98 protein-coding genes and 1 tRNA gene (2 of these 99 only partly in view) are annotated in these 115,343 nt (G+C 66.3%); 42 read left to right on the top strand and 57 right to left on the bottom strand.

Features of this window, described 5'->3' with window-relative positions:
* Nucleotides 1-897, top strand: partial view of a transcription-repair coupling factor gene (gene mfd / locus QE373_RS05340; protein WP_309684313.1) — the end only. It extends 2,568 nt beyond the left edge of the window; only the last 897 of its 3,465 coding nucleotides appear in the window; its start codon lies off the left edge, out of view; it ends in the stop codon at nt 895-897.
* Nucleotides 898-1,459: 562 nt separating this feature from the next.
* Here the strand turns inward: mfd and QE373_RS05335 are convergent.
* The gene (locus QE373_RS05335; RefSeq protein WP_309684311.1) at nt 1,460-3,556 is read right to left on the bottom strand and encodes a M13 family metallopeptidase; all 2,097 of its coding nucleotides are present in this window, start codon (nt 3,554-3,556) and stop codon (nt 1,460-1,462) included.
* 171 nt (nt 3,557-3,727) lie between these two features.
* On the opposite strand from QE373_RS05335, the gene QE373_RS05330 reads away from it, so the two are divergent.
* Nucleotides 3,728-4,168, top strand: a complete 441-nt coding sequence (locus tag QE373_RS05330) for a DUF4262 domain-containing protein (protein WP_309684310.1) — start codon at nt 3,728-3,730, stop codon at nt 4,166-4,168.
* 30 nt (nt 4,169-4,198) lie between these two features.
* Here the strand turns inward: QE373_RS05330 and gpmA are convergent, their stop codons facing one another.
* The 3 genes from gpmA to QE373_RS05315 all read right to left on the bottom strand — a co-directional run bounded on the left by gpmA (nt 4,199) and on the right by QE373_RS05315 (nt 7,277).
* Complete coding sequence (gene gpmA, locus QE373_RS05325) at nt 4,199-4,948, bottom strand: 2,3-diphosphoglycerate-dependent phosphoglycerate mutase (RefSeq protein ID WP_057507314.1); 750 nt, start codon at nt 4,946-4,948, stop codon at nt 4,199-4,201.
* 66 nt (nt 4,949-5,014) lie between these two features.
* Nucleotides 5,015-5,989, bottom strand: a complete 975-nt coding sequence (locus tag QE373_RS05320) for a cation diffusion facilitator family transporter (protein WP_309684307.1) — start codon at nt 5,987-5,989, stop codon at nt 5,015-5,017.
* A gap of 85 nt (nt 5,990-6,074) precedes the next feature.
* Complete coding sequence (locus tag QE373_RS05315) at nt 6,075-7,277, bottom strand: MFS transporter (RefSeq protein ID WP_309684306.1); 1,203 nt, start codon at nt 7,275-7,277, stop codon at nt 6,075-6,077.
* Between the two features lie 81 nt (nt 7,278-7,358).
* Between QE373_RS05315 and QE373_RS05310 the strand changes: the two genes are divergently transcribed.
* The 7 genes from QE373_RS05310 to QE373_RS05280 all read left to right on the top strand — a co-directional run bounded on the left by QE373_RS05310 (nt 7,359) and on the right by QE373_RS05280 (nt 14,754).
* Nucleotides 7,359-7,796 (top strand): helix-turn-helix domain-containing protein, encoded by a 438-nt coding sequence (locus QE373_RS05310; RefSeq protein WP_309684305.1) that lies wholly within the window; start codon nt 7,359-7,361, stop codon nt 7,794-7,796.
* Between the two features lie 89 nt (nt 7,797-7,885).
* Complete coding sequence (locus QE373_RS05305) at nt 7,886-8,221, top strand: hypothetical protein (RefSeq protein WP_309684303.1); 336 nt, start codon at nt 7,886-7,888, stop codon at nt 8,219-8,221.
* Nucleotides 8,218-9,795: a PepSY-associated TM helix domain-containing protein gene (locus tag QE373_RS05300; protein ID WP_309684301.1), complete on the top strand. Its 1,578-nt coding sequence runs from the start codon at nt 8,218-8,220 to the stop codon at nt 9,793-9,795. Before QE373_RS05305 ends, QE373_RS05300 begins: the two co-directional genes overlap by 4 nt.
* Nucleotides 9,792-10,088 (top strand): DUF3325 domain-containing protein, encoded by a 297-nt coding sequence (locus tag QE373_RS05295; protein ID WP_309684299.1) that lies wholly within the window; start codon nt 9,792-9,794, stop codon nt 10,086-10,088. The genes QE373_RS05300 and QE373_RS05295 overlap by 4 nt, the downstream gene beginning before the upstream one ends.
* Nucleotides 10,089-10,104: 16 nt before the next feature.
* Complete coding sequence (locus QE373_RS05290; protein WP_309684297.1) at nt 10,105-12,363, top strand: TonB-dependent siderophore receptor; 2,259 nt, start codon at nt 10,105-10,107, stop codon at nt 12,361-12,363.
* A 149-nt stretch (nt 12,364-12,512) separates the two neighbouring features.
* Nucleotides 12,513-13,544 (top strand): Rieske 2Fe-2S domain-containing protein, encoded by a 1,032-nt coding sequence (locus QE373_RS05285; RefSeq protein WP_309689576.1) that lies wholly within the window; start codon nt 12,513-12,515, stop codon nt 13,542-13,544.
* 106 nt (nt 13,545-13,650) lie between these two features.
* Complete coding sequence (locus QE373_RS05280; protein WP_309684296.1) at nt 13,651-14,754, top strand: metallophosphoesterase; 1,104 nt, start codon at nt 13,651-13,653, stop codon at nt 14,752-14,754.
* A gap of 178 nt (nt 14,755-14,932) precedes the next feature.
* On the opposite strand, the gene QE373_RS05275 is transcribed toward QE373_RS05280, so the two are convergent.
* Nucleotides 14,933-17,512: a TonB-dependent receptor gene (locus QE373_RS05275; protein WP_309689573.1), complete on the bottom strand. Its 2,580-nt coding sequence runs from the start codon at nt 17,510-17,512 to the stop codon at nt 14,933-14,935.
* A 417-nt stretch (nt 17,513-17,929) separates the two neighbouring features.
* Between QE373_RS05275 and QE373_RS05270 the strand changes: the two genes are divergently transcribed.
* Nucleotides 17,930-18,985, top strand: a complete 1,056-nt coding sequence (locus tag QE373_RS05270; RefSeq protein WP_309684294.1) for a low specificity L-threonine aldolase — start codon at nt 17,930-17,932, stop codon at nt 18,983-18,985.
* A gap of 54 nt (nt 18,986-19,039) precedes the next feature.
* Here the strand turns inward: QE373_RS05270 and QE373_RS05265 are convergent, their stop codons facing one another.
* The 3 genes from QE373_RS05265 to QE373_RS05255 form a co-directional block, all read right to left on the bottom strand.
* Nucleotides 19,040-20,404 carry a hypothetical protein gene (locus QE373_RS05265; RefSeq protein WP_309684292.1) on the bottom strand — a complete coding sequence of 455 codons (1,365 nt, stop codon included), beginning with the start codon at nt 20,402-20,404 and terminating at the stop codon, nt 19,040-19,042.
* Nucleotides 20,405-20,510: 106 nt separating this feature from the next.
* Nucleotides 20,511-20,873 carry a glycine zipper 2TM domain-containing protein gene (locus QE373_RS05260; RefSeq protein WP_309684290.1) on the bottom strand — a complete coding sequence of 121 codons (363 nt, stop codon included), beginning with the start codon at nt 20,871-20,873 and terminating at the stop codon, nt 20,511-20,513.
* 103 nt (nt 20,874-20,976) lie between these two features.
* Nucleotides 20,977-23,724 (bottom strand): PAS domain-containing protein, encoded by a 2,748-nt coding sequence (locus tag QE373_RS05255; protein ID WP_309689571.1) that lies wholly within the window; start codon nt 23,722-23,724, stop codon nt 20,977-20,979.
* 261 nt (nt 23,725-23,985) lie between these two features.
* Here QE373_RS05255 and QE373_RS05250 point away from each other — a divergent pair, with 261 nt between their 5' ends.
* Complete coding sequence (locus QE373_RS05250) at nt 23,986-24,378, top strand: barstar family protein (RefSeq protein WP_309684288.1); 393 nt, start codon at nt 23,986-23,988, stop codon at nt 24,376-24,378.
* 57 nt (nt 24,379-24,435) lie between these two features.
* Here QE373_RS05250 and QE373_RS05245 read toward each other — a convergent pair whose 3' ends face one another.
* The 3 genes from QE373_RS05245 to QE373_RS05235 form a co-directional block, all read right to left on the bottom strand.
* Complete coding sequence (locus tag QE373_RS05245) at nt 24,436-25,305, bottom strand: alpha/beta hydrolase-fold protein (RefSeq protein WP_309689568.1); 870 nt, start codon at nt 25,303-25,305, stop codon at nt 24,436-24,438.
* Nucleotides 25,306-25,334: 29 nt separating this feature from the next.
* A complete protein-coding gene (locus QE373_RS05240; protein WP_309684286.1) occupies nt 25,335-25,961 on the bottom strand; it encodes a YiiX/YebB-like N1pC/P60 family cysteine hydrolase in 627 nt (208 codons plus the stop codon).
* Between the two features lie 74 nt (nt 25,962-26,035).
* Entirely contained in the window at nt 26,036-26,827 is a 792-nt protein-coding gene (locus tag QE373_RS05235) for a hypothetical protein (RefSeq protein WP_309684284.1), read from the bottom strand.
* A gap of 144 nt (nt 26,828-26,971) precedes the next feature.
* On the opposite strand from QE373_RS05235, the gene QE373_RS05230 reads away from it, so the two are divergent.
* Both QE373_RS05230 and mutS read left to right on the top strand, forming a co-directional pair.
* Nucleotides 26,972-27,934 (top strand): cation diffusion facilitator family transporter, encoded by a 963-nt coding sequence (locus tag QE373_RS05230; RefSeq protein WP_309684283.1) that lies wholly within the window; start codon nt 26,972-26,974, stop codon nt 27,932-27,934.
* A 153-nt stretch (nt 27,935-28,087) separates the two neighbouring features.
* Nucleotides 28,088-30,658 carry a DNA mismatch repair protein MutS gene (gene mutS / locus QE373_RS05225; RefSeq protein ID WP_309689566.1) on the top strand — a complete coding sequence of 857 codons (2,571 nt, stop codon included), beginning with the start codon at nt 28,088-28,090 and terminating at the stop codon, nt 30,656-30,658.
* Between the two features lie 66 nt (nt 30,659-30,724).
* On the opposite strand, the gene QE373_RS05220 is transcribed toward mutS, so the two are convergent.
* From QE373_RS05220 to QE373_RS05205, 4 genes are read right to left on the bottom strand one after another with little or no spacing between them, the layout of a single operon-like run.
* Nucleotides 30,725-31,954, bottom strand: coding sequence for an ABC transporter permease (locus QE373_RS05220; RefSeq protein ID WP_309684281.1), 1,230 nt, complete (start codon nt 31,952-31,954; stop codon nt 30,725-30,727).
* The gene (locus QE373_RS05215; protein ID WP_309684279.1) at nt 31,947-32,642 is read right to left on the bottom strand and encodes an ABC transporter ATP-binding protein; all 696 of its coding nucleotides are present in this window, start codon (nt 32,640-32,642) and stop codon (nt 31,947-31,949) included. The genes QE373_RS05220 and QE373_RS05215 overlap by 8 nt, the downstream gene beginning before the upstream one ends.
* Complete coding sequence (locus tag QE373_RS05210) at nt 32,555-33,850, bottom strand: efflux RND transporter periplasmic adaptor subunit (RefSeq protein ID WP_309684277.1); 1,296 nt, start codon at nt 33,848-33,850, stop codon at nt 32,555-32,557. Before QE373_RS05210 ends, QE373_RS05215 begins: the two co-directional genes overlap by 88 nt.
* A complete protein-coding gene (locus tag QE373_RS05205; protein ID WP_309689564.1) occupies nt 33,847-34,473 on the bottom strand; it encodes a YIP1 family protein in 627 nt (208 codons plus the stop codon). The genes QE373_RS05210 and QE373_RS05205 overlap by 4 nt, the downstream gene beginning before the upstream one ends.
* A 182-nt stretch (nt 34,474-34,655) precedes the next feature.
* Here QE373_RS05205 and QE373_RS05200 point away from each other — a divergent pair, with 182 nt between their 5' ends.
* The 3 genes from QE373_RS05200 (at nt 34,656) to katG (ending at nt 39,961) form a co-directional block, all read left to right on the top strand.
* The gene (locus QE373_RS05200; protein WP_309684276.1) at nt 34,656-36,845 is read left to right on the top strand and encodes an acyltransferase family protein; all 2,190 of its coding nucleotides are present in this window, start codon (nt 34,656-34,658) and stop codon (nt 36,843-36,845) included.
* Between the two features lie 89 nt (nt 36,846-36,934).
* Nucleotides 36,935-37,567 (top strand): DUF937 domain-containing protein, encoded by a 633-nt coding sequence (locus QE373_RS05195; protein WP_309684274.1) that lies wholly within the window; start codon nt 36,935-36,937, stop codon nt 37,565-37,567.
* A gap of 156 nt (nt 37,568-37,723) precedes the next feature.
* Nucleotides 37,724-39,961: a catalase/peroxidase HPI gene (gene katG, locus QE373_RS05190; RefSeq protein ID WP_309684272.1), complete on the top strand. Its 2,238-nt coding sequence runs from the start codon at nt 37,724-37,726 to the stop codon at nt 39,959-39,961.
* A 145-nt stretch (nt 39,962-40,106) separates the two neighbouring features.
* Here the strand turns inward: katG and QE373_RS05185 are convergent, their stop codons facing one another.
* From QE373_RS05185 to QE373_RS05175, 3 genes are all read right to left on the bottom strand, one after another.
* Nucleotides 40,107-41,303 carry a cellulase family glycosylhydrolase gene (locus QE373_RS05185; protein ID WP_309684270.1) on the bottom strand — a complete coding sequence of 399 codons (1,197 nt, stop codon included), beginning with the start codon at nt 41,301-41,303 and terminating at the stop codon, nt 40,107-40,109.
* 214 nt (nt 41,304-41,517) lie between these two features.
* The gene (locus QE373_RS05180; RefSeq protein WP_223494551.1) at nt 41,518-41,925 is read right to left on the bottom strand and encodes an RNA-binding S4 domain-containing protein; all 408 of its coding nucleotides are present in this window, start codon (nt 41,923-41,925) and stop codon (nt 41,518-41,520) included.
* Between the two features lie 9 nt (nt 41,926-41,934).
* On the bottom strand, nt 41,935-42,174 hold the full coding sequence (locus tag QE373_RS05175; RefSeq protein WP_309684266.1) for a hypothetical protein: 240 nt from the start codon (nt 42,172-42,174) through the stop codon (nt 41,935-41,937).
* A 62-nt stretch (nt 42,175-42,236) separates the two neighbouring features.
* Here QE373_RS05175 and QE373_RS05170 point away from each other — a divergent pair, with 62 nt between their 5' ends.
* A complete protein-coding gene (locus QE373_RS05170; RefSeq protein ID WP_309684264.1) occupies nt 42,237-43,724 on the top strand; it encodes an MATE family efflux transporter in 1,488 nt (495 codons plus the stop codon).
* A gap of 76 nt (nt 43,725-43,800) precedes the next feature.
* On the opposite strand, the gene QE373_RS05165 is transcribed toward QE373_RS05170, so the two are convergent.
* From QE373_RS05165 to ffh, 8 genes are all read right to left on the bottom strand, one after another.
* Complete coding sequence (locus tag QE373_RS05165) at nt 43,801-44,160, bottom strand: DUF6404 family protein (RefSeq protein WP_345784385.1); 360 nt, start codon at nt 44,158-44,160, stop codon at nt 43,801-43,803.
* A gap of 107 nt (nt 44,161-44,267) precedes the next feature.
* Nucleotides 44,268-44,675 carry a 50S ribosomal protein L19 gene (gene rplS / locus QE373_RS05160; protein ID WP_057509199.1) on the bottom strand — a complete coding sequence of 136 codons (408 nt, stop codon included), beginning with the start codon at nt 44,673-44,675 and terminating at the stop codon, nt 44,268-44,270.
* A 157-nt stretch (nt 44,676-44,832) separates the two neighbouring features.
* Nucleotides 44,833-45,591: a tRNA (guanosine(37)-N1)-methyltransferase TrmD gene (gene trmD, locus QE373_RS05155; RefSeq protein ID WP_123700396.1), complete on the bottom strand. Its 759-nt coding sequence runs from the start codon at nt 45,589-45,591 to the stop codon at nt 44,833-44,835.
* Entirely contained in the window at nt 45,591-46,103 is a 513-nt protein-coding gene (gene rimM / locus QE373_RS05150) for a ribosome maturation factor RimM (RefSeq protein ID WP_309684257.1), read from the bottom strand. Before rimM ends, trmD begins: the two co-directional genes overlap by 1 nt.
* A gap of 43 nt (nt 46,104-46,146) precedes the next feature.
* A complete protein-coding gene (gene rpsP, locus QE373_RS05145) occupies nt 46,147-46,407 on the bottom strand; it encodes a 30S ribosomal protein S16 (RefSeq protein ID WP_005415733.1) in 261 nt (86 codons plus the stop codon).
* 103 nt (nt 46,408-46,510) lie between these two features.
* Nucleotides 46,511-47,290 carry an aminotransferase class IV gene (locus QE373_RS05140; RefSeq protein ID WP_309689561.1) on the bottom strand — a complete coding sequence of 260 codons (780 nt, stop codon included), beginning with the start codon at nt 47,288-47,290 and terminating at the stop codon, nt 46,511-46,513.
* Nucleotides 47,291-47,310: 20 nt separating this feature from the next.
* A complete protein-coding gene (locus QE373_RS05135; RefSeq protein WP_309684222.1) occupies nt 47,311-48,384 on the bottom strand; it encodes a nitronate monooxygenase in 1,074 nt (357 codons plus the stop codon).
* A 43-nt stretch (nt 48,385-48,427) separates the two neighbouring features.
* Nucleotides 48,428-49,804, bottom strand: coding sequence for a signal recognition particle protein (gene ffh / locus QE373_RS05130; RefSeq protein WP_192083157.1), 1,377 nt, complete (start codon nt 49,802-49,804; stop codon nt 48,428-48,430).
* A gap of 120 nt (nt 49,805-49,924) precedes the next feature.
* On the opposite strand from ffh, the gene ccsA reads away from it, so the two are divergent.
* Complete coding sequence (ccsA, locus tag QE373_RS05125) at nt 49,925-50,722, top strand: cytochrome c biogenesis protein CcsA (protein WP_057509195.1); 798 nt, start codon at nt 49,925-49,927, stop codon at nt 50,720-50,722.
* 131 nt (nt 50,723-50,853) lie between these two features.
* Here ccsA and radA read toward each other — a convergent pair whose 3' ends face one another.
* Nucleotides 50,854-52,236 (bottom strand): DNA repair protein RadA, encoded by a 1,383-nt coding sequence (gene radA, locus QE373_RS05120; RefSeq protein WP_057509205.1) that lies wholly within the window; start codon nt 52,234-52,236, stop codon nt 50,854-50,856.
* Nucleotides 52,237-52,542: 306 nt separating this feature from the next.
* Between radA and QE373_RS05115 the strand changes: the two genes are divergently transcribed.
* Nucleotides 52,543-54,600 carry an EAL domain-containing protein gene (locus QE373_RS05115; RefSeq protein WP_309684214.1) on the top strand — a complete coding sequence of 686 codons (2,058 nt, stop codon included), beginning with the start codon at nt 52,543-52,545 and terminating at the stop codon, nt 54,598-54,600.
* A gap of 200 nt (nt 54,601-54,800) precedes the next feature.
* On the opposite strand, the gene cyoD is transcribed toward QE373_RS05115, so the two are convergent.
* From cyoD to QE373_RS05085, 6 genes are all read right to left on the bottom strand, one after another.
* Complete coding sequence (cyoD, locus tag QE373_RS05110) at nt 54,801-55,145, bottom strand: cytochrome o ubiquinol oxidase subunit IV (RefSeq protein ID WP_309684212.1); 345 nt, start codon at nt 55,143-55,145, stop codon at nt 54,801-54,803.
* Nucleotides 55,145-55,783 (bottom strand): cytochrome o ubiquinol oxidase subunit III, encoded by a 639-nt coding sequence (gene cyoC / locus QE373_RS05105; RefSeq protein WP_057509192.1) that lies wholly within the window; start codon nt 55,781-55,783, stop codon nt 55,145-55,147. The genes cyoD and cyoC overlap by 1 nt, the downstream gene beginning before the upstream one ends.
* Complete coding sequence (cyoB, locus tag QE373_RS05100) at nt 55,780-57,777, bottom strand: cytochrome o ubiquinol oxidase subunit I (protein WP_057509191.1); 1,998 nt, start codon at nt 57,775-57,777, stop codon at nt 55,780-55,782. The genes cyoC and cyoB overlap by 4 nt, the downstream gene beginning before the upstream one ends.
* Before the next feature lie 2 nt (nt 57,778-57,779).
* Complete coding sequence (gene cyoA, locus QE373_RS05095) at nt 57,780-58,829, bottom strand: ubiquinol oxidase subunit II (RefSeq protein ID WP_057509190.1); 1,050 nt, start codon at nt 58,827-58,829, stop codon at nt 57,780-57,782.
* Nucleotides 58,830-59,460: 631 nt separating this feature from the next.
* Nucleotides 59,461-61,083 carry a lactate permease LctP family transporter gene (locus QE373_RS05090; protein WP_309684209.1) on the bottom strand — a complete coding sequence of 541 codons (1,623 nt, stop codon included), beginning with the start codon at nt 61,081-61,083 and terminating at the stop codon, nt 59,461-59,463.
* A gap of 60 nt (nt 61,084-61,143) precedes the next feature.
* On the bottom strand, nt 61,144-62,148 hold the full coding sequence (locus QE373_RS05085) for a 2-hydroxyacid dehydrogenase (protein ID WP_309684207.1): 1,005 nt from the start codon (nt 62,146-62,148) through the stop codon (nt 61,144-61,146).
* Between the two features lie 148 nt (nt 62,149-62,296).
* Here QE373_RS05085 and QE373_RS05080 point away from each other — a divergent pair, with 148 nt between their 5' ends.
* The 5 genes from QE373_RS05080 (at nt 62,297) to QE373_RS05060 (ending at nt 66,014) form a co-directional block, all read left to right on the top strand.
* Nucleotides 62,297-62,644, top strand: coding sequence for a hypothetical protein (locus tag QE373_RS05080; RefSeq protein ID WP_309684205.1), 348 nt, complete (start codon nt 62,297-62,299; stop codon nt 62,642-62,644).
* Nucleotides 62,645-63,126: 482 nt separating this feature from the next.
* The gene (locus QE373_RS05075) at nt 63,127-63,387 is read left to right on the top strand and encodes a hypothetical protein (protein WP_309684203.1); all 261 of its coding nucleotides are present in this window, start codon (nt 63,127-63,129) and stop codon (nt 63,385-63,387) included.
* On the top strand, nt 63,384-63,713 hold the full coding sequence (locus tag QE373_RS05070; RefSeq protein WP_309684201.1) for a hypothetical protein: 330 nt from the start codon (nt 63,384-63,386) through the stop codon (nt 63,711-63,713). Before QE373_RS05075 ends, QE373_RS05070 begins: the two co-directional genes overlap by 4 nt.
* Before the next feature lie 178 nt (nt 63,714-63,891).
* A complete protein-coding gene (locus QE373_RS05065) occupies nt 63,892-64,707 on the top strand; it encodes an alpha/beta hydrolase (protein WP_309684199.1) in 816 nt (271 codons plus the stop codon).
* Nucleotides 64,704-66,014 (top strand): sensor domain-containing diguanylate cyclase, encoded by a 1,311-nt coding sequence (locus QE373_RS05060; RefSeq protein ID WP_309684197.1) that lies wholly within the window; start codon nt 64,704-64,706, stop codon nt 66,012-66,014. The genes QE373_RS05065 and QE373_RS05060 overlap by 4 nt, the downstream gene beginning before the upstream one ends.
* Nucleotides 66,015-66,051: 37 nt before the next feature.
* Here the strand turns inward: QE373_RS05060 and QE373_RS05055 are convergent, their stop codons facing one another.
* The 3 genes from QE373_RS05055 to QE373_RS05045 are packed head-to-tail and all read right to left on the bottom strand — an operon-like array spanning nt 66,052 to nt 71,237.
* Nucleotides 66,052-67,020 carry a DUF1684 domain-containing protein gene (locus QE373_RS05055; protein ID WP_309684195.1) on the bottom strand — a complete coding sequence of 323 codons (969 nt, stop codon included), beginning with the start codon at nt 67,018-67,020 and terminating at the stop codon, nt 66,052-66,054.
* A gap of 5 nt (nt 67,021-67,025) precedes the next feature.
* Complete coding sequence (locus QE373_RS05050; protein WP_309684194.1) at nt 67,026-70,040, bottom strand: TonB-dependent receptor; 3,015 nt, start codon at nt 70,038-70,040, stop codon at nt 67,026-67,028.
* 54 nt (nt 70,041-70,094) lie between these two features.
* The gene (locus QE373_RS05045; RefSeq protein ID WP_309684192.1) at nt 70,095-71,237 is read right to left on the bottom strand and encodes an OsmC family protein; all 1,143 of its coding nucleotides are present in this window, start codon (nt 71,235-71,237) and stop codon (nt 70,095-70,097) included.
* Nucleotides 71,238-72,582: 1,345 nt separating this feature from the next.
* On the opposite strand from QE373_RS05045, the gene QE373_RS05040 reads away from it, so the two are divergent.
* The gene (locus QE373_RS05040; protein WP_309684190.1) at nt 72,583-72,819 is read left to right on the top strand and encodes a hypothetical protein; all 237 of its coding nucleotides are present in this window, start codon (nt 72,583-72,585) and stop codon (nt 72,817-72,819) included.
* 184 nt (nt 72,820-73,003) lie between these two features.
* Here QE373_RS05040 and QE373_RS05035 read toward each other — a convergent pair whose 3' ends face one another.
* The 3 genes from QE373_RS05035 to QE373_RS05025 are packed head-to-tail and all read right to left on the bottom strand — an operon-like array spanning nt 73,004 to nt 77,961.
* Nucleotides 73,004-74,002, bottom strand: coding sequence for a WYL domain-containing protein (locus QE373_RS05035; RefSeq protein WP_309684188.1), 999 nt, complete (start codon nt 74,000-74,002; stop codon nt 73,004-73,006).
* Nucleotides 73,999-75,702: a LeoA/HP0731 family dynamin-like GTPase gene (locus tag QE373_RS05030; RefSeq protein WP_309684186.1), complete on the bottom strand. Its 1,704-nt coding sequence runs from the start codon at nt 75,700-75,702 to the stop codon at nt 73,999-74,001. The genes QE373_RS05035 and QE373_RS05030 overlap by 4 nt, the downstream gene beginning before the upstream one ends.
* Nucleotides 75,703-75,714: 12 nt before the next feature.
* On the bottom strand, nt 75,715-77,961 hold the full coding sequence (locus QE373_RS05025; protein ID WP_309684184.1) for a hypothetical protein: 2,247 nt from the start codon (nt 77,959-77,961) through the stop codon (nt 75,715-75,717).
* A gap of 808 nt (nt 77,962-78,769) precedes the next feature.
* Here QE373_RS05025 and QE373_RS05020 point away from each other — a divergent pair.
* Both QE373_RS05020 and QE373_RS05015 read left to right on the top strand, forming a co-directional pair.
* Nucleotides 78,770-80,824 (top strand): AAA family ATPase, encoded by a 2,055-nt coding sequence (locus QE373_RS05020; protein ID WP_309684182.1) that lies wholly within the window; start codon nt 78,770-78,772, stop codon nt 80,822-80,824.
* Nucleotides 80,825-80,826: 2 nt separating this feature from the next.
* Nucleotides 80,827-82,146, top strand: coding sequence for an McrC family protein (locus tag QE373_RS05015; RefSeq protein ID WP_309684180.1), 1,320 nt, complete (start codon nt 80,827-80,829; stop codon nt 82,144-82,146).
* 225 nt (nt 82,147-82,371) lie between these two features.
* Here QE373_RS05015 and QE373_RS05010 read toward each other — a convergent pair whose 3' ends face one another.
* From QE373_RS05010 to QE373_RS04995, 4 genes are all read right to left on the bottom strand, one after another.
* Nucleotides 82,372-82,818 carry a hypothetical protein gene (locus tag QE373_RS05010; RefSeq protein WP_309684178.1) on the bottom strand — a complete coding sequence of 149 codons (447 nt, stop codon included), beginning with the start codon at nt 82,816-82,818 and terminating at the stop codon, nt 82,372-82,374.
* Nucleotides 82,819-82,983: 165 nt separating this feature from the next.
* Complete coding sequence (locus QE373_RS05005) at nt 82,984-83,703, bottom strand: RHS repeat-associated core domain-containing protein (protein ID WP_309684176.1); 720 nt, start codon at nt 83,701-83,703, stop codon at nt 82,984-82,986.
* Nucleotides 83,704-83,976: 273 nt separating this feature from the next.
* Nucleotides 83,977-84,052, bottom strand: a tRNA-Thr gene (locus QE373_RS05000).
* Between the two features lie 35 nt (nt 84,053-84,087).
* Complete coding sequence (locus QE373_RS04995) at nt 84,088-85,023, bottom strand: hypothetical protein (RefSeq protein WP_309684174.1); 936 nt, start codon at nt 85,021-85,023, stop codon at nt 84,088-84,090.
* 129 nt (nt 85,024-85,152) lie between these two features.
* Between QE373_RS04995 and QE373_RS04990 the strand changes: the two genes are divergently transcribed.
* Entirely contained in the window at nt 85,153-86,160 is a 1,008-nt protein-coding gene (locus QE373_RS04990) for a hypothetical protein (protein ID WP_309684173.1), read from the top strand.
* 204 nt (nt 86,161-86,364) lie between these two features.
* Here QE373_RS04990 and QE373_RS04985 read toward each other — a convergent pair whose 3' ends face one another.
* The 6 genes from QE373_RS04985 to murJ all read right to left on the bottom strand — a co-directional run bounded on the left by QE373_RS04985 (nt 86,365) and on the right by murJ (nt 95,648).
* Complete coding sequence (locus tag QE373_RS04985) at nt 86,365-88,248, bottom strand: tetratricopeptide repeat protein (RefSeq protein WP_309684171.1); 1,884 nt, start codon at nt 88,246-88,248, stop codon at nt 86,365-86,367.
* 451 nt (nt 88,249-88,699) lie between these two features.
* Nucleotides 88,700-89,650: a 4-hydroxy-3-methylbut-2-enyl diphosphate reductase gene (gene ispH / locus QE373_RS04980; protein WP_309684168.1), complete on the bottom strand. Its 951-nt coding sequence runs from the start codon at nt 89,648-89,650 to the stop codon at nt 88,700-88,702.
* A gap of 36 nt (nt 89,651-89,686) precedes the next feature.
* Complete coding sequence (gene lspA, locus QE373_RS04975) at nt 89,687-90,205, bottom strand: signal peptidase II (protein ID WP_057509280.1); 519 nt, start codon at nt 90,203-90,205, stop codon at nt 89,687-89,689.
* Entirely contained in the window at nt 90,205-93,036 is a 2,832-nt protein-coding gene (gene ileS / locus QE373_RS04970; RefSeq protein WP_309684165.1) for an isoleucine--tRNA ligase, read from the bottom strand. The genes lspA and ileS overlap by 1 nt, the downstream gene beginning before the upstream one ends.
* Complete coding sequence (locus QE373_RS04965) at nt 93,033-93,980, bottom strand: bifunctional riboflavin kinase/FAD synthetase (protein WP_057509278.1); 948 nt, start codon at nt 93,978-93,980, stop codon at nt 93,033-93,035. The genes ileS and QE373_RS04965 overlap by 4 nt, the downstream gene beginning before the upstream one ends.
* 75 nt (nt 93,981-94,055) lie before the next feature.
* Complete coding sequence (gene murJ, locus QE373_RS04960) at nt 94,056-95,648, bottom strand: murein biosynthesis integral membrane protein MurJ (protein WP_309689559.1); 1,593 nt, start codon at nt 95,646-95,648, stop codon at nt 94,056-94,058.
* Nucleotides 95,649-95,764: 116 nt separating this feature from the next.
* On the opposite strand from murJ, the gene rpsT reads away from it, so the two are divergent.
* Nucleotides 95,765-96,034: a 30S ribosomal protein S20 gene (gene rpsT / locus QE373_RS04955; RefSeq protein ID WP_042614258.1), complete on the top strand. Its 270-nt coding sequence runs from the start codon at nt 95,765-95,767 to the stop codon at nt 96,032-96,034.
* A 612-nt stretch (nt 96,035-96,646) separates the two neighbouring features.
* Here rpsT and cgtA read toward each other — a convergent pair.
* The 3 genes from cgtA to rplU all read right to left on the bottom strand — a co-directional run bounded on the left by cgtA (nt 96,647) and on the right by rplU (nt 98,493).
* Entirely contained in the window at nt 96,647-97,702 is a 1,056-nt protein-coding gene (gene cgtA / locus QE373_RS04950) for an Obg family GTPase CgtA (protein WP_057508871.1), read from the bottom strand.
* A 198-nt stretch (nt 97,703-97,900) separates the two neighbouring features.
* A complete protein-coding gene (rpmA, locus tag QE373_RS04945) occupies nt 97,901-98,164 on the bottom strand; it encodes a 50S ribosomal protein L27 (protein WP_042615145.1) in 264 nt (87 codons plus the stop codon).
* Nucleotides 98,165-98,175: 11 nt separating this feature from the next.
* Nucleotides 98,176-98,493 carry a 50S ribosomal protein L21 gene (rplU, locus tag QE373_RS04940; RefSeq protein WP_042615146.1) on the bottom strand — a complete coding sequence of 106 codons (318 nt, stop codon included), beginning with the start codon at nt 98,491-98,493 and terminating at the stop codon, nt 98,176-98,178.
* Nucleotides 98,494-98,785: 292 nt separating this feature from the next.
* Between rplU and uvrA the strand changes: the two genes are divergently transcribed.
* Both uvrA and QE373_RS04930 read left to right on the top strand, forming a co-directional pair.
* The gene (gene uvrA / locus QE373_RS04935) at nt 98,786-101,788 is read left to right on the top strand and encodes an excinuclease ABC subunit UvrA (RefSeq protein ID WP_057508869.1); all 3,003 of its coding nucleotides are present in this window, start codon (nt 98,786-98,788) and stop codon (nt 101,786-101,788) included.
* On the top strand, nt 101,788-102,195 hold the full coding sequence (locus QE373_RS04930) for a thioesterase family protein (RefSeq protein WP_345784376.1): 408 nt from the start codon (nt 101,788-101,790) through the stop codon (nt 102,193-102,195). The genes uvrA and QE373_RS04930 overlap by 1 nt, the downstream gene beginning before the upstream one ends.
* A gap of 185 nt (nt 102,196-102,380) precedes the next feature.
* On the opposite strand, the gene QE373_RS04925 is transcribed toward QE373_RS04930, so the two are convergent.
* Nucleotides 102,381-102,833: a copper chaperone PCu(A)C gene (locus tag QE373_RS04925; RefSeq protein ID WP_309684155.1), complete on the bottom strand. Its 453-nt coding sequence runs from the start codon at nt 102,831-102,833 to the stop codon at nt 102,381-102,383.
* Between the two features lie 34 nt (nt 102,834-102,867).
* Here QE373_RS04925 and QE373_RS04920 point away from each other — a divergent pair, with 34 nt between their 5' ends.
* The 4 genes from QE373_RS04920 to QE373_RS04905 all read left to right on the top strand — a co-directional run bounded on the left by QE373_RS04920 (nt 102,868) and on the right by QE373_RS04905 (nt 106,659).
* On the top strand, nt 102,868-103,647 hold the full coding sequence (locus QE373_RS04920; protein ID WP_309684153.1) for an enoyl-CoA hydratase/isomerase family protein: 780 nt from the start codon (nt 102,868-102,870) through the stop codon (nt 103,645-103,647).
* Between the two features lie 90 nt (nt 103,648-103,737).
* Nucleotides 103,738-104,646: an acyl-CoA thioesterase II gene (gene tesB / locus QE373_RS04915; protein ID WP_123700422.1), complete on the top strand. Its 909-nt coding sequence runs from the start codon at nt 103,738-103,740 to the stop codon at nt 104,644-104,646.
* A 10-nt stretch (nt 104,647-104,656) separates the two neighbouring features.
* Complete coding sequence (locus QE373_RS04910) at nt 104,657-105,166, top strand: pathogenicity-like protein (protein ID WP_123700423.1); 510 nt, start codon at nt 104,657-104,659, stop codon at nt 105,164-105,166.
* A 266-nt stretch (nt 105,167-105,432) separates the two neighbouring features.
* Nucleotides 105,433-106,659 carry a sigma-70 family RNA polymerase sigma factor gene (locus QE373_RS04905; protein WP_309684151.1) on the top strand — a complete coding sequence of 409 codons (1,227 nt, stop codon included), beginning with the start codon at nt 105,433-105,435 and terminating at the stop codon, nt 106,657-106,659.
* A 125-nt stretch (nt 106,660-106,784) separates the two neighbouring features.
* Here the strand turns inward: QE373_RS04905 and QE373_RS04900 are convergent, their stop codons facing one another.
* Nucleotides 106,785-107,354 (bottom strand): EF-hand domain-containing protein, encoded by a 570-nt coding sequence (locus QE373_RS04900; RefSeq protein WP_309684149.1) that lies wholly within the window; start codon nt 107,352-107,354, stop codon nt 106,785-106,787.
* Nucleotides 107,355-107,506: 152 nt separating this feature from the next.
* On the opposite strand from QE373_RS04900, the gene QE373_RS04895 reads away from it, so the two are divergent.
* Together QE373_RS04895 and QE373_RS04890 are read left to right on the top strand one after the other, a co-directional pair.
* Nucleotides 107,507-108,262, top strand: a complete 756-nt coding sequence (locus QE373_RS04895) for an arginyltransferase (RefSeq protein WP_057508861.1) — start codon at nt 107,507-107,509, stop codon at nt 108,260-108,262.
* Between the two features lie 38 nt (nt 108,263-108,300).
* A complete protein-coding gene (locus QE373_RS04890) occupies nt 108,301-109,518 on the top strand; it encodes an endonuclease/exonuclease/phosphatase family protein (RefSeq protein ID WP_309684146.1) in 1,218 nt (405 codons plus the stop codon).
* Nucleotide 109,519: 1 nt separating this feature from the next.
* Here QE373_RS04890 and purT read toward each other — a convergent pair whose 3' ends face one another.
* Nucleotides 109,520-110,707 carry a formate-dependent phosphoribosylglycinamide formyltransferase gene (gene purT / locus QE373_RS04885; protein WP_309684144.1) on the bottom strand — a complete coding sequence of 396 codons (1,188 nt, stop codon included), beginning with the start codon at nt 110,705-110,707 and terminating at the stop codon, nt 109,520-109,522.
* Nucleotides 110,708-110,839: 132 nt separating this feature from the next.
* On the opposite strand from purT, the gene QE373_RS04880 reads away from it, so the two are divergent.
* The 5 genes from QE373_RS04880 (at nt 110,840) to QE373_RS04860 (ending at nt 114,669) form a co-directional block, all read left to right on the top strand.
* Nucleotides 110,840-111,718, top strand: a complete 879-nt coding sequence (locus QE373_RS04880) for an SPFH domain-containing protein (RefSeq protein ID WP_057508858.1) — start codon at nt 110,840-110,842, stop codon at nt 111,716-111,718.
* Between the two features lie 61 nt (nt 111,719-111,779).
* Complete coding sequence (locus tag QE373_RS04875; RefSeq protein ID WP_057508857.1) at nt 111,780-111,959, top strand: hypothetical protein; 180 nt, start codon at nt 111,780-111,782, stop codon at nt 111,957-111,959.
* Complete coding sequence (locus tag QE373_RS04870; protein ID WP_309684142.1) at nt 111,956-113,260, top strand: alpha/beta fold hydrolase; 1,305 nt, start codon at nt 111,956-111,958, stop codon at nt 113,258-113,260. Before QE373_RS04875 ends, QE373_RS04870 begins: the two co-directional genes overlap by 4 nt.
* Entirely contained in the window at nt 113,257-113,856 is a 600-nt protein-coding gene (locus tag QE373_RS04865; RefSeq protein ID WP_309684140.1) for a hypothetical protein, read from the top strand. Before QE373_RS04870 ends, QE373_RS04865 begins: the two co-directional genes overlap by 4 nt.
* 9 nt (nt 113,857-113,865) lie before the next feature.
* Entirely contained in the window at nt 113,866-114,669 is an 804-nt protein-coding gene (locus QE373_RS04860) for a M15 family metallopeptidase (protein WP_309684138.1), read from the top strand.
* Between the two features lie 141 nt (nt 114,670-114,810).
* On the opposite strand, the gene QE373_RS04855 is transcribed toward QE373_RS04860, so the two are convergent.
* Nucleotides 114,811-115,182 carry a DUF423 domain-containing protein gene (locus tag QE373_RS04855; protein WP_309684136.1) on the bottom strand — a complete coding sequence of 124 codons (372 nt, stop codon included), beginning with the start codon at nt 115,180-115,182 and terminating at the stop codon, nt 114,811-114,813.
* A 90-nt stretch (nt 115,183-115,272) separates the two neighbouring features.
* Nucleotides 115,273-115,343, bottom strand: partial view of a polyketide cyclase gene (locus QE373_RS04850; RefSeq protein WP_057508853.1) — the 3' portion only. 1,003 nt of this gene lie beyond the right edge of the window; 71 of the gene's 1,074 nt are visible here — the last part of the coding sequence; its start codon lies off the right edge, out of view; the stop codon is at nt 115,273-115,275.

Below are 115,343 nucleotides of genomic sequence, written 5' to 3'. Positions count from 1 at the left end.
GAGCTGGAACGGGTGATGCTGGAGTTCCAGAAGCAGCGCTTCAACGTGCTGCTGTCGACCACGATCATCGAATCGGGCATCGACATCCCCAACGCCAACACCATCATCATCAACCGCGCCGACCGTTTCGGCCTGGCCCAGCTGCACCAGCTGCGTGGACGCGTGGGACGTTCGCACCATCGTGCCTACGCCTATCTGGTGGTACCGGACCGCCGCTCGATCACCCCGGATGCGGAGAAGCGCCTGGAAGCCATCGCCTCGATGGATGAACTGGGCGCGGGCTTCACCCTGGCCACCCACGACCTGGAAATCCGCGGCGCCGGCGAACTGCTGGGCGAAGACCAGAGCGGGCAGATGGCCGAAGTGGGCTTCAGCCTGTACACCGAACTGCTGGAGCGTGCCGTGCGCAGCATCCGGCTGGGCAAGCTGCCCGACCTGGATGCCGGCGAGGAAGCCCGCGGGGCCGAAGTGGAACTGCACGTGCCCTCGCTGATCCCCGACGACTACCTGCCCGACGTGCACACCCGCCTGACGCTGTACAAGCGCATTTCCAGCGCGCGCGACAGTGCGTCCCTGCGCGAGCTGCAGGTGGAGATGATCGACCGCTTCGGCCTGCTGCCGGACGCGGCCAAGCATCTGTTCGCGATCGCCGAACTGAAGCTGCAGGCCAACGAGCTGGGCATCCGCAAGGTCGACCTCGGCGAGGCCGGTGGCCGCATCGTGTTCGAGGCCAAGCCGAACATCGATCCGATGTCGGTGATCCAGCTGATCCAGAAGCAGTCGAACCTGTACAGCATGGACGGCCCGGACAAGCTGCGCATCAAGCACCCGCTGCCGCTGCCTGAGGACCGTTTCAATGCGGCGCGTGCGTTGCTGACGACGCTGGCGCCGGGCTGACCGCTGCGCTCGCCGACCCTGGGTCGGCGCTACCACGGGCCTCCTGCTCTCGGTAGCGCCGAGCCATGCTCGGCGGGCTCCCTGGCCGCACGCACGGCTGCGCTCGCCGACCATGGGTCGGCGCTACCACGGGCATCCCGCTCTCGGTAGCGCCGAGCCATGCTCGGCGGACTCCCTGGCCGCACGCACCGCTGCGCTCGCCGACCATGGGTCGGCGCTACCACGGGCATCCCGCTCTCGGTAGCGCCGAGCCATGCTCGGCGGGCTCCCTGGCCGCACGCACCGCTGCGCTCGCCGACCATGGGTCGGCGCTACCACGGGCATCCCGCTCTCGGTAGCGCCGAGCCATGCTCGGCGGGCTCCCTGGCCGCATGCACCGCTGCCCTCGCCGACCATGGGTCGGCGCTACCACAGGCCTCCCGCTCTCGGTAGCGCCGAGCCATGCTCGGCGGGCTCCCTGGCCGCATGCACCGCTGCGCTCGCCGACCATGGGTCGGCGCTACCGGGGCAAAAAAAAACCCGGCTGGCGCCGGGTTTTTCAGTACTCACCAGCCGCAGGCGATTACCAGATCACGACGCGCTTGTCGTCGGCACGCACCATCGGCTGGCCGGCCTTGCACTCGAACGCGGCCGCGAAGGACGGCATGTTCGACGGCGCACCGTTGGCACGGAAGTTCGCCGGGGCATGCGGGTCGGTGTTCAGGCGCACGCGCAGCTCACCATCGGTGAAGTTGCGACGCCACACGGTGGCCCAGTTCATGAAGAAGCGCTGGTCCTGCGTGTAGCCATCCACCGGCACGTTCTTTGACGGGTCTTCCTTCAGCGCCATCTGCAGCGCGTCGTAGGCCACGGTCAGCCCACCCAGGTCGCCGATGTTCTCGCCCAGGGTCAGCTTGCCCTTCACGTTGACGCCCGGCACTGCCTCGTAGCCATCGAACTGCGCCACCAGCTGGTCGGTGCGCTGGGTGAAGGCACTGCGGTCCGCGTCGGTCCACCAGTTGTCGAAGTTGCCGTTGGCGGCGAACTGGCTGCCCGAGTCGTCGTAGCCGTGCATCATCTCGTGGCCGATCACCGCACCGATGCCGCCGTAGTTCAGCGCCGGATCGGCCTTGGCGTCGAAGAACGGCGCCTGCAGGATCGCCGCCGGGAACACGATCTCGTTCTTGGTCGCGTTGTAGTACGCATTGACGGTCTGCGGGGTCATGCCCCACTCGGTCTTGTCCACCGGCTTGCCGATCTTGTCCAGCATGTAGCGGTAGTTGTACGCGCGCGCGGCCTGCATGTTGCCCAGGAAGCTGTCGCCATTGGTCTGCAGGCCCGACCAGTCACGCCACTTGTCCGGGTAGCCGATCTTCGGGGTGAAGCTGGCCCACTTCTCCAGCGCCTTCTTGCGGGTGTCTTCGCCCATCCACTCCAGCTTCTCCAGGCGGGCCTTGAGCGCTTCGGACAGGTTCTCCACCAGGTGCTGCATCTGCTCCTTGCTTTCAGCCGGGAACACCGCGTCCACGTACAGCTGGCCGAGCGCTTCACCCATGCCGTTGTTGACCGAATCCAGCACACGCTTCCAGCGCGGCTGCATCTCCTGCTGGCCGCGCAGGGTCTTGCCATAGAAATCGAAGTTGGCCTTTTCCACGTTGCTGCTCAGGTACGGCGCGGCATCGTCGATGGTGTGGAAGCGCAGGTAGGCCTGCCAGGTGGCGGCCGGGACATCGGCCAGCATCTTGTCCACTTCGGTGAAGAACTGCGGCTGGGCCAGCGAGAACTTCTGCGCGGCCGGCACCTTCAGCGTGTCGAACAGCGCGGTCCAGCTGAAGTTCGGCGTCAGCTTGTCCGCATCTGCCGCGCTGACCGGGTTGTAGCGCTTGGATGGATCACGCATTTCAATCCGCGAAAGCGAGGCGTTGGCCAGGCGGGTTTCGAAGGCCAGCACGGCCTTGGCCTGGTCGGCCGCCTGCGCAGCGTCGACGCCGGACAGGGTCAGCACCTGGGCAATGTAAGCGACGTAGGCATCGCGGATCTTGGCCTGCGATGCATCGAAATAGTAGCCCTTTTCCGGCAGGCCCAGGCCACCCTGGCCGACGTAGGCGATGACGTTGGCCGAGTCCTTGTAGTCGGCGTTGGCGAACAGCGAGAACAGCACGCCCTGGCCCTGCGCCTGGCTGTCGCGCAGGTACTGGGTGATGGCGGCGGTGTCGGCCAGCGCGGCGATCTTGTCCAGCTGCGGCTGCAGCGGGGCCAGCCCGGCGGCATCGATCTTCGCTTCGTCGCTGCCGGTCTTCCAGATGTCACCGATCTTGGCTTCCACGCTGCCGGCCTTGGCCTCGCTGGCAGCGGCCTGCTGGACCAGTGCGTGCTGCACTTCCAGCGAACGCTCGCGCAGGATCTCGAAGCTGCCCCAGGTGGTCTGGTCGCCCGGCACCGGGTTGGCGCTCAGCCACTTCTGGTTGACGAACGCATTGAGGTCGGTACAGGCCGAGATGGCGGTATCCAGGTCGGCGCTGTTGAGCGAAATCAGCGGCGTCTTGATCAGCGACTGGTCGAAGGCCGGCTTGGCGGCATCGGCGCTGGCCGCCGGCGCGGTTTCAGTCTTGCCGCAGGCCGCCAGCGAGGCGGCGATGGCAACGGTCAGGCCCAACGGGGCCAGGGTGCGCAACTTCATGGGACTCTCCGACAGGTAATCCCCGAGGGTAGCCCGGACGCAGGGCGCAGGGGACCGCCAAAGGTCACGCCGCGCGCGCGATCCCCACACGTGTGACACTGCGGGTGTCCCTCCCGATCAACTGGCCAGCGTGTTCATATGACAACAGCGGATAGACCCCAGGACCGCCGCGTGATCGACGATATCCGCGACCACGGCTGGCATTGCCTGCACGTGCTGCCCGGACCGGATGGCGAGGCTGGCTTCTCCTACTCGATCGGCTTCCAGGCGACCTACAACGCGCCGGAAGTGATGGTGTTCGGCCTGCAGCGGTCCAAGGCCCAAGCGCTGCTCAGCGAATGCGCGCAGCTGCTGGCCGGCGGCCACCAGATCCATACCGGCGTGGAGGATGCCGATGTGCTCGATGGCGGCTACAAGGTGATCTTCCGACCGGTGCGTGCGGACTGCCATGACGATTACTTGGGCACGGCGGTGCGTCATTACGGCGAACAGCCCCTGCATGCCGTGGTGATGTTCCTGCCGGACAAAGCACACCGCTTCGCCTGGCACCCCGGTTACGACGATGCGCCGTCCGATGAAGCGCTGGCCATCGTGGTGACCAGCGCCCCGTAGTACCGACCTGGGTCGGCAGCCGCTTCGGCGTTACTTCGCCTTGCCCTGGTTGGCCACCGCTTCAGCGGCCTTGCGCGCCGCTTCCGGGTCGCCCAGGTAGCGGAACGACTGCACGGTCAGGTCATCGTTGAGCTCGAACAGCAACGGGATGCCGGTCGGGATGTTCAGTTCGAGAATCTGCTCGCGCGAGACGTTGTTGAGGTACTTGTACAGCGCGCGCAGCGAATTGCCATGCGCGGTGACCAGCACGGTCTTGCCATCCTTCAACTGCGGGGCGATCGAATCGAACCAGTACGGAAGCACGCGGTCCAGCGTGGTAGCCAGTGATTCGGTACCCGGCAGCGCGTTGCGGTCCAGCGTGGCATAGCGACGGTCGTGGATCGGGTGGCCCGGATCCTCGATGTCCATCGCCGGCGGCGGGATGTCGTAGGAACGGCGCCAGATCTTGACTTGGTCCTCGCCGTGCTTGGCCGCGGTTTCCGCCTTGTCCAGGCCCTGCAGGCCGCCGTAATGGCGTTCGTTCAAGCGCCAGCTCTTGCTGACCGGCAGCCAGTCCTGGTCCATTTCGGCCAGCGCACCCTGCAGGGTGTGGATGGCGCGCTTGAGCACCGAGGTGTGCGCCACATCGAACTGCAGGCCTTCTTCGCGCATCAGGCGACCGGCGGCAGCCGCTTCCTGGCGCCCCTTGTCGGTGAGCTCCACGTCGACCCAACCGGTGAAGCGGTTATCCAGGTTCCACTGGCTCTGGCCGTGGCGCAACAGTACGAGTTTACGAGTCACTGCAGGGTCTCCAACGTCGGGAAGGCAGGCGGTCATTGTAGCGGCGAAGGAACGCCGGATGCCGGCTCAGTGGTGGACGTGGCCGTGGTGGCCGTGCCGGTCCCGTTCGTGGTCGTGCGCGGGCCCGTGGTCATGTGCCGCCGGCGCCGGCCCCAGCGCACAGGCATCGCCACAATGCTCTGCCTCCAGTTGCAGGGTCACATGGTCGATGTCGTGGCGCTCATGCAGGGCATCGGCCAGCGCACGCCGCACCTGGTCCGCGTCGGCCCCGTCGCGCAGCACCACGTGGGCGCTCAGCGCCGGCGTACTGGAGGCCAGCGCCCACACGTGCAGGTCATGCACGTCCACCACCGCCGCGTGGCTGCACAGGCTGCTGCGCACGTCGGCCAGCACGATGCCTTTCGGCACGCCCTCCAGCAGCACGTTGATCGCCTCGCGCATCAGCAGCCAGGTGCGCGGCAGCACCCACAGGCCGATCAGCACGGCCAGGATCGGATCGATCACCTTCCAGCCGGTCCAGCGGATCAGCAGCGCACCGATGATCACCGCCACCGACCCCAGCATGTCCGCCCAGACCTCCAGGTAGGCACCTTTCACGTTCAGGCTTTCGCCGCTGCCGGCCTTCAGCAGGCGCATCGATACCAGGTTCACCGCCAGGCCCACCGCGGCGATCACCAGCATGCCGGTGGACGCGATCTCCTGCGGCTGGCGGAACCGGGCGACGGCCTCCCACAGGATGTAGCCAGCCACCACGAACAGCATGCCGCCGTTGAACATCGCGCCGAGTGCTTCCAGCCGTGCGTAGCCGTAGGTGCGGCGCGCATCCGGCGGACGCCGGCTCAGCCGCACCGCGACCAGCGCGATCATCAGCGCCAGGGTGTCGGTGGCCATGTGCGCGGCATCGGACAGCAGCGCCAGGCTGTTGGTGACGAAGGCGCCGACGATTTCCACCAGCAGGAACGCGGCGGTCAGCCCCAGCGCCCACCACAGCGGCTTTTCGTGGCGGATTTCAGCGGGAAGATGGTTGTGGTCGTGGCCCATCGGGGTCTCCTGTGCGGTGCCCGCAGGCTACGCCGCGCGTGCGGGGGATACCATCACACCGGTTATAACATCGCCTTCGCCGCGCTCAGCTGCAGCGAAGCGCCACGGCCCTGCGCCGGCGCGCCGCACCCCACCAGAGGCAGGCCAGCAGCGCAACGCCCGCGCCTGCGATGCAGACAACTGTCCACCCCGCGCGGACCTGCAACGCGGGGCCAGCCGCCGCGCCCATGCCACTGCCCACGGCGTAGAACAGCATGTACAGCGCGATCAGTTGTCCGTGCACGGGCTCCGCTGCGCGCAGCACCAGGGCCTGGTTGCTCACATGCAAGGCCTGTCCGCCGAGGTCCAGCAGCACGATACCCAGCAGCAACCAGCCCAGGGAAACGGGCAACTGCAGCAGCGGCAGCCATGCCACCAGCATCAGCAACAGGGCCGCGGCGCTTACCGCGCGCCCATGACCGTGGTCCATCCAGCGGCCCACCCGTCCCGCCAGCACCGCGCCCGCCAGCCCGGCCAGGCCCAGCGCCCCGATACCCGTGGTGGACCACGACAGCGGCGGGGCCGACAGCGCAAGCGACGCCGCACTCCAGAACAGGTTGAGGCCAGCGAACAGCAGCAGCGCCAGCACCCCGCGTTCGCGCAGCGTCGGGTCCGTGCACAGCAACCGCCACATCGACCCCATGATGCCGCGCTGATGGGTCCGCGCCTGCGCCACGGGCATCGTCGGCAAGCGTCGCCACAGCAGCAACCCCAGCGCGGCAACCAGCACCGCCGAACCGGCGTAGACCGCGCGCCACCCCAGCCCGGCAGCGACCGTCCCGGACACCACGCGGGCCAGTAGCAGGCCGACGAATACGCCGCCCTGCACGGTGCCGACATGGCGACCGCGTACTGCCGGCGCAGCCAGCGTCGCCGTGCAGGTGACCAACGCCTGGGTGCAGGCCGTCCCGAACAGTCCCACCAGCAGCATGCCAAGCAGCAGGGAGACGCTGCCGGGCGCGGCAGCCAGCCAGGCCAGCGACAGCGCCAGCAGGCCGAACTGCAGCAGCAGCAGGCTCCGGCGTTCATGCCGGTCGGCAAGCGGCAGCAGAATCAACAGCGCAAGGACGCTGCCCACCTGGGTGGCCGCCACCACCAGCCCGGCCATCGCGGCATCCATCTGGAAGGCATCGGCCAGGCGCTCCAGCAGCGGCTGTGCGTAGTAGACATTCGCAACGCTGGCGCCGGCCGCGGTGGCAAGCAGGAACAGCGGGGGCTCGACGACAGGGGAGGATGCCAGCTTCTTCATGGATCAGTTTCAAATTGCAACCGCTCGCACCCTAGGGACTTTGGTTTTAAAATGCAACCAGAATCCATCGCGGAGCCGACCATGCCCTTCTCTTCCCCGTGCCCCGTGGCCCGCGCCACCGAGCTGCTGGGCGACCGCTGGGTCCTGCTGATCGTCCGCGACGCCTTCGATGGCGTGCATCGCTTCAGCGATTTCCAGCGCAGCCTGGGCGTCGCCCGCAATATCCTCAGCGACCGTCTGCGCCGCCTGGTCGATGGCGGCGTGCTGGCACTGCAGCCGGCCACCGATGGGACCGCCTATCAGCACTACGTGCTTACCGAGGCGGGCACAGCGCTGTTCCCGGTCGTGGTTGCGCTGCGGCAATGGGGCGAAGCACAGCGCTTCGCACCCGGCGAGGCGCACTCACGCCTGGTGGAACGCGGCAACGGACGCGAACTGGCGTACATGCAGCCACGTACGCAGCGCGGTCGCGTCGTGCAGGCCGCCGACAGCAGGGTGGTCAAGCTCGATCCGGGCTGATCCGCATCCCCCGATCGAGGGGTCGACAGCGTCGGTGCGGTCAAATAGCATTTGATCGCAATTGCATACGGTTCTCATTCATCTTTCGGATGCCGACGCCTTCTTCTTCCTCTCCGCCGGTCACGGTGGCGGCCAAGCGTGCAGCGCGGGGCGGCGGCCACGGCGTGCTGTGGCTGCGTGGCGGGCTGGCCCTGCTCGCCGGCTATGCGGTCGCTGCGGCATGGGCGGCGGCGCTGGCACGCTTGCTGCCCGGCGCGGCCGCTGACACCGCGCTGGTCGCCACGATGCTCTCCTTCGGGGTCTACAGCGTGGCGGCGATCTGGTCGTTCGCCGCGCGCAGCAGCGCACGCGCCGCATTCGGGCTGCTGATCGCCGGAGCGCTCGGGCTGACCATCGCCTGGCTGATGCGCGGAGGCGCGGCATGAGCCTGGGCGGACTCCGCCAATCGCAATCGGTGCTGCACACCTGGTCCGGCCTGCTGGTCGGCTGGGTGCTGTTCCTGATCTTCATCGCCGGCACCGCCGCCTATTGGCGCGTTGAACTGACGCGCTGGATGCAACCCGAAGCCGGGCTGCCCGCCACCGCGCCGGTTGCGCTGGAGCAGGCGCAGCGCTTCCTGGCGCGCACCGCGCCGGATGCCCAGCGCTGGTCCATCGAACTACCCGGCCACCGCAGCAGCGCCACCACCGTCAGCTGGCAGCCGCAGGACACGCCCGAGCGCCGGCGTGGCCAGCGCACCCCTTACCAGGCCACGCTGGATGCCGACGGCAATCCGGTCCAGGTCCGCGAAACCCGTGGTGGCGATTTCTTCTATCGGCTGCATTTCGACCTGCATTACGTCCCCGTGCTGTGGGCACGCTGGTTCGTCTGCTTCTGCACGATGTTCATGCTGGTGGCGATCGTCAGCGGCGTGATCACCCACAAGAAGATCTTCACCGACTTCTTCAGCCTGCGCCGCGGCAAAGGCCAACGCAGCTGGCTGGACGGCCACAATGCGTTGGCCGTGCTGTCCCTGCCCTTCCACCTCATGATCACCTATACCGGCCTGATCACCTTGATGACGCTGTACATGCCGTGGGCGGTGGACGCCAATTTCAGCGGCGGTCGCGATGCCTTCTTCGCCGAGTTGTTCCCGCGTGCGCAGAAGGTGCAGCCCAGCCACGTCATTGCCGCCCCGCCGGAGCTGAAGCAGGTGCTGCGCCGCGCGGAACTGCAGTGGCGCGATGGCCGCGCCGGTGCGGTACAGGTGGACAACCCTGCGGATGCGGCGATGCGCATCACGGTGCGCCGCCAATCGGGTGATCGCATCGCCGATGCCGACCAGCCGCTCACCTTCGACGCGAGTGGCCGCCTGGTCGACCAGGCCGGGGCGCGCTCGGCCGCGGTTGTCACCCGCGACGGCATGATCGGCCTGCATGCGGGGCGGTTCGCGCCGGTGGCGATGCGCTGGCTGTTCTTCCTGTCCGGCATCGCCGGCACGCTGATGGTCGCCACCGGCCTGGTGCTGTGGACGGTCAAGCGGCGCGCGCAACTGCCCGATCCGGCACGTCCGCACCTCGGTTTCCGTATCGTCGAACGCCTCAACATCGGCTTCGTGGCCGGCCTGCCGGTGGCGATGCTTTCCTTCCTGTGGGGCAACCGGTTGCTGCCACCGGACATCGGCAACCGCAGCGATGCCGAAGTCCGGGTGTTCTTCTGTGCCTGGGCGGCCTGCCTGCTGCACGCGATGCTGCGCCTGCCACGCCGCGGCTGGGTGGAACAGCTGGCGCTTGCCGGCGTGCTCGCGCTGGGGCTTCCGCTCTACAACCTCATTGCCTGGAACGGCGGCATGTTCAGCGCAGCGGCCGACGGTGACGGCGCCAAGGTGGGCATCGACATCGGTCTGCTGCTGATCGGCGGCGGCCTGCTGTGGAGCGCACGCAAGGTCCATCGCTTCGTCCCCGTCGCGCGCAGGCCGCGCACGCAGCGCACTCCATCGACCGCCGGAGCCAACCCGTGATCGTGCTCGCCCTGCTGCTGGCCATTGCTGCCTTCGCCTGCCTGGCGCTGGCGATGGAACGCCACCACCGCGATGTCACCGGGCATGCGCCTGCCGTAGCGCGTCGGCGCCCTCTACGCCTGCTGGGCTGTGCTGGCCTCGTCGCCAGCCTGACGGCCAGCATCGGCGCCTGGGGCGTGGCGTGGGGCGTGGTCGGCTGGTGCGGCGTGCTCGCCGCCGCCGCCGGGGCGGTGGTGCTCTGGCTCAGTTTCCGCAGCCCGGCCCTGCCGGCACGCCCGTCTTCCCGTTCCTGATACCGAGATCCCGCTGATGAAAATGCTGTCCTCCGGCGCCCCGCGCCGGAACGCCCTTGCCGTGTCGATGGCCGTGGCCTGGCTGCTGGCTGCGCCACTGGCCTGCGCACAGGCAAACGCCACTACGACCACCAACGGCGCCACCGATGCCACCGACCTGGACCGGGTGCTGGTCACCCAGCGCACCGAGGGCTATCAGGTGTATGGCACCAATACCGCCACCAAGCTGGCGCTGACCCTGCGTGAGACGCCACAGTCTCTCACCGTGTTCACCCGCCAGCGCATCGAAGACTTCAACCTGATCACCATCGCCGAGGTGCTGCAGCAGACCCCCGGCGTCACCGTGCAGTCCTACGACAGCAACCGCACGCTGTTCAACGCACGCGGCTTCACCATCAACAACTTCATGTTCGATGGCATTCCCACCAACTACACCACCGGTGCCGGCGGCAACTCCATCCTCAGCGATACCTCGGTATACGAACGGATCGAGATCGTGCGCGGCGCCAGCGGGCTGGTCACCGGTTCGGGCAATCCGTCGGCCACGGTCAACATGGTGCGCAAGCGTCCGACCGAGACCTTCCAGGCCAGCACCAGCCTGAGTGCCGGTTCGTGGGACTACAAGCGCGCCGAGCTGGATGTATCCGGCCCGCTGACGAAGGGCGGCCGCGTGCGCGGGCGACTGGTTGGCGCCTACACCGACAAGGAAAGCTGGGTGCGCTTCCAGAAGGACACCTCTCCCAGCCTGTATGGCGTGGTCGAGGCCGACTTGACCGACAGCACCCGCCTGCGCGCCGGCATCGACTACCTGAAGACCGGATCAGACGGTGGCGCGTGGAGCGCATCACCGCTGTTCTTCCGCGATGGCACCCGCGCGAAGCTGCCGCGCTCCTACAGCGCTGCGGCGCGCTGGAACGAGTGGAACCGGGAAAGCACCAACTACTTCGCCACGCTGGAACAGCAGATGGGGGCGGGCTGGAGCGGCCGCATCGCCTACAACCACCGTGCCACCGATACCGATTCGCTGCTGCTGGCCGGGTCGAACAGCTACAATGCCGCGCGCGGCACCGGCTTTGCCGATCGCATCACCGGCCTGGGCCTGGCGGTGTCGGATACCTATTCGGTGTCGGAAACCCGCGAAGACGCCTTCGACCTTTACGCCTCGGGCCCGTTCCAGCTGTTCGGCCGCCAGCATGAGCTGGTACTCGGCGTGAACCACTACGATCGCGACCTGGATACCATCCGCGCCGGCATCACCTCGCGTCCGTACAGCACCACCGCCTTCCCCAGCATCTTCACGTGGGACGGCAACATCGGCAAGCCGACCACCTTCAATGCCGGCATCCCCTCCAGCATCACCAACACCACCGAAACCGGCTACTACGCCGCCGTGCGCCTGAACCCGATCGACCCGTTGAAGGTCATCGCCGGCGTGCGCTACTCCGACTATGAAACCACGACCGACGGCTACAACGTGGATGGGGTGTTCACCGGCCAGACCGCACGCACCACCGCGCACGTCGCCACCCCGTACGTGGGCGTCATCCACGACCTCAGCTCGAGCATCAGCGCCTTCGCCAGCTATTCGGATGTGTTCCAGGCCACCGCGCGGCGCGACATCGACAACCGGTTGCTGGATCCCACCACCGGCGGCAACTACGAGTACGGCCTGAAGGGCGAGTTCTTCGGCGGCCGTTTGTACGCCGCGCTCAATGGCTTCTACGTGGAGCAGGACAACGTATCGGAGATCGATCCGGCGGCCGGTGATATCAGGTTGCCCGATGGCAGCACGCCGTACATTGCGCGCGCGGGCATCAGGACCCAGGGCGGCGAGTTCGAAGTCTCCGGATCCCTCAGCGAGCGCTGGAACATGACCGGCGGCTACACCTACGCCTACAGCAGCAATCCGGATGGAAGCCGCTTCGCCTCCACCAGCCCGATGCACCTGGCGCGCTTCAACACCACGTACCGCCTGGGCGACTGGACCGTTGGCGGTGGCTTCACCGTGCAGAGCGATATTTCCCAGGCCCAGCCGATTCCCACCGGCCGTTTCAACGCCAATGGCACGCCGATCACCGCCGAGGGCCAGGTCCGCCAGGGGGGCTATGTGCTGTTCGACCTGATGGGCCGCTATCGCATCAACGACAACGTCAGCGTCGGGGTGACCGTCACCAACCTGCTGGACAAGGTCTATTACCGCAACGTCGGTTTCTTCAACTCAGGTTACTGGGGCGAGCCGCGGCGGGTGTTGTTCAACGTCCGCGCGAAGTTCTGACGGAGGGCGTAGCTCGATCCGTTAGGTGCTGATTACAGTTTCCTGCATGGCAGGCGGAGCGAGGGCGGTCGCAGACTTCTGTCGAGCGATCCTGACAGGTAGATCCGATGCCCTCGCCTTCCACTGCGCATGACACTGCCGGCTGTGAGATGCCGGTTCCCCCATCGGGCTGCACGTTCGACCCGGCCGACTGGCAGCTGCTGGCACGGCACTGGTTCCCGGTAATGCGGGCCTGCGACCTGGGCAGCGCACCCTGCGCCGCGTTGCTGCTCGACCAGCCACTGGTGCTGTACCGGATCGGCGACGAAGTGGTCGTCGCCCGCGATGCCTGCCCACATCGTGGCGTTCCCTTGAGCATGGGACACGCTGACGGTGGCGGGATCCGATGCCGGTACCACGGACTGCTCTTCGGCATGGCCGGGCGCTGCCTGGAAATACCCAGCCAACCACGGCACCCCGTGTCGCCACGACTTCATCTCCGCACCTTTCCCGCGCTCGAACGCTATGGCCTGGTATGGACGTGCCTGTGGCCTGCTCCAGGCGCTGAACCGGATATTCCGTGTGTTCCGCTTTGGGATGCAGCAGATATCAAGCACACGGTTTGTCCTCCTTTCTCGATCAACTGCTTTGCGGGCCGCCAGATGGAAGGCTTCCTGGATGTCGCCCACTTCGCCTGGGTGCACCACGGAACCTTCGCCGATCCTGGCCAGCGCAACGTCCCCCCCTACGAAGTCGTGTCCAACGAAAGCGGCTTCTCAGCGGACTACCTGAGCCCGGTGGCGAACTATCCACGCGGGTCGGGCCTGAGCGCCCCACCCGGTTTTCTTTGGCGTCGGCACTTCGAGGTCCACCTTCCCTTCGCCGCCACGTTGACCATTCACTTCCCGAACGCGGCAAGACTGGTCGTGGGCAACTTCGCATGCCCGGCATCAGCCCTGCGCACGGAGATGTTCGCTCCCATCGTTCAAACCTTCAATATCGACCAGCCGTCCGAACAGATACACGCATTCAACCTGCGCGTCTTCGAGGAAGACCGGCAACTTGCGGAAGCGCAGCGGCCACGCAACCTGCCTCTGGATGTAAAGTACGAAGCGCATCTCCCGGCTGACCGGAGCTCACTGGCCTACCGACGCGCGTTGGCCAGACAAGGCTACGGCCGCTTCTTCGCCGATACGGCCTGATACGGCGAGGCATCGGCGTGCCAAAGCGCGCCCTGCGCCCGCACAGCGGGTAGGATCAGGTCGGGGCCTTCGCGGCCCTGCCCCTTCCCCTCCCGGATGTCCCGCAATGATCCACCGCTCCCTGCCCTTCCTGCTGCTGGTCGGCCTGCTGGCCAGCAGCGCATCCGGTGCACGCGATGTGCCCGCTCCGGCCGCCCACGTCGATGCCGACGGCCCCTACGTGGTGCGTGACGGCGAGACGTTGCAGGCGCGCTGGATCTGCGATGACAAGGTGGTCAGCCACGAGCAGACGGCCCGCCGCATCGCGCCGGTCTGTGGCTATCCGCATCCCATGGACATCGCCGCCGCGACAGTCCCGCCGATGGACGTGCTGCCCGCCGCGCCGCGCGTCATCGTGCTGTCCGACATCCACGGCCAGTACGACCTGCTGGTACGGTTGCTGCGCGCCAACGGCATCATCGATGCGCAGGACCGCTGGGCACGGGGTACCGATACGCTGGTCGTGGCAGGCGATGTGTTCGATCGCGGGCCGAAGGTGACCGAAGCGTTCTGGCTGCTGTACGGCCTGCAGCAACAGGCCAGCGCCGCCGGCGGCGCGGTGCACTTCGTACTGGGCAACCACGAAACAATGGTGCTGTACGACGACCTGCGTTACGTCAATCCGAAGTACCTGCGCAGTGCGCAGCTGCTCGGCCGCAGCTACCCGCAGCTGTACGGTCCGGACTCGGTGATCGGGCAATGGCTGCGCACCCGTCCGGTGCTGCTGCGCATCGGCGACACCCTGTTCCTGCACGGCGGCATCTCACCGGACGCGCTCGCGCTGGCACTGGACCCGGCGGCCACCAACGCGGCCTACCGCGCATCGCTGGGCACCCCGCGCGACCAGGTGAAAGCCGACCCGGCCACCGCGCCCCTGTATGACGGCAAGACCAGCCCGATCTGGTACCGCGGCTACTTCGACGGCCGGCTGGATACCGATGGCGTGCAGGCGGTGCTCGATCGCCTCGGGCTGAAACGCATCGTGGTCGGCCACACCTCTATGCCGCACGTCAGCAGCTTCCATGGCGACCGCGTCATCGCGGTGGACAGCAGCATCAAGAACGGTGAGAACGGCGAACTGCTGTTCATCGAAGAAGGCCGGCTGAGCCGTGGCCTGCTGGATGGCACCCGTGCAGCGCTGGCAGCGGGTGTGACCGGACGGGACGACTGAGTCATCCCATCCGCCGCGGCCTGCCCGTTCAGCCCTCTTCGCGGCGGATCCGCGAATGCCGCCAGCCGCCATGGCTGGCGAACCGCCCGCTGTCACCGGTCAACGCGAAACGCGCCGCGCCGTCGACGGCCCGGATGAGAGGCGCATCACACGTACTCGGCAACGATTCCGGCGGCGGTTACAGGCGGAAGCGTGCCCCCACCGTGTAGGTGCGCTCGGGTGAGGCGAAGTCGCGCGGGAAGGCAGGACTGCCGAAGTAGTTGCGGGTCGAACCGCCGAGCAGGTTGGTCGCTTCGGCGAATACGGTGATGTGCTCGTTGATGTCGTAGTTCAGCGCCACGTCCAGCCAGTCCTCGTCGCCCTGGCGGATCTCGCTGGGCTGGTCGCCGGAACTGTTGAAGCTGGTCGCGTAATCGGTGCGCCGGTTCCACGCCAGCCGCGCGGAGAAGCGCTCGTGCTGGTACATCAGCACCGCGTTGAACGCATGCTTGGATACGTTGGTCAGCGGCTGCAGTTGACCCGTCGGCGATTCGGCTTCCGCACTGATGCGGGTGTAGTTGAGCTGGGTCCCGAAGCCGGACAACCAGCCCGGCAGGAAGTCGTAGAACTGGCTGTAGCCCACCTCGAATCCCTTCAGGGTACCTTCGCCGGTATTGCGCGGGCGGGTGATCGAATACCTGGTGCCAGCGATCACTTCGTCATCGGCGTAGCTCTGCACGTAGCCGTCCAGCCTGCGATGGAACACCGCGGCCGACAGCAGCGAGCCGGGCTGGAAATACCACTCCAGCGACGCATCGAGATTCTTCGATTCCACCGCCTGAAGGTCCGGATTACCGCCGTTTCCACGCGCCGGCAGGCTGTCCGTGGACTCATACAGGCTCAGCTGTGGATTGAGGTCGGCGAAGTTCGGTCGCGCGATGGTCTGGCTGCCGGACAGCCGCAGGATCAGGTCTTCGCGCAACGAGACGTTGGCGCTGGCATTGGGCAGGAACCTCGTCTGCGATGTCTCGATCTGGCTGGGCACGTCCACCCCATCGACGCTGCGCGTGCCACTGAGCTCGGACTCCAGCCGCGTGGCGCGCACGCCGATGCGGCCATCCACCGGGATGCTGCCCAGCGTGGTACCCCAGTTGAGCTGCAGGTAGGCGGCGTAGTTGTCTTCGCGGTTGTCGAAGAACAGCGAGGCCAGCTCCGGCGGTGCATCCGGTGACTGGCCCATGACCTGGCGCAGCTGCGCGGTCTGCTGCAGCAGGTAGGCCGCGTTGGCGACGGCCCAGCGGTCGGTGGAGAACGCGCGCGCACCATCGAGCATCCCACCCGGTGATACCGCGGCCAGCCCGGGGACATCGCTGGCAAGCACGCGGCGGCCGCTGATGTTGTCCATCGCTCCCGGACCGCCGCCATGGTTGGACGCGGTGCGACGGCTCAGCCGCAGGCCGGCATCGAGTGAACTGAACGGACCGGCGTCGAACTGGAACGTGCTGTCGCCGCGCCACGCCCACTCCTCGCCCTTCTGCTCGTCCCAGCTGTCGTAGTACTGGCTGAGGTACCAGTTGGCCGGGTTGGTCACATCGTAGGCCGAACCATCGGCCTGGGTGACCCAGGTATCGGGCACGCCACCGGCATCGCGCATGTGCATCAACGGCGCGTCCATGCCCATGTCCAGGGTCATGGCGCGGTGCTTGTTGGTGCTCCACGTGTAAGCCAGTTCGGTGGACAGGCTGACGGTGTCGTTGTGCCACTTGCCGCCCAACGCGGCCTGGAAGGTATCGGAGGTCTGCTTGTGGGCCTGCGTGCTGGACAGCGTGTACAGGTCGCGCGCCACGAAACCGTCCATCACGTTGCTGCCGGGGCGCAGGCTGACAGCGTCCACGTTGTCCGGGTTCACCAGGCCGGGGAACGGCATCCAGTAGTTGACGTTGTTGCGGCCCTCGTAATTGACGTAGAACGTATCGAGGTACACCTCGCTGTTGTCCGTGGGTGCCCATTGGAAGGTGAAGTTGGCCGAGCGGCGCTTGTGCGTGTTGTTGGCCACCAGCCCGCCGGCGTTGTACGGCACGAAGATCTCCTGCGAGGGATCAGCCGGATTGGCGACACGATCGTAGGTGCCATGGAAGCTGTTGCTTTCCTGGTACGGGCGCTGCTGCAACGAGATGCTGCCCAGCACGCCCATCCGCCCGTGCCCGCTGTCCCAGTTGTGCGCGGCGGTCAGGCTTCCATTGGGCTTGGCTTCGCCGGCCTGGTCGCCCTGCACGGCGCTGATGCTGCCGGCCAGCGTGGTGTCCTTGTCCAGGTCGAAGGGCTTGCGCAGGTGCACGTCGATGCTGCCGCCGATGCCGCCTTCCAGGAACTTCGCGCTGCCGGTCTTGTACACGTCCACGCTCTGCAGCAGGTCGGCGGGGATATCCTGCAGGGCAATGCCGCGTCCGCTGGCAGTGAACACATTGCGGCCATCGAAGGTGGTCACCACGTCCGGCAGCCCGCGCACCAGCACCGTGCCGACTTCCGCGCCGCCGCGCGCCACCTGCACGCCGGTGACCCGCTGCAGTGCGGCGGCCACGCTGTTGTCAGGCAGCTTTCCGATGTCTTCGGCGACCACCGAATCACTGATTTCCGCCTTCGCCTGTTTGGCATCCACCGCGCCGGTCGCGCTGCCGCGCACGCCACGCACCTGCACGGAATCCAGTTCCTGGGTGGCCGCTGGCGCAGCCGGCGCTGGCGCCGGTGAAGGATCCTGTGCCTGGGCCACGCCCACCATGCCGGCGATCATCGAAGGAAGCAGCGCGCGGCGCAGCAGGAGGGAGGCAGCAACGCGGCGGCGCGGGCGGATCGACGTGGCAGGCTGGAGCATGCAGGGGGTGGTCCTTTGGAGACGCGCCGCCAGACGAAGGCATGCACCTGCCCAGCCCGCAGCCGAGCGGCGCACAGGTCAATCCAGGGGGAACACGCGCAACGCGGCGGCGCTGGCAGAGGTTGCGAATTGTGTGCCGATCACGACAGATCGGTCGTGCGCATTAGAGCAATCGAAAACTTAATTTTCCGTTCCGCACGGGTGATCGAATTGTTCGGCGCACCTGGCCGCTGCTTTCAGATCCAGCGCATTGCGTGCACAAAAGCGCCGGCACGCGGCCGCAGGATGTACGCTTGGACGATGTCATCCATCGCAGGGCAGCACATGAATTTCGGCAGCGACAACCAGTCCGGCGTCTCGCCACGCATCCTCGACGCGCTGGTGGCGGCGTCCTCGGGAACCGCCGCGCCGTACGGCAACGACACATGGACACAACAGGCCGAACAGTCCATCGCGCGCGTGTTCGACCACGACGTCAAGGCCTTCTTCGTGGCCACCGGTACCGCCGCCAACTGCCTGGCGCTGTCCGCACTGGCGCAGCCGTGGAATGCCATCCTGTGCCACGCACAGGCGCACCTGATCAGCGATGAATCCACTGCACCGGAATTCTTCACCGGGGGTGCGCGCCTGCTGCCGATCGCCACCGACAGCGGCAAGATCACCCCAGCGGCGCTGCGCGCTACGCTCAAGCGGCTGCCCGATGCGCGGCCGCACAGTGTCAAGCCGTCGGCATTGTCGCTGGCACAGGCCACCGAAAACGGCTTGGTCTACACGCCCGCCGAACTGAAGGCGCTTTCCGAGGTGGCCCATGCGCATGGCCTGCACGTGCACATGGACGGCGCGCGCTTCGCCAACGCGGTGGCGGCGCTGGGCTGCACGCCTGCCGAAATGACCGTGCACGCCGGCATCGACGTGCTGTCCTTCGGCGCCTCCAAGGACGGCGCGCTGGCCGCCGAGGCGGTGGTCTTCTTCAAGCCGGCGCTCGCCGAAGGGTTCGACTACCGGCGCAAGCGCGCGGGCCAGCTGGTGTCCAAGGGACGCTTGTTCGGCGCCCAGTTCAACGCATGGCTGCAGGACGACCACTGGCTGGAACTCGCCGGCCAGGCCAACCACGCCGCGCAGGTGCTGGGCGCCGCCCTGCAGGCACACGCGGACATCCGCCTGGCCTGGCCGGTGCAGGCCAACGAAGTGTTCGTGGTGATGCCCAAGGCGCTGCTGGAGCGCCTGCTCGCTGCCGGCGTGCAGTGTTATGACTGGTACCCGGACAGCCTGCCTGCGTCGATGCCGCTGGGGGCTGATGAGGTGCCGGTGCGCTTCGTCACGGCGTGGTCGACAAGCGACCAGCAGCTGGATGAGTTCGCCGCGGTGCTGGGCCGCTGAGGCCAGCCACGACGCCGGAGGTGGCGCAGCGGACGATCCGGGATCGCCGCGCCGTCAGTCCGGCGCGTACCAGAACGGAATCCGGAACTCGCGACGTCGCTCCCGTCCCTTGGCCGTGCTCTGCGCATTCCACACCAGGCGCAGGTCGTGGCGTCCGGGCGTGAGTCCCTGCAGCGGCAGATAGCCGACCAGCCCGCGCATTTCCAGGTCGCGTCGCTCCATCGGAACGAAGGCATCCAGCGCGACCGGCGCGCCGTCGAGGGTAATCGTCCACAGCCGCGCCAGGCAGGCCACGGCGGTGCGCGCGGCCTGCTCGCCTTCGGCCACGTTGGCGCCCGTGGGCAAGGTATCGGTACACAGGCGGCGTGCCACCGAATTGTCGCGCTGTGGCTGGTGCGGGATGAACAGCCGCAGCTGTGACTCGCTGATCTGGTCGGCGGGGATCATCGGGTAGCGCAGCAGCCGATCATGTTCGGAGCGCAGGGATTCGTAGTGCGCGCTGGCCATGCCATGGTCCACGGCCTCGTCGGTGACGACGGCGTAGCGGTTGAACAGGGCGAAGCGGGTCGAGTTGAAGGTCTGCACCCCGCCGATCACCATCGCCAGCATCACCGCGCCGAAGTAGACCACGTAGAAATTGCGCGCGTAGAGATTGCTCTGCAGGGTCAGCTGCACCGGAAGCAGCAGGCGCAACGGCAGCACGAAGCCCATGCCGCGCAGCACCACGCGCACCGCGCGCTCCAGCCGTTCGCTTGGAAGCCCGCGCGCGCGCCGGCGCAGCACCGCGCGTTCCAGCACCAGCGGCAGCACGCTGGTCACCGTGAACAGAACGTAGGCCACGCCCAGTACGGTGAGGGCGACCTGGTCCGGAGCCCCCAGCAGTGCGCCGACCACGCCGGCGATCGCCAGAAGGACGGCGGTCAGCAGCCCGGTCCAGACCATCGTCAAGGCAAACAGCAGCGTGGTCGAAAACAGCACCGACGCCAGCCGATCGGCACCGGCGATGGACTGCTCCAGGGTGGACACCATGCGCTGGTAGTGGTCGCGGGACACCCCGCCCAGCAGCGGAATGCGATCCCAGCGGATGCCCTGCGGAAAGTGGGTCTTCAATCCGATCAGGCCGACCCAGTAGCCGCGGATCGCCAGATGAGCGATCAATGCAATGGCCACCACGTAGCACAGGCCGACGGCGATGCTGAAGCCAAACCACAGCGCGTGCGCATGGATGCCTTCGGTATGCACGGTGTTGGTCGCCCACGCATCGAAGATGCGCCCGGGCACGGCGAGCAGGGTGAAGGCCAGCAGGCCAGAGATGAAAAGCTCCAGTTCGTCGGTACGGTCACGGACGCGGGAGAGGCGCTCGCTGCCATCGACCATGGCTTGCGGCAGCGGCGTGGCAGGCGCTTGCGATTCATTCACGGCGGGTCATCCTTGGCAGTCGCCGGAATATGCCACAAACGCAGGAAGGCGGCCGAAGCCGCCTTCCTGATGCGCCGACTGCCGGGCGAGCCGGCAGGGTCTACGGTTACCTGTACTCGCGCTCGCAGCGGCGTTCGACCACGCGATCACCGGTCTTCTGCTGGTGGCGACCCTGGATGTTGCGGCCTGCCGCACCACCGGCTACCGCACCGGCCACGGTGGCCAGCTTCTTGCCGTTGCCGCCGCCGACCTGGTTGCCGAGCAGGCCACCGACCACCGCGCCGGTGGCAGTACCCGCGATGCGGTTGGAGTCCTTGCTGTTGCGCTGCACTTCCACGTTGCGGCACACCACGCGGCTGCCATCGTCGAAGCGGCGGCCTTCGTCGCGCGGGCCGTAGGACTGTGCGGACACGCCCGAGGAGGCGGCCAACAAGGCGCCAGCACAGAGCAGGGGGATGGACATCTTCATCGGGGACTCCTTGGCGTTCCGGGTGTATGTCGCCAGTCTTCCCGCGACGATGGCAAACCCGGGTGAATTCGCGTGGAGATACCGTGCAGGTCGCCTGTCCCGTTCAGCCAGCGGTGTGCTGACCAGACGGCCGCGCGGCGTGCTGATGGGGGTCCAGCAACGCGTTCGCGCGTCGCACCAGCTCGGCGGCGGCGAACGGCTTGGCCAGCACTTCCATGCCCGGTTCCAGGTGCCCGGCGCCCACGGCCGCGGTAGCGGCGTAGCCGGTGATGAACAGGACCGGCAAGCCGGGCCGGCACTGTCGCCCGGCGTCGGCCACCTGCCTGCCATTCAACGGGCCGGTCAGCCCCACATCGGTCACCAGCAGGTCGATTACTTCAACGGACCGGAGCACATCCAGCGCGGGAGGCCCTTCGGAGGCTTCGATCACCCGGTACCCCGCCGACACCAGCACCTCGCTGACCAGCACGCGCACCGCGGTTTCGTCTTCGACCAGCAGCACCGTGCGCATCGGGCCGCGCGGGACGTCGCTGTCCAGCGCCACCGCCGGCGCAGCGTCCGCTGCCTGCATGCCTTCGACCAGCCGCGGCAGATACAGGTGCATCGTGGTGCCCTCGCCCGGCCGGGACTCCACCTGCACCTGGCCGCCGGACTGACGGGTGAATCCGTAGATCATCGACAGGCCCAGACCGGTTCCCTGGCCGATCGGCTTGGTGGTGAAGAACGGCTCGAACACCTTCGCTACCACGTCGGCTTCCATGCCAGTGCCGGTGTCGCGCACCGACAGCCGCACATACGGCCCGGGCGGCAGCTCCAGTGCCACCGCCTCGCTGCCCGCCAGCTCGACCACGTCGCTGCTGATATCCAGCGCCCCCCCGCCCGGCATCGCATCGCGCGCGTTGATGCACAGGTTCAACAGCGCGTTCTCCAGCTGCGGCCCATCGACCTGCACGGCGGCACTGCCATCGGCGAAGTGGGTGCCGATGGTGATCGACGGCCCCAGCGAGCGCGAGATGATCTCCATCATCCCCAGCACCATCTGCTCCACGACCACCCCGGTAGGGGCCAGGGTCTGCCGGCGCGAGAACGCGAGCAGGCGCTGGGTCAAAGCCGCGGCGCGGTCGGCACCGGAACGCGCCATCTCCACGTAGCGACCCAGGTCGTCGATACGCCCCTGCGCAACCCGCATCTCCAGCAGTTCCAGCCCCATCGACACCGACGTCAGCAGGTTGTTGAAGTCGTGCGCGATGCCGCCGGTAAGCTGGCCCACCGCCTCCATTTTCTGGCTCTGCCGCAGCTTCTCTTCGGTCATCAACAGTTCGGCGCTGCGTTCGCGCACGCGCTCTTCCAGGGTGACCGTCAGCTGCTGCAGCCGCTCTTCGGCCTCCCGTTTTTCGGTGACGTCCGTTGCCGTGCCGAACCACTCGCTGACGCGGCCTTCGGCATCGAACATCGGCACCACCCGCATCAGCACCCAGCGGTGGCTGCCGTTGCGCGGCGGCGTGCGGTGCTGGATCTCGAACGGCTTCCTGTGCGCGTCGGCCTCGGCGATGGCCGCGTCCAGCGCGGCGCGGTCATCGGGATGCACGAACGCTTCGCGCCAGTTCCAGTCCGGCGCGAGCAGTTGCGCGGTGTCGCCCTGGCGCAGGATCTGCCGGCGCTCGGCCCAGTCCGCAGACAACGAATACAGCACCTGCGACGAGGCCCCGACCAGCGCGCCCAGCCGACGCTCGCTGGCGGCCAGCGCATCGATGGCCGCACGCTCCAGGGTGCGGTCGCGCAGCACGATGACGAAGCCGATCGCGGTACCCTCCTCGTCGCGCAGCAGTGTCAGCGCGCCCTGCGCCCAGAAGGTTTCGCCGGACTTGCGCAGGAACGGGCGCTCACCCGACAGCCCGCCTTCGGCCAGCGCCACCCGCATGCCGTGCTGGAACCGGCCTGCCACGCGGTCCTTTTCGATATAGAAACGCTCCGGGGTCTGCCCCAGCATCTCCGCTTCGGTCCAGCCCAGCGTGTGCCGCGCCCCTTCGTTCCACAGGGTGATGCGGCCTTCAAGGTCCATGGCGAAGATGGCGTAGTCCATCGCGCTGTCCATGATCTGCCGGTGCCGCGCTTCGCTGCGCCGGAGGCTGCGCTGCAACGCCACCTGCGAGGTGACATCCAGGCCCTGCACGAACACGCCGACCGACTGCCCGGCCGCGTCCTTGACCGGCTGGAAGACGATATCCAGCTTGCGCGGCTCGACCACGCTGCCGTCGGTGCTCACCGGATCGTAGGTTACTTCCGTGCCAATATAGGTTTCGCCGCTGCGGTACACCTGGTCCAGCAGCGGCAGGTAGCCCTGGTCGATGACTTCCGGGATCGCATCGGCCAACCGCTCGCCTATCACCGGCCGATGCCCGACCATTTCGGCATAGCGCGGGTTGGCCAGCTCCACCCGATGCTCCGGGCCACTCAGGAAGGCCATGAACATCGGTGATTTCTCGAACAGCGCGATCAGGCGCTCGTTCTCGCGCGCCAGCCGCTGCTGCGCCACGACCACCTCGGTGACTTCGCGGGTCACGCAGAACACGCCGCCCACGCTGCCGTCATCCAGGTGGATCGGCGAGAACGAGAACGTCCACCAGGTGTCCTCCTGCGCGCCGTAACGGTTCATCCGCACCGGCATGTCCTCGAAGCGCGATCCTTCACCGGCCAGGGCCTGTTCGACCGGCCCCTTCACCGCGTCCCAGGCGTCTGCCCACAGCGTGCGCAGTAGCGCCCCCATTGCCTGCTCCCGACGCGGGCCCAGGATCGGGCTGTAGGCATCGTTGAACAGGAACACCAGCTCATCGCCCCACGCCAGGTACATGCTTTCCGGGCTGGCCAGCATCAGGCTGGTGGCACTGCGCAATGCCGATGGCCAGCCGTCCGGATGCCCCAACGGTGTAGCCTGCCAGTCAACGCTGCGGATGCAATCGGCAGCAGCCCCGTCGGTGAACGGGAAACCGCGTTGGGCCTTGCCCGGGTAGGTGGAAGTCGACAAAACTGCAGACGCCAGGACCAGGAAAGCGGGCAATCTAATGCAGAACGGGCAGCAACAGTGTCAACGCGCACCCTCGCGGTGCACCGGATGAGCGTCGAGTTGACCTTGCAGGGCAGCGCCATCGTCGATATCCCTTCGCTCTACGCCGAACTCAACCGCGTATTCATGGCAGACGAGGACTGGGCGCTTGGCAACAGCCTGGATGCGCTGGATGACCTGCTGTACGGCGGCTATGGCGCATTGCAGGGCCAGCAGGCCGTCACCGTGGTCTGGCAGGACATGGAAACCAGCCGCGCCGCGCTTGGCGTGGCCGCCACGACCGCCTGGCTGCAGCACAAGCTGGACCAGCCGGGAACGTTCAACACCGCCCCCCTGCAGGCACAGCTGCTCGCGCTGCAGCAGGGCCACGGGCAGACCTACTTCGACATCGTGCTGGAGATCTTCGCCAGCCACCCTGACATCCGCCTGCAGCCGGCATGACCGTGGTAGCGCCGAGCCGTGCTCGGCGGATGCTTCAGGTGGCGACCACGCTCGCCACTACGGCGCGGACTTTCCCGGCAACAGATAGCGCAGCCCCAGCGTGAAGCCACGCGGGGCGATGCTCAGGTGGTCCTCGTCGTTCAACACGTCCAGCCGCATCACCAGCGAGGGATAGTGCCGGCCGCGCAGCGTGCGTTCCATGCGCCGCGCGTCTTCCACCATGTCATCGTCCTGAAGGTAGCGCGGATCGCCGACCCGCTTCGCCTCGTACTCGCCGATGTAGAAATACACCTTGGCCGGCATGTCCTTCAGGGTCGCCGCCGACGCCTTTTCCATGCGCTCCATCACGTGCTGGTCGAACCAGTAGGACGGGCTGCCCAGCACATAGCCGGAGAACAGCGACGGCTCGCTCAGCAGGATCTGCGTACCCAGCAGTGCACCGTAGGAATGCCCCAGGAACAGGCGCTGCGTTTCATCGGTGCGGAAGCGCTGGGCCACGTACGGCAGCACTTGGTCGCGCAGGTAAGCGGCGTGCGCCGCCCCGCCGCCATGCTCGGCATCCTCCGGTGCACCCTCCGCACCGTTGGCGGTGGGCGTGTAGTCGCGGCGGCGGCTGGGCATGCCTTCCTCGCCCACCGCGTAGGACACGCCGACCAGGATGAACTCCTGCACCGAACTGCCCAGCCGGCGCCCTACCTGGCGCAGTACCGGGAAGGCATAGTCTGCATCGGTGACATACAGCACCGGATAGCGGCGCGCCTGCTCCTTTTCATACGACGCCGGCAGCTGCACGAATACCTGGTAATCACGCCCGGAGACCGGATCCGGCACCTCCCATACCTGGCTGCCGATGATCTCGTACGGCGCGCCATTACCGCGTTGGGCAGCTGCCCGCTCGCCCGCGCTGGCGCAGCCCACCACCAGCATCGCAAACACACCGGACCACAACAGGCGCATCATTCCAGTTCTCCTATACGTTCAAGCACTGGCGCGGACGCCATGTCGTTGGGGTTGGTACCCGGCGCCCCCTGCGGCACGTCCATGCCGCGGCTGCGGTAGAACTCCACCCAGTACGGCGATATTTCCCCGGTCTGCAGGTTCTTGAAGTTCATCGGCTGGGTGGCGAACACCTGCTGCGTACGGAACGCGCTCTCGATGAAATCCGAGCAGTAGTAACTGTCCTCATCCTGCACGTAGGTGAAGTTGTAGGGCTTGCCGAGCAGCGTGCGCGCCTTGGCGATGGCCGCCGGAATGGCCGCGCGTTGTTCGCGCTTGAGCCGGTACAGCACCACGTGGCGGTGCTTGGCCCGGGCCTCATCGAGGAAGCTGTCCAGGGTCTGCTCGCGCGATCCCTTGTCATCGGCGTGCAGCACGACCGCGCTGCCGGATTCGCGTGCGATCAGCGCGACGTGGTCATAGCTCACCGCACCGGGCTTGCCGGTCGCATCGTTGATCGCACCACTCAGGCCGGTAGTGGCGGCGGTGACGAACAACAGGTCACCGTTCTGCGGCTGGGGCGCCCTGGCCTGCGCCGGCAGCAGCGGCGCAAGCAACAAGGCAAGGCATAGCAGGTAGGTTCGCATCGACAATCACACCGCAGGACAAGGCGGCGATGATGCCATGCCGCTCCCGCCTGCCGCAGCAACGTGGCGTCCGGTCAGTCCTTCGGATACACCGCCAGCACCTCGCAGCCCGGGCGCGCGAATCGCGGCGTGTCCGAGCGCAGGTCCCCGGCCATCGCGCCGACCATGACGATGCGATCGCCCGGGTTGCCGCAGATCAATCCATTCTGGAAGCCGGACTGGAAATCGACCGACTGCGCGCCGGCCAGGATGCTGCAGCTGCCCCCCAGTTCTACCCGATAGTAGCGATTGCCACCGTTGCGGCGCGGGTTGGTTTCCACAACCACGCCCTGCGGGTCCTCGTTCCAGCTGCGTACGTGGCGGGTAGCGAAACAGAAGTCCGCCGAGCCCTGGAAGGTGTGCCGCGGGCTGCTTTCGCCGCCTCTGCCGGCCGCCTTGCCGGTGACCTCCACCCCCGGCAGCGTGGACGCGAACTGGCGGCTGCTAGCGCGCGCTGTTTCGGCAAAATCGCGGTCGTCGATCACGCTCACCGCACTGATCCCACAGCTGCGGCCATCCACCACCAGGCTCTCGCTCGGACGGCCGCAGGCCCAACCGGCGGGGGCTTCCAGACGCACCTGGCTGGCCTCGTTGATGCCGGGGCAACCGGCGCCGCTGAAATCAATCCGGTAGGCCACGCCATTGCCTCCGCGAACGGCGATCGCCTCCGGACCGGCCTGCTCGACCTGACGCACGTCGCGGGCATCCAGGCAATGCGCAGCCGGCGGGCTGCGCCCGGGCGGCGCGGCGGTGGCAGGTCCGGCCTGGGCAACAGTGGGCAGCAGGCAGGCCAACGCCAGCGGTGCGATTGGTAAGCTGTTGATCACGATGCCGTCCTTGCATGGGGATGGCCCGAATCTAGCATGCCGCCCCCCGCCACCACATTGCCGCAGGATTACCCGCCGCGCGTCCTGCACGCAGCCGGCACGGCCGCTTGCCGATGATGGGGTCCCCCACCCGTCTGCCCTGCCATGGCCAAGCCGTCCGGCTCCCGTCTCGTCGTCTACGCCGCACTCGCCGGCAACCTCGCCATCGCCATCGCCAAGTTCATCGCCGCCGGCCTGTCCGGCAGTTCGGCGATGGCAAGCGAAGGCGTGCATTCGCTGGTCGACACCATCAACGAACTGCTGTTGCTCTACGGCCTCAACCGCGCAGAGCGCAAGCCCGACGCAGCGCATCCGTTCGGGCATGGGCGCGAGCTGTACTTCTGGAGCTTCATCGTCGCCCTGCTGGTGTTCGCCGCCGGTGCCATCGTGTCCGGCTACCAGGGCGTGCAGCACATCCTGCACCCGGAGCCGGCCACCAACCATTTGGTGAGTTACATCGTGCTCGGCGTCTCGATGCTGTTCGAAGGTGCCTCGTGGTGGATCGCGCTGCGCGAATTCCGCGCCACCAAGGGCAGCATGGGCTACTTCGAAGCATTCCGGCGCAGCAAGGATCCGACCACTTTCACCGTATTGCTGGAAGACAGCGCCGCATTGCTCGGGCTGGGCTTTGCGATGATCGGCCTGATCGCCGCGCAGCTGCTGGACATGCCCGTGCTGGATGGCGTGGCCTCGCTGTGCATCGCCGCCGTGCTGGCCGCGACCGCGTTCCTGCTGGCCCGCGAAACCAAGGGCCTGCTGGTCGGCGAGCCCGCGGATGCGCATGTGGCGCAACGCATCCTGGAGGTGGCCAATGCCGATCCGGACGTACGCCGTGCCAACGGCCTGAGCACCATGCAGATGGGCCCCAACCAGGTGGTGGCCATGCTGAGCGCGGAGTTCGAGGACGACCGCAGCACCCCGCAGATCGAGCAGTGCATCACCCGCATCGAGCAGGCGGTGAAACGCGAGTATCCGGAGCTGACGGCGTTGTTCATCAAGCCGCAGACGCCGGAGGTCTACCGCGCGCGTCGGGCGGCCATGCTGGCGGGGCCGGTGGCGGAGGGCTGACAGCCGCCTGCCCGGCGCTGCCTGATGGCAAGCACCCCGGTCCCCGACTCTGGCTGCCTCCCCTACAATGGTCCATCCGCGGCCACCCCGTGCCCGCACCCGCCTCAAGATGGACCCCGCGTGACCCAGAAGCAGCCCGAACACACCCCCCTGATGAAGCAGTTCTTCGCCGCCAAGTCCGAGTTCCCGGACCTGCTGCTGTTCTTCCGCATGGGCGATTTCTACGAGCTGTTCTACGACGACGCACGCAAGGCGGCACGGCTGCTGGACATCACCCTGACCCAGCGCGGCAGCTCCGGCGGCGCGCCGATCCCGATGGCCGGCGTGCCGGTGCATGCCTACGAAGGCTACCTGGCCCGGCTGGTGGCGCTGGGCGAATCGGTGGCGATCTGCGAACAGATCGGCGATCCGGCCCTGGCCAAGGGGCTGGTTGAACGCAAGGTCGTGCGCATCGTCACCCCCGGCACCGTCACCGACGAAGCCCTGCTGGACGAGCGCCGCGATACCCTGCTGATGGCGCTGTCACGCAGCAAGTCCGGCTACGGGCTGGCGTGGGCGGACCTGGCCGGCGGGCGCTTCCTGGTCAATGAAGTGGACACCGATGACGCGCTGGAAGCCGAACTGGCACGACTGGAACCGGCCGAACTGCTGGTGCCCGACGAAGAGAACTGGCCCGCATTCCTGCGCCAGCGCAAGGGCGTGCGCCTGCGTGCGCCGTGGCTGTTCGACGCCGACAGCGGCCGCCGACAGCTGCTGGCGTTCTTCAAGCTGCATGACCTGAGCGGCTTCGGCATCGATGACAGGCCGCGTGCCACCGGTGCCGCCGGTGCGCTGCTGGGCTACGTCGAGGAAACCCAGAAGCAGCGCCTGCCGCACCTGACGTCGATCGCGATGGAAAACGCCGGCGAAGCGATCGCGATGAATGCCGCCACGCGCCGCCACCTGGAGCTGGATACCCGCGTCGATGGCGATACCCGCAACACCCTGCTCGGCGTGCTGGACAGCACCGTCACCCCGATGGGCGGCCGCCTGCTGCGGCGCTGGCTGCACCGTCCGCTGCGCCTGCGCGAGGTGCTGGTACAGCGCCACCATGCGGTGGAAACGCTGATCGACCGCGGCGCAGATGCGGACATCCGCGAACAGTTCCGGCGCCTGGGCGACCTGGAGCGCATCCTGACCCGCGTGGCACTGCGCTCGGCGCGTCCGCGTGATTTCTCCACCCTGCGCGATGGCCTGGGCCTGCTGCCGGCGGTGCGCGAGGTGCTCGGCCCATTGGATTCGCCGCGCCTGCAGGCGCTGCACCAGCTGCTTGGCGAGCACGATGACTGCGCGCGCCTGCTGGCCAGCGCCATCGCCGACATGCCGCCGCTCAAGCTCAGCGACGGCGGCGTACTGGCCGACGGCTTCGACGAAGAACTGGACGAACTGCGCCGGCTGTCCACGCATGCCGACCAGTTCCTGATCGACCTGGAACAGCGCGAACGCGAAAGCAGCGGCATCGCCACGCTGAAGGTCGGCTACAACCGCGTCCATGGGTATTACATCGAAATCAGCAAGGGCCAGTCCGACCGCGCGCCGGTGCACTACACCCGCCGCCAGACGCTGACCAACGCCGAGCGCTACATCACCGAAGAACTGAAAAGCTTTGAAGACAAGGTACTGTCCGCGCGCGATCGCTCGCTGTCGCGCGAAAAGCAGCTCTACGAGCAGCTGCTGGACACGCTGGGCGACTGCCTGGAGCCGCTGAAGCAGTGCGCCGGCGCGCTGAGCGAGCTGGACGTACTGGCCGGGTTCGCCGAACGTGCGCAGGCGCTGGACTGGTCGCGACCGGAGCTCGACAGCGGGCCGTGCCTGAAGATCGAACGCGGCCGCCACCCGGTGGTGGAAGCGGTGCGTGACCAGCCGTTCGAACCGAACGACCTGGACCTGCACCCGGACCGCCGCATGCTGGTCATCACCGGCCCGAACATGGGCGGCAAGTCCACCTACATGCGGCAGAACGCGCTGATCGTGCTGCTGGCCCATATCGGCAGCTTCGTGCCCGCCAGCCGTGCAGTGATCGGTCCGATCGACCGCATCCTGACCCGCATCGGCGCCGGCGACGACCTCGCGCGCGGGCAGTCGACCTTCATGGTGGAAATGGCCGAGACCAGCTACATCCTGCACCATGCGACCGAACACTCACTGGTGCTGATGGATGAGATCGGCCGCGGTACGTCGACCTACGATGGACTGGCCCTGGCCGACGCGGTGGCACGCCACCTGGCGTGGCAGAACCGCTGCTACACCTTGTTCGCCACGCACTATTTCGAGCTGACCGCCCTGGCTGATGAACAGCACGAAGGGGGCCGCAGCGGCATCGCCAACGTGCACCTGGACGCGGTGGAACACACCGATCAGAACGGTGGCGAGCGCCTGGTGTTCATGCATGCCGTCAAGGACGGGCCGGCCAACCGCAGCTTCGGCCTGCAGGTGGCGGCGCTGGCTGGGCTGCCGCGCGCGACGGTGGCACAGGCGAGGCGCCGCCTGGCCGAGCTGGAACAGCGCGGCGGTGAAACCCAGTCGGCGGCGGTGGCACCGCAGGCGCTGGATGCACCGCAGCAGTTTGGATTGTTCGCTGCCCACAACACCGCCGCGCTGGATGCATTGGCGGCGGTGGATCCGGATGAGCTGACGCCGCGACAGGCACTGGAAGCGCTGTACCGGTTGAAAGCGCTGGTCTGATGCTGCAAGGCCCTCCCGGCTCGCCGACCATGGGTCGGCCCTACCGGGGCGGGCTTTGAACTGCCCTCACTCGTAGCGAAGCGCGTCTATGGGATCCAAGCCGGCGGCTTTGGCGGCAGGAATCGTTCCGAACACCACGCCGACGGCGGCGGAGAACAGGACCGACAGCACAACCGTCCACCACGGGACCGTGGCCGGTGGCAGCCCGGGGATGACCAGAGAAGCGAGCACGCCGCCGGCGTAACCAAGCACGACACCAATGACACCGCCGATGGCGGAGAGCAGCGCCGCCTCGCTGAGGAACTGCAGCAGGATGGCCTGGCGGGTGGCGCCAAGGGCCTTGCAGATCCCGATCTCGCGGGTCCGCTCGGTGACCGACACCAGCATGATGTTCATGATACCGATACCCCCGACCAGCAGCGATACACCCACGATCCCCGCGAACACCATGCTGACCAGGTGGATGATGCTCTTCAGCGAATCTCCAAGCTGCTCGGCGGTTTCGACGCGAAAGTCACCGCCCTGGCTACCTCCCCGCAGACGCGACTGACGCAGCAGTGCGTCGATCCTGTCCTTCACCGCCTCCATTTCCGCGGTCTCGGCGACCTGGATGTCGATACTGAGGTCCACCCGTGATGCGTCCTGCACCAGGGCGAGACCCGTGGCGAAGGGCATCAGCACGAAGTCATCCTGGCTGAAGCCGAACACCTCGCCGCGCTCCTCCATCAACCCGACCACCTTGCACCATTCGCTGCCGATCCGGATGTACTGCCCGACAGGATCAGCGGGCAGTTCCAGGTTGCTGCGCAGCTTTTCCCCGATCACGCAGACCCGACGACGGGAATCGTTGTCGGCAGCGGTGATGAACCGCCCAAGCCGGGGATAGACCTGCCGCGAATGCTGGTAGGCCGGCGAGCTGGCAATCACCCGGGTGAAGGTGTCGGCCCGCCCCGCGTGAACCGTGCCGCCATGGTCGCCCATCACGTTGAAGCTTGGAGACACCTCCCCCACTCCGGGCAAGCCGTCGACCAGGCGCTGGTAGTCCTCCAGCGAAATCCGGCTACGGCGTCCCTGCAACTGGTCGTCGAAGGAGGTCTCGGACCTGACAGTCAGGTTGTTCGCGCCCAGTCCGGCGAACTGATCCGTGATCGAGGCGGCCATGCCCTGGAAGATCGAGACCACCGCGATGACCGAGGCAACGCCGATGACGATGCCCAGCACGGTCAACAGACTGCGCAGGGCGTGCGCACGGATGCTTGCCCATGCCGACTCGACGATCAGCAGCAGATCAGCCATTGCGCTGACGCCTCCGATCTGCACTCACCTTGCCATCTTCGATCCGGATGACGCGGTGGCAATGGTCCGCGATGTCCGTCTCATGGGTGATCATTACGATGGTGCTGCCGTCCGCCCAGAGCGCGTCGAACAGCGCCATGATGTCCCGCGTTGTTGCCGAATCCAGGTTGCCGGTAGGCTCGTCGGCAAGCAGGATCGAGGGCGAGCCGCACAGCGCGCGTGCAATCGCCACACGCTGCCGCTGTCCCCCGGACAACTGGCTGGGGAGATGGCCTGCGCGATCGGCCAGTCCCACCTTGCACAGGGCGTCCATGCCCCGCTGCTGGCGCTCTGCACGTCCCATCTTCCGGTACAGCAGTGGATGCATGGCATTCTGCAGCGCGGTGGCGCGCGACATCAGGTTGAAGCTCTGGAAAACAAAGCCGATGGCACGATTGCGCACTCCCGCCATCTCGCGCTCGTCCAGGCAGGTGACCGGCTGACCGGCGAGCAGATAACTTCCTGCACTGGGCCGGTCCAGGCAGCCCAGGATGTTCATCAAGGTGGTCTTCCCGGATCCCGAAGGCCCGCTGATGGCGACGTACTCGTTGCGATCTATGGTCAGATCGATGCCGCGCAATACCGGCACCTGTTCGCCCGCCATGGCGTAGTGCTTGTGGACCTGTTGCAGCTCGAGGATCGGCTGCATGTCAGGGCAGGTCCAGCATGGCCGGCACCGCGCGTACGCGCCGGTTGTCGCGCAGATGCCGCATTGTCGATGACCCGATCGCCGCGCGCGAGTCCCGAGACAATCTCCACATGGCGGTCGTCGGACACACCGGACTCCACGTGCCGCCTGGTAACAGTGCCTCCCGACTCCACCAGAAGGTACTGCCGCTGCCGCGTCGTCTTGCCTGCCGCACCTTGATGGCGGGCGACATCGGCCTGTTCGCTCAACAGCGCCTGCACCGGCACCGCGACAGGCGTACGGCCAACGTCCACAAAGACCTCGGCACGGCAGCTCATCCCGGTGCGAAGGTCGGCATGGGCGTGCCCATCCAGGGCAATCTGCACCGCGTAGCTGCGCTGGTGTGCGCTGCCGCCGTCCCCCCCGGCGCGCGTGGGTGCCAGTGCAATCTCCTGGACCCTGCCGCTCAGCATCCTGCTGCTGTCCGATCCCGCGAATACCTGGGCCTGCTGTCCTTGCTTGATACGCGACACATCCATCTCATCGACCTTGATCGTCGCGGCCATCGTGCCGATGTCAGCGATGGTCATCAGGCTGGAGCCCGCGATGCCCGTCGAACTCGGTACCGCGGTTTCGCCGACCTTCAGGGCGATGGACGTGACCACGCCTGAGATGGGTGCGCGGATCAGTGTCTTGGCCAGGCTCTCGCGGACCTGCACCAAGGCCGCCATGGACTGTGTCAGCTGCTCTCGGCTGGCCTTCAGCCGCAGCCGCGCCAGTGCCACCTCGTGACGCACCTGGTCATGGCTGGCCTGGTCGACAAGACGCTTGGCCACCAGTTCGGTACTGCGGCGCTCCTGGGTCTGCCGGATGTCCAGCAGTTCTGCCTGCTGCTCAATGTCCAGCGCCTGCTGCCGCACCATCGATTCCCGCTGCTGCACCTCGGCCTTCTGGGTTTCCTGGTCCAGCACCATCACCAGCTGACCGCTCTGGACGTGGTCTCCTTCCTTCACCAGCACCTGGCGCACAAGACCGATGACTTCGGGCGAAAGCGCAGCCGTATCCCGGAAATCGAAGGTACCGGAACCGAGCACCGACGCGCGCAAGGTCCGGTTTTCCGCGATTTCGTACTGCACCTCCACCGGCTTGCGCCCGCCCCACAGGGCGGCGACCATGCTGCCCGCCAGCACCATGGCCACGACGCCACCGATCAGCAGACGACGGTTCATTGCATTGCTCCCAAGACAATGCCCACGGCCCATGCGCCGTACAGCAACAGCGCCGGTGCCAGCGCGATCAACAGCGCGCGGACCCAGCCCATGCCGAGCCAGTGGCGCAGGCCTGCTGCACACAGGGCTATCGTCCAGAGGGATTGCACGCCTACCGAACCGGCCAGCGACAGCCATCGGCTGCCCACGCCGAGTCCGGTCAGTTGGGCGATGGACAGTGGGTTGGACAGTTCGGGAGGAAGGTTGCTGGTGTCAGCTATCGCACAACGCAGCGCCATCATCAGCAGCATCACCGTCTCCGGCACCGTCAGCCATGCAGCACGCCCCACCCACTTCACGTAGGGATCGGGACGGCGGGTACGTGCGACCACCTTCAGCCAGGCTGCGGCGAGCAGGAGGAAGGCGCCGCCCACCAGCAGCGAGCTGGCGACCGACATCATCGTCAACAGGGTGCGCCCGAGCAGGTTTCGCATGAATTCAAGCTCGCGACCCTGCAGCTCGCTATGGCCGGCAAGCAGATGGTCCTGCAGCCAGGCCAGGTCCACGTTCGCGTAGTAAGTCGTCCACGCCGTCACCGTAGCCGACGCCAGCACCAGCAGCGGCCATGGCCAGTCGCTGCGCAGCTCGACGCGTTCCTACCCCTTCAACGGATCCAGGATCACCTCACCTGCTGTCTTTGCAACACGAGCGCTCATGCCGTTTCCTTTTCCGTCGTTCGCATCTCGTCCGGCTGAACAAGAGTCCGCATCACCGGCCAACAGACATGATTCCCACGGCCCTGCACTGACGCTTCCAGATTTCGACCATGTCGCAGCGCACCCGTGCGCCTGGCCCGCCGTTACGCCAGGCTCTGGTTCAACATACAAGCCAGGCCCCGAGCACACACCGTAACGTTGCAACGTCTGCCCAACGGCACCCGCGCCTGTCGCACCTGACGCTTGCCCGACGCCGCCGCGCTTTCGATCCTGTGGCTTTCCCGCCTGCGGAATCGTCCATGTCCGATCCAAGCCCTCGTCATGACAACGCCATCGACGGCCTGCGGGCAATCGCCGTGCTGGCGGTGGTCATCTTCCACGTCGACGCATCGCTGCTGCCCGGCGGCTTCAGTGGCGTGGACCTGTTCTTCGTGGTGTCCGGCTTCGTCATAAGCCAGTCGCTGGCATCACGCCCGTATGACCACATGGGTCGTTACCTGCTGGATTTCTACCGCCGGCGGGTGCTGCGCCTGTTACCGGCCCTGCTGCTGGTGCTGCTGGCCACCTTCCTGTTGTCCACTCTGTTCATTCCCCGTGGCGGCGGGAGCAGCGAACAATACGATCACACCGGATTTGCGGCGATCCTGGGCATCAGCAACCTCGTACTGGCATGGCAGGTCAAGGATTACTTTTCGTGGGGGGCCAGTCTCAACCCCTATCTGCACACCTGGAGCCTGGGGGTGGAAGAGCAGTTCTACCTGCTGTTTCCTCTACTGTTCCTGATCTGGTTGCGCGCGGCGAAGTCGCGGGTCTGGGTGCGCTGGCTGCTTCCCGCGTTGGCAGTGGGTTCGATGGCATTCGCTGCGTGGCAGTCGACCGCCGCTCCCGACCAGGCGTTCTATCTGCTCCCGGCGCGTTTCTGGGAACTGGCTGCCGGTGCCCTGCTTTACCAATGCATCGCCTTGCGAACGCCGTCGCGTCACTGGCAAGCCTGGGCATTACCTGGCCTGGTGCTGGTGGTGGTGGGCTTCGCCTTCGAATCGGACCTGCAATTCCCGTTCCCCGGCGCGATCGCCACGGTCATCGGCACCGTCATGCTGCTTGCAGCGAGTACCGCCGCCAACGGAGAGCAGAAGAAGAATCCCCTGGTGCACGTGCTGGGCAGCAGGCCGCTCGTTTACGTAGGGCGTCTGTCGTATTCGTTATACCTGTGGCACTGGCCCCTGCTGGTGCTGCTGCGCTGGACCTACGGCCTGCAGGGGCTCGCCTTGTGGGCTTACCCTGTGATGCTGTTCGCGCTCGCCAGCGCCTCCTATCACTGGGTAGAAAGTCCGATACGCAATGCGGCAGTTGCAAGGCGCGCGCGCTCGCCGATCATTCTGGGCGCTGCCTTGGCCGCGGTCGTCGCCAGCCTCGGCATCGCGTGGACCGTGCCACACTTCAACGAGCAGCTTTCACTGAGCAGGACCCGGGACAGCTACGTATGGCGCACCTACCTGCATCCTGCATGGATGCCGGTGGAGCCGATCAATGCGCCATCGTTGCGCGGGCGCAAGCTGATCGTGACGGGTGATTCATTGTCCAAGAGCTTCCGGCCCATGACGTCCATCGCAGCGCGTCGGTTCGGCATGGAGCTGATCGTCGTTGATGAGCCTGGATGCAGCTTCACCAACCTGATGCGCGCCGATTCCCGCGCGTGCGTGCCGGCACGGGACAAGGCACTGGCGCGGATTGAACGGGAGGCACGTCCAGGCGATATCGTGCTGCTGTCCTCGCTGCGCATGCAGGAGCTTCGCGGCCTGGACTGGAGCCGAGGCGAGGCGCAGGTGTTTCAGGAACTGGCCATGCAACGCACATCCGCGGACGCCGCAGGTGCCGCGCGCGATGCCGAGGCCACCCTTGCGCGACTGCAGGCGCTGCAGGTGCACGTGATCATCAGTGCGCCGATGCCGGTGTTCAAGTCCGATCCATTCCGATGTTCAGACGTGTTCAACCGCATGAACCCGGCGTGCAAGGCCGGGCTCACCGTCCCGCGCGCTGCCATGGAGGCGATGCGCGCTCCGCAGATGGCACTGCTTCATGACCTGCTCGAGCGCTATCGCATGCTGCAGGTATGGGACCCGCTGCCGCTGCTTTGCAACGAAGACCATTGCGATGCGATGGACGGGACGACCCCCCTGTTCTTTGACCGCGAGCATCTGAGCGGGCACGGCAATCGCATCCTGTTGCCAGACTTCGAGCGGCTGCTGCTCGAAATTGGCACGGCATCTGGCGAGGGTCCATCAGCGGACCCCGCGTGAAGCCTTCGCCTCGTTTTCGTGCAGGCGGCGTTATGATCGGGGGGTTTCCGGCCTGAGCCGTACCCACCCCGAGCCGCAGGAGTTCCGCCATGAACACGCAGTCGCTCACCAGCTCCCTCCTCCAGCAGCTGCAGCAGGGCCCCGCCCTGCAGCAGGTGTCCCAGACCCTCGGCGTGGACAGCACCCAGGCCAGCCAGGCGATCCAGTCCGCGCTGCCGCTGCTGCTGGGCGCCATGGGCAACAACGCCAGCAACCCGCAGGGTGCGCAGTCGCTGCTCAACGCGCTGCAGCGTGATCACCTGGGAGGCAGCCCGGCGGCGGCCGGCGGCGCGGCAGGCGGCTTCGACCTCGGCGGTCTGCTCGGCGCGGTGATGGGCGGTGCGGGGGGCCAGGCCACCAATGGCGCCGGCATTCTCGGCCATGTGTTCGGCCGGCAGAGTCCGCAGGCTGCGCAGCTGCTCGGCCAGAAGACCGGCCTGGACAGTGGCCGGTCCGGCCAGCTGCTGGCCCTGCTGGCGCCAATCGTGATGTCGTTTCTGGCCCAGAAATTCGCCCAGCAGGGCAACGCCGGCCAGCTCAGCCAGGCGCTTGGCCAGGAAGCGCAGGCCTCCGGCATGGGCGGCGGGGGCCTCGGCGCGCTGCTCGATCAGGACGGCGATGGGCAGTTTGGCCTCGGTGATGTCCTGAAAATCGGCGGCGGACTGCTCGGCAAGCGCCCCTGATTGGGCACGGCTGTCCAATCGTTCGGGACCATAGATTTCTACTATTGATCCGGTTGAGCGAATCGAATGTACGTTCCTGTGCACGGTGCTTACCGTGGAGGGGAACCTCGATTCACGTTCCCTATTAAACATTCGCCAGTACACAGGTAGAGACCCATGAAAAGCGAAACGAAGTGCCCGTTCAACCACGCCGTCACCGGTGAAGGCACCACAAACCACGACTGGTGGCCCAAGCAGCTGCGCGTGGACCTGCTCAACCAGCATTCGTCGCGTTCCAATCCGCTGGATCCGCAGTTCGACTATGCCGCCGCGTTCAAGGGCCTGGACTACCAGGCACTGAAGAACGACCTCAAGGCGTTGATGACCGATTCGCAGGACTGGTGGCCGGCCGACTTCGGGCACTACGGTGGCCTGTTCGTACGCATGGCCTGGCACAGCGCCGGCACCTACCGCATCGGCGATGGCCGCGGCGGCGGCGGACGTGGGCAACAGCGCTTTGCCCCGCTCAACAGCTGGCCGGACAACGTGAGCCTGGACAAGGCGCGGCGCCTGCTGTGGCCGATCAAGCAGAAGTACGGCCAGGCCATTTCCTGGTCGGACCTGCTGATCCTCACCGGCAATGTCGCGCTGGAATCGATGGGCTTCAAGACGCTCGGCTTTGCCGGCGGTCGCCCGGATACCTGGGAACCGGACCAGGACGTGTACTGGGGCCGCGAGACCACTTGGCTCGGCGGCGACGAACGCTACAAGCACGGTTCGGAAGGCGTGGAGAAGGCCGGCGGCGTGCTGGTATCCGATGACGACGCCGACGGCGACGTGCATTCGCGCAAGCTGGAAAACCCGCTGGCCGCCGTCCAAATGGGACTGATCTACGTAAACCCCGAAGGCCCGGACGGCAACCCGGATCCGTTGCTGGCCGCCTTCGACATCCGCGATACCTTCGGCCGCATGGCGATGGACGACGAGGAAACCGTCGCGCTGATCGCCGGTGGCCACAGCTTCGGCAAGACCCACGGTGCAGGCCCGGCCGACAACGTTGGACCGGAGCCGGAAGCCGATGGGCTGGAACGCCAAGGGCTGGGCTGGAGCAACCGCTTCGGCAGCGGCAAGGGCGGTGACACCATCACCAGCGGCCTGGAAGTCACCTGGACCCGCACCCCGGCGCAGTGGAGCCACGACTTCTTCGAAAACCTGTTCAAGTTCGAGTGGGAACTGACCAAGAGCCCGGCCGGCGCACACCAGTGGGTGGCCAAGGATGCAGAGGCGGTAATTCCCGACGCGCACGATCCGTCGAAGAAGCACCGCCCGACCATGCTCACCACCGATCTGTCGCTGCGCGTTGATCCGGCCTACGAAAAGATCTCGCGTCGCTTCCTGGCCGACCCGCAGGCCTTCGCCGATGCTTTCGCGCGCGCCTGGTTCAAGCTGACCCATCGCGACATGGGCCCGCGTGCCCGCTACCTGGGCCCGGAAATCCCGGCCGAAACCTTCATCTGGCAGGACCCGGTGCCGGCCGCCACGCATCCACTGGTGGACGCGAAGGACGTGGCCGCGCTGAAGCAGAAGATCGCCGCCAGCGGGCTGAGCGTGGCCGAACTGGTGTCCACTGCGTGGGCGTCGGCGTCGACCTTCCGTGGCGGTGACAAGCGCGGTGGCGCCAACGGGGCGCGCGTGCGCCTGGCCCCGCAGAAGGACTGGGCGGTCAACCAGCCGCAGCAGCTGGCCAAGGTGCTGGCCGCGCTGGAAAACGTGCAGGCCGACTTCAACGGCGCCGGTGGTGCCCAGGTGTCACTGGCTGACCTGATCGTGCTGGCCGGTGGCGTGGGTGTCGAGCAGGCGGCGAAGGCCGCTGGCCATGACATCAGCGTGCCGTTCACTCCCGGCCGCACCGATGCCAGCCAGGAACAGACCGACGTGGCGTCCTTCGCGGTGATGGAGCCGGCGGCCGATGGCTTCCGCAATTACCTCAAGGGCCGCTACAGCGTCCCCGCCGAAGCGCTGCTGATCGACAAGGCCCAGCAGCTGACCCTGACCGCACCGGAACTGACCGCACTGGTCGGCGGCCTGCGCGTGCTGGGCGCCAACGTGGACGGTGGGAAGGACGGTGTACTGACCGATCGCGTCGGCACGCTGAGCAACGACTTCTTCGTCAACCTGCTGGACATGGGCACGCAGTGGAAGGCCGCCGGCGATGGCTACGAAGGCAGCAGCCGCAATGGCGGTGGCACGCGCTGGAGCGCCAGCCGCGCCGACCTGGTGTTCGGCTCCAACTCGGTGCTGCGGGCGGTGGCCGAGGTCTACGCCAGTGCCGATGGCCAGAAGAAGTTCGTGCAGGATTTCGTCGCCGCCTGGACGCGGGTGATGGAACTGGACCGCTACGACCTGCACGGTTGACCGGATATGGTAGGTGCCAACCTTGGTTGGCACTTGGCAAAGCGCCCACCAAGGTGGGCGACTACCAAAGCGCTACTGCGGGGTCATGACTTGGTAGATGCCAACCTTGGTTGGCACAGGACACAACGCCCACCAAGGTGGGCGACTACCGAGGCGCCCCTTCCTTCAACCGCTCCAGGATCGGCGCGAACAGCGGCGCCTGCATCGAACGCGGCGGCTGCGCTGCTTCGCCCTTTTCAATAGCCTGCCAGTACGATCCCGGCAGCGGCTTGACGCCCAGTTCGTAGTCCATGCCATCCCAACCGTCTTCGCGGAATGCGTAGAACGCCCAGTGCACCTTCTGCTGCTCGGCCACGTCCAGCACGTCGCGCAGGTAGCGGCCGCAGTCCGGCCAGCGGCGCATGCAGCCGAACTCACCGATCACCATCCGGTTGGCACCAATGCCATGTGTCTTCGCCCAGTCCATCGGCTGCTGCAGGTAGCTGCGCACGCGCGCGGCGTCCCAGCGCTCGCTGCGGTCGCCAAACGGCACTTCGGCGGGATAGCGGTACGGTTTGCTGCGCTTCTGGTTCGGCGCACTGGTGGCCGCGTACGGCTCGTACATGTGCACGCTGTACAGCAGCTTCGTGTCCTGCAGGGGCGCCGGCCAGTAATCGAAGGCATCGGCCGCTGCGTACCAGCCAGCGTCGAGCATCAGCGGCATGTCTGCATCGACCGCGCGCACACTGGCCACCAGTTCCTTGTACAGCTGGCGCAGATCGCGCGGTCCGCCCTGCTCGCCCGCATACCACTTCAGCATGTCCTCGCGGGAGGCGTGTTCGGCCAGCGTGGTGCCGTATTCCGGCGCCGGCTCGTTGATCAGGTTGTAGCCGGCCAGCGCCGGATGCCCTTTCAGCGCGGCGGCAAGATCACGCCAGAAGCGCTGCGCAGGTGCGTGGTTGTCGAAGGACTGCCATAGGCGCTGGTCGACCAGGTCACCGTTCTTCTGTTTCCAGCGCAGCAGCGGCAGTGACAGCGGCACCAGCACCACCTTCAATCCCACGGCATTGGCGTCATCCAGCGCGCGACGCAGCGTGGCCACGTCGGCATCGACCAGTCCTTGATAGTGGTCGGCATCGCCCATCAGGAAATCGCGGCCGCCGGCACTGCGCCACTTGTCCGGGGTCAGTCGTACCCAGGTGGCGCCGGTGCCACGCAGGCCCTGGAAGTAGGCACGGTCGGGCGGCGTTTCGTTGAAGCTGTTGCCACCGCGCTGCGGGGTATCCCAGAAGGTGATGTCGGCGGCGAACACCGGGACGGCGGCGGACAGGGCCAGGCACAGCAGGCTGCGGCGCAGGAACATGGCGGGCTTCCATGAGGAGGACGATCCAAGGTGCGGGGCGCAAGCCGAACGGTGGCTGAGCGTAGGCGGCAAAGCGCCCACCAAGGTGGACGGCTACCAGAGCGCGAGCCGGACCCACGATACGGTAGGGGCCGACCTTTGGTCGGCTCATGGCACAGCGCCCATCAAGGTGGAAGGCTACCGGAGCGCGAGCCGGTTCAGTCCGGTCACTGCGTCATAGCGCGTCGAGATCACCCAGGGCGCGGATCAACCGTCGCGCGCGCTTGTCCGGCTTGTGCTCCGGTGCCTGGTAGCCATCACGCGCGGCAATGCGCAGCGCACGCTGTTCGGCGCGGCGCGCCTTGGAGGCCTCGCTCTCGGCATACAGCTGCTGCGCCACCGGCGCCGGGCCGCGCTGGTCGCTCAGGCCCAGCACCTGAATCTCGAAATGTTCTTCACCGCGATCGACCAGCAGCTGCTCTCCCACACGTACTGCGCGAGAGGATTTCGGGCGCTGCCCGGCCACGGATACCTTGCCGGTCTCGATCGCCTGTTTGGCCAGGCTGCGGGTCTTGAAGAAGCGGGCCGCCCACAACCAGATGTCCAGACGGACGCTGGGCGCCAACGGGGAAAGCTCGGACATCGGTAGGGACTACTCCGTTCGCTTGTTCAGGGGACGCGGATTGTCGGGGTCGGTGCGGCAGCCGCTGCCCCCGATCAATGCCGGTATGCCGGCCGCCAGGTCCTGGCGCTGGCTGCCGACCAGGCACTCGGGGCGGTCGGTCGGCCGCACCTGGGTATCGCCGAGCCGGTCACCTGACGAACATGCGGCCAGCGCCGCTACGATCAAGGCCGCCACGATCATCCGCATCGCCTGTTGTGGTTGATGCATTGCCACATCCTGCAAACCGGCTTGATGCTAGTGTGCGCCTCCCGGGAATCGATCACCACTCCATGGCAAAAGCGCCGCTCGACCTCACTTCCGGCCCGATCGGGCGCAACCTGCTGCTGTTCTCGCTGCCGATCCTGGCGGGCAACATCGCGCAGTCGCTGAACGGCTCGGTCAACGCGGTCTGGGTCGGGCGTTTCCTCGGCGAAGCGGCGCTGACCGCGACGGCCAACGCCAACAACATCATGTTCTTCCTGATCGGCTCGGTGTTCGGCATCGGGATGGCCTCGACCATCCTGATCGGCCAGGCGATGGGCGCCAAGGACAGCGGCCAGGCCCGGCGGGTGATGGGCACCAGCGCGACCTTCTTCATCGGCCTGTCGGTGGTGATCGCGGTGGCCGGCTGGTTCCTCGCCCACCCGCTGCTGGCGGCGATGGGCACGCCGGCCGCGTCGCTGCCGCTGGCCGAGGCCTACCTGAAGGTCATCTTCCTGGCGATGCCCACGCTGTACGCGTTCGCTTTCCTGAGCGCGGCAATGCGCGGCGCGGGCGATTCGCGTACCCCGTTCCGCTTCCTGCTGGTGTCCGTCGCACTGGATATCGTGTTCAACCCGCTGCTGATCTTCGGCTTGGGCCCGCTGCCGGAACTGGGCATTGCCGGTGCCGCGTGGGCCACGCTGATCGCGCAGACGCTGTCGTTGATCGCGCTGCTGCTGTACATGCGCCACAAGCGCCACGTGCTGTGGCTGGGGCGCAAGGACATGGCACTGTTCAAGGTCGATCTGCCGATCCTGAAGGCGCTGGTGATGAAGGGTGTGCCGATGGGCCTGCAGATGGTGCTGATCTCGCTGTCGATGATCATGCTGATGACCATGGTCAACCAGTACGGCACCGATACCGCCGCCGCCTATGGTGCATCGTTGCAGTTGTGGACCTACGTGCAGATGCCGGCGATGGCGATCGGTGCGGCGTGTTCGTCGATGGCTGCGCAGAATGTCGGCGCGCAACTGTGGGGCCGCGTGCGGGCCACCGCCCGCCAGGGCGTGCTGTTCAATTTCCTGCTGACCGGCGTGCTGATCGCGCCGTTGATCCTGCTTGACCGCTACACGCTGGCGCTGTTCCTGCCCGATGGCAGCCAGGCGCTGCAGGCGGCACGGCATCTCAACCACATCGCGGTGTGGTCGTTCCTGTTCTTCGGCGTCAGCTTCGTGATCTCCGGCGTGGTGCGCTCCACCGGCGCGGTGTTGGCGCCGCTGTTGATCCTGGCCGGGTCGCTGTGGGGCGTGCGGGTGCCCTTTGCCGAACTGCTTCAGCCGTACCTGGGCGTGGATGCGATCTGGTGGAGTTTCCCGGCCAGCTCACTGGTGTCGATGCTGCTGTCGCTGGCCTATTACCGCTGGGGCGGATGGCGCAAGGCCAGGATGCTGGACAGTCCCGCGCATGGCACGCCGGCCGAAGTCCCGGCCAGTCCGCCTTCGCCGGTGGCCGATCCGGATGCCGCGCTGGAAATCGCCGCGCCGGCAGCGGTATCGCCGGCGGCACCGCCGCGCTGAGGCTGCTCGCGGGCGTCCGCGTACCGCTGCGCTCGCCGACCATGGGTCGGCGCTACCGAAGGTTGTACGGCTTGCGTCAGGGCGCGATGTCTTTCCACAGCGGCAGGCCGAGGCGCTGCCGCTGGTAGCGCAGCATGACTGCCATCAACACGCCGAACGCCAATCCGGCCAGCACGGCCGTGGTGACCATGCCCAGCCCGGTCATGCCGGTACTGCGCCACAGCATCAGCCACATCACCGTACCCCAGCCGATGCCGAACCACGCACCGGTGGTCAGCACGTTGGTGGCGAAGCCGGTCAGGATCGGGGGGGCAACGCCCCAACCCAGCCGCCAGAACAGGCGGTACAGCGGCGGCGCGGACATCGAGCGTTTCACGCCAGCGGCGTCCAGCTGCCGCAGCGCGTGGCGCACCTGCGGCGGATAGCGTTCGGAAATCGGGGGAGTACGTATTCATCCCCGGAACATAGCCGCTGCGCGGGCGCAAACGCAAACGGCCGCCCGAAGGCGGCCGTTGCGGCGACAACCGGAGTTGTCGGCAGGTATTACTGGGCAGCCTTGGCAGCCAGACGGGCGATCTTCGCCTGTGCAGCAGCAGCCAGATCTTCCTTGATGCGGGCAGCCTTGCCTTCCAGGCCACGCAGGTAGTACAGCTTGCCGGCGCGGACCTTACCACGACGCTTCACTTCGACCGAGTCGATGATGGCGCTGTGGGTCTGGAAAACGCGCTCGACGCCGTAGCCGTGCGAGATCTTGCGCACGGTGAACGAGGAGTTCAGGCCGCCGTTCTTGGTCGCGATCACAACGCCTTCGTAGGCCTGGACGCGCTCACGGTTGCCTTCCTTCACCTTCACGTTCACGACGATGGTGTCGCCCTGGCTGAACTTCGGCAGTTCGCGGGTGATCTGGGCGGCTTCGAAGTCCGCGAGAATAGTTTTGTTCAGCTTGCTCATGGGTTACACCGATTCATATGTTCGGGTGGGCGTGTCATTCGACAGCGTAGGGCTCATGCGGTCACTGGACTGTGCCGCACGTTTATTATGTATGGAGCACATCGACCAGTACGGGCGATGGTAATTCGCAATGATATCCCAATACGGGACGCCCTTGCTAGGGGGTCTTGTCGCTTTCCAGTCCGTCCCGGGCCTGCGCCAGCAGCTTCCGGTCGGCCTTGTTCAGGGTGGACTCGTCCAGCAGTTCCGGCCGTCGCTGCCAGGTCCGCAGCAGTGACTGCTGCCTGCGCCAGTTGGCGATGGCGGCATGGTTGCCCGAACGCAGCACATCCGGCACGTCGCCCAGCGGATGCTGGGCCGGCTGGCTGAAATGCGGGCAATCGAGCAGCCCCAGTTCCCCTTCGAAGCTGTCCTGGGCGGCGGATTCGGCGTCGTTCAACGCGCCCTCCTGCAGCCTGGCGACGGCGTCGATGATCACCGCCGCACCCAGCTCTCCGCCGGACAGCACGTAATCGCCGAGGGAAATTTCCTCGTCGACCGCGCCGGCCAGGAAGCGCTCGTCGATGCCTTCGTAACGGCCGCAGAGCAGGATCATGCGCGGCAGTGCCGCCAGTTCGCGCACCTTGGCCTGGGTCAACGGGCGTCCCTGCGGACTCAGGTAGATCACCGGCGCCGGGGTCGGGTCCGCCGCGCGAACCGCGGACAGGCAGGCCTGCAGCGGTTCGATCAGCATCACCATGCCCGGCCCGCCGCCGAACGGACGATCGTCCACGCGACGGTAGTTGCCTTCGGCGTAATCACGCGGGTTCCAGCCGTGCAGGCTGAACAACGCTTTTTCCTGCGCCCGGCCGACCACGCCCAGTCCGGCGGACTGGGCAAGGAATTCCGGGAACAGGGTGATGACGTCGAACCGCATCAGAAGTCCGGATCCCAGTCGACGATGACCAGGTTGGCATCGAAGTCCACGGACTTGACGAACTCCGGCTGCACGAACGGGATCATCCGCTCACGGTCGCCGCGGGTGACCAGCACGTCGTTGGAACCGGTGGAGAACAGGTGCGACACCTGGCCCAGCGATACCCCGTCGACGGTCTTGACGTCCAGGCCTTCCAGGTCGACCCAGTAGTACTCGTCCGGCTTCGGCGGCGGCAGCGAACTGCGTGCCACGTAGACCTCGGTACCGCGCATGGCCTCGACCACGTCGCGGTCATCCACTTCCGGGAACCGGGCGATCAGGTGCTTGCCGGTATCGCGGCCGCGGACGCCGGAAACCGTGGATTCCTGCCCCGAGGGGCTGACCACGATCCACGGCTGGTAATTGAAGATGGCAGAACGCGGCTCGGTCCAGGACTCGAGCTTGAGTTCGCCGCGCACACCAAAAGCGCCGGCAACCCTGCCCAGCAGGATCCGGCGCTCGATATCTTTCATCTGCGTATGCCAGATGGGCCGCGACGGGCGCGGCCCTTCAAGATCAGGCCGCAGCGGCCTGGGACTTGGTCGCTTCCTTGATCAGGTTGCGGACCTTGTCGGTCGGCTGGGCGCCGTTCTTGACCCAATGGTCAACGCGGGCCAGGTCCAGCTCGATGCGCTTCTCGGCACCCTGTGCAACCGGGTTGTAGAAACCGACGCGCTCGATGTTGCGGCCGTCGCGGGCGCTACGGACGTCGGTCACGATGATGTGGTAGAACGGACGCTTCTTGGCGCCGCCGCGGGTCAGTCGAATCTTGACCATGGTGTGTTTTCCTATGTAACCCAGTCGCCAGGATGGCGCGGTAAGCCGACGATTATAGCGGCAGGTTCGGCCCAAGCCAACCCCAGCCTGCCTTTCCGGCCCTTCACGCCCGCAGCGGCTGCCACGGCACCCCGGCCATCACCGCCCTGCCCTGCCCCGCCAGCGCTTCGGATCCTGCCAGCGCGCGGCCATCAATGGCCGCCAGCGCCCAGATACCGCTGGCATTGCAGGCAAATGCCGCCTGCATTGCGTCCAGCTCCACTGAGTCGACCGCCCTCACCACCTGCGGCTGCTCCCAATGCTGCCGCAGCAGCGTCTCGGCGGTACCCCGCAGCGACGGGGCCTGCGGCCATACCAGCTGCTGCCCATCGTGCAGCGCGATATTCCAGGTGCTGCCTTCACTGACCAGACCTTCCGCGGTCAGGAACAGCGCGTCGTCGAAGCCGGCGGCCATCGCCTCGCGCCGCTGCTGGAACAGGCCGAAGGTACCCACGTGTTTGATCGCCGGAAGGTCGCGCTGATACCGCACGCTGCAGACAGCGCGCGCAGCGCTCAGCCGCACGGGCGCGGACACCGCCACCAGCACGTCCGCAGCCACAGTGGCGAGCGGGGCGCGGAAATCAAAAGCGCGGGAAAACACCGTCACCCGCAGCGATGCATCGGCCACGCCGGCCTGCTGCAGCGCCTGCGCCATCCAGCGCTGCACCTGGCCCTCATCCAGCACGCTGCCGAACAGCGCCTGGGTTGCAAGGGCCAAGCGCTGCAGGTGCAGGTCCAGGCCCTGCACCGCAAGGCCGCGCACCTGTAGCGAAGTGAAGTGGCCGTAGTTGACCAGGGCCGCGCCCAACGCCGCCGCATCGGCCGGCTGGCCATTGCAGAACAGCGCGCTGCTGCCCGTCGCGCTCACAGGCGCGCCTGCGCGTCCTGCCACCAGTGCTGCAGCACGGCAGCGGCCGGTTCGGCAGGCGCCATCCACGCCGACTGCCCGGCCCAGGCCTGCATCGAAGCCAATCGGTTCTCGCGCGCAGCCTGCGAACGCATCGCAGCGGTCAGCCCGCGCTGCACCGGGTACGGCCGCGGCGGCGGCGCATCGGCGGCGGCCGCAGCACGGACGTAATCGGTGGCCAGCCCGCGTCCCAGCCGGCCACTGAAGGCACGCGTGGGCCAGGTGTCTTCCGGTTCACTGGCCGCCAGCGCGTCTGCCCATGCCGGCGCGATCGCCGCCTCCGGGGTCCGCAGGAACGCGGTGCCGATCTGCACCGCGCTGGCACCCAGGGTCAGCGCGGCGGCGATGCCGCGGCCGTCGGCGATACCGCCCGCGGCGATCACCGGAATATCCAGATGGTCGACCAGGCGCGGCAATAACGAGAACAGGCCCACCAGCTGGCGCTCGGCCTGCGCCGGATCAAACGCGCCGCGGTGTCCACCGGCTTCGAAGCCCTGCGCCACCACGGCATCGGCACCGGCCGCCTGCGCCTCGCGCGCTTCAGCCAGGGTGGTCGCACACGCGATCCAGGCAATGCCGGCCTGCTTCAACTGCTGCACCTGACCCTCGCCGAGCACGCCCATGATGGTGGACAGCACGGCCGGATGAGCGGCCAGTACGGCGTTGAACTGATCATCGAAGTCGGCCGGACCGGCATCGCCGGCACTGGCCGGCACCTCCGGCCCCCACTGCGCCAGCAGCGCGCGGGTCGCCGCTTCGGCGTGCACATCGCGCAGCGCAGGGGCGTCGGGAATCCACAGGTTCACCTGCGCCGGGCCGCTGCTGAGGCTGCGGAAGTCATCCATCCAGCGACCGATATCGGCCGCCGGGGAAAGCACCGCGCCCATCGCCCCCATGCTGCCGGCGGTTGCCAGCGCCGCCGACAGCGGCACTGGACAGGCGCCGGCCATCGGCGCCAGCAGGACCGGCAGCTGCAGGTTGAAGCGTTGGCAGAAGCGTTCTACGCGGCCGGCAATTCCATCATCACGCATGCATCGAGCCTCTTTTCAGGAGTTCGTGCGGGGCCATCCGGCATCAGCGGAACGGCAGGCCGCGGCCGCCCATGGCACCCATCATGCCCTTCATGCTGCGCATCATGCCCTTCATGCCGCCGCCGGCCATCTTGCTCATCATCTTTTCCATCTGCATGTACTGCTTCATCAGCTTGTTGACGTCGGCCGGCTGGGTGCCCGAACCGCGCGCGATGCGGGCACGGCGCGACCCATTGAGCAGGCCCGGATTGCGCCGTTCCTTCTTGGTCATCGAGCTGATGATGGCGATCATGCGCGGCACTTCCTTGCCCTGGCTGACCTGCGCCTTGAGGTGCTCGGGGATCTGCCCCAGGCCCGGCAGCTTGTCCATCAGGCCACCGATGCCGCCCATGTTCTGCATCTGTTCCAGCTGGTCGCGCATGTCGTTCAGATCGAACTTCTTGCCCTTGGCGACCTTCTCGGCCAGCTTCTGCGCCTTGTCCTTGTCGACCTGCTGCTCGACCTGCTCCACCAGCGACAGCACGTCGCCCATGTCCAGGATGCGGCTGGCGATACGGTCCGGATGGAACACATCCAGGCCGTCCGGCTTTTCGCTGACACCGACGAACTTGATCGGCTTGCCGGTGATGTAACGCACGCTCAGCGCGGCACCACCACGGGCGTCACCGTCGGTCTTGGTCAGCACCACGCCGGTCAGCGGCAGGGCATCGCCGAAGGCCTTGGCGGTGTTGGCCGCGTCCTGGCCGGTCATCGCATCTACCACGAACAGGGTTTCGGCCGGGTTGACCGCCGCGTGCAGGGCCTTGATCTCGGCCATCATCGCTTCGTCGATCGCCAGGCGGCCGGCGGTATCGACGATCAGCACGTCCACGAAGGACTTGCGGGCGTCATCGATCGCCGCGCGCACGATGGCTTCCGGCTTCTGGTCGGCGCTGGAGGCGAAGAACAGCACGCCGACCTGTTCGGCCAGCGTCTTCAGCTGCTCGATCGCGGCCGGACGGTAGACGTCGGCCGACACCACCATCACCTTCTTCTTGCGCTTTTCCTTCAGGTGCTTGGCAAGCTTGCCCACCGTGGTGGTCTTGCCCGCACCCTGCAGGCCGGCCATCAGGATGATCGCCGGGGCCGGCACGTTGAGGTTCAGGTCGCTGGCTTCGGCGCCCATCACGTTGGTCAGCTCATCGCGGACGACCTTGATCAGGGCCTGGCCCGGGGTCAGCGACTTCAGCACTTCCTGGCCGACCGCACGCTCCTTGATGCGTTCGATCAGCGCCTGCACCACCGGCAGGGCGACGTCGGCTTCCAGCAGCGCGATGCGCACCTCGCGGGTGGCGTCGCGGATGTTTTCCTCGGTAAGGCGGCCGCGGCCGCGCAGGCGCTCGATGGTGCCGGAAAGGCGCTGGGTCAGGGACTCGAACATGCGATGCAACCTGTCTGGAACGGGGGACAATGAGGCAGACAGTATAGCCGGTCGCCCCGGCGACCCGGGCGCGCGCGATGGGCCGTCGCCACTGCGTTGGGGGTGTGCGAAACTTCTACGATGACAATCGTTCTCATCGCAGCCCTGCTCTACCTGACCGCCACCGCCCTGCTGGTGCGCGCGGTCGGCAGCGATGCGCCCCGCCCGGGCCGCGGCTGGCTGGCCGCGGCGGTGCCGGCGATGCTGCTGCACGCCGGCTACCACGTACAGGTGGCGCTGCAGAACGCCGGCGGGCCGGACATGCACTTCTTCGCCGCGCTGTCGCTGGTGGGCCTGGGCATGGCCGGGCTGACCTCGCTGGTCGGCGCGCGTGGCCGCATGGCCGCACTCGGCGTGGTGGTGTTCCCGCTGGCGGTGGTGCTGCTGGCCGCCTACCACGGCTATGGGCATGAACCGAGCAAGGAGCTGGGCTGGCGGCTGGCCACCCACGCCTGGCTGGCGCTGCTGTCCTACGCCACGCTGAGCATCGCCGCGCTGCTGGCGATCATGCAGTGGCTGCAGGAACGCGCCCTGCGCCGCCGCGAATTCCGTCCCTGGCTGCGTGCCCTGCCGCCGCTGGCGGACCTGGAATCGCTGCTGTTCCGGGTGATCACCGTCGGCTTCTTCCTGTTGACCCTGACGCTGGTGACCGGCGTGCTGTTCGTCGATGACCTGCTGGCGCAGAAACTGGTGCACAAGACCGTGCTCAGCGTGCTGTCGTGGGTCGTGTTCGGCGTGCTGCTGATCGGCCGCCGTCGTTACGGCTGGCGCGGGCTGAAGGCCGTGCACTGGACCCTGAGCGCGATGCTGTTGTTGCTGCTGGCGTTCTTCGGCAGCCAGTTCGTGATCGAACTGGTCTTCGGGCATACGACCCGGTAAAAACGGCGGGCCGTATGCGCACGCATACTGATCCTGATCCGGAACCGGGAGCGCCGAGCCGTGCTCGGCGGAGCCCGGCGGACACGCCCGCCACGTTCGAGAAAGCCGCCGGGCGTGGCTCGGCGCTACCGCTACTGCGCAGCCGCTTCCAGCGCCTCGGACAGGCGCTCGACCGCGATCACTTCCATGCCTTTGACCGTGCCGCCCTTGGGCGCGTTGGCCTTGGGCACGATCGCGCGCTTGAAGCCATGGGTGGCCGCTTCGCGCAGGCGGTCCTCGCCGTTGGGGACCGGGCGGATTTCGCCGGACAGCCCCACTTCGCCGAAGGCGATCGTCTTCTCCGCCAGCGCGCGGTCCTGCAGCGATGACAGCACCGCCAGCAACACCGGCAGATCGGCCGCGGTTTCCTGCACGCGGATGCCGCCGACCACGTTGACGAACACGTCCTGGTCGCCGACCAGCACCCCGCCATGGCGATGCAGCACCGCCAGCAGCATCGCCAGCCGGTTCTGTTCCAGGCCCACCGCCACGCGGCGCGGGTTGGACAGCGGCGAGGCGTCCACCAGCGCCTGCACCTCCACCAGCAACGGCCGCGTGCCCTCGCGGGTGACCATCACGCAGGATCCCGGCTGGCGCGTGCTGCCGCCGGACAGGAAGATCGCCGAAGGGTTGGAGACCTCTTTCAGGCCCTTGTCGCCCATCGCGAACACGCCCAGTTCGTTGACCGCACCGAAGCGGTTCTTGAACGCGCGCAGCAGGCGGAAGCGGCTGCCGCTCTCGCCTTCGAAGTACAGCACCGCATCGACCATGTGCTCCAGCACGCGCGGGCCGGCGATGCCGCCTTCCTTGGTCACGTGGCCGACCAGGAACACCGCGGTGCCGGTTTCCTTGGCAAAGCGCACCAGCCGCGCGGCGCTTTCGCGCACCTGGCTGACCGAACCCGGCGCGGCGGTCAGCGATTCGGTCCACAGGGTCTGGATGGAGTCGGCCACGATCAGCCGCGGCTTGGCCTTGCCGGCATGCTGCAGGATGGTCTCCACGCAGGTTTCGGCCAGCGCGTTGACGCCTTCCAGCGGCAGTTCCAGGCGGTGCGCGCGACCGGCCACCTGGGCCAGCGATTCCTCGCCGGTGACGTACAGCACCGGCAGTTCGGCCGCCATCAGGGCCACCGCCTGCAGCAGCAGGGTCGACTTGCCGATGCCCGGGTCACCGCCGACCAGCACCACCGCGCCCTCCACCAGGCCACCGCCCAGCACCCGGTCGAACTCGCCGATGCGGGTGGTGACGCGGATGTGGTCGGTCTGCGCCACGTCCTTCAATGCGGTGACCTTGGGCGGATCGATCTTGCCGGCCCAGCCACTGCGCCGGGAGGCCGGGGCGCCGGCGGCGGCCGCGCTTTCCACGACGATTTCCGACAGCGTGTCCCAGGCCTTGCACTCGGTGCACTGGCCCTGCCATTTGCTGTAGTCGGCGCCACATTCGCTGCAGACGTAGGCGGTGCGGCTCTTGGCCATGATCATTCCGGTTGCGCGTTGGATGGCGAGCATAGCCGAGCCCCGTCGCAACCGCTGCGACCGGCCCTGGCGGCCGCGGGACGGGGTCAGAGTCAGGGGTCAGAGTCAGGGGTCAGAGTCGGGACTCTGACCCCTGACTCTGACCCCTGACTCTGACCCCTGACTCTGACCCCTGACTCTGACCCCTGACTCTGACCCCTGACTCTGACCCCTGCCGGCAGCGTGATGTTCCGCTCAGGTTCGGGACCGAACGGCCGATACCATGTGCGCCGCCCTGCGCGCCCTCTCATTTTCCAAGGATTTCCCATGACTGGCAGCTACAGCCAGAGCCTCGTCTTTTTCTCGCTGCTGGTGGCCGTGCTGGCCTCCTACACCGCGCTGGACATGGCAGGCCGACTGGCCACCGCGCAAGGGCGCGTCGCGCGCTGGTGGCTGGCCGGCGGCGCCGCTGCGATGGGCCTGGGCATCTGGTCGATGCACTTCATCGGCATGCTGGCCTTCAAGCTGCCGATCCCGGTCGGCTTCGACCTTGCCATCACCCTGTACTCGCTGGCGGTGTCGGTGGGCGCGTCGGCGTATGCGCTGTGGCTGGTCTCGCGCCCGCAGCTGCCGACCCGTCGCCTGGTCGCCGGCGCGGTGTTGATGGGCCTTGGCATCGCCGCGATGCATTACCTGGGGATGGCCGCGATGCGCATGCAGCCGGGCATCGATTACGACCCGCTGTGGTTCACCGCCTCCCTGCTGATCGCCATCGGTGCCGCCGGCGCGGCGCTGTGGATCGCCTTCCGCCTGCGTGTCGAAGGCCGCAATACCCGCCGCCTGCGCGGCGCCGCCTCGCTGGTGATGGGCCTGGCCATCGTCGGCATGCACTACACCGGCATGGCCGCTGCCCGCTTCCCGGCCGACAGCCTGTGCGGGGCGGTGATCGACGGCGGCATCGATGCGCAGTGGCTGGCGGTTCTGGTCATCGTCACCACCCTGGGCACCATCGGCATCGCGCTGGTGGCTTCGCTGTTCGACCGCCAGATGCGCGAACGTACCGGCCTGCTGGCCGAGTCGCTGGAACGCGCCAATGACAAGCTGCTGCAGGCCGCGCTGCACGATCCGCTGACCCAGCTGCCGAACCGTTCGCTGCTGCAGGACCGCATCGAACAGTCGATCGAAAAAGCACGCCGGCGCAACCACGCGGTGGCGGTGATGTTCTGCGACCTGGACGGCTTCAAGACCGTCAACGATGCCTACGGCCACCAGCTCGGCGACCGCCTGCTGGTCAAGGTGAGCCAGCGCATCGGCTCGCTGCTGCGGCCGCAGGACACCCTGGCGCGCCTGGGGGGCGACGAGTTCGTGATCGTGCTGGCCATCGACGAACCCGACGATGCGGTCGTGGTGGCAGAGCGGATCATCGCCGCCGTGGCCGAGCCCTTCCTGATCGAGGCGGCCGAACTCCAGGTCACCGCCAGCCTGGGCATCGCGCTCTATCCGGAAGACGCCGCCGACGAGCGCGAACTGATGGCCAACGCCGATGCGGCGATGTATCACACCAAGCAGGGAGGGCGGAACGGCTACACCTTCTTTACCCCGTCCATGCAGGTCAGCGCCAACCGCCAGCTGCGGCTGCTGCAGGACCTGCGCAAGGCGACCGAACGCGGCGAACTGCTGTTGCACTACCAGCCCAAGTTCGTGGCCGCCGGCACCCCGGCGGTGGGCGCTGAAGCCCTGCTGCGCTGGCAGCACCCGGAGCTGGGCATGCTGGCGCCGGACATCTTCATCCCGATCGCCGAACGTAGCGGCTTGATCCTGCCGATCGGCGACTGGGTACTGGACCAGGCCTGCGCGCAGCTGCGTGCGTGGCACGACGCCGGCAACCCGCACTGGACGATGGCGGTGAACCTGTCGCCATTGCAGTTCGCCGCGCCCGGACTGGTGGAAACGGTGAAGGAGACGCTGGAACGGCATGGGCTGGATGCCAGCCGGCTGACCCTGGAAATCACCGAAACCACGGCGATGAAGAACGTGGAAACCAGCCTGCAGATCCTCAACGCGCTGACCGCGCTGGGCGTGCGGATTTCCATCGATGATTTCGGCACCGGATACTCCAGCCTGCTGTACCTCAAGCGCATGCCGGCCACCGAACTGAAGATCGACCGCGCCTTCGTGCGCGACCTGGAAGACAACGCCGAAGATGCGGCGATCGTGTCCTCGATCGTGGCACTGGGCCGTTCGCTGCAGTTCAACGTGGTCGCCGAAGGCGTGGAAACCGCCGGCCAGCGCGACTACCTCAGCAGCCTGGGCTGCGACCAGCTGCAGGGCTACCACCTGGGTCGCCCGATGGCCGCGGACGAGTTCCTGCGCAAGGTCGCCTGAGGGCAGTGACGGCCGCTGGCCGTCAAGACCCAGCACGGTAGTGACGGCCGCTGGCCGTCAGCGCGCCAAATCCATGACGGCCAGCGGCCGTCACTACCGGGGCAATGCGAGAAAGCCATGACGGCCAGCGGCCGTCACTACCCAGCAAAAAGGCCACCCCGGGGGGTGGCCTTTTCGTTTGCGGCAACGTCGCGGAGACGTCAGTGCATCATGTGCACGTTCATGTTGTGCATGACCCACAGGGTGCCGGCGACGATGATGCCGATCACCACGACGGTGAACACCGCCGCGTTGACGTTCCAGCGGCTTTCCGACGAGCGGTCCAGGTGCAGGAAGAACACCAGGTGTACCAGCATCTGCAGTACCGCGGTCACCGCGATCGCCACGCCGCTGACGGTGCGGGAGAAATCACCCGACATCACCACCCAGAACGGGATGACGGTCAGGATCACCGCCAGCACGAAGCCGATCAGGTACGACTTGACGCTGCCGTGGCTTTCGCCGCCGGCGCCGTGGCCATGGTCGTGTGCGTTGTCATGTGCCATTACAGCGCTCCATTGAGGTAGACGACGGAGAACACGCCGATCCAGATCAGGTCCAGGAAGTGCCAGAACAGGCTCAGGCACGCCAGGCGGGTCTTGTTGGTCGCGGTCAGGCCGTTCTGCTTGACCTGGATGAACATCACCAGCAGCCACAGCAGGCCAGCGCTCACATGCAGGCCGTGGGTACCGACCAGAGCGAAGAACGCCGACAGGAAGGCACTGCGGTCCGGACCGTAACCCTGGTGGATCAGGTGGTTGAACTCCCAGACTTCCATGCACATGAAGCCGAAGCCCAGCAGCCAGGTGATGCCCAGCCACAGGTACAGCTGGCCGACCTTGTTCTTGTGCATGGCGATCATGCCCAGGCCGAAGGTCAGCGAGGAGGTCAGCAGCAGCGCGGTTTCCCACGCAACGAACGGCAGCTCGAACAGGTCGCCCGGGCCGGGGCCGCCGTCGGTACCACCGACCAGCACCACGTAGGTGGCGAACAGCGAAGCGAAGATGAGGCAATCGCTCATCAGGTACACCCAGAAACCGAAGACGGTGTTGCCGCCGGTGTCGTGGTGTTCGTGCTCGTCATGGCCATGGGCCGCCGCGTGCGCGGCGTGCCCGTGGTTCACGGTTGGGGTATGGGTGCTCATGCCTTCAGCTCCGACTTGACCAGGCCCTGGGCAACCAGGTGCTTGCGGTGTTCGTTTTCGATGCGCTCCACTTCGGCGGCCGGGACCCAGTAGTCCACGTCCTTGTCGAAGGTGCGGTAGATGAACGTGCCGATCATGCCGACCAGGCCGATGATGGCCAGCCACCAGATGTGCCAGATCATCGCAAAGCCGAACACCATGCTGAAGGCACCGATCACCACGCCCGTGCCGGTGTTGCGCGGCATGTGGATGTCGGAGTACTTGGCCGGCTTCGGCCAGGCTTCACCACGCTGCTTGCGTGCCCAGAAATCGTCCAGCTCGGTGACCTGCGGCAGCGTACCGAAGTTGTAGAAGGCCGGCGGCGAAGAGGTTTCCCACTCCAGCGTACGGGCATCCCACGGATCGCCGGTCAGGTCCATGTTCTTCTTGCGGTCGCGGACCGACACGAAGATCTGGATGACCTGGCACAGGATGCCGGCGCCGACGATGAAGGCACCACCTGCAGCGATCAGCAGCAGCGGCTCGTAGGCCGGGTTGACGGTGCTCTGCAGGCGACGGGTCATGCCCATGAAGCCCAGCACGTACATCGGCATGAAGGTCACGTAGAAGCCGATGAACCAGCACCAGAACGCACACTTGCCCCAGAACTCGTTGAGCTTGAAGCCGAACATCTTCGGCCACCAGTAGGTGATGCCGGCGAACATGCCGAACACCACGCCGCCGATGATGACGTTGTGGAAGTGGGCGATCAGGAACAGGCTGTTGTGCAGCACGAAGTCGATGGCCGGAATCGCCAGCATCACGCCGGTCATACCGCCGATGACGAAGGTGATCATGAAGCCGATGGTCCACAGCACCGGGGAGGTGAAGTGCACGCGACCGCGGAACATGGTGAACAGCCAGTTGAAGATCTTCACGCCGGTGGGGATGGAGATGATCATCGTCGTTATGCCGAAGAAGGCATTGACGTTGGCACCCGAACCCATGGTGAAGAAGTGGTGCAGCCACACGATGAAGGACAGCACGCCGATGGCGGCCGTGGCGTACACCATGCCCTTGTAGCCGAACAGCGCCTTGCGCGAGAACGTGGCGATCACTTCGGAGAACACGCCGAAGGCCGGCAGCACCAGGATATAGACTTCCGGGTGGCCCCAGATCCAGATCAGGTTGATGTACAGCATGGCGTTGCCGCCACCATCATTGGTGAAGAAATGCGTGCCCAGGTAACGGTCCAGGGTCAGCAGCACCAGGGTGATGGTCAGCACCGGGAAGGCGGCAACGATCAGGATGTTGGTGATCAGCGCGGTCCAGGTGAAGATCGGCATCTGCATCAGCTTCATGCTGGGCGTACGCATCTTCAGGATGGTAATGAAGAAGTTGATGCCGCTCAACGTGGTACCCAGGCCTGCGACCTGTAGTCCCCAGATGTAGTAGTCCATGCCGACGCTTGGACTGTACTCGATGCCGGACAAGGGCGGGAATGCCAGCCAGCCGGTGGCGGCGAACTCGCCGATCCACAGCGACAGCATGATCAGCACCGCACCGGACACGAACAGCCAGAAGCTGAGCGAGTTCACGAACGGGAACGCGACGTCGCGCGCACCGATCTGCAGCGGCACGGCCAGGTTCATCAGGCCGGTGATCAGCGGCATCGCCACGAAGAAGATCATGATCACGCCGTGGGCGGTGAAGATCTGGTCGTAGTGGTGCGGCGGCAGGTAACCCTCGGACCCGCCGACGGCGATGGCCTGCTGGGTACGCATCATGATGGCGTCGGAGAAACCGCGCAGCAGCATGACGAAGGCGACGATGAGATACATCACGCCGATCTTCTTGTGGTCCACCGAGGTGAACCACTCCTTCCACAGATAACCCCACAGCTTGAACTTGGTGATCAGGGCAACAACGCCCAGGCCACCAAGAACCGCGCCGATCAACGTCGTCAGGACGATCGGATCGTGGGGGATCGACTCAATAGAGAGTTTACCCAGCATGTTCATTCTCCCGAGCCCTCGTGGCCGGAGTGGCCCGCGTGCTCGTCGTTGGGGGTTTCATCGGCATCCAGGTTCACGCCGGAAGCCTTGGACTCGTGGTCATCCATCGGGCCGTGGCCTTCATGGCTTTCCATCGTGCCCGCGTCAGCCGCAGCGGCACCGGGGTGCTTGTGCTTCATGCCGTAGTGCTGGTTGTCACCCATGTGCTTGGCGATGACCCAGTCGAACAGGCCGTCTTCGACCTGACCGTAGTAGGTCACCGGGTGCCAATCAGAGTTGCGGTCAGCGCCCAGGGCGTTGAACACGGTCTTGTCCAGGCGGCTGCCCTGCTCGGCACGCACCTGGTCGACCCATGCGCGGTATTCCGGTTCGGTAACCGAATGGGCGGTGAAATGCATCTTGGCGAAGCCGGCACCGCTGTAGTGCGAGGACATGCCCGGGAATTCACCGGTCTCGTTGGCGATCAGGTGGAGTTTGGTCTCCATCGCGGCCATCGAGTAGATCATGCTGCCCAGATGCGGGATGAAGAACGCATTCATCACGGTATCGGAGGTGATCTTGAAGTTCAGCGGGGTGTTCACCGGGAACTTGATCTCGTTGACCACGGCGATCTTTTCTTCCGGATAGACGAACAGCCACTTCCAGTCGAGCGAGATGGCCTCGATCACGACCGGCTTGACGTCCGATTCAATCGGGCGATACGGGTCCAGCGCGTGGGAAGACCGCCAGGTCAGCACGGCCAGCACCAGCACGATCATGCAGGGGATCGACCAGACCACCACTTCGATCGCGGTGGAATGCGACCAGTTCGGCTCGTAGCGAGCCTTGGTGTTGGAAGCGCGGTACTTCCAGGCGAACGTCAGGGTCATGATGATGACCGGGACGACGACCAGCAGCATCAACACGACAGCCGTGATCAGCAGGGTCTTCTCATCCTGGCCGATCTGGCCCTTCGGATTCAGGATGGCCGTGTTGCAGCCGGTGAGAAACACCGCCAGTGCGAACAGCAGGCCCGGACGCAGCATGCGTCCAAGGGTTTTCAACGGAATCATCGGTCGATCCAATTGCGAGGGAATGCCACCCCGCCCTGCCCAGTCCGGCAAAAGCCGGCCCGACCTGCCAAGGATCGACGGGTTCGGAGAACGGGGGAAGAGTCAGCCTTTCAAGTTTAGGCCGTCACCGCCCATTTAAGAAAGCCATTGACATTGATCTGACGCAGTTTTCGACGTTTTCGGCCTGCGACACGTTGTCGCAGCCGCCCGTCGCAGGGCGCATGGGGCCCGAAAAGCGCACCCGGTGGGTGACGACCTCACCCCTGTGGGTGACGACCTGCCCCGGTGGGTGACGACCGTTGGTCGTCACAGTCCCCACCCTACCCCCCCGCCCCCGCAAGGGCAACCCGCGGGAAAAATACGGCGGATGGGCATGACCCCATGCAGACGCCCCCCTGTGAGGACGAGGACGCCGCACTTCCGCCGTTGCCCAATGACAGGCTGAAACGGTGGCGACACCCTAGAGAGAAGGGGCCGCCACCGGCCGGAGGAGCTGCTTCCAGCACGTTCATCGTGTGGCCTGACGCCAACGCCGTACATGAGAAAAGTTGCGAAATGCATGCGCTTTCAGGCGCATGGGGCCGCTGCAGCCCTTCACCTTTCGCCCGCAGCCGGACTCACCCCGCCCGCCCTACCCCAGCAGCACCGACAGCCCCCACGTGCACAGGCATACATACGCCAGCAGGCCCAGGCTGATGCCCAGCGTGGTGCGCATGATCGCCGACTCCTGCCCCACCAGCTTGACCGCCGCGGCAGCGATCGCGATCGACTGCGGTGATACCAGCTTGGCCATCACCCCGCCAGCCGTGTTGGCGGCCACCAGCAGCGCTTCGGGCACCCCGATCTGGGCGGCGGTGACCGCCTGCAGATGGGCGAACAGGGTATTGCTGTTGACCACCGATCCGGTGATGAACACCCCCATCCAGCCGATCACCGGCGCCAGCAGCGGGAACACGCCGCCGGTCTGCGCCAGCGCCAGCCCGATGGTGGATGAGGCCCCGGAATAATTGGTGATGTAGGCCACCGCCATCACCAGCGGCACCGTGGCCAACGGCTTCCACATCTCCCGGCCGGTCTGCGCCAGCTCCTCGCCTGCCATGCGCAGGTTGAGCCGGGGCGACAACACCACGGTCAGCACAGCGGCCACCAGGATGGCGGTACCTGAAGCATTCAACCATCCGACATTCCACACCGCCGGCAGCGTATGCACGTTGGCCACCAGCGGCGGCAGTTCCTGCACGCGCCCATCAAGCAGGCCGATAGGCAGGTGCAGCACGGTGCTGGCCAGCGCCCCGCCGGCGGCGAACAGCGCCTTGAAGGCCGGCAGGCTCCACAGCAGGATGGCCCCGGTGAGGATGTAGAACGGCGACCACGCCAACAGCACTTGCTTCAGGCTGTAGCGCTGCGCCGGCCCGGGGGGTGTATCCGCTTCGCGGTAAATGCGCCGGGGCCGCCAGACCTGCATGAAGCCGGCCAGCGCGGCCATCGCCGCCAGCGGTCCGATGATGTCCACCAGTTCCGGCCCCAGCAGGTACAGCACCGCCGTCTGCACGCCGCTGAACACCCCGCCCACCACCAGCAGCACCGGCCAGGTCTCACGCACACCGCGCCACCCATCCAGCATCAGCACCAGGATGGCCGGCGACAACAGCGCGATCACCTGCACCAGCGCCATCAGCATCAGCGACATCGCCTCCAGGCTGACCCCGCCCTGCTGCGCGCCCACCAATACCGGAATGCCGATGGCCCCGTACGCACCGGCCGCGCCATTGGCCAGCAGGCACAGCATGGCCGCCTTCAGCGGGCGGAAACCCAGCTCCACCAGCAACGCGGCGCAGATGGCGATCGGCACGCCAAAGCCGGCCGCGCCCTCCAGGAATCCACCAAAACAGAACGCGATCAGCAGCACCTGGATGCGCTGGTCTTCGGAAATGGTCGCGATGCTGCCGCGGATCACGTCGAACTTGCCGCTGCGGATGGCGAGTTTGTACAGCCATACCGCCATCAGCACGATGAAACTGATCGGAAACACACCGTTGGCGATGCCCAGCAGTCCTGCGCCCGCGATGGTGCCGGCCGGCATGCCGAACACCAGCGCGGAAACCAGCACGGACACCACCACCGCCAGCAGCGCGGCGGTCAATCCTTTCAGCCGCAGCACGGTCAATGCCAGCAGGAATACCAGCACCGGCAAGGCGGCCAGCAGCGCCGACAGGTTGGGGTTACCCAGCGGATCGTAATTCTGTTGCCACATGGCCAGCCTTCCTTCGGTGGCGCCGGGCATGCCCGGCGGGTACGCGTAGGGGAACCCTTGTCAGGCCTTGGTGACCTTGTTGGGACATTCGGTACCGGCAGCAAAATGACCGAGATTCCCCAGCGTGGTCTCCGCGATTTCCTGCAGCGCCTCGGCGGTGAAAAACCCTTGGTGGCCGGTAACCAGCACATTGGGGAATGTCATCAGGCGCTGGAATACGTCGTCGTCGATGATCTGCCCGGAGCGGTCCTGGAAGAACAGCGCACTTTCCTGTTCGTAGACATCGATGGCCAGGTGGCCCAACTGCCGCGACTTCAGCGCGCGGATCACCGCATCGGTATCCACCAGTCCGCCACGCGAGGTATTGACCAGCATCGCGCCGGGCTTCATCAGGGCCAGCGAATCATCGTTGATCAGGTGCCGGGTCTGCGGGGTCAGCGGGCAGTGCAGCGACACGATATCCGAACGCGCCAACAGGTCCTGCAGCGGCACGAACTCACCCAGCCCGGCGAAATCCGGCGCAGGATACGGATCGTGCCCGAGCACGGTGCAGCCCATGCCGTGCAGGATGCGCGCGGTCGCCAGGCCGATCTTGCCGGTGCCGACGATGCCCGCGGTCTTTCCATGCAGGGTGCGACCGAGCAGGCCTTCGAGCATGAAGTTTCCTTCGCGCACCCGGTTGAATGCCCGATGGGTCTGGCGGTTGAGCGTCATGATCAACGCCAGCGTGTGTTCGGCGACGGCCTCGGGCGAATACGCCGGGACCCGCGCGACGAAGAAGCCCAACCGCTCGGCAGCGGCGAGGTCGACATTGTTGAAACCTGCGCAGCGGAGCAGCACCGCACGCACCCCCATGCCGTGCAGCGCCTGCAGTACCGGGGCGTCCAGACGGTCGTTGACGAAAACACAGACCGCATCGCATCCCTGCGCCAGGGCAGCGGTGTGGACGTCCAGGGTGGCCTCGTAATACAGGAACTCGACCCCGTGGGCCGCCCCTGCCTGCTGATTGGCCTCGTCCAACGAACGGCTGTCGTAGGGGCGTGCGCTGAAAACGGCGACTTTCATACAGGACTTCCTTCCCCGTGACGTTTTGCGGACTGTAGCAGGCGCAAGGGGACCAAAGGGGTCAGCGTTCTTTTCCTGTGGGAAAGGACGCTGACCCCGGCGCAACCCCGGCGCTACACTACGGGCCACCGTGCAACCGGCCCACGCCATGTCGCCCCTGTCACGCATCTTCCGCTGGACGGCCTCCCCTGCGGGCAAGCGCACGCTGTTCCTGCTGACCACGGCGTTCGCGCTGCTGGTGGCCTGTAGCCCGGAGCTGCTGCCGCTGCTGCCGGTGGTGGATGCGCTGGGCCTGGACGTGCTGGCGATGCTGCTGGGAACGCAGATGCTGGCCACCCTGCCGTGGCTGCGCGGCCAGGCCGGGCCAGCCATTGGCGTGGCACGGCGCGCACTGCTGGGCATCGCGGCGGGCGCGATGGGCGGCTACCTGCGGCAGCTGGTGTTCGGGGTGGGCCGGCGGGGATGTGCTGCACTTTCCCCGGCACGCGCACGCTGAGAGCGGCGCAGCGGACGACGCACGCCGCCTGCTTTTGAAGATCCGCCCATGTACGGATCCGGCGCCGGCTGGTGGTATGGCCGTGCTGATGACGAAGAGCATCAGTCGGGATTGCCATCCTGTTTGAAACATTGACAACTTTGCTCTGTTTTGCCCCTTGGGCACGGCGGAGAATGCGCTGCATTGCCCGTGGATTCCATGGCGGGCGATGTGGGGGATCCCTGATCCGCCGGCTTTTTTGTCAGTGTTCACCGGTATGGCAACCCGCATCGCCTGCCACCTTGCGCCCCGCGCAGGTGGCCTCACGCCTTGCGAAGGACGACCGATGGATCCGAAGCATCCGCTCAGTGCCAGACGCCTCTACGCCCTGCTGGGCGAGAAAATGCACGACCTCCCGCCTTAATTTCATCGAACGACTCGAGCAAAGGCTGGAGGAGTACGACGCCACGCGGGACCGAAGCGCAAACGTGGTGCAGCTGCACATGGTTTCCGATACCACCGTCGATGTGCCGTGCGCCAGTCCCGACTGCCCGGCAGGCTCGGCATGCGGGGCGAGCGTGGCCGTGCCGATGCGCACCCTGCACGGCCTGGCCGTCCTGTTCGACCTGCTGCACGCGGCGCACCTTTCACGACTGGGCGCCACCGCGGAAGGCGGCATCAGCGAACAGCACGTCGGCGGACTGATCCTGACCGGCCAGGCACTGCTCAGCGCGACGACGCAGGCCCAATGGAGCGAGCGATGAACGCGGCCGGCAAGGCCGGCACCGGCCCTGTGCCCGCCCGCACCAGCGATCTGGCCTGGCAGATGGCCGAGCATCTGGATTCGCGGCTGCGCCTGCGCGACTGCGACGAAGCCGGCATCGCGCGCGCCCTGCTGCTGATGTGCGAACTGCACGGCATGAGCCGCGTCGCCCGCGCCTGCGGGATGAACAGCGACACCCTGCGCCGGCAACTGGATGGCACGCGAACGTTGAACTTCGATACGGTGCTGTGCGTGAGCCGGGCGTTGGGACTGCAGTTGAGCGCAGAGGTGGGGGCGTCGCCTGCCGATGCAGCGGACCCGGGCTGAATCCCAGGCTGAAGACACCTCATGCGTGGAGCTACAGGGTGCGTGATGCCGCAGGCATGAAGCGGCCGTTCATTCAGAGCACCCGAGCGGGATGCAAGCGCGAAGCCGCCAGGAACGATACCGAGGTGTAATAGACCCTTGCGACCATCTGGCCTACTATCGCGAGTTGCGAAACGCCATGGGTACACCGTTCGTGGATAGTTTTGAAAGATTCAATGGCCGTCGCAGCGGCGCAGGCAAGCCCATCGCCGTGCTTGCCCACGGCTTCGGCACCGACCAGACCGCCTGGTCTGCGTTGCGTCCGTGGTTCGAACAACGGTTCGAGGTCATCTCGTTCGATCTTGCCGGCTGCGGTCCGCGCGGCGCGGAAACCTATGACTTCGACCGGCACGCGTCGCTGTTTGGTTATGCCGACGACCTGCTGGATATCCTCGACGAACTCGAGGTCGAACGCTGCACCTATATCGGTCATTCCATGAGCGCGATGATCGGAGCGCTGGCATCCATCGCGCGGCCAGAGCTGTTCGAGCGCATGGTGATGATCGGGGCATCGCCGCGTTACCTAGACGATGACGGCTACACCGGCGGATTCAAGCCCGAAGATCTGGAAAACCTGTTCGACAGCATGAGCGCAAACTACCAGGCGTGGGTGGCGGGCTTCGCTCCGATGGTGGTCGGCGTGGAGGACAGCGAGGTCATCGCCGATTTCTCCAATACCCTGTTCCAGATGCGCCCGGATATCGCTCTCAATACATCGCGGACCATTTTCAATTCCGACGTCCGCGCACTGGCTGCGCAGGTCTCCCGGCCGGTACATGTCATCCAGACCTCGGTCGATGTCGCTGTGCCGGTCGCCGTGGGTCACTGGCTGGCAGCAGCGATCGACGGGGCGACGCTCGACATCATCGATGCCTCCGGCCATCTGCCCCACATGACCGCCTCCGGTGAAGTGATCCGCATCCTGGACCAGCGCCTGGGCGGGACGGCACGTTGAATACGCCCGACAGCAATGCCCTGGTCAGCCTGAGCCAGTTCGCCCATGGCGCCTCCGGTGCCGATCTGGTGATGGTGCTTGAGGCGGACCCGGACGGCCGCGTGACATGGTCGACCGGCTTCCCCAATGCCTCTTTTTCCGGCTTCAACCTGGCACGCAGCGGCGTGCTGGCCCACGCGTGGACGGGGCAGCCGGTCGAGGCGAACGCTTTCCGGCTGCCGACGGCGATCGTCCAGGCATTGGGTGGCCCGGCCGCACGGTTGTTGTTCATCCCTGCCCCTTCCGACGATGCGCCATCAAGCGGCATGCTGCTGCTGTGGAAGCACGATGTCGGCGCCGAGCAGCCACCGCAGACGCTCTCGTTGCTGGCACCCAGCGTCGCCCAGTTGCTGTCGGCGCGACGCGGCGCGGTGCATGACATCGTGGTCCGCAACCAGTTCATCGACCTGGTGGAAAGCGTTCCGGCGGGCATCGTGCTGATCGACGGCGATGGACTGGGCACGGTGATCAACCAGCGCGCGGCCGAACTGCTGGGACAGAAGCCCGGCAAGCACCGCGCCGCCGACCTTGTCGCCCCGATGCGGGCGTTGCGGCAGCGCTGCGACAACCATGCCGAACTGGAGCAGGCCTACGCCGCCCAGGTGGGAAATCTCAACTTTGCGACGACGCTGCACTGGGTGATGGGGGAGCGCACCTTCGAGGTGGATACGCATCCGGTGCGCGGCGATGGCGAGCAGGGCCGCATCTGGCTGTTCACCGACATCACCGCGGATCTGCTGATGGCCGCCGAACTGCGGCGCCTGGCCTCGTCGGACCCGTTGACCGGCGTACCCAACCGACGACATTTCGAAGAGCGCTCCGCGCAGATCATCGCCGCCCGCGAGGCAAACGGTCGCTCGGTCGCGGTGCTGATGCTGGACGTCGACCATTTCAAGAAGATCAACGACACCCACGGCCACCCGATCGGCGATGAAGTATTGAAAGTGGTCGCCCGCCGCTGCCGCGAGGCCCTGCGTGATCGTGACCTGTTCGCGCGCTTTGGCGGGGAGGAGTTCATCGCGCTGCTGGCCGCACCGACCGCCGACGAAGTGCCCGCCACCGCCGAACGCCTGCGCAACGCGATTTCCGGCGCACCGGTGAACGTGGGCGGCCTGCGCATCGATGTGACCGTCAGCGTGGGCGGCGCCATGGGCGAGGCACTGCCGGGCTGCGATGCGACGCTGCTGGAACAGCTGGTGGCGCGTGCCGATGAGGCGCTGTATGAGGCGAAGGCCGACGGGCGCAATCGGGTGCGGATGAGCAGTTGATCGCTCATGGCGCCGACCCTGGGTCGGCGCTACCGCATCAGTGCTGCGCCAATGCGTATTTCTTCTCCCCTGCCACCACCGACAGCCGCACGAGCTGCCGGTCGTCATCCTGCTGGGCCAAGCGGTTTTCCGGCGGTGGCAGCGGGCAGGTGGCGAAGTCCGTGTAGGCGCACGGCGGGTTGTAGGCGCGATTGAAATCCAGCGTGACCGTGCCGTCTGCCGCGACCGCATCGGTGCGCAGGTAGCGACCGACCCCGTAGGTCTGGCGGCTTGTGGTCTGGTCCTGGAACATCAGGTTCAAGCTTTTCGTCGGGTCGCCGAGGGCCTCCAATCGCCACTCGCGCCCTTCTTTTTCGAACACCACGTAACCTGGGTTCGGCGTATCGGCGACCTCGCCGAGCACGTTCACGATCGGCAGCGTCCTGCCGGCCGGGTGCGGCACGAAGCGTGCCTGCACACGCCAGCTTTCTTCGGCCGGGAAGAAGTCCAGGCCACCGAAATGCAGGCGCGCCGGCGCATCGGCATGGCGCACCCGTAGTGCCAGCCGCTGCCCGCGCTTGATCGCGGTGATCTGCCCTTTGCCCTCGTCATAGGACAGCTTGGTGCCACCGCCCTTCCCTTCTGGTTCCAGCCGCACCTCCCCCTGTACCGGCGTGCCATCGGCGCTGATCTGCGCCCCATCGACCGGCCTGAGGTACAGACCGTCGGCGCGCTGCTCCAGCTGGGCCAACCGGTCCGGTGCAATCGACAGGCGGATGGTATTGCCTTCAGCACCGCCCACGCTCTGCGGTCCGGCGTTGATCCAATGCAGCCCGATCAGGCTGGTCCAGCCATCGGGCTTGGCCAGGTCCGCGGCACGTTCGTGCACCCACTCAGCGTGTTGGCGCTTGAAATCCTGCGCTGCAGTCGCCGCTTTGGGGCTCTCCGGCGCAGGTTGCTCCTGCCGGCTGCACGCTCCCGCAAGCAGGGTGACAACCAGGACGGAGGCAAGCGTGTACGTCTTCATGCAGGTCACCAGTTTTTGGAAATACCGAGGTGGACGTAGCGTCCGTAGGTTTCGTGCAGCGCGCTCAGGTAGCTGCCGGTGGCATTCAGCGGCGGCTCTTCGTTGAACAGGTTCCTGGCCCCCACTTCGACTGCCGTTCCCCTCAGGCGTCCTGTGTTGAACTCCTTTTTAACCGACAACGCCCAGCGCTGGGTCGAACCCACCACGAACGGCGTGCGATCGGAATAGGCACCGGCCGTCACGCTGTCGATATAGTCGTCGCGCAGGCGCACCGTCCAGTCCTGCAGGTTCCAGATCAGCGTCGCGCTGGCCCGCCATTCCGGCTTGGCCCCATTGATGCCGACCTCGTTGGCCGCGCCCAGGTCCGGCGCGATGATGTTCAACTGGCCACTGGCAATCGCGGCAGCCACCTGCTGCACCTCGGCAGGCTTCTGCTGGGTGTATTCCTTGAGCTGGCTGACACTCAGCAGTAACGCGAAGTTGCCCCAGGCCGTTTCGCGCAGTCGCCAGCTGAAGTTGTAGTCCACGCCCGATGCGGTGAGTGGCCGGCGATTCTGGTAGCGGTTGTAGATGTGCGTCACCACGCCCGCAGGCGCCAGGCCGGAGCCTGCAAACAGCGCGGCATCCTCTGCCGTCACCGCCGCACGCACCACGTTGGGGTTGCTGCTGCCTTCCACAACGCGCAGATAGGCGTCGTACAACAGCTCCTCACCCAGGGTATTGATGGGGTTCTCCACCTGCACCCGCCAGGCATCCACGCTCAGGCTGATCGAGCCCAGCGAGTCCGGCAGGAACTGTGGCTCGAACACCGCGCCCCATGACGACTGCCGGGTGGTTTCCGGCTTCACGTCGTCGCCGTAGGAGGTCACCGCGCTCACCGACGGCTTGACCGCCGAGCCACTGCTGTAGGCATTCAAGCAGGCGCTGTAGTCGGGCTGCGCGCCCTTGCTGATCAGCGCGTGGCAGCGGATGGCATCGTTGTTGAAGCCAAACCCGTAGGTCGGCGGGGAGTTCACCAGTTCCAGTCCCGGTGCGCGGAAACCGCCGCTGACCGAGCCGCGCAGCAACAGGTTGTCATTGACCTTCCACGCCGCGGCCAGCTTCGGCTTGGCCACCTTGCCGGCATCGCTGTAGTCCTCCCAGCGGCCGGCAAGCTGCAGGTCCAGTGACTGCACCAGCGGTATGCCCTGCGCAGGCGAAATCAGCGGCACCGCGAGTTCGATCAGCGCCGACTTCACCTTGCGGCTTCCGCGGACATCGGGCCGGGGGCTGTGGGTGAAGAAGTTGCTGGCCGCGACCGTGCCGGTATACCAGTCCGTGTAGGGGCGGCTGCCATCGATGTTCTCGTCGCGGTCATCCTCACGGCTCTCATACCGGTACTCAACGCCCGCTGCCAGCCCGATGTCACCGGCGTACCAGGTAAACAGATCGGACCGGTTGATCTTGAAATCCCACAGTGCCAGCTCCGTGGTGCCTTCGCGGGTCGCCTCGCCAATGAACGCCGAGGTGTCATAGGGCGTGGCGTCGCCCAGCCGGATGCTGGCCGGATCGCCGCCACTGAAGGGGTTGTAGGCGCTGGCGTCGGTACGGTTCACCGCGGCGATGAAGGCATCGGTCAGCCCGCCCTGCTGCGTGTCGGTACTGCGTGCGCGCGAATACAGCAGCGCGGTTTCCCAGTTCCAGCCGCCGTCGGTCCAGCCGCGCACGCCGAGCAGCACGCGCGACTGATCGTTATCCACCTTGACCCGGCGGATACCCGAATCGGCGAACTGGTAGTTCAACAGCCGGATGGCATCGGCGCCGCGCAAGGCATCCGGTACCCAATAAGCGTCCGGTCGGATATGCAGCAGGAAGCCGTCACCGCCGAAGCCCGACTCGCTGCTCACCCAGGATTCGGACGTGGCCCGGTAATAGCCCAGCTCACCGAACACCTGCAGGTTGTCGGTGGCATCGAAGCGTCCACTGGCGAAGACATTTCCCTTGTTGATGGCAGGTGCCGAGGTGATGCCCGGCTCCGCCGCGGAATCATAGTGATAGCGCGTCGGTACCGCGCCGGACACCAGCGCACCGCTGGCCGGATCGACGTGCCAGCTGCCTGTGCGCCGGCTGCCGGCGTAGGTATCAAAATGACCCCAGGGCGTGCGCGTACTGAAGCCTGAGGTGCCGTTCGGATCCGGTACGCTGGTGCCATCGCCGAGAGGACGGCGACCATCGGTGGCGGTGAACCAGGCATCCGAATTGCGCTGCGCCGTGCGCTTGGAAACGCCATACAGCACCGCGATGTTGCCGCGGCCCTGCGCGAAATCACTGCCGAAGTAGCCGTCCAGCGAGATGTCTTCGCGATGGCCATCGGCCACCTTGCCGTAGTTCAGCTTGATGCCACCGCCATTGGGCAGGTTGCTCGGCGTCACCAGGTCGACCACGCCCGCCACGGCATCGGACCCGTAGATGGACGCCGCGCCATCCAGCAGCAGGTTGACCCGCTCCAGGCCGAAGGTGGGAATGGCATTGGCGTTGTAGGTCGTATCGTCACCGCTGTTGCTGATCGGGTGCTGCACCGTGCGCCGGCCGTTGACCAGCAGCAGGGTGTACTTGGCGCCCAGGTTGCGCAGGTTGATGGAACCCACGTCACCGCGTGCGACGTTGGAGTTTCGCCCTGCGTTGGTGGTGCCTTTCTCGGTGACGGCGACATCGCCGAACTGCGGCAGGCTGCGGAACAGCTCGTTGCCGTTGGTCGCCCCCGTGGCATCGATCTGTTCCCGATCCACCGCGACCACCGGCAGCGCGGCCTGCGCGCCCCCTCCTGCGATCTGCGAACCCAGCACCGATACCTTGTCCAGCAGGCGGGCATTCGAACCCGGCGACTGCGTGGCATCGCCGCTGCTTTCCTCGGCCGCATACGCTGCCGGTGCAAGCAGGGTGCACAGAGCGAAGGCCAGCCGACCGCGACGAGGACGAGGGCCGTGCAGGGCATGACGCGGGCTTTTCGCGGTCGACTGCGAACGGAGGGTGCGACTCATTGAATATCCCCAGAGGATGGCTGATGGGCACTGCCGGATGCGTAGCGGCGTGCGTTATCGCGCTTGGTTCGTCGCTTCGGCGTAGGCGCCGCGGACGATGCTGCCTTCGAGCTTCTGCTCGTCCTTGACCAGGTTGTAGAGCGGGCACGTGGCCTCGACCGACTGGCGCAGCGCGTCGATCTCCTGCTCCGATGCCGGCGACTCAATCCGCACCTTGTAACGGATGTCGCTGTAGCGTGCCGGCGAGCGGACGTTGCTACCGAAACGCGGGCTCAGCTGACCATCAACGGTGAGCTCCAGCGAATCCAACAGCACGTTCCGCGCAGCTGCCTGAACCTCGAAGATGTGGGTCAGGCAGGTACCGGTCACGCCGAGCAGGTGCTCTTCCACCGTGGGGGCCAGCCCGTAGCCGAGCAGCCCGGGTGCGCTGTCGTGCAGTTGCCGGTGATAACCGTCTTTGCCCAAGAAAACCCGGCGCAAGCCGGTGCGAGGCTCGACATGGGCGCGCGCGACGAGGGTTTCCGGCTCGGCGGGCTTGCCCTTGCCCGAGCCCGGCTTGACCTGCCGGGCCAGCACAGCAGGACGCTTCTCCTCGGTGATGAAATCGCGCAGGCCGGGCGGCAGCTTCGGATCGCGGACCGCATCGCTAGGGATGTACTCCACCTCGGCATGGCTGACCTGCTGAGGCCGCGTTACCAGGTCGATGGCCGAGGATTTTTCGTGCACCGCGCGCTTCAGCGCCTGCAGCTGCGCCTCGCTGGCAGGCGAATCGATGTAGGCCACATAGGAGAGATTGTTCGGATACGCCAGGCTCTCGCTCTTGCGTTCGGGAATGCTGGTGAACACCACGTCCAGCGCATCCAGTGGAATATTATGCTCGGCCGCCTGCACGATGTACTCATCGGCAACGGAGCTGGCCAAGGTGCCGACCAGCGAGTCCCACGAACCGGCGCCTAGGTTGTAACCGGCGTAGTTGCGGCCACTATCGCTGATGTACTGGAACTCGCCGGTGGGCCCGATGCGCAGGCGGCGTACGCCGGAACGGCTTTCGGCCGTGACCTTGGCGTGGATCGCGGTGGGCGTGGCCGGCTGCGCCGACTGCGCCTGGATGGCCTCACGCTTGGCGGCCAGGTAGGTGCGCAGTGGTGAGCCGCTGTCCGCCGCTGAGGAAACCAGCGGCGCGGCCAGCAGCAGCATGGCAGACAAGGTTGTCGCGCCGAAAACCTTGAACGGCGACGCAGAACGGGCGGTGGACATGGGCGGGGGGACTCCGTGGGAATCGTGAACGGAGGCCCACTGTTTCACGTCGCGTCGCCACGTTTAAATAACCGTTGGCAATTCCCATATTCGCGCGGAGCGGTTGGCTGGTTTTGCCGAGACATCTTTTTGCTGAAGAGCAGGCTGCCGCTGGCTGCTGGTTGTTGAGGCCGAGAAGCAACGCCGGAATCGATAGCCGGGGGCACATTAATTTCACCCGACAAGCAGCGAGCCGGCAAGCCAGAATCCAGGATCGCCAGCAGAACCCAGAAGCTCTGCTCCTACGATTCCGGCCAGGAGAGCGTAGCTTTCACCACCCAACAAAAACGCTCGCCTTCAGCAGGTTCCGAAGGAGGTTGACTGGGGTCAACAGCGGCGCAACAGAATTTCAGTCAGCTTGGTCCTTTCTTGCAGATCAAGCCTCCGTCCTGGTCGTAAGCTTCAAGCTCATTTTCAGGCGAAATTTCCGAAAGGGTAATGGGTCGCACACGCTCTAACTCGCATCCGCTGAAGATGATAGAAGGGCTGCCCGGTTTGCCGCCGTCTCCATCCAACAATCCAGGTCAGCAGACGGGGTGTGCCAGCACGGCCAAGCCGTGCGCAGCGATGAGCCGCTACGACGCGACGCACCCTGTCGCAAGCCTCCGCATAATTAATGCCGACGGATCGACACGGGGCATGGATGCCCAGCTACCAACCCACGAAAGGAATTCCATGTTTAAGATCATTGGTGCAACTGTGGTTTACGGCTTCGCCCTGTATGGACTGGGACGTTGGCTGGTGGAACAGCAGAACGTTGGCGCAGATGGCTGAGGCTCGGCTGACCATGTGGGGCCGGACCCAGAGATTGATCTATCACTGCAAGGACTGCGGCTGGAGGCGCGTAGCGCCGCCCTCGGGTGGTGTACGAATTGAGGGACTTACCTGGTTCCGCAGTTGCCCTGAGTGCCGCTCGACCGCGCTGGAGTGCGGCGATGCAAAGGCGTTAGAAACGCTCTGGCAGGACTGCCTAAAGCATGGCGCAAGGCACGACGTTCGGAGTAGTAGTAGTTACGCTGCCACGGTCACCTTGCAGGATCGCAGCGACAACAGGGTCAACATGGATTTGCGTGCTCTGAGGGAAGCGCGTGGCCACGTCCGCCATTGAAAGCCAGATTCCACACGCCTGAGCCTGCAGTGCGCCGTCAGTTTACTCAATCACTCTGGACAGGAAGACAAAGATACGACTGCCCGTTCAGTGTCCCTCCGGATTGTTCTAACTGCAGCCGATGCTCAGGAGTTTGGCATGGAAGGCGTTGAGAGCGAACGGCTACGCAGGTTCATCAAGGCATTGCTGGCACATGATGGGCAAGGAAGACTGCAGGACCTCGTGATCAAGCAGCCTCCCGGGCCCATTGCCCACTCATTGGAAGCCGTTTCGTGTACGCACGCTTTTGGAAGGCGCTGCGCGAACAAGACAGCAGCAGCGCTGGACGAAGCGCTTTGCCACGAACCAGCGCTTGGCGCTGCAGGCAGTGATTGAACGGCAAACGGAGCTCGTGCTTCCCACTGTGCTGGACCCCTTGCATATTCTACGCAACCAGCTGGATCACCGCGGAACGCTTGGAACAACGAAGCGAATCGCGCACTGATGCGCGACGTACGATAACTCTGAACCAGCTGGCGCCTATAGATTGAGATAGGACCTGAGTGGGAACCCATGCGCATCAGCCATATCGCTTGGCGGCTACGTTCACCTGGTCCGCAATCTCTGCACGCAGCGCTGCCGGCTCCAGCACTTCAACCCGGCTTCCGAAGCCCAGAAGCCACCAGCGAAGAGTCTGGTCATCCTCAACCGTCGCTGTGAGCTCAACATCGGCTGCGCCTTCGTCACCGACAATCTGCTGATCAGTCGACAACGGCGTATCCCGCAGATGTGCAGCGGCCTCCGCGGCAAAACGCACCTTGAGCTTCAGCGGGCCGGCGGGCCGGTACTTCGGTCCTTCGTGCGCCACATAGTCCTGCAGATCGAATCCCGGTGGCCGCTGGCAGTCTTCCGTGCTTACGGACAGGTCGCTGAGGCGATGCAAGGCAAGCTTGCGGATATCACCGTAGTCGCGAAGGGTACATATCAGATACTGAGCCGCACCGCGCATGACCAGGCCTAAAGGATGGATTTTCATCCGCTTGGCCTCGCCTGCCGCCCGCGACTGGTACGCGCCTTCCAGGCATCGCCCCAAGCCAAGCGCGGAGTGCACAGCTTCCAGCACGGCCGGCTCAACCAGCGGCTCAATCAACGGCATGCCCGAGGGCATGATCGCGGTGCGGCGGTGCCAGTCGTGCCAACCGCTCGAGGCCAGCGCGCGCTCTGCCATGTCGAACAACGGCCAGAGATCGGCCATGGCCAACCTGGGCAACAAGTTGCGCAGGTGCATGCGTGCCGACAGCAGGGTGACCGCCTGCGAGTTCGTCAGGCGCGCACCGAACTCGAAGTTCGCACCCCGCGCCCAGCTCCATCCATAAGGGCGGCTTGATTCGTCCGCTGCCAGCGGAAAGCGTTCGGAGAGCTCCTTCAGGTCACGCTCGATGGTGCGGCGGGTGGTGGTGAATCCCTCCACCGCCAACCGCTCCCTCAGCTCCCGCACCGTGATCTTCCACGGTGCGGGCCGGATCATCCGCAGCATCTCCCACTGGCGCGCCAGCGCGTCATGGGTGGCCGTGCTCATCCCGCACGCAGCCGCTTGTACTCGCCCTTCAACACGTCCGCCTGCTGGTACCAGCCATCGAAGCGCACCTTCTGCGTCGACATATCCTGCAGCGCGGCCTTCAACGAGGCCAGCATGTCCTGCAGCTCGCGCAGATCCGGGAAGTAGGTGCGGATGAACTGGCTTTCGCTGCCAACACCGTCAAGCTCGTCGTTCAACGACTTGCGTTGGTCCTCCAGCGTCGCCACGAACTCTTCCACGCCCGCCTTGAACTTCTTTTCCTTTTCGATCTTCTGGTAGGAATCCCACATTTCCATCGCGATGCCCAGGCCTGCGAGCGCGCCATTCACGCCGCCGGCCAGCTTGTGTGCGCCCCACGGTGCGAACTTCAGATTCTTGCTCAGATCGAAGCCGACCATCTTGCCCGCCGACACCACACCGTCGCGCATCATCAGGATGGACTTGTTGTTCACCAGCTTGGCATCCAGCAGGTACTTGACGCCCTGCTGGCCCATGGACGAGACCACCGTGTTGAAGTGATTGATCTCGTCCACGAAGCTGCCCTGCACGGCCTCCAGATTGAGCTTGGCGGTGCGCAGCGACTTGGCGTATTCCTCCTGCAGGCGCATGCGGATGATGATGCCTTCCGCACCGACTTCACGCTCGAAGAAGGTCGGCCAGGTCTGCATGTCCGCGCCACGCGCCTGCAGGATCAGATCGGCAAAGTACTGCCCGAGGAAACGGCGGATCTGGCCCTCCGCATCCCCCGCCTGCTGCGTGGCGAGATTCACCTGCCCGGACAGGTCCTGGACAGTGTCACTCATGCGCTCCACTTCCGCATTGATCAGGACCCCGCGCTCGACGGCGATCGGGAGGTGCTTGTTCAGCACGTCCGCAATGATGGCGGTACGCGTGTCGGCCACCAGCCGCTCGGTGCCACCACTGGACTGGATGCGGTCCACAGTTGCCTGCTGCAACGAGGGGATGCGCGAGAGCTTGCGGTGCTCGTCCTGGTTCGCCAGCCAGTAGTCGATGCCCTGGTCATACGGGTTGGCGGAGACGGCGACGATGCTCAGTGCTTCAGCCTCTGCCGGCGAGAGCCCGATCAGCTCCACCAGTCGCTGGCGCACCGCGCTCCGCTTCACCTCCAGCAGGCGCTGGTACTCACCCTCGTCCTCGAGGTCGGCCACCGCGTCGAAGCGGCTGAGCACGAACACCGTCCGCGACAGCAGCGCCAGGTCGCGGAACAGCCAGGCCAGCTCCGTCTTGTGGCTCTCCTTGATCGGGTTGGTCGGATCCATCACGTACAGCACGAGATTGGCTTCGCTGACGTACTTCCGGGTGAGTTCCTTGTAGGTCTCACCGTCGATCTCGCGCTCGCCGAACAGCCCCGGGGTGTCCACCAGCAGCAGATCGTCGCCCACCGGGTACTCCAGCACGTGGTCGGTCGACTCTGCCTGAGAGATCTTCATCCCCTGGGGGTCCAGCCGGTTCATCCACGCAGCGGCGATGGACGTCTTGCCTTCCGAGAACCCGCCCACCAGTGCCACCTTCAGCCGTTCGCCGGTCACCGCGCCGATGGCGGATTCGAGCTTATGCTCGAATGCATCGTCCATCGTCACGCCAAAATCGGCGCCGGCCTTCAGGAACTCAAGCAGCTCCCGCAACATCCCTGCAGCGCGTTCCTGCTGCGCCTTGAATCGTTCAAGCGTGTTATCCATGGTGGTGCCCCCTCAGGCCAGTGTGGTGTCGATGCGGGCGCTCAGCGCGTCCAGTCGTGTGGTGGAAAGCCGCAGCACGGCGGCCTTCGCCTTGATGTCCTTCTGCGGAAGCCCCAGGCGCGCCTTGGCCTCGGTGCAGGCGGTTTCGAGCGCTTCCATCACCGCGCGCTCGCTGTTCTCCAGGTCGTCCTTCAGCGAGGCACGGGCCTTCTCGAGGTTCTCGTCCACCGCCTTGCGCTGCTGTGCCTTCTTGAAGTCTTCGTCCACCATGCCCCACAACGCCTTGGCGAGGCTGATCGCCAGGCCCACCGCGCTGAAGGTGATGACCACCCAGCCTGCCGGCCCGGCAATGAGAAGGGCTGCGGTACCGATGGCGGTGGACACCAGACCGATGACACTGACGCCGCTGGCGATTTTCAGATCGAGCGAGAAGCTCGCTGCCGGTGCATCGCGCATCTTCCCGCTGGCAAGCTCGCCCAGGTCCTTCAGGTGCTTCTGGAAGCGCTCGGTGGTCTTGGCAATCGAGTCCTGGAATGTTGCCATCGACTTGCGCGACGCGTTACCCAGCTGCTCCTGCAAAGCCGTTGCATTGCGGGTCATGCTCGCCTGCAGGCGTTCCTTCAGCGCATCGTTGGAAAGGCCATCGTTGATCTGCCCGTAAACCTCCTGGCGCACGCTCGTCTCAAACGTCCGCAGCGCATCAGAGGCGTCGCTGCGAAGGCTCGAGCGCAGGCGCGTCGCGGCCATGTCTACCTGCCCCTGTGCGGCCTTGGTCTCGGTGACCACCTTGCGCGCATGTGCTTCCAGCCTGGTGGCGTGGAGATCCAGCTCTTCCACCACGGTGCGCAGCGACTGGTTCGCCTTGAACACGTTGGCCTGGCGGATCTTGCGCGGCGCATCTACCGCCATGCTGGCAAGGTGGCTTGCCATTGCCGCAAAGCCGGTCTTGTCCAGCAGCTCGTCAGCCTCGAACTCGGCCAGGAACTTCTTCTGCGCCGCGCGGCGGTCCTGCGCAGCGTCGGCCAGTGCCTCCGGCGGCGGCAGGCGGTCTGCAAGCGCCAGGAAGGCCGGATAAGCGCTGACCGGCAGCACGCCCTTGTAGTTGCCCGCCAGCGCTTCGCGCAGGCCCTTGTCCAGATCGGCGATGCCATCGGCATCGGTCGCAAACAGTCCCGCCGGCTTTCGCAGCGGCATCGCGGCGGTCACGCGCTTGTTGAACACCGCCCAGACCTCGGTCTGCGGCCCCAGGTGGCGCTTGATCTTCTCCAGCGTGCCGTCTTCCTTGTCGCCGTGCTGCGGGCGTGCCGCCTTGCCAGTGACATAGAACACGGCGTGTGCGGTCTGAACGGCACGGTCGATGTGCGCCTTTACGCCGGCTTCGCCGCCTTCGATACCCGGCACGTCCAGCAGTACGATCGGCGCACCGCCGTTGTCGAACACATAACGCTGCGTTTCGCGGGTGAAGTCAGGGCGGCCATCGCCGATGATCGCGCCGTCAGCGTGTTCCACCAGCAACGGTAACGAACGCAGGCGACGGCCCAGCTCATTCTCGGCACTGGCCAGTGCGGCGTCGGCGGCCGCCTTCTCCTTTTCAAGCTGCTGGCGCTCCTGCGTCTGGCGCGCGCGCAGATCATCCACGCGCGCCTGCAGGGCGGCCGTCGCGGCAGCCTGGGGGTCGCGCTTGAACCTGCCCAGCAGACGCTGCCACCACGTGCGGCTGGCGGTAGCAAGAGCCACGGCCTGCTTCTGCTCGTCCACCTCGCGCTCAAGCGCCTGCAGCTCGCTCTGCGCCTGTGCTTCCAGTTCCGTGCCACGCTGCACTGCAGCGGCCGCCGATTCGCTGGCGCGGGTGATCGAATGGCGCGAGGCCTCGATCGAGTCCTCGTCCAGCCCGTGCGATGCCATCAGCGCGTCGTAGCGGCCGCGCTGCGCTCGCTTCTCCGCTTCGCCCAGATGGATCCGCAGCGATTCGATGATGGTGGACTTGCCCGCATTGGTTTCGCCATACAACGCGACGGTGAAGTCCTTCCAGTCAGCGGTGGCGCGGAGCTCCTCCTGCTTGCCGGCCACACGCGCCTGCATCAGGCTGAGCGCTGCAAGGATCTCGCTCTGCACCGGTTCATCGTCCGCATCGGCAGCCTGCGTCTCCAACGCGTGGATCACATCCCGAACGCCGTTGGTCACATAGGTGTAGATCTGCTCCGGCGAACCGGCATCAAGATCGGCTACCCCCACTGCCCCCACATCACTGGCGCGCATGGTTCACCCGCGCTGCTGGCACGTTGCGGTCACTCTGGCTGCTCATGTTTTCCCCTGTTAATGGTTCGCTGGCTGTACTCAGCCGGGTGGTGTCAAAGGCCCTGTGGGGCGTGTGTCTGAAAGGTCATCCCTGCCGCGCGCGCATTGCCGAAGCAGCCCTGGCAAGCGTGGCTTGCAGCTGGCAGGGCGGTGGGGTTATCGAGGGGCTTGCGCCAATGCAGGCACGGGCGGGCGTTGCCGACGGGCGCGGGTAATGGCGTGATGGGCACAACATCCTCGTCGTCTTCTCCTGCATCCATGCATGGGTCATACCGTGCGAACTGCGTCACAGTTTGTCGCAACCGAAGCGGAGTATAGGCACAGACCGCCCGGTGTAAACAGGCCACCCACGCACCCGGCCGACACCGCCTTCTTCTGCAGCCCTCAGGGCAGCCGACGGAACAGCGCCAGCCATCCCGCCAACGCCAGAATGGCGACGGCCTGGAACACGGAGCGTCGAATGAAGGTCATGCCGAACTGCCTCGGTATGGAAGATGGAAACCATCCTCCCAAGCGATGCGACATCTGGTGTCGCGTCAAATTCCCGACTCGATATCTGCACCGCCAATGGCCAGAAGTCTAGCAACGAGACACTGCTCAGGAATCTACAACGAATCAGAAATCTGCCGGGCCATGCTGCAAATCACTGTCCCAGAAACGTAGGCGCAAAACGCTAAAGTTTCTGCAGCCGCGGCCGCCCAGCACTGGGTGCCACAACCACATCGGGTCGGAATGATTCTGCCCGCATACACACGAGACGGAAGCCTCAATGTCCCAGTTCTATACCCACGAGCACTTCAATCTTCTGCAGACACTGGGCGGTACCCGGCATGATCCTGCCAACCCCCGGCTGCAGCGCGGCTACCAGACGCTGCGCGACGCGTACAACGTGACGCTCGAGTGGGCCAAACATCTCCAACAGGCCAGATTCCCAACCGGCCGGCTCAGCATCCGCCGCCGCCCGACCACCCAGGGCAACACTTTCGCCAACTACAACTGGGCGAAGATCTATCCCGAGCCCGACTCCCCTTCTTCGCTGGCCTACACGGTCGGCCTGAACGGCCACGAGGGGTTTGTGGTCAAGATCGATACGGTGATGCTGCACGACGGGCAGCCCGTCCGCGACGCCTATCGCGCCCTGCGTGACGCGGCCACCGCGCCCCCCTTCGTGGCCGTCCTGCCCATCGAGGAAGGCCTTGCCATGACCCTGGACGAGCTGACCGCATGGAGCATCCAGGCGATCGAGCGCTTCGAGATGAGTTATGACGAGGTGGCCCAGCGCATCGGGCTTTCCGGCCATGTGGAAGCAGACGCGGTACTGAAGCACTTTGACATCAGCGAGGCCTTCCGGAAGCTGCGCAGCGGCTGGTCGGCGCAGGAAACCACGCAGTTCTGCCGCCTTGCCCGCCTGGTCCACGAGGCCGACATGGACTGGTGGTTTGCCGGCACCCGCCTGCACCTGCGCTTTGGCCGCAAGAATCCTGGCAGCGGCCGCGCCGTGGCCATGGTTGGCGCGGTACGAGGCACGCGCACCTGCCAGGTAACATGGCGCCCGGAGCTGGAAAGCATTGCGCGGTTCGTAAAAGAGCCCATCACCGAAGAGATGGTCGACCGCATCGAAGCGGCACTGAATGCAGACGAGGAGATTCTCGAGGACCTCGTTCGCACGGACGACGGACGGGGCGGCTTGTGGCCCGCCCAGGTCGGCGACGACCTCGATACGGACGAGGGCGCCCCCGAAACGGCTGCCAGCCACGGCGCGGATCCGCACGCCAAGCCCCGCAAAGCGGTAGCCACCGAGCTGGCCTTCAACCGCATCTATTTCGGCCCGCCCGGCACCGGAAAGACCCATGGCCTTGGCGATGTGCTCAAGGAGTACTTCACCGCTGACGAAGAGGATGCCTCCTTCGCCGAAGGCCGGGCCGAGCGCTTCAGCTTCGTTACCTTCCACCAGTCCTACGGCTACGAAGAGTTCGTGGAAGGCCTGCGCCCCGTCATCGATGCAGGCAACGCACAAGGCAATGTCCGTTACGAGATCCGCCCAGGTGTTTTCAAGCAGCTGTGCGAGAGGGCGCGTCGCTTCCCGGACGAGACGTTCGCCATTGTCATTGATGAGATCAACCGGGGCAATATCAGCAAGATCTTCGGCGAGCTCATCACGCTCATCGAGCTGGACAAGCGCACCGACAAGAAGGGCTGCCATGCGGTCGTACTGCCCTACTCCCAAGAGTCGTTCTCGGTGCCCGCCAACGTCAGCATCATCGGCACCATGAATACCGCCGACCGATCGCTTGCGCTGCTGGACACGGCCCTGCGCCGCCGGTTCGAGTTCGAGGAAGTGCTGCCCAACACCTCCGATGAGGGTGTCGCCCCATTGGCGGGCCTGCGGATCAATATCCGCGAGACCACCATCCATATTCCAAAGTTGCTGTCCGCCATCAACCAGCGCATTGAAGCGCTGTATGATCGCGACCATCTGATCGGCCACTCTTACTTCACCGGGCTGCGTGACTGCGACGACGACCTCGCGCGCATTCATGCATTGGCCAAGATCTTCGACAAGCAGATCCTGCCGCTGCTGGAAGAGTACTTCTTCGATGACTGGCAGAAGATCCGCCTCGTCCTGGGCGACAATCAGAAGCCCCACAATCTGCAGTTCGTGCAGGAGTCCAACGGAGAGGACGACTCACTGGCGCGATTGTTCGGAGAAGGGTCCGTCGGCGAATCGCACGGCATTCGCCCCCGCTACACCCGCAATGCCCGCGCACTGCTGGATCCGGAAGCCTATATACACGTCTACGCCTCGCTTTTGGGCCGCGAGTGAAGATGGCGGCTTCCCTTACGCTGCACGAGTACGATGTGCTCGTGCCCGCACCGTTGCTGGGCCCTGCGCCCAGCAACGTCCGCGTGGTGTCGCCCGAGCTGTACGCGTGGCTGGAAGCGCAGTCCATCGCGCTGGTGGATGGCAAGCAGATGCCCTGGGTGCGCCGCAGCCGCCGCGGCGTGCAGGTCACCAGTTACGTGGGCGTCGTTGCCGCGCCTGGCGGCACCCTCATCGAGATCCTGCCCAAGGTTGGCAGAGCACGGGCGGCCAGCACCGGAGAGGCACGCGCCCTTCTGTTGAAGATGCTGCGTTGCCAGCCGCATATCTCGCGCCTGCGGTTCAGCAGCGCGCAGCTTGCCGCCGACCGCATGCCGATGCTGGAAGTGTTCATCGGTGAGTTCCTGCGGGCGGTCGTAGCGGTCACGCGGGGCGGGCTGAGGAGCACGTACCAGCCTCGCGAGGATGATCTGCCCACGCTGCGTGGCAAGCTGCTGGTTGCGCAGCAGCTGCGACGCAATCTGACACGCGCTGATCGCTTCCACACCGCGCACGACGAGTTCAGCGCGGACCGGCCCGAGAATCGCCTGATCCATGCGGCGCTTCGAAAGGTGCTGGGTGTTTCGCGCGATGCGGACCACCAGCGGTTGGCGCGCGAGCTGGCGTTTGCCTTTACCGATGTGCCTGTCAGCCAGGACCCGGCGAAGGACTTCCAGCGCGTGCACCTGGATCGCAACATGCGCAGCTACCGTGACGCGCTGGATTGGGCGGGCATGGTGCTGAGGGACTTCACGCCCACCTCGGCCATTGGCGACCAGCAGGCACCCTCGCTGCTGTTCCCCATGGAAAAGCTGTTTGAGGCTTATGTGGCCCACCATCTGCAGAAGCAGCTTCCCCGCCCCTTCCGCCTGCATGCGCAGGCGAAGCGCCACCACCTGGTACGTCATGAAGGCGCCCGCTGGTTCCAGCTGCGCCCGGATCTGGTGGTCAGCCGCCAGGGGACCGACGTGCTGGTGATGGATACCAAGTGGAAGCTGCTGGATTCAACGCAGGAGGGCGGGCCGCGCAGGTACGACCTCAGCCAGGGCGACTTCTATCAGCTCCATGCCTACGGCCGCAGCTATCTGGCCGGCCAAGGGGCCGTGGTGCTGATCTACCCGCGTACCGATCAGTTCGATCAGCCGCTGCCTGTGTTCGACTTCCCCTCCAGTGAAGGGCTGCAGCTGTGGGTGCTGCCGTTCTGCCTGGAGAGAAGCGAGCTGGTTCTACCCGACCGTTGGGTGTGGCCCGGGGGTTCTGGCACCTGGGACGATTGCCAGCTTTAAAGTGTGTGAGCCGCGTTCCCAAGGTCCGAGCTGTCTGCATACAGGCGCGCTTAGGCGCGTGGTTCGTTCATTACGCTCGATTTGATTGACGGGGAACCGCAATCGCACAGTGACAACGCACCTTGGCCGTGACGTCTGCCTTCGGCATACCTGTCCCCGCCGCCATCGCGGATCTATGTGTTTCCATCGACATAGTGGGTGCCGAACCTACAACCTACGCATCGCTCATAGCAACGGTCCGTAGGCCAGCAGCATCGGCTCTACCAGGTCCAGGCCTTCCTCCAGCCGCCCTTCGTCCAAAGCTTCCTTGGAAAGCAAAGCGATCTCCAAGCCGTCCTCATCTAGCGATCCGATTGAAAGCAGCGCCAGCAGATTCAACAGATCGGCCCGATCAACATGGCCATTCTCAAACAGCCATCCAACCAAGCTCAGGTGATGCTTTGGCATTTGCCCGGAAAGGACATGATTATTTGCAATCCAGGTTGATGCTCGTGCAAGAGCCTCGGAGTCGTTTTGTGAAAGGTACGAAGCGACGTCGGAATCGATAGTCAAAGGCACACTAATTTCACCCGACAAGTAGCGACCCAGCAAGCCAGGATCCAGATCGTGAGCAGAACCCAGAAGTCCTGTTCCCACGATTCCGGCCAGAAGAGCGCAGCTTTCACCGTCCACTAAAAGCGCCCGCCTTTGGCAGGTTCCGGAGGCAGGTTGACTGGCCTGTCTTTAGCGCTTGGCTCCTGCTTCCCCTCGCCCACCGTGGCACGACCTGTGAGGTCGTCCGAGAATCGCCGGACGCTACCATTTTGCCCGACTTGATCTGTATGCCCATGCACAACCTCACCATCCTTTGACGTCACCGTCTGCGATTTTTGATACCAATCGCCCACTCGAATCGCGCTCCAACTCATGCTGAGATGATGCTCCGTCAACTCCCTCTGCACGTCTTGGCTTGATATCACTGGTAAACGGCCCGTTAGGGTCAGCATCTGCCGAGCCAACTCCATCGGAACTATCGGCCTCGCTCTTATGGAACAGTCCCTTGATTCCCTGTACCAGAGCATCTCCCGCTCGCTCCCGCTGCTGCGGGGTAGTCGTCGCGTGGTATCCTGTAGCAACAACCGTCGGTACCACGACTATAGGCACAAGGAGTGTGGCGTTTCGCCCATCCGTATCTGTGAACTTGTACGGATTTCCATTCGCATACCGGTACCGATTGAATTGATCAACAGGCTTCTGGTACGCCGTCACCGGGTCCACGGATAAGAACATCCCCAACTGCGGATCCATGTACCGTTGCTGCATGTAACTCAGACCGGTAGTGGCATCACTCACATGTCCGGTATAGCCAGGACCGTCAGTCGAATCCTCCCCGACAACATCGCCGTAAGGCTCGTAAGTCATCCGCTCTATAACGTTGCCATTGGCATCCGTCCTGGCTACGACCGATCCCAGTGCATCGGTATGCAGGTAGCGGACCGTTGTCTGTGCCGAAGCCGGCGCAAGCCAGGACAGTCCGGCTAGAAGGGCGCAGCTCCAGAGCGGTACCGAACCGCTCATGAGCCTATTGGTTGCAACCGCCGCAAGTTGTGCAAACGCACTGGCAACGCGTCTCCCGAACGCATTCGTCTTTCCCATCCTTGAAAGAACCTTGAAGCAAGGCTTTGCCTTCGTAGCACACGTCGCACGCGTTCCGGAAGGGAGGATGCCGGTGAGTGTCCGGGAAGCCGACTTACGTTGGAGAGATGGGCAACTGACTGCCGCCGACCATGGGTCGGCGCTACCGGGGCACAAACAAAAAGCCCCGACCAAGGCCGGGGCTTTTCGCACAACTGGTGCCGGAAATAGGAATCGAACCTACGACCTACGCATTACGAATGCGCCGCTCTACCAACTGAGCTATTCCGGCTGAGCAGGCAATTCTAGGGGCTGGGGAACAGCCGGTCAATCACCGCCCCCCGGCAGCACGCAGCAGCGCCGGTAGATCGCCTCCGCCTGCTCGGCGGCCCGCCGTTGCTGGCTCGGGGACAGGACCTGGCGGGACTGGGCCAGCAGCGCATCCGACCAGAACGAGGGGCTCAGCCGTTGCAGCACCTGCCCATAGGCGTAGGCGGCGACCGGGTCCTTGGCCGTCCGGTAACCATTTTCATGAACGCTCTGCAGGCCTGACAGCGCCTCCACGTTGCCACCATCCGCCAGCGCATGCAGGTAGCGCAGGGAGGTCTCACGCCATGCAAGGACGTCCCCCTCGCGCGCAGCCAGTTCCGATGCCGACGACGCGCCCACAGCCGTCCGCACGTCGATGGCGTAGAGCAGCTGCGCCTCCACCGATCCCTGCTCGGCCGCGCGTGCCAGCCACGGTGCCTCGTAGAGCGTGGGGTCCTGGCTCAAGGCGACACACTCGCCCAGGCGCACCTCCAGCTTGCTCAGGAAGTCCGGGTCGGTCCGCATGCCTGCGCGCCGCATGGCCTGCCAGCTCGCTTCGGGTTCCCCGGAGATCAGATTCCTGCAGTCACGCACCGCGAGCTCGATTTCATACGTGGCGAGACCGTCACCCGCGTCCGAGCGGGGCTTCAGCGCAAGCACCTGTTGCTTCGCGTCCCCGGCCGCTCGCCACGCCTTGGTGCGATGGATGCTGTAAGCCTTCGCACCCACCTGCTGCAGCATGGCTGGATCGTAGGCGGGAGATCCGGGGCGGCCTGAAGACTGCCGGGGCGTGAGCCGTGCGACGGGCGTCGCGCTGCCTGCGGCACCGTCGGCGCGGTCCGCTTCAACAGCCGGCACCGTCCCGGGCTGCGCATCGCCGCGCCAGAACCCGATCGCCGCGCCCACCGCCACGACAACCAAGATGCATCCTGCAATTACCGCTGTCCTTTTCATCGAGCTCCGTGCTCCTGCTGTGTCGTCCTTGATAGTGCCCTCAAACGGACCTTTGCGGCGCGCCCATCCCGACAAGCCCCTGACACCCCTGTAGTACCCTGCCCTCCCCTGTACTCCCCTCACATGGCCGTGAAAAATCCACTCTGGTTCTGGGGCGCATTCCTGCTGTTCTTCGCGTTGCTGTTCGCCGTCGGCGTGCCCGTGATGATATACGCGCAGGCCAGCTACCCTGTGCCGCTGGATGGCCGCACTCCGCCCGGGTGGGCACACACCCTGCTGGCCGTCTCCGTGGGCCTGTGGCTGGGCCTGCTCTACGCCTACATGGACACCCTCGTACTCGCCGGGCTGCGCTCGGTGCGGAGGATGCACGACATCCTGACCCGCGGTGAGCCGCGCAGCGCACGCATCGAACAGGTGATCAGCCTGCCGGGCAGCGTCGACGGCTTCCCGCAGCTGCGGCTGCGCCTGGCCTTCGACAATCTGTCAGGCACGCCCATCACCGATGAACTCGTGCTGGTGGACAGCAAGCCGCTGCAGCGGCGCTACGAAGTTGGCCGCACGCTGCCCGCCCGCTTGAGCCGCTCGCCCGGCCCCTATCCCAACATGTCCCTGGAAGGCGGCACGCCGGAGATCAACCGCAGCACGCTGTGCTGGCGCGCATTGATCGGCGTGTTCCTGGTGGCAGTGGTCGCCAGTGCGTACGGCATGGCGTGGCAGCTGCAGAACGACGGAATCGGCTGGACGTTTCTCAGCCTGGGCCATCCACTGCTGATCTGTCCACTGGTGCTGTGGGTGTTCGTCGTTGGCATACGACTGTTGATGCGCCGGCTGCAGGCGGATGCAGCGGGTAATGCGCTGAAGTATCGGGGCGTGCGCACCGTCGCCATCATCGACGAGGTGCGGCAGACCGGGGCGTTCTTCAATGAGCAGCCGCAGGTGGAGTTCCAGCTGCGGTTCAACGATGTGGCCGGCCAGCCGCAGCGCGCGGTGATCCGGCGCTACGTGCCGTTGATTGATCTGGCGACGATTCCGCGCGACACGCTGCAGATTCTTTACGATCCTGAGAGTCCGCAGCGTGTGCAGATGGATCAGGATGCTGCCCGCCGAGCATGGCTCGGCGCTACCGAAGCACGCTGACCTGTGCAGATGGATCAGGATGCTGCCCGCCGAGCATGGCTCGGCGCTACCGAAGTACGCTGACCTGTGCAGATGGATCAGGATGCTGCCTGCCGAGCAGGGCTCGGCGCTACCGAAGTACGCTGACCTGTGCAGATGGATCAGGATGCTGCTCGCCGAGCATGGCTCGGCGCTACCGGTGCTCGCTGACCTTCAGGGGTGAGGTCAGCGTGCCTTCCACAGCGCGGACAAGCCATCGCGCGTGCCGGCGATCCGTTCCAGCGCGGGGTACAGCGCGCCGCCGTGGTAGTCGATGCTGATCGGCATCACCCGGTCGAAATTCTTCACCAGCAGGGTAATCGGCGCCTTGCTGTCCCTGGAGCCGGCCACGACTTCCTTCAGCCGCTCGCTCTTGTACTCGCGCCCGTCCACGGCGATCACGGTCATGCCCGGTGCAAGACCGGCGTTGAAAGCCGGGCTGTCCCACACCACGTCACCCACCACCCCGGCATCGGTCACCGTGGCGCCGATGGAATAGGTCAGCAGCGCGGCCTTGGCGCGGGTTTCCTGCGCCTTGAACGCGTCGTTCGGGGTATCGCGGTAAACCAGCTTCCAGCCCGCCATTTCCAGCCCACCGATCAGCGACCCATGCCCGTCCAGGCGCTCGCGCAGGAAGCCTGCCCAGTCCGCCGGGGCGACGCTGTTCAACGTGGCCACCACATCATCAAAGGTGTACGGATTGACGTCCCACGCGCCGTTGTCCATGCCGAAGAAGGCCTTGGCGAAGTCATCCAGTCCGCGCTTGCCACCGCTCAGCGCGCGTAGCTTGCCCTCTACTTCCAGCCACAGCATCTGCCCGCCGGAATAGTAGTCTTCGCTCATCTGGTAGTTGCGATACGCCAAGCCACGGCGCTGGGCGATGGTCGGGTCGTTGGTGGTGTCCTGCAATGGCCGCCAGGCCAGCCCGGGACGCCCGCGATCGAACGTCGCCGCCACGTTGGCGAGCATGTCGCGCGCCTGCTGCTCGCTCCACAACCCGGAGCGCGCGGCCAGCACCTGGCCCCAGAACTGGGTCTGCCCTTCATACACCCACAGCAGGCTGTCGCCCATCGGCACGTTGAAGTTGGCGGTCGCCAGGTCGGCGCCGCGGCGGTACTTGCCGTTCCACGAATGGTTGAACTCGTGCGGCAGCAGGTCGCGGCCGAGCCAGGTCTTGTCCCATTCGGTGAAATAGCCCACATCACCACTGTTTTCGCTGGAACGGTGGTGCTCCAGGCCGATGCCGCCCAGCTTGTCGGTCAGGGCCAGCAGGAAGTCGTAATGGTCGAAGTGGCGTGCGCCGTACAGCTTGTCCATCTGCTGTACCAGCGCGCGGTGCGCCTTCAGTTGATCGCTGCTGGCCTTCAGCGATTTTGCATCGTCGGCGAACACATTCAGGTGCACTGGCTGCTTCGCGCCGGGATCCAGGTCAAAGCGCTGGAAGTGCTGGCCAGCGAACAATGGCGAGTCCACCAGGTGCTCATAGCTGATCGGCTTGAACACCACGGTGTCGCCATCGCGGCGCTCGGTTTCCAGCGCGGTCGCATAGGACCAGCCGGCCGGCAGGGTCACGCTGGCCTGCGCCTGCAGCCCACCGGCATCCACCCCGCTGGGGTACAGCGAACTGGCATTCCACTGCAGGTTGAGCATTTCCGGGGTCATCACCACGCGGCCCTGGCTGCCGCCCTGCGAAGAAAGGTAATTGAAGCGCGCCACCACTTCGGTGGCGCCCTGCGGCACGTCCACCTTGAAGGCGTACACGTTGAACTGGTCGCGCTCCCACTTCAGCGGCTTGCCATTGGCGGTAACCTGCAGCCCAGCCAGTTTGTCGATCGGGCCGCTGGGCGAATGGTTGCCCGGCAGCCACTGCGGGTACAGCAGGGTCAGCGGGCCCGGCTTGGCCGGCACGGTGGCGGTGACCTTGAAGATGCGGCGGTCCAGGTCGCGTGCGTCGACGTTGATGCGCAGCGTGCCGGGCCATGCACTGCCGGCCGGCAGCGGCGCCTGCGCGAGTGCCGGCGTAGTCGTCAACGAGAGCAGGACGGACAGCGCCAGGGCACGGGTTTTCATCGGCAGTTCCAGCAGGGGGGAGCTTTGATCCTAGGCCGCGGCAGCACCCTGCCCCATGGCCAAAGGTCACGGATGAGCGGGTGGCTGGATTGGGCAAAGTCGAGACGCCGGCTGTACCGAGCCATGTTCGGCGGAACGTCGAACGCAGGAGCAAAAGCGGCCGCTTCGCTCGCCGACCATGGGTCGGCGCTACCACATCGGGTCGATCACGCCCCGGTCGGTCGCGCCCCGGTCGATCACGCCCCGGTCGGTCACGCCCCGGTCGGTCGCGCCGGGTCGATCCATACCCCGCCGGTCACGCCCCGATCGGTCACGCCCGGTCGGGCGCGCCGGGTCGATCCATACCCCGCCGGTCACGCCCCGTCGGTCACGCCCCTTGCCGCGCACGGACCCGGTAGCGCCGAGCCATGCTCGGCGAGCGCGCAGCGCGGTGCGTTCAAAGCGCGGTCGGTCAATCAACCAGACGCAGGCGCAGTTCCTTCGGCAGCGCGAACACCATCGATTCCGGTTCGCCGTCCAGTTCACCGATGCCGTCGGCACCGAGTTCGCGCAGGCGGGCCAGCACGCCATCCACCAGCACCTGCGGCGCCGATGCACCGGCGGTGACGCCGATGTGCTGCTTGCCGATCACCCATGCGGGATCGATCTCGTGCGCGCCGTCGATCAGGTAGGACTCCACGCCCTCACGGCGTGCCAGTTCGCTCAGCCGGTTGGAATTGGAGCTGTTCGGCGAGCCCACCACCAGCACCAGGTCGCAGCGCTTGGCCAGGTCGCGCACCGCGTCCTGGCGGTTCTGCGTGGCGTAGCAGATATCGTCGTTCTTCGGTCCCTGCATGGCCGGGAACTTGGCACGCAGCGCATCGATGATGCCGCGCGTGTCATCCACCGACAGCGTGGTCTGGGTGGTGTAGGCGAAGTTTTCCGGCTGCTCGAGCACCAGCGAAGCCACCTGCTCCACGTCTTCCACCAGGTAGATTTTCCCGGTGCCGGCTTCCTGGTTCCACTGGCCCATGGTGCCTTCCACTTCGGGGTGGCCGGCATGGCCGATCAGCACCACGTCGCGGCCGGCGCGGCAATGGCGCGCCACTTCGAAATGCACCTTGGTCACCAGCGGACAGGTGGCGTCGAACACCTTCAGGCCACGGCGATCGGCTTCCTGGCGCACCGCCTGGGACACGCCGTGCGCACTGAAGATGACCGTGTTGTTGTCCGGCACTTCGTCCAGTTCCTCGACGAAGATGGCGCCACGCTGCTTCAGGTCGTCGACCACGAAACGGTTGTGCACCACTTCATGGCGCACGTAGATGGGTGCGCCGAGCGTTTCGATCGCGCGCTTCACGATCTCGATCGCACGATCGACACCAGCACAGAAACCACGCGGATTGGCGAGCAGGACATCCATCTATCAACGTCTCCCGGCGTCGGCCGGCTTGGGGGGTTACGGGGTCGTATTATCCGCTTTTTTGGACGACTTGCCCTCGAACAGGCCGAACACCGCGATACCGACGGCGCCCACCACGATCGCCGCATCGGCGATGTTGAACGAGGGCCAGTAATGGTCACCCACGTACCACTGGATGAAATCCACCACATGGCCGTGCACCTGGCGGTCGATCACGTTGCCGATGGCCCCGCCGATCACCAGCGCGAACGGCAGCGCGCTGCGCCAGTTGCTGCGGGCGGTGCCGTACAGCCACCACGCCATCAGGCCACTGATGCCGATCGCCAGCACGGTGAAGAAGTACTTCTGCCAGCCACCGGCATCACTGAGGAAGCTGAACGCCGCCCCGGTGTTGTAGGTACGGAACCAGTTCCAGAAGCCTTCGATGACCGGCACCGGCTCGTATTCGGGCAGGCTGGACAGCACCCAGGCCTTGCTCCACTGGTCCAGGATGATGACCACCACCGACAGGACCAGCCAGATCAGCGCGTTCGGACGCGGACGGACGGCGGTCATCAGAACCACCGCCGATCTTCGCCGGCACCGTCGATGTTGTCGGCACAGCGGCCGCAGATCTCCGGATGCTCGGCCGCGCTGCCCACGTCGGCACGGAAGTGCCAGCAGCGCACGCACTTGGTCTTGCTGGTCGGCTGGGCGCTGACGAACACCTCGTCGGTGGTCGCCGGGCGCACCTGCACGTCACCGCTGATCAGCAGGAAGCGCAGCTCTTCGGCCAGCGGCTGCCAGCGCGCGGCCTGCTCTTCACTGGCGGCGACGGTGATTTCCGCTTCCAGCGCGGCACCGATGGCACCGTTGGCGCGCATCGGTTCCAGCACCTTGGACACCTGCTCGCGCAGGGCCAGCAGCTGGTCGAAATCGGCGGCGGACAGCTCGGCATCGGCCGGCAACGGCGCCAGGCCGTCATACCAGGTGTCGAACAGCACATGCGCGCTGCGCTCGCCCGGCAGGTAGCCCCACAGCTCGTCGGAGGTGAAGGTCAGGATCGGGGCGATCCAGCGGGTGAACGCTTCGGCGATGTGGTACATCGCGCTCTGCGCCGAACGCCGGCCACGCGAGTCCTCGCCCATGGTGTACAGGCGGTCCTTGGTCACATCCAGGTACAGCGAGCCCAGGTCCACGCTGCAGAAGTTCAGCAGCAGCTGCACGATCTCGGCCATGTCGTAGCTTTCGTACGCCGCCTTGATCTTCTCCTGCAGCTCGAAGGCGCGATGCACGATCCAGCGGTCCAGCGCGACCATGTCGTTGAGCGGGCGCAGGTGCACGGCCGGATCGAAACCGTCCAGGTTGGCCAGCAGGAAACGGGCGGTGTTGCGCAGCCGGCGGTAGGCATCGGCGTTGCGCTTGAGGATTTCCTGCGACAGCGACATTTCATTGCTGTAGTCGGCCGAGGCGATCCACAGGCGCAGGATGTCCGCGCCGAGGGTCTTCATGATGTCCTGCGGCTCGATGCCGTTGCCCAGCGACTTGGACATCTTGCGGCCGTGCTCGTCCACGGTGAAACCGTGGGTGAGGCACTGCTTGTACGGCGCATGGCGGTCGATCGCCACGCCGGTCAGCAGCGAGGACTGGAACCAGCCGCGGTGCTGGTCGGAGCCTTCCAGGTAAAGATCGGCCGGCTTGCCGAAGCCACGCGCCAGCAGCACGCCTTCGTGGGTGACGCCGGAATCGAACCAGACATCCAGGATGTCGGTGACCTTTTCGTAGTCGGCCGCTTCCTCGCCCAGCAGTTCGGCGGCGTCCAGCGAGTACCAGACGTCGATGCCGTCCACCTGCACGCGATCGGCCACGGCCTGCATCAGCTCCACGCTGCGCGGGTGCATTTCACCGGTGATGCGGTGGGTGAACAGGGCGATCGGCACGCCCCAGGTGCGCTGGCGGCTGATGCACCAGTCCGGCCGGCCATCGACCATGCTCTGGATGCGCGCCTTGCCCCAGGCCGGGAACCAGCCCACGTTGTCGATGGCGGTCAGCGCGTCTTCGCGCAGGTTGGCCTTCTCCATCGAGATGAACCACTGCGGGGTGGCACGGAACACCACCGGCTTCTTGTGGCGCCAGCAATGCGGGTAGCTGTGGGTGATCTCGGCGAAGGCGAGCAGCGCACCGGACGCGCGCAGCACCTCCACGATCAGCGGCTGCGCCTTCCACAGGTGCACGCCGGCCAGCACGACATCGCCGGCCGGTGGGGTCGATGGCAGGTACACGCCCGCACCGTCGATCGGGTTGATCTCACCGGCGTGGTAACGCTCCAGCAGGCCGTACTGCTGGCTGACCGCATAGTCCTCCTGGCCGTGGCCGGGCGCGGTATGCACCGCACCGGTACCGTCTTCGTCGGACACGTGGGCGCCGTTGAGCAGCGGGATGTCGCGGCCGGCATAGAACGGATGGGCCAGCAGCAGGTTTTCCAGTGCCGCGCCGTTGGCCTGGCCGTGGCTGACCACGTCCTGCACGCCGTAGCGCGCCAGCGAACGACCGGCCAGCGCGGTGGCCAGCACCAGCCAGCGACGGCCGCCGTTGTGCGCCGGGCCTTCCACCAGCGAGTACTCGATGGCCGCACCCAGCGATACCGCCAGCGACGCCGGCAGGGTCCACGGGGTGGTGGTCCAGATCGGCACCGCTACTTCCACGCCTGCGGGCAGGTCCGCGCCGAACGCAGCGGCCAGCGCCTTCGAATCACGCGCCGTATAGGCCACGTCCACCGTCGGCGAGACCTTGTCCTGGTACTCGATTTCCGCTTCGGCCAGCGCCGAACCGCAGTCGAAGCACCAGTGCACCGGCTTGGCACCGCGCACCACGTGGCCATTGGCCACGATCTTTGACAGCGCGCGGATCTCGTTGGCTTCGAATTCGAAGCTCAGCGTCTTGTACGGGTTGTCCCAGTCGCCGGTCACGCCCAGGCGCTTGAAGTCGGCACGCTGGATCTCGATCTGCTCCTCGGCGAACTCACGGCACTTCTGCCGGAATTCGACCGCATCCAGCTTCACCCCGACCTTGCCCCACTTCTTCTCGACCGCGATCTCGATCGGCAGGCCGTGGCAGTCCCAGCCCGGCACGTAGGGCGCATCGAAGCCGGCCAGGTAGCGCGACTTGACGATGATGTCCTTGAGGATCTTGTTGACCGCGTGGCCCAGGTGGATGCGGCCGTTGGCGTAGGGCGGGCCGTCGTGCAGCACGAACAGCGGGCGGCCGGCGGCGTTCTCGCGCAGCTGCGCGTAGAGCCCCTGCTCTTCCCAGCGCGCCAGGATGCCCGGCTCGCGCTTGGGCAGGTCGCCGCGCATCGGGAATTCGGTGGCCGGCAGATGGAGGGTGGCTTTGTAGTCCTGGCTCACGCAGTGGCTCGCAATCTATGTTCGGAAAGGATGGCGCGCGCCTGTTCGGCATCGCGGTGCATCTGGTCGGTCAGGGCCGCCAGATCATGGAACTTTTCTTCGTCGCGCAGCTTGGCCACGAACTCGACGTCGATGTGTCGACCGTACAGGTCGCCCTGGAAATCGAAAAGGTGCGCTTCCAGCAGCGGCTCCACGCCGTCCACGGTGGGACGGGTGCCGAAGCTGGACACCGACGGCCACGGCTGTTCGAACACGCCGTGCACCAGGGTGGCATAGATGCCCGACAGCGCCGGCGTCTTCGGGAAGCGCAGGTTCGCAGTGGGGAAGCCCAGCGTGCGGCCCAGCTGGCGTCCACGCACCACCCGTCCACTGATGGCGTAGGGACGCCCGAGCAGGTCGGCGGCGCGGTCGAAGTCACCGGCCAGCAGCAGCTGGCGGATGCGGGTGCTGGAGATGCGCTCGCCGTGCAGGTCCACCGCGGCGATCTCGTTGGCCTGGAAGCCGAGCTGGGCGCCCATCTGCTGCAGCAACGCCAGATTGCCGCGGCGACGGTTGCCGAACTGGAACTCCGGGCCGATCCACACTTCACGCGCGCCCAGCCGCTGCACCAGCAGGCGCTGCACGAAGTCCTCGGCCTGCATGGCGGCCATGCGCGCATCGAACCGCAGCAGGCCGATGGCATCCACGCCGAGTTCGCGCAGCATCTCCACCTTGCCGCGCGCCAGGGTCAGCCGCGGCGGCGGCGTGCCCTGGGCGAAGAACTCGCGCGGCAACGGCTCGAAGGCCACGGCCACCGCCGGCACGCCCAGCGCGCGGGCACGGGCGACGGCGTGGCGCACCAGCGCCCGGTGGCCCAGGTGCAGGCCGTCGAAGGCACCAATGCAGACCACGCTTCCGTGCGGGACCAACGCCCCGCCCTCAACGCTTCGAAACAACCTGCTCATCAACTCCGCTCGCGGCCGGCATGGGCCGCTGGATCAACTGTGGTAACCATGAAGTATAGCCGTGGTGGCCGTGGATCAATGCCCACGCAGGTCGCGCGGACGCAGGCCCAGCGCCACCTGCACCAGCAGGTAGGTCGCCCCGCCTGCCCCGACCAGCAGCGACAGCGCGCCGATCCGCTGCCACAGGCCCATCGGCGAGAACGCCGGCAGCCAGTACAGCAGGGCCAGCAGCACGCCCACCATCGCCACGCAGGACACCACCAGGCGGACCAGGAAGCGCGTCCAGCCGGGGCGGCGTTCATACACGTCGGTCTTGCCCAGCCAGTACCAGAGCAGCCCGAGGTTCAGGTAGCTGGACAGCGCACTGGCGATGCCCAGCGCCAAGTGCAGGCCCGGCTGCTGGCCGAGCGCCTGCATGACGCCCTGCGCACGCAGCTCCGCCGGCACCATCACGTGGTACAGCACCGCCAGCAGGGCGAAGTTGAACACCATGTTGGCCACCAGCGCGGCGATGCCGGCGCGTACCGGGGTGCGGGTGTCCTGGCGGGCGTAGAAGGCCGGCAGCACCACTTTGAGCAGGGCGAAGGCCGGCAGGCCGAAGCTCAGGCCGTACACCGCCAGCGCGGTCATGCGGGTATCGAACGCGCTGAACTGGCCGTGCTGGAAGATCGTGGTGATCAGCGGTTCGGCCAGCAGCAGCAGGCCCAGCATGGCCGGGATTGAGATCAGCAGGGTCATCCGCAGGCCCCAGTCCAGTGCATTGGAGAAGCCGGCGCGGTCGGTGCCGACATGGTGGCGGGCCAGCGCCGGCAGGATCACCGTGCCCAGCGCCACCCCGAACACGCCCAGCGGCAGCTCCAGGAAGCGGTCGGCCAGCGACAGCCAGGACTGCGAGCCATCGGTCAGCTTGGCGGCGATGACGGTGTCCAGCAGCAGGTTGATCTGCGCCACCGACGAGCCGAACAGGGTCGGGATCATCAGCGTCATCACCTTGCGCACGCCGGGGTGGTTCCAGCCCCAGCGCGGCAGGGTGAGCAGGTTGATGCCCTTCAGCGAGGGCAGCTGGAACAGCAGCTGCAGCATGCCGGCCACCAGCACCGACCAGCCCAGCGCCAGGATCGGCACGTCCATGCGCGGGGCCAGCCACAGCGCACCGCCGATCATGCACAGATTGAGGATGACCGGGGTCAGCGCCGGCATCGCGAACTTCTGGAAGCTGTTCAGCGCCCCGCCCGCCAGTGCCGTCAGCGAGACGAAGAACAGGAACGGGAAGGTCAGGCGGAACAGGTCGACCAGCAGGCCCTGCTTGGCCGGGTCGGTATCGGCACCACTGGCGAACAGGTTGGCCAGTTGCGGGGCGAAGATCAGCGCCAGCGCGGTCACCACCATCAGCACGCCGGCAAGCGTCCCGGCCACCCGCGCCATCAGGTCCCGCAGCTCTTCGTGGCTGCGGGTCTCCTTCACTTCGGTGAACACCGGCACGAAGGCGGTGGCGAACGAGCCCTCGGCGAACAACCGGCGCAGGAAATTAGGTACCCTGAAGGCGACCCAGAACGCGTCCGTCGTGGCGTTCGTACCAAAAGTCGTGGTGATGACGGTGTCCCGTACGAGCCCCAACACCCGCGAAACCATTGTCATGCTGCTGAACGACAGCAGGCCCCGCAGCATCCTGGGTGAACTCACTCAAACATCCTCTTGACAATCGACTTGACGTACATTTCTCGAGTCATCATACTAGCTAGCTTGCTGTTCCCATAACACCGATTTTTCAGGAAACCACCACCGTGGCCAATATCAAGTCCGCCAAGAAGCGCGCCAAGCAGACCGTCGTGCGCAACGCGCGCAACGTGGCTCAGCGCTCGATGCTGCGCACCGCTGTCAAGAAAGTGATCAAGGCTCTGGATAACAACGATGCAGCCGGCGCCGAAGCCGCTTTCACCGTTGCCCAGCCGATCCTCGATCGTTTCAGCGCGCGTGGTCTGATCCACAAGAACAAGGCTGCTCGCCACAAGAGCCGCCTGACCGCCCGCATCAAGGCCCTCAAGGCCGCCTGATCAGGCGAAGTCGCCATCGCCCCAGGGGGTTGGCTGCTACTTGAAACCCGGCTCCGGCCGGGTTTTTTGTTGCCTGCGAGTTGGCAGCGAACGGCGAAGCCCCTCGTGGTGGGTCGGGACACGTCATCGCATTCGCGCTGCCGCTCCCACGCTTTGCTGCGCAAACCGCGGGCCCCGTCTCACCAGCACCCACACCCCGCCGCTTCGCGGCCGCCCCTGACTCAGGGGCTCCCTCCCCCCAGACGGGTCAGCGGAGCCACCGGTAGCGCCGACCCATGGTCGGCGGAAACCGTCCGGCACCGCGATGAAGAGCCGCCGACCATGGGTCGGCGCTACCGCTTTTCTTTTTCCATTACGTGGCGGGCCGCGCGCGGACTGACAGGGCCGGGCGGGAGGGGTTGGTGGGGGCGTTGAGTGCCATGGATGGCACGAAACGAGGCCCGCATGGACGCAGTTTTTGCCGTCCCCCACCAACCCCTCCCGCCCGGCCCAACCCAGAAATCCGGCTTTCCGCGCGACCCACCACGAGGGGCTCCGCCGTTCGCTGCCAACCACCAGCCCACAAAAAACCCGGCCGAAGCCGGGCTTTCCGCACACAAAGAGAAGAACCGATTACTCGCCAGCCGCGTGACGCGCCTGCAGCTCGTCTTCCTTCTGGCGATCAAAGAACGCCATGATCTTGCTCATGATCGGGAACGTCCCGTCGCGACCCAGCGCCGAGACCAGGAACCACGGCTCCTTCCAGCCCAGATCCGCAATGATCTGCTCGGCCGCCGCCTTGGCTTCGTCCTCGAACATCAGGTCGGCCTTGTTCAGCACCAGCCAGCGCGGCTTCTGCAGCAGCTCCGGATCATGCCGCTCCAGCTCGCGCTCGATCGCACGCACCTGCTCCACCGGCGAGATTTCCACCCCGCCTTCCATCGGCGAGATGTCCACCAGGTGCAGCAGCAGGCGGGTGCGCTGCAGGTGGCGCAGGAACTGCGCGCCCAGGCCAGCGCCGTCGGCGGCACCTTCGATCAGGCCGGGAATATCGGCGATCACGAAGCTGCGGTAGTTTTCCACCTTCACCACGCCCAGGTTCGGGTACAGCGTGGTGAACGGGTAATCGGCGACCTTCGGCGTGGCCGCCGAGACCGCGCGGATCAGCGTGCTCTTGCCAGCATTCGGGAAGCCCAGCAGGCCGACGTCGGCCAGCAGCTTCAACTCCAGCTTCAGCGAGCGCTCTTCGCCCGGCTCGCCCGGCAGCGCCTGGCGCGGCGAGCGGTTGGTCGAGCTCTTGAAATGCATGTTGCCCAGGCCGCCGCGGCCGCCTTTGGCCACCAGCAGGCGATCGCCGTGCTGGGTCATGTCACCGATCACTTCATCGGTGGCCACGTTGGTCACCGTGGTGCCGACCGGCACGGTGATGACCAGGTCTTCGCCACCCTTGCCATAGGCCTGGCGGCCCATGCCGTTCTCGCCGCGCTGCGCCTTGAAGATGCGGTCATGGCGGAAGTCGACCAGGGTGTTGAGGTTTTCGTCGGCGCGGATCCACACGCTGCCACCGCCGCCGCCATCGCCACCATCGGGGCCACCGAGCGGGATGAACTTCTCGCGACGGAAGCCGATACAGCCATTGCCGCCGTTGCCGGCGAACACTTCAATTTCTGCTTCGTCTACCAGTTTCATTTTTCGATGCCTGCGATGGGCGCGGCAGCCTGCCGTCGCCTTGGGATTCTACTGCCCCGGCGTCGCCAGGGCTCGGCCACCTGCGCGGTGGACCGGATGTACGTCGAAACTACCTGCTGCATCCAACGAAAAACCCCGCCGAAGCGGGGCTCTTCTGCAGCGCACCCATGACTGGCATGGGCGCCAGCCGCGCCTGGATCAGGCTTCGGCCGAAACCACGCTGACGGTGCGACGCTTCTTCGCACCCTTCACCGAGAACTCCACCTTGCCGTCCACGAGGGCGAACAGGGTGTGGTCACGGCCGAGGCCAACGCCGGTACCCGGGTGGAACTGGGTGCCGCGCTGACGCACGATGATGTTGCCGGCGTCGATGGCCTGGCCACCGAAGATCTTCACGCCGAGGTACTTCGGGTTGGAGTCGCGACCGTTGCGCGAAGAGCCTACGCCTTTTTTATGTGCCATGACCTATCTCCTTACTTGCTGCCACCGGCAATGCCGGTGATCTCGATTTCGGTGTAGTACTGACGGTGACCCTGGCGCTTCATGTGGTGCTTGCGGCGACGGAACTTGATGATCCGGACCTTGTCGGCACGACCCTGGGACAGGACGGTGGCAGTGACCGCAGCGCCGCTCAGGGCGTCGCCGATCTTGATGCCATCGCTGTCGCCGAGCAGCAGGATGTTGTCGAACTTGATCTCGCTGCCGACTTCGACTTCGAGCTTTTCCACGCGGAGCTTTTCGCCCTGCGCGACGCGGTATTGCTTACCGCCGGTGACCAGTACTGCGTACATGACCAGACTTCCTTTGTAGTTATTGTGGTCTATTAACTGCCGCCATCGAGGGCAGACAGGAGCGGAATTGTACCGGCACGCCCGGCCCGGGTCAACCCTCCCCCACACCCCGCAAACCCAGGCGCGACAAGGCCTTCATCACCCTGTACGCCAATCTCATGTGCTGCGACTGGCGGCTGGCATTGTCGCCCATTGCCCCCATCTGGTCTGCTCGGTAGGCTGCTTGATTGCCGTCCCCGACGCCCTTCCTGCTGGCCGGGCCCCAGCCCAAGCCCCCAACACCGGATCCCCCATGGCGATGGATTTCATCCGCATCCGCGGCGCGCGGACGCACAACCTCAAGAACATCGATCTCGATCTGCCGCGTGACAAGCTGATCGTGATCACCGGCCTGTCCGGCTCGGGCAAGTCCTCGCTGGCGTTCGACACGATCTACGCCGAGGGCCAGCGCCGTTACGTGGAATCGCTGTCGGCCTACGCCCGCCAGTTCCTCAGCGTGATGGAAAAACCGGACCTGGACCATATCGAAGGCCTGTCCCCGGCCATTTCGATCGAACAGAAGTCGACCTCGCACAACCCGCGGTCTACCGTCGGCACCATCACCGAGATCTACGACTACCTGCGCCTGCTGTACGCACGCGTGGGCACCCCGCGCTGCCCCGACCACGGCTATCCGCTGGAAGCGCAGACGGTCAGCCAGATGGTCGACCACGTGCTGACCCTGGACCCGGAACAGCGCTACATGCTGCTGGCCCCGGTGATCCGCGACCGCAAGGGCGAACATGCCCAGGTGTTCGACCAGATGCGCGCGCAGGGCTATGTGCGCGTGCGCGTGGATGGGGTGCTGTATGAAATCGACGAGGTGCCGCCGCTGGCGCTGCGCCAGAAGCACACCATCGAGGCGGTCATCGACCGCTTCCGCCCGCGCGAGGACATCAAGCAGCGCCTGGCCGAAAGTTTCGAAACCGCGCTGAAGCTGGGCGACGGCATGGTCTCGGTGCAGTCGCTGGACAGCCCCGAAACCGCCCCGGCGCTGTTCTCTTCGAAGTATTCCTGCCCGGTCTGCGATTACTCGCTGCCGGAGCTGGAACCGCGCCTGTTCTCGTTCAACGCACCGATGGGCGCCTGCCCCGGCTGCGATGGCCTGGGCATGGCCGAATTCTTCGATCCCTCGCGCGTGGTCGTGCACCCCGAACTGCCGCTGTCGGCCGGCGCGGTGCGCGGCTGGGACCGTCGCAATGCCTATTATTTCCAGCTGATCGCCTCGCTGGCCAAGCACTACAAGTTCGACGTGGACGCGGCCTGGAACACCCTGCCGGCCAACGTACAGAAGGCGGTGCTGTACGGCAGCGGCGATGAAACCATCAGCTTCACCTACTTCACCGAAGCCGGTGGGCGCACCCAGCGCAAGCACCGCTTCGAAGGCATCATTCCCAACCTGGAACGCCGCTACAAGGAAACCGAATCGGCGGCGGTGCAGGAAGAACTGGGCAAGTACATCAGCGAACAGAGTTGCCCGGAGTGCAAGGGCGCGCGCCTGAACCGTGCCGCGCGCAACGTGTTCGTGGCCGACCGTCCGCTGCCGGACCTGGTGGTGATGCCGATCGACGATGCACTGAAGTTCTTCAGCACGCTGAGCCTGCCCGGCTGGCGTGGCGAGATCGCCAGCAAGATCGTCAAGGAGATCGGCGAGCGGCTGGGCTTCCTGGTCGACGTCGGCCTGGATTACCTCAGCCTGGAGCGCAAGGCCGACACGCTGTCCGGCGGCGAAGCCCAGCGCATCCGCCTGGCCTCGCAGATCGGTGCCGGCCTGGTCGGCGTGATGTACGTGCTGGACGAGCCGTCCATCGGCCTGCACCAGCGCGACAACGAACGCCTGCTCGGCACCCTCACCCGCCTGCGCGACCTCGGCAATACGGTGATCGTGGTCGAGCATGACGAAGATGCGATCCGCCTGGCCGACTACGTGCTGGACATCGGTCCGGGCGCGGGCGTGCATGGCGGCGAGATCGTCGGCCAGGGCAGCCTGCAGGACATCCTGGACGCACCGCGTTCGCTGACCGGCCAGTACCTGTCGGGCAAGCGTGCGATCGAAATCCCGGCGCGCCGGCACAAGCCGAACCCGAAGATGACCCTGCACCTGCGCGGGGCCAGCGGCAACAACCTGAAGAACGTCGACCTGGCCATTCCGTCGGGCCTGATGACCTGCATCACCGGTGTGTCCGGATCGGGCAAGTCGACGCTGATCAACGACACGCTGTTCTCGCTGGCCGCCAACGAGATCAACGGCGCCTCGCACGATATCGCTCCGTACAAGGAAATCGACGGGCTGGACCTGTTCGACAAGGTGGTGGACATCGACCAGTCGCCGATCGGTCGCACCCCGCGCTCGAACCCGGCGACCTACACCGGCCTGTTCACGCCCCTGCGCGAGCTGTACGCCCAGGTGCCCGAAGCCCGTGCGCGCGGCTACTCGCCGGGCCGCTTCAGCTTCAACGTGCGCGGCGGCCGCTGCGAAGCCTGCCAGGGCGATGGCCTGATCAAGGTGGAGATGCACTTCCTGCCGGACGTGTACGTGCCCTGCGATGTCTGCCACGGCAAGCGTTACAACCGCGAAACGCTGGAGATCCTGTACAAGGGCTACAACATCAACGACGTGCTGCAGATGACCGTCGAAGATGCGCTGAAGCTGTTCGAGCCGGTGCCGAGCATCGCGCGCAAGCTGGAAACGCTGGTCGACGTGGGCCTGAGCTACATCAAGCTGGGCCAGAGCGCGACCACGCTGTCCGGCGGTGAAGCGCAGCGCGTGAAGCTGTCCAAGGAACTGTCGCGCCGCGATACCGGGCGCACGCTGTACATCCTGGACGAACCGACCACCGGCCTGCATTTCCATGACATCGAAGCGCTGCTGGGCGTGCTGCACAAGCTGCGCGACGAAGGCAACACGGTGGTGGTGATCGAGCACAACCTGGACGTCATCAAGACCGCCGACTGGATCGTCGACCTGGGTCCGGAAGGCGGCCATCGCGGTGGCACCATCCTCGTCACCGGCACCCCGGAAGACGTGGCGGCCTGCCCGACCTCGTATACCGGCCAGTTCCTGGCCAAGATGCTGCCCTCGGTCAGCGCGCGCCCGGACAAGCCGGCGGCGGTGGCCAACAAGCCCGATGCGCGCCCGCCGCGCAAGGTGAAGCCGGAGCCGAAGAAGAAGGCCGCCGCGGCCAAGAGCACCGGCACCCCCAGCAAGTCCGCGACGACCAAGACCACCGCTACGCGCAAGAAGAAGGACGCCTGATGAGCACCGAGCACAAGATCCTCGCCCGCATCCCGATCAGCGTGCGCTGGCGCGACATGGACAGCATGGGCCACGTCAACAACGCCAAGTACATCTCCTACCTGGAAGAGGCGCGCGTGCGCTGGATGCTGGGCGTGGAAGGCGTGGCGATGACCGACCGCATCGCGCCGGTGGTGGCCGCCACCAACGTCAACTACCGGCTGCCGATCGTGTGGCCCAACGACATCATGGTGGAATTGTTCGTGGAGCGGCTGGGCAACAGCAGCGTGACCATCGGCCACCGCATCGTCGACCAGCAGGACGAATCACGCCTGTATTCGGACGGCAACGTGGTGGTGGTATGGATGGACACCCAGACCGGCAAGAGCGCCCCGCTGCCCGACGCCGTACGCAACGCCTCCACCTGAGGTAGTGACGGCCGCTGGCCGTCAGCCACATCAGGTAGTGACGGCCGCTGGCCGTCATGCGCCTGCCCCACCGCCTGCCGCTGCGCTCGCCGGGCGTGGCTATGCCGGCCGTCCTGGCCGGCACCCTCCGGGCCGTCGCAGGCGACGTTGGCCGCGGCTCCTGCCGCTGCCTTCGGCGCTACCGGTCAGCGGCCGGCCGCGCGCACCTGCAGCGTCGCCGCCGCTTCGCCGCCACCTTCCAGCTGCAGCACCAGCGGCAGCGCCTGCCCGTCCTTCAGCGCGGCCTTGGCCTGCATCAGCATCAGGTGCTTGCCCCCCGGCTTGAGCTCGACCATCGCACCGGCCGGCAGCACCAGATGGTGCAGGTGCTGCATGCGGCTGACGTCGCCCTGCATCGTGGTTTCATGCAGCGACACCTCGCCGAAGGCCGCACTGCGTGCGCCGATGATCGTCACCGCGCTGCCGCAGCGGTTGTGGATCGTGCCGTAACCGGCCGTCATCGCCATCGCCGCGCCAGGCGGCAACCGCGCCCATCCGTCTTTCAACTGCAGGCACGCCACCGGCGCGGCGGCCGCCGCTCCCGATGCTGCGAATGCACACAACGCGAACAATACGCCAACGCATGGTTTGGTTATCATCGGACCACGTTCCCTCCCGGCAAGAGATCGCAGCATGACCACGCTCATCGAGGTGTACAACCATGGACCGATCCGCGAACTGCGCCTGGCGCGGCCGCCGGTCAATGCACTGGACACCGACCTCTGCCGGCAGTTGATCCACGCCGTAGAACAGGCCATGGCCGAAGACGTGCATGGACTGGTGCTGTCGGGCAACGAACGGGTATTCACCGGCGGCATGGACGTGCCCCACCTGCTGTCGCATGGCGACGACCAGCACGCGCTGCTGGACAGCTGGAACGCCTTCTTCGGCGCGGTGCGCACGCTGGCCGAAAGCCGCATCCCGGTCGTGGCCGCGCTGACCGGGCACGCCCCGGCCGGTGGCTGCGTGCTGGCCTTGTGCTGCGACTACCGGGTGATGGCGCGCAGCACCGACCCCGCGCAGCCGTTCGCCATCGGCTTGAATGAAGTACAGGTGGGCCTGGTGGCACCGGAAGGCATCCAGCGCCTGCTGCGCCGCGCGGTGGGCGTGCACCGGGCCGGGATCCTGCTGACCACCGCCGCGATGGTGCCGGCCGAGCAGGCCCTGCAAATCGGTCTGGTGGATGAGCTGGCCGACGGCGACCTGGTCGTGGCGCGCGCCGTGGCCTGGCTGCAGCGGCTGCTGAAGATGCCGCGCCAGCCGATGCTGTTGACCCGCGCGATTGCCCGCCAGGACCTGCATGACGCCCTGCACCCGGACCTGATCCGCCTGGATCGCTTCGTCGAAGCCTGGTATGCGCCGGATGCGCAGCAGGCACTGCAGGCACTGGCGGCCCGGCTCGGCAAGGGCTGAGCACCGGGCAACCGCGGGCAGCGCCGGCCGGGGGCTGCTGCACGGCCGCCCGGCTATAATCACGGCCTGTTCCGACACCGGCTGTCCCCCTTGAACGACACGCACGAACCCGTCGTCTCCGAGTTGATCGACCTGCTCACTCTGGAGCGGCTGGAAGACAACCTGTTCCGTGGCCAGAGCCGCGACATCGGCACCAAGTACGTGTTCGGCGGGCAGGTGCTCGGCCAGGCGCTGGCCGCTGCCCAGGCCACGGTGGACAACGGGCGACACGTGCATTCGCTGCACGCGTATTTCCTGCGTGCGGGCAATATCGACCACCCGATCGTGTACGACGTGGACCGCACCCGCGATGGCGGCAGCTTCTCGGTACGCCGGGTGACCGCGATCCAGCACGGCAAGGTGATCTTCTTCTGCGCGGCCTCTTTCCAGCAGGAAGAAAGCGGTGCCGAGCACCAGCACAAGATGCCCGAAGTGCCGCAGCCGGAAGACCTGGAACCCAACCGTCCGCTGCCGCAGGACGTGCTGGACCGGTTGCCGATCAAGGTGCAGCGCTGGCTGTCGCGGGGTGGCCCGTTCGAATTCCGCCACGTCTACCCGCGCGATGAGCTCAACCCGCCCAAGCGCCCGCCCTACCACCAGGTCTGGTTCCGCCTGACCGAACCGGTTGGCGATGCACCGGAACTGCACCAGGCGCTGTTGGCCTACGCCTCGGATTTCCATCTGCTGGGCACAGCGACCTTCCCGCACGGCATCAGCTACTACCAGCCGCACGTGCAGATGGCATCGCTGGACCACGCCATCTGGTTCCACCGCCCGTTCCGCGCCGACGACTGGCTGCTGTATTCGCTGGACAGCCCGAGCGCACAGGATTCACGCGGGCTGGCGCGCGGGCAGTTCTTCGACCGCCACGGTCGCCTGGTAGCGAGCACCGCGCAGGAAGGCCTGATCCGCGTGGTGCCTGACAGCGCTGCCGCCGCTGCCGTGCCGGCAAAGGACTGAGGAACGCGCGATGAGACAGATTTTCAGCAGCCAGCGCGTGGAAACCGTGGAGGGCGTGGCCGAACTGCTGCGCAGCCACGACATCGAAGTGCGCGTGACCGATGGGCGCACGTACCACAGCAAACGCCGCGGCCAGTTCAGCTATCTCGACCAGAGCAAGAACATCCGCCACCCCACGGTATGGGTGGTGCGTGCGGACGACCAGCCGCGCGCGCGCGAGATCCTGCGCGACGCGCGCCTGCTCGACACCACCCGCCGTGACCACCCGACCGCCGAGTTCGCCTTCCGCGAAACCGAAGCGCCGTCGAGCGGACGCGGCTGGGCCTGGCGCATCCGCATCGCCCTGTTGGTGGTGATCGCCGGCGTGGCCTTGTTCATCGCCATGGGCCATCGCGGCGCACAGCAGCCGGCCGCCCCGGCGCCCGCCCCTGCCCCGCAGCAGCAGCCCGCCGCGCCGGCCGCCCCGGCCGAGGAAGAAGAAGTCCGGGTGCGCATCCAGCCGTCCACGCCGCAACCCTGAGGCGGTCGTGACGGCCGCTGGCGGCGGTCCCATGCCCGGTAGTGACGGCCGCTGGCCGTCATGCTCCACCAGCTGACGGCCAGCGGCCGTCACTACCCTCGATCGCTTTCCGGGCTGACGGCCAGCGGCCGTCACTACCGTCGATCGCATTCCGGGCTGACGGCCAGCGGCCGTCACTACCGTCGCCCGCATTCCGCCGTGGCGACCGCGGTCACATCCTGCGCGGTGCTCCGTCTTGGGACACAATCCCCGCAGGAGCGCCGCCCATGACCGCAGTAGCCGCAAGCATCGATGACACCCTGCACCGCGAGCTGCCTGCCGCGGCCGATGGCTGCCAGCATGCCTACGGGCGCATCGTGCTGGCCTGCCAGAACACGGTGACCGCCATCGCGCTGGCCATCACCCGCGACCGCCACGCCAGCGAAGACATCGCCCAGGAAGCGTTCGTGCGCGGCTGGCAGCAGCTTCGCCAGCTGCGCAACCCGTCCAGCTTCATGCCATGGCTGCGCCAGATCACCCGCAACCTGGCCCGTGACTGGCTGCGCAGCCAGCGCGGCCGACCGCTGTCGGGCGAAGCAGCGGAGCTGGCGATCAGCATGGCCGCCGATCCCGCCCCCGGCGCGGCCGACCGCCTGCTGCGCATTGAAGAAGAAGTCGCCGCCGAGGACATCATTTCCTCGTTGCCGGAAGAGAGCCGCGAAGTACTGTTGCTGTATTACCGCGAAGGCCAGCGTTCGCAACACGTCGCCAGCCTGCTCGGGCTCAGCGACGCCGCCGTGCGCAAGCGCCTGTCGCGTGCCCGCGGCATGGTGCGCGAGGGCCTGCTGCAGCGCTTCGGTGAGTTCGCGCGCAGCAGCGCGCCCGGCGCCGCGTTCGCCACCACGGTGGTGTCGATGCTGATGGTGGCCGCGCCGGGCACCGCCAGCGCAGCCATCGTCGCGCTGGGTACCGGCGTAGGCGTGGGCGGCAGCAAGCTCGGCCTGGGCGGTGCCAGTGCATCGGCCGGTACCGCGCTCGGTTCGTTGACCGCGGCGGCCGGGCAGTTTCCAGTTTTCAGCGATCACCTCAGCGTAGGCGCGATGATCGGCGCAGCGGTCGGCGGCACCGCCTTCAGTTACTTGGGCGGCCGCTACCTGATGTCGTTCGCCGAATCACCGCAGGAACGCGCGCAGATCCGGCGCTTCGTGCACCTCAACACCTTCACCGCGATGGTGGTCTGCGTGACGGTACTGGTGTTGTCACTGCTGGCCCTGCCGATATGGGTGGACCTGCCCGCGCTGGTCGCGGGCCTGTCGCTGGTCTGCTGGCAATGCCTGGTGCCGCTGCGGCGGATCATGCAGCCGTTGATCGACCGCGATGCCGAACGGCGGGGACTGCAGGGCCAGAAGAACTGGACCTACGAAGCGCTGTACGGCAAGCACGGCATGATCGGCGCAGGCATCGGCGCATTGATCGTAGTCGGCGCATTGCTGTGGAGAAACGGCGCGCTGTAAGCCAAAGCGGTGACGACCACAGGCCGTCACCGCACTTCACCCTGGTAGTGACGGCCGCTGGCCGTCAATTTTCCATGGGCCGCTGGCCGTCAATTTTCCAAACGCCGCTGGCCGTCAGCCACGCCTCAGCGTGCCGCTGGACGCGCCGGACCCTTCGGCCCATGGCCCTCGTGGCGCGGGCCACGCATCGGGCCCTTGGCCGCATCGAACTCGGCCTTGCTCAGCTGGCCGTCCTTGTTGGTGTCAGCCGCGGTGAACCAGGCATCACGATGCTGCTTCATCCGCAGCTCGCGATCCGCCTTGTCCAGGAAGCCATCCTTGTTGATGTCCATCTGGTCGAAGCGCCCGGCCAGGCGCGGATCAGCGGCCGCCTCCTGGCGGCTGATGCGGCCGTCCTTGTTGGTATCCAGACGGGCCAGCTGCTCGGCATGGCCACGCCCCGGGCCGCGATGCCCGTGCTTGCCGCGCGGCCGCTCTTCGCGCGACAGCTTGCCGTCCTTGTTGGTGTCCAGCTGGTCGAAACGTTCGGCCAGGCGCGGCGCAGCAGCAGCTTCGCTGCGATCGATGAAACCGTCGTTGTTGGTGTCCAGCTTGACCGGGCGCTGCGGCGCCGGCGGCGCATCGGCGGCCAGGGCGATACCGGTGGCGGAGGTGCTCAGCAGCAGGGCCAGCAGCAGGGGGGTACGCAGGGTCATGGGGTCACTCCAGTAGAAGGGGACGGGGTGTTTTTCAATCACCCTCGAAGGACAACAACGCCTGGACGCAGCCGCGGTTGACGTCGGCCCTGGACGCGTTCATTTGGCAGACAGTCGCGGCCACTGCGACAGCCGGACGGTATGCTGTGGGCATGGCGATACACGGCGACCGAGACGACGAACTGAGGCTGTTCCAGACCGGCGAGCACCCCTGCGGCTACTGGCCGGAGCGGACCGCGCGCGACCTGGTGCTGGACCCGCATGACCGGCGCCTGGGCGGCCTCTACCCGATGGCGCTCAGCTGGGGCTTCCGCCGCAGCGGCGACCTGGTCTATCGCCCGCACTGCGCCCAGTGCCATGCCTGCGTGGCGGTGCGCATTCCCGTACAGCGCTTCGCCCCGGACCGCAGCCAGCGCCGCTGCGTAGCGCGCAATGCCGACCTGGAAGTGCGCATCACCGCTGCCGCCCCGCGCGAGGAACTGTTCGCGCTGTACCACCGTTACCTGGCCCATCGGCATGCCAACGGCGGCATGGATACCCACGGCCCACACGAATTCGAACAGTTCCTGATCGGCAGCTGGTCGCGTACGCGCTTCCTGGAAATCCGCCTGCCACCGCCGCAGGGCGGGCCGGGGGAACTGATCGGCGTGGCCGTCACCGACGTCACCGATCAGGGCCTGTCGGCGGTCTACACCTTCTTCGACCCGGACCACGCGCAGCGCGGGCTGGGCACCTTCGCCATCCTGCAGCAGGTGGCCTGGGCACAACGCGAATCGCTGCCCCACCTGTACCTGGGGTACTGGATCCGCGACCACATGAAGATGGATTACAAGCGCCGGTTCCGCCCATTGGAAGCCTACGACGGCCGGCGCTGGAACGAATTCGATGGCGAACTGGCCGGACGCTGACAAGCCGCTGACACAGGCGCCGGTGCACAATACCGCCCATGAAAATTCCTGCCTTCAGCCTCCCCGCCCTGACCGTCGCCGTGGCCCTGCTGTGCAGCGCCTGCGCCCAGACCCCCGAGCGTGCCGCCGCGATGCCTGATGCCTCCACTCCGTTGCGCCTGGCCACCTACAACACCTCGCTGTACTCCGACCAGACCGGCGGGCTGATCGCCGAACTGGAAGGCGACAGTGCGCACGCGCGCAAGATCGCCGCGGTGCTGCAGCAGGTGCGCCCGGACCTGGTGCTGCTCAACGAATTCGACTACGACGATGCGCACCGCGCCGCCGATCTGTTCCAGCAGCGTTACCTGGCCGTGGCCCAGCCCGGTGGCGGTGAGCCGCTGAACTTTGCTTACCGCTATCTGGCCCCGGTCAACACCGGCGTGCAGAGCGGGCTGGACCTGGACAACAACGGCGAAGTGGGCGGCGAAGGCCGTGCCCGTGGCAACGACGCGTGGGGCTACGGCCTGCACCCGGGCCAGTACGGCATGCTGGTGCTGTCGCGCTATCCGATCGACGAAGCCAAGGTGCGCAGCTTCCAGCTGCTGAAGTGGAACACCCTGCCCGGCGCGATCCGCCCGGTCGACCCGCGCACCGGCAAGAGCTTCTATTCCGATGCGGTGTGGTCGCAGTTGCGGCTGTCGTCCAAATCGCACTGGGACGTGCCGGTGCGCACGCCGTCCGGCGTCGTGCACGCGCTGGTCTCCCACCCTACCCCGCCGGTGTTCGATGGCCCGGAGAAGCGCAACGCCGCGCGCAACCATGACGAGCTGAAGCTGTGGCAGGAATACCTGTCCGCCGGTGACAAGCCGTGGCTGTGCGACGACCAGCAGCGCTGTGGCGGGCTGGCGCAGGACGCGCGCTTCGTGATCCTGGGCGACCTCAACAATGACCCGGTGGACGGCGATGGCCGCCACGAAGGCATCCTGGAACTGATCGAGCATCCGCGCGTGCTGCGCCATGCCACGCCGTCCAGCATCGGCGGCGAGCAGACCAGCCTGGCCTACGCCGCCAAGGGCATCGCGCGTCGCGGCGCCCCACAGCACGCCACCGGCGATTTCGGCCCGAAGTCCGGCACGATGCGGCTGGACTACGTGCTGCCCTCGGTGGGCTTCGCCTATGTCGGTGGCGGCGTGTTCTGGCCAGCCGAAGGCACCGACGAAGCGAAGATCGCCGACGGCAGCGACCACCACCTCGTCTGGGCCGACGTGAAGTAAGTCAGGGCTTCAGGGTGACGCCGATGGCGGCGGCGGCCTCGCGGGCGATCGCGCGGGCCGCGTCGGTGCTGTCGGCGCGCGCCAGGGTCACCCCGACGCGGCGGTGGCCGTGCACGCTCGGCTTGCCGAACAGGCGCACCGCGGTGTCCGGCACCTGCAGCGCGGCGGCGACATCGGTGAAGTACGGCACGCCTTCGCCATGGGCGAGCAGCGCGCAGGATGCGCTCGGTCCGCCCTGGCGGATCACCGGGATCGGCAGGCCGAGGATCGCGCGCGCGTGCAGGGCGAACTCGCTCAGCTCCTGCGAAACCAGGGTGACCAGGCCGGTGTCATGCGGGCGCGGCGATACTTCGCTGAACCACACCTCGTCGCCCTTCACGAACAGCTCCACGCCGAACAGTCCCCAGCCGCCGAGGTCATCGGTGATCGCCCGGGAGATCTCCTCGGCGCGCGCCAGCGCGGCGGTGGACATGGCCTGTGGCTGCCAGCTTTCGCGGTAGTCGCCGTCCTTCTGCAGGTGGCCGATCGGCGCGCAGAACGAGGTACCGCCGGCATGCCGCACGGTCAGCAGGGTGATTTCGTAATCGAAATCGATGAAGCCCTCGACGATGCAGCGGCCGGCACCGGCGCGGCCGCCGGTCTGCGCATAGGCCCAGGCCGGGGCGATGTCTGCTTCGCTGCGCAGCGTGCTCTGGCCCTTGCCCGAAGAGGACATCACCGGCTTGACCACGCACGGCAGGCCGATCGCCTGCACGGCGGCGGTGTACTCCGCTTCGGTGTCCACGAACCGATACGGCGAGGTCGGCAGGCCCAGCGTTTCCGCCGCCAGCCGGCGGATGCCTTCGCGGTCCATGGTCAGTCGCGCCGCGCGCGCGGTCGGCACCACGCGCAGGCCCTGTTCCTGCTCCAGCTGGACCAGCGTCTCGGTGTGGATCGCCTCGATTTCCGGCACCACCAGGTGCGGCTTTTCCAGCGCGATCAGCTCGCGCAGCGCCATCGCATCCAGCATGTCGATCACATGCGCGCGGTGCGCGACCTGCATCGCCGGGGCATCGGCGTAACGGTCGGCAGCGATCACTTCCACGCCCAGGCGCTGCAGCTCGATGGCCACTTCCTTGCCAAGTTCGCCCGATCCCAGCAGCAGGACGCGGGTGGCGGAGGGGGACAACGGGGTTCCGAATGCGGACATGGCGGCGTTCCAGCGTGCAGGTGTAGGCGGGTGGGCATTCTAGCCGGTCGCCCCCTGCCTGCCGACGGACGGCACTTGCAGACTGATATCAATTTGATATCTTTCTATCCAGACCCTCAAGGAAGTCCCGTCATGAAAGAGAAGCCGATCCGCTCCCTCAACGGCTTGGCCGTGCTGGCCGCCGTTGTGCTCATCGCCGGCCTTGCCGGCCTGGTGTTCCTGCTCGGCGCCGCGGGCGCGAACGGAATGCGCCCTGCCCCGATGCTGCTGTTGGGCAGCGTTCTGGTGATGCTCCTGGCCCTGCTGTCCTTGGCCGGCCTGTACACCGTGCAGCCCAACCAGGCGGCGGTACTGAGCCTGTTCGGCAAGTACGTCGGCACGGTCAAGGACAACGGCCTGCGCTGGAACAACCCGTTCTTCGCCAAGCGCCGCGTCAGCCAGCGCGTGCGCAATTTCGAAAGCGGCAAGCTGAAGGTCAACGAGCTGGACGGCAGCCCGATCGAGATCGCCGCGGTGATCGTCTGGCAGGTGGTGGATGCGTCCGAGGCGGTCTACAACGTCGACGACTACGAAAGCTTCGTGCATATCCAGTCCGAGTCGGCGCTGCGGGCGATGGCCACCAGCTACCCGTATGACCAGCACGAGGAAGGCCAGCTGGCCCTGCGCAGCCACGCCAGCGAGATTTCGCTGCACCTGAAGAACGAACTGGCCGAGCGCCTGGCCGATGCCGGCGTGCAGATCATCGATGCGCGCATCAGCCACCTGGCCTATGCCGCGGAAATCGCCCAGGCCATGCTGCAGCGCCAGCAGGCCAACGCGGTGATCGCCGCGCGCACGCGCATCGTGGCCGGTGCGGTCGGCATGGTGGAAATGGCGCTGGCCGAACTGCAGAAGAACGGCGTGGTGCAGCTGGACGAAGAGCGCAAGGCGCACATGGTGAGCAACCTGCTGACCGTGCTGTGTTCCGATCGCGGCACGCAGCCGGTGGTCAATGCCGGTTCGTTGTACTGAGCCGTGTTGACGGTGCCCTGCGGGCCATTGGCCGGCATCCATCGTTGAGCCAGGAGTATCCATGAGCGAGAAGAAAGCCTATCCACTGCGCATCAACGCCGATGTCCTGGCGGCGACGCAGCGCTGGGCCGACGACGAGCTGCGCAGCCTCAACGCCCAGATCGAATACATGCTGCGCGATGCATTGCGCAAGGCCGGACGGCTGCCGAAACCCACCCCTTCGCAGGAGAGCAAGGAATGAGCAGGAACCTTGGCAGACGCGCGCCGCGCATGATGGTCGCCACCACGCTTTCGCTGCTGGCCGGGATCGCCAGCGCCGCCGAACCGGCGCAGGTGGCCACGCAGTTGCTGGACCACCTGCAGGCCGGCCGCGTGCAGGACACCGCCGCCATGCTGACCCCGGCGATGGCCGCTGCCGCCCCGGCTGATCGCCTGCAGGTGCTGTGGAATTCGCTGGGCGAACTGCAGCAGCGGGGGCAGCCGACGGTGAGCGAGCAGCAGGGCATGCATCTGGTGGAAGTGCCGTTGCGCTTCGCCGGTGCGGCGGTCAACGCACAGGTCGCGGTGGATCCGCAGGACCGGATCGCCGGCCTGCTGCTGCGCCCGGCAGCGGCCGAAAAGGCCGCTCCGCCACCGGCCGATGCGATCTACCGCGAGCTGGATTTCAGCGTACCGCAGGCGCGCGGTGCGCTGCCGGGCACGCTGGCCCTGCCCAGCGGCAAGGGACCGTTCCCGGCCGTGGTGCTGGTGCACGGATCCGGCCCGCAGGATCGCGATGAAACCATCGGCGCGAACCGGCCCTTCCTGGACGTCGCGCGGGGCCTGGCCGCGCATGGCATTGCCGTGCTGCGTTATGACAAGCGCAGCAAGGCGCGGCCGCAGGATTTCCAGCAGCCGTTCGATGTCGACGACGAAACCACCGATGATGCGATCGCTGCGCTGACTGCACTGGCTGCGGACCCGCGCATCGATGGCCAGCGTGTGTTCGTGCTCGGCCACAGCCAGGGCGGCATGCTCGCTCCCCGCATCGCCACGCGCTGGCCGCAGGCACGCGGGGCGATCCTGTGGGCCGCACCCGCGCGCACCCTGCTGGACCTGCTGCCCGAGCAGAACCGTTACCTGTTGAACCTGGATGGCAGCATCAGCGAGGCGGAACAAGCCTTCCTGGACACACTCGATACGCAGATCGCCGCGGCGCGCAGCGCCACGCCGGCAGCCGCCAGCGCGCTGCCGCTGGGCGTGCCGCAGGCGTTCTGGAAGAGCATCGAAGCGGTGGACGCGCGCGCCGACGCCAAGGCCCTGCGCAAGCCGCTGCTGATGCTGCACGGCGGCCGCGATTTCCAGGTGCCCGACACCGACTGGACGCTCTGGCAGGCGGCGCTGCAAGGGCGCAGCGATGTGCAGTGGAAACGCTACCCGTCGTTGAACCATCTCGGCATCGCCGGCAGCGGCCCAGGCTCGTTGAAGGAGTACACCCAGCCCGGCCATGTCGATCCGCAGCTGATCGACGATGCCGCACGCTGGATCGAGGCGCAGCGATGAGCGGCGGCAGTGATCCGCGCCGCTTCGCGGTGAGTGATGGCTCGCCACTGCGCCTGCTGTGGATCATCTCGCCGCTGCTGCTGTTCGTCGGGCTGAGCCTGTATCACCTGCGCCAGCCCGCCGAAGCCGGCGCGATGCCGTTCGCGATCACCCTGGCCCCGCCCTACTTCACCCTGCACGGCAGCGCGGCGTGGAGCCTGGCCATCGCCGCGCTGCTGACCGTGCTGCTGTGCGGGCTGTTCTTCCGGCGCCGGGTGCAGCTGGATGGCAACGTGCTGAGCGTCCATTCAACGTTCTACCGGAAGCACACCCCGGTGGAGCAGATGGACCTGCCGAACGCGGCCGTGGTCGACCTGAAACAGGATCGGCGACACGGCCTGCGGCACAAGACCAACGCCTACAGCATGCCGGGCTTCCACTCCGGCCACTACCGCCTGCAGGATGGCGGCAAGGGCTTTGCGCTGGTGACCGATGTGCACCGCGTACTGGTGATTCCGGTGCGCGACGGCCCCACGCTGTTGCTGAGCATGGCCGAACCCCAGTCACTGCTGGATGCCCTGCGCCGCGCCGCCGCGCCTGCGCGCCGTCCGCGCTAAGCTGGGCGCATGTCCAGATCCCCGCCCCTGCTGCTCAATACCGATGCCATCGAAGCCTGGCCCGCCGCGCTGCTGCGCGCCCATGGCAACGCCGATGCGCGCCTGCTGGCCCGTGCCCGCTGGGTGCTGCGGCGCAAGCGGGATGGCCGTTACCTGGCCGCCATCTTCGACCACGGCGTGCACTCGCTGATCCCGCACCTGCCGCAGGAACCCGGTGCCGCCGAGGCCCTGGACGCGCTGTCCTGGCTGAATCCGCAGCGCGGCAGCGGGCCGCTGGAACAGCGGCTGCTTTCACCCCACGGCCTGCACGAACGCCTGCAGCAGCTGGGGCTGGATGCGGATGCGTACGCCGCCCACACCGGGCTGGCACTGGAATCCGAGCCGGTGCTGCTGCATTCCGCCGGGCGCGACCGCTTCGGCCGGCCGCTGTGGCTGCGACGCGGGGCTGCACAGGCCTGGCGGCGGATGCTCCTTCAGGCGGCACGCGAAGGCATCGCGCTGGACGCGATTTCCGGTTACCGCAGCCACGATTACCAGCTGGGGATTTTCGAGCGCAAGCTGGCCCGCGGGCAGCGCGTGGCGGAGATCCTGAAGGTCAATGTCGCGCCGGGGTTCAGCGAACACCACAGCGGGATGGCACTGGATATCGGCACGCCGGGGGATCCGCCGGCCGAGGCATCGTTTGAAGAGACGGCGGCGTTCGCGTGGCTGCAGGACCACGCGGCGGAGCATGGGTTCGGGATGAGTTATCCGCGCGGCAATCCGCATGGGATCGTGCATGAGCCCTGGCATTGGCGCTGGAGCGGGCACTGAAGGGGCTGGCACCGTGGCTCGCCGCAGGCGGGGTCGGTAGCGCCGAGCCATGCTCGGCGAGCGCAGCGGCAGAGCGCCGACGACCAGCGGTCGTCACTCCCTTTGACGACCAGCGGTCGTCACTACCGGAAAGCGGGCCGCTCAGCGCCTCAGCGCATCGATGGCCACCAGCACCCAGCCCAGCATCAGCGTGCTGCCACCGATCGGCGCCAGCCGCGTGGGCCACTGCCATAAAGCGTTGCCGGCCAGGCTGCCGGCGAACAACAGCGTGCCGAGCAGGATCACATACAGCGCCAGCCGGCCGAACGTGGCCGTGGCACGAGGCCCCAACGCCGCCAGCACCGCGCCGTGTGCGAAGGCATACAGCGCGGCCATGTTGAGGTGCTGCTGGGCCAGCGGTTCGCTGACCCCGTGCGAGGCATACGCAGACAGGCCGATGGAGGCCGCCGCCAGCAGCGCACCGAGGCAGGCCAGCAATGAAGGCCTGCGCGCACGTCGATCGATCGCAAACATAGCTCCACTCCCTTTGCAGTCGCGCCCAAAAAAAACGCGCCGCAATATGCGGCGCGTCTTTGTTTTCTACGTTACATCAGGCGTCCAGGCTTACTTGACGGCCCAGTAGATGTCATACGTGCCTTCCGGAGTGAAGGACTTCTGCACGCCACCATTCCAGG

The organism is Stenotrophomonas sp. SORGH_AS_0321, from assembly GCF_031453215.1.
Classification (GTDB): domain Bacteria; phylum Pseudomonadota; class Gammaproteobacteria; order Xanthomonadales; family Xanthomonadaceae; genus Stenotrophomonas; species Stenotrophomonas chelatiphaga.
Note: the sequence above shows the minus strand (reverse complement) of the source record. Positions and strands in the feature narration are given on the sequence as shown.

Coding starts and splice junctions, on each gene's coding strand:
- QE373_RS05315 (WP_309684306.1), bottom strand. CDS start 7,277: ATGAAGAAGCTGGCATCCTCCCCTGTCGTCGAGCCCCCGCTGTTCCTG.
- QE373_RS05025 (WP_309684184.1), bottom strand. CDS start 77,961: ATGCGCGCCAGTGATGTGGGGGCAGTGGGGGTAGCCGATCTTGATGCC.
- QE373_RS05050 (WP_309684194.1), bottom strand. CDS start 70,040: ATGAGTCGCACCCTCCGTTCGCAGTCGACCGCGAAAAGCCCGCGTCAT.
- QE373_RS05175 (WP_309684266.1), bottom strand. CDS start 42,174: ATGCATCAACCACAACAGGCGATGCGGATGATCGTGGCGGCCTTGATC.
- QE373_RS05255 (WP_309689571.1), bottom strand. CDS start 23,724: ATGTACCTGGCGTGGGGCGATGAGCTGGTGTTCCTGTTCAACGATGCC.
- QE373_RS05030 (WP_309684186.1), bottom strand. CDS start 75,702: ATGGATAACACGCTTGAACGATTCAAGGCGCAGCAGGAACGCGCTGCA.
- QE373_RS05285 (WP_309689576.1), top strand. CDS start 12,513: ATGCCGGTTCCCCCATCGGGCTGCACGTTCGACCCGGCCGACTGGCAG.
- QE373_RS05180 (WP_223494551.1), bottom strand. CDS start 41,925: ATGTCCGAGCTTTCCCCGTTGGCGCCCAGCGTCCGTCTGGACATCTGG.
- cyoC (WP_057509192.1), bottom strand. CDS start 55,783: ATGAGCACCCATACCCCAACCGTGAACCACGGGCACGCCGCGCACGCG.
- QE373_RS05270 (WP_309684294.1), top strand. CDS start 17,930: ATGAATTTCGGCAGCGACAACCAGTCCGGCGTCTCGCCACGCATCCTC.
- QE373_RS05200 (WP_309684276.1), top strand. CDS start 34,656: ATGTCGCAGCGCACCCGTGCGCCTGGCCCGCCGTTACGCCAGGCTCTG.
- rimM (WP_309684257.1), bottom strand. CDS start 46,103: ATGAAAGATATCGAGCGCCGGATCCTGCTGGGCAGGGTTGCCGGCGCT.
- QE373_RS04865 (WP_309684140.1), top strand. CDS start 113,257: ATGAGCGGCGGCAGTGATCCGCGCCGCTTCGCGGTGAGTGATGGCTCG.
- QE373_RS05090 (WP_309684209.1), bottom strand. CDS start 61,083: ATGTGGCAACAGAATTACGATCCGCTGGGTAACCCCAACCTGTCGGCG.
- rpmA (WP_042615145.1), bottom strand. CDS start 98,164: ATGGCACATAAAAAAGGCGTAGGCTCTTCGCGCAACGGTCGCGACTCC.
- QE373_RS05335 (WP_309684311.1), bottom strand. CDS start 3,556: ATGAAGTTGCGCACCCTGGCCCCGTTGGGCCTGACCGTTGCCATCGCC.
- QE373_RS05015 (WP_309684180.1), top strand. CDS start 80,827: ATGGCGGCTTCCCTTACGCTGCACGAGTACGATGTGCTCGTGCCCGCA.
- QE373_RS04905 (WP_309684151.1), top strand. CDS start 105,433: ATGACCGCAGTAGCCGCAAGCATCGATGACACCCTGCACCGCGAGCTG.
- QE373_RS05020 (WP_309684182.1), top strand. CDS start 78,770: ATGTCCCAGTTCTATACCCACGAGCACTTCAATCTTCTGCAGACACTG.
- ffh (WP_192083157.1), bottom strand. CDS start 49,804: ATGTTCGAGTCCCTGACCCAGCGCCTTTCCGGCACCATCGAGCGCCTG.
- QE373_RS04930 (WP_345784376.1), top strand. CDS start 101,788: ATGAGCACCGAGCACAAGATCCTCGCCCGCATCCCGATCAGCGTGCGC.
- ispH (WP_309684168.1), bottom strand. CDS start 89,650: ATGGATGTCCTGCTCGCCAATCCGCGTGGTTTCTGTGCTGGTGTCGAT.
- QE373_RS05195 (WP_309684274.1), top strand. CDS start 36,935: ATGAACACGCAGTCGCTCACCAGCTCCCTCCTCCAGCAGCTGCAGCAG.
- QE373_RS04900 (WP_309684149.1), bottom strand. CDS start 107,354: ATGACCCTGCGTACCCCCCTGCTGCTGGCCCTGCTGCTGAGCACCTCC.
- QE373_RS05220 (WP_309684281.1), bottom strand. CDS start 31,954: ATGGCTGATCTGCTGCTGATCGTCGAGTCGGCATGGGCAAGCATCCGT.
- cgtA (WP_057508871.1), bottom strand. CDS start 97,702: ATGAAACTGGTAGACGAAGCAGAAATTGAAGTGTTCGCCGGCAACGGC.
- QE373_RS05275 (WP_309689573.1), bottom strand. CDS start 17,512: ATGGTGGGCGTGGCCCAGGCACAGGATCCTTCACCGGCGCCAGCGCCG.
- QE373_RS05280 (WP_309684296.1), top strand. CDS start 13,651: ATGATCCACCGCTCCCTGCCCTTCCTGCTGCTGGTCGGCCTGCTGGCC.
- radA (WP_057509205.1), bottom strand. CDS start 52,236: ATGGCCAAGAGCCGCACCGCCTACGTCTGCAGCGAATGTGGCGCCGAC.
- murJ (WP_309689559.1), bottom strand. CDS start 95,648: ATGCTGCGGGGCCTGCTGTCGTTCAGCAGCATGACAATGGTTTCGCGG.
- QE373_RS04880 (WP_057508858.1), top strand. CDS start 110,840: ATGAAAGAGAAGCCGATCCGCTCCCTCAACGGCTTGGCCGTGCTGGCC.
- QE373_RS04875 (WP_057508857.1), top strand. CDS start 111,780: ATGAGCGAGAAGAAAGCCTATCCACTGCGCATCAACGCCGATGTCCTG.
- QE373_RS05170 (WP_309684264.1), top strand. CDS start 42,237: ATGGCAAAAGCGCCGCTCGACCTCACTTCCGGCCCGATCGGGCGCAAC.
- QE373_RS05135 (WP_309684222.1), bottom strand. CDS start 48,384: ATGCGTGATGATGGAATTGCCGGCCGCGTAGAACGCTTCTGCCAACGC.
- QE373_RS05070 (WP_309684201.1), top strand. CDS start 63,384: ATGAACGCGGCCGGCAAGGCCGGCACCGGCCCTGTGCCCGCCCGCACC.
- QE373_RS05115 (WP_309684214.1), top strand. CDS start 52,543: ATGACTGGCAGCTACAGCCAGAGCCTCGTCTTTTTCTCGCTGCTGGTG.
- cyoA (WP_057509190.1), bottom strand. CDS start 58,829: ATGATTCCGTTGAAAACCCTTGGACGCATGCTGCGTCCGGGCCTGCTG.
- QE373_RS05290 (WP_309684297.1), top strand. CDS start 10,105: ATGAAAATGCTGTCCTCCGGCGCCCCGCGCCGGAACGCCCTTGCCGTG.
- QE373_RS05035 (WP_309684188.1), bottom strand. CDS start 74,002: ATGAGCACGGCCACCCATGACGCGCTGGCGCGCCAGTGGGAGATGCTG.
- QE373_RS05305 (WP_309684303.1), top strand. CDS start 7,886: ATGCCGACGCCTTCTTCTTCCTCTCCGCCGGTCACGGTGGCGGCCAAG.
- QE373_RS04855 (WP_309684136.1), bottom strand. CDS start 115,182: ATGTTTGCGATCGATCGACGTGCGCGCAGGCCTTCATTGCTGGCCTGC.
- QE373_RS05245 (WP_309689568.1), bottom strand. CDS start 25,305: ATGCTGGTGGTGGGCTGCGCCAGCGCGGGCGAGCGGGCAGCTGCCCAA.
- QE373_RS05185 (WP_309684270.1), bottom strand. CDS start 41,303: ATGTTCCTGCGCCGCAGCCTGCTGTGCCTGGCCCTGTCCGCCGCCGTC.
- QE373_RS04890 (WP_309684146.1), top strand. CDS start 108,301: ATGAAAATTCCTGCCTTCAGCCTCCCCGCCCTGACCGTCGCCGTGGCC.
- QE373_RS05230 (WP_309684283.1), top strand. CDS start 26,972: ATGGCCAAGCCGTCCGGCTCCCGTCTCGTCGTCTACGCCGCACTCGCC.
- rplU (WP_042615146.1), bottom strand. CDS start 98,493: ATGTACGCAGTACTGGTCACCGGCGGTAAGCAATACCGCGTCGCGCAG.
- cyoD (WP_309684212.1), bottom strand. CDS start 55,145: ATGGCACATGACAACGCACACGACCATGGCCACGGCGCCGGCGGCGAA.
- QE373_RS05210 (WP_309684277.1), bottom strand. CDS start 33,850: ATGAACCGTCGTCTGCTGATCGGTGGCGTCGTGGCCATGGTGCTGGCG.
- cyoB (WP_057509191.1), bottom strand. CDS start 57,777: ATGCTGGGTAAACTCTCTATTGAGTCGATCCCCCACGATCCGATCGTC.
- QE373_RS05310 (WP_309684305.1), top strand. CDS start 7,359: ATGCCCTTCTCTTCCCCGTGCCCCGTGGCCCGCGCCACCGAGCTGCTG.
- QE373_RS05045 (WP_309684192.1), bottom strand. CDS start 71,237: ATGCTGCTGCTGGCCGCGCCGCTGGTTTCCTCAGCGGCGGACAGCGGC.
- QE373_RS04860 (WP_309684138.1), top strand. CDS start 113,866: ATGTCCAGATCCCCGCCCCTGCTGCTCAATACCGATGCCATCGAAGCC.
- QE373_RS05215 (WP_309684279.1), bottom strand. CDS start 32,642: ATGCAGCCGATCCTCGAGCTGCAACAGGTCCACAAGCACTACGCCATG.
- mutS (WP_309689566.1), top strand. CDS start 28,088: ATGAAGCAGTTCTTCGCCGCCAAGTCCGAGTTCCCGGACCTGCTGCTG.
- QE373_RS05065 (WP_309684199.1), top strand. CDS start 63,892: ATGGGTACACCGTTCGTGGATAGTTTTGAAAGATTCAATGGCCGTCGC.
- QE373_RS04995 (WP_309684174.1), bottom strand. CDS start 85,023: ATGAAAAGGACAGCGGTAATTGCAGGATGCATCTTGGTTGTCGTGGCG.
- QE373_RS04925 (WP_309684155.1), bottom strand. CDS start 102,833: ATGATAACCAAACCATGCGTTGGCGTATTGTTCGCGTTGTGTGCATTC.
- QE373_RS05250 (WP_309684288.1), top strand. CDS start 23,986: ATGAGCGTCGAGTTGACCTTGCAGGGCAGCGCCATCGTCGATATCCCT.
- QE373_RS05300 (WP_309684301.1), top strand. CDS start 8,218: ATGAGCCTGGGCGGACTCCGCCAATCGCAATCGGTGCTGCACACCTGG.
- QE373_RS04870 (WP_309684142.1), top strand. CDS start 111,956: ATGAGCAGGAACCTTGGCAGACGCGCGCCGCGCATGATGGTCGCCACC.
- QE373_RS04895 (WP_057508861.1), top strand. CDS start 107,507: ATGGCGATACACGGCGACCGAGACGACGAACTGAGGCTGTTCCAGACC.
- uvrA (WP_057508869.1), top strand. CDS start 98,786: ATGGCGATGGATTTCATCCGCATCCGCGGCGCGCGGACGCACAACCTC.
- QE373_RS05005 (WP_309684176.1), bottom strand. CDS start 83,703: ATGAGCGGTTCGGTACCGCTCTGGAGCTGCGCCCTTCTAGCCGGACTG.
- QE373_RS04965 (WP_057509278.1), bottom strand. CDS start 93,980: ATGAGCAGGTTGTTTCGAAGCGTTGAGGGCGGGGCGTTGGTCCCGCAC.
- trmD (WP_123700396.1), bottom strand. CDS start 45,591: ATGCGGTTCGACGTCATCACCCTGTTCCCGGAATTCCTTGCCCAGTCC.
- QE373_RS05040 (WP_309684190.1), top strand. CDS start 72,583: ATGGAAGGCGTTGAGAGCGAACGGCTACGCAGGTTCATCAAGGCATTG.
- QE373_RS04910 (WP_123700423.1), top strand. CDS start 104,657: ATGAGACAGATTTTCAGCAGCCAGCGCGTGGAAACCGTGGAGGGCGTG.
- ccsA (WP_057509195.1), top strand. CDS start 49,925: ATGACAATCGTTCTCATCGCAGCCCTGCTCTACCTGACCGCCACCGCC.
- QE373_RS04985 (WP_309684171.1), bottom strand. CDS start 88,248: ATGAAAACCCGTGCCCTGGCGCTGTCCGTCCTGCTCTCGTTGACGACT.
- QE373_RS05080 (WP_309684205.1), top strand. CDS start 62,297: ATGTCGCCCCTGTCACGCATCTTCCGCTGGACGGCCTCCCCTGCGGGC.
- katG (WP_309684272.1), top strand. CDS start 37,724: ATGAAAAGCGAAACGAAGTGCCCGTTCAACCACGCCGTCACCGGTGAA.
- QE373_RS05240 (WP_309684286.1), bottom strand. CDS start 25,961: ATGCGAACCTACCTGCTATGCCTTGCCTTGTTGCTTGCGCCGCTGCTG.
- rplS (WP_057509199.1), bottom strand. CDS start 44,675: ATGAGCAAGCTGAACAAAACTATTCTCGCGGACTTCGAAGCCGCCCAG.
- QE373_RS05055 (WP_309684195.1), bottom strand. CDS start 67,020: ATGAAGACGTACACGCTTGCCTCCGTCCTGGTTGTCACCCTGCTTGCG.
- QE373_RS04920 (WP_309684153.1), top strand. CDS start 102,868: ATGACCACGCTCATCGAGGTGTACAACCATGGACCGATCCGCGAACTG.
- QE373_RS05260 (WP_309684290.1), bottom strand. CDS start 20,873: ATGAAGATGTCCATCCCCCTGCTCTGTGCTGGCGCCTTGTTGGCCGCC.
- lspA (WP_057509280.1), bottom strand. CDS start 90,205: ATGACCGCCGTCCGTCCGCGTCCGAACGCGCTGATCTGGCTGGTCCTG.
- QE373_RS05320 (WP_309684307.1), bottom strand. CDS start 5,989: ATGGGCCACGACCACAACCATCTTCCCGCTGAAATCCGCCACGAAAAG.
- rpsP (WP_005415733.1), bottom strand. CDS start 46,407: ATGGTCAAGATTCGACTGACCCGCGGCGGCGCCAAGAAGCGTCCGTTC.
- QE373_RS05075 (WP_309684203.1), top strand. CDS start 63,127: ATGGTTTCCGATACCACCGTCGATGTGCCGTGCGCCAGTCCCGACTGC.
- QE373_RS05085 (WP_309684207.1), bottom strand. CDS start 62,148: ATGAAAGTCGCCGTTTTCAGCGCACGCCCCTACGACAGCCGTTCGTTG.
- purT (WP_309684144.1), bottom strand. CDS start 110,707: ATGTCCGCATTCGGAACCCCGTTGTCCCCCTCCGCCACCCGCGTCCTG.